This is a genomic window from Pseudovibrio sp. Tun.PSC04-5.I4, assembly GCF_900104145.1.
In the GTDB taxonomy this organism is placed as follows: domain Bacteria; phylum Pseudomonadota; class Alphaproteobacteria; order Rhizobiales; family Stappiaceae; genus Pseudovibrio.
The window spans coordinates 2,953,873-3,069,215 of record NZ_FNLB01000006.1; the positions used below are offsets into that span (position 1 = coordinate 2,953,873).

The following is a 115,343-nucleotide window of genomic DNA, read 5'->3' on the forward strand; positions in this document are numbered from 1 at the left end:
CGATATACACCCGTGCTACGGAGCTAAAACATGCAGGAGACGACGAAAGTACCGAGGATGAAGAGAAGTGATCTTCTCAAAAAGCAGGCAGCTTACCGCAAGGGATTAACGGCTGAATTGAAGGCCGAAATGTTGCTGCGGCAAGCAGGTTGGCAGATCCTTGAACGGCGCTACAAAACCAGGCAAGGCGAGATAGATCTGATTGCCGAGCAAGACCAAACAATCGTTTTTGTTGAAGTCAAAGCCAGACGCTGCGTCGAAGAAGGGTTGCTTGCAATCACCCCTCGCTCACAACGACGAATTGCTAATGCTGCACGAGAATGGGTTTCTCTTCACGATGATGTGGTTGGAAAAACACTGCGATTTGATGCAGTTATTCTGCCTAAATGTGGAGAAGCCCAGCACTTTCCCAATCTTTTTGAAGCCGAAATATTATAATAGAATAATATTTTATCGCTAAATTATAGACAAATTGCTTTCTGACACACATATCTGCATCTATCATTCATTTTTATTTACGCGGTTTTCTAACCCTGCGTTATTTTAGGAGTGCCTAATGCCCCAAGCAGCTTCTTCTGGAGTTCAACGGCCAATTAAAGTTGCCGTTCAAATGGACCACATTTCCTCGATCAATATTGCTGGAGACAGTGCGTTTGCTTTGATGTTGGAAGCGCAGGATCGTGGTTATGAACTTTTCCACTACACACCAGAGCGTTTGGCGCTTTGGGGTGAGAAAGTTATGTGCCGTGTAGAGCCCGTGACAGTACGTGATGAAGTTGGCAACCACTTCAGCTTTGGGGAACCTCAGCGCGTGGATATGTCCGACATGGACGTGGTTCTGATGCGTCAGGATCCGCCATTTGATTTGGCCTATATCGCCGCTACACACATTCTCGAAAAACTTGCTGAGACCACCTTGGTGGTGAACAATCCAATTTCCGTGCGCAATGCGCCTGAGAAATTGTTTGTGACGCAGTTCTCTGATTTGATGCCAGCTACGCTCGTCACTCACGACAAAGACGAAATTGATGAATTCCGCAGGGTGCATGGCGATGTCGTTATGAAACCGCTGTTTGGCCATGGCGGCGCAGCGGTTTTCCGTGTGGCCGAGAAGGATCTTAACTACGGATCTCTCTATGACTTTTTTGCCGTCACCTTCCGCGAACCTTGGGTTATTCAGAAGTTCCTACCGAACGTAAAGCATGGCGATAAGCGCATTCTTTTGGTTGATGGTGAGTTTGCCGGTGCGGTGAACCGCGTTCCTGCTGAAGGGGATTTGCGCTCTAACATGGTTCGTGGTGGCTCGCCAAAAGACAGTGACCTGACAGATCGTGAACGCGAAATTTGTGCTCGCCTTAGACCGGCACTGAAGGAGCAGGGCCTCATTCTTGTTGGTATTGACGTGATTGACGGCAACCTGACGGAAATCAACGTAACTGCGCCCACAGGCATTCGTGCAATCCAGAAACTAGGCGGTCCGGATGTGGCTGCAATGGTTTGGGATGTGCTTGAGAAAAAACTTTCCAAATAAGATCATCAAACAAGGCCCTGTTTAATTTCGGGGCCTTGTTTTCGTGGTTGCCAGATTATTGGCCGTGGTTTTCAAGTTTTCTTTGAAAAACCTACACCGAGAACTCTCAGAGGCTTTTGTATTTCTGAGTATTCAAGGCTTGTGTGTTTCCTGTCCGTTCCTGCTTAATTATTGCAATGGCAAATTTTGCAATGACCGCAGGAGAGTCTGGTGTTTTCGCGCATATCGACCGTTTCCTTTCAAGGTGTTGAAGCTGCACACGTGGATGTGCAGGTGCAAATCAGCTCCGGCTCTGTTCTTTTCACTCTTGTCGGATTGCCCGATAAAGCGATTGCGGAAAGCAAGGAACGAGTGCGTGCAGCTTTGAACGCGTCTGGTCTCGCACTTCCTGCTAAACGCATCATCGTCAATCTGGCACCGGCTGATCTTCCCAAAGAGGGCTCTCACTATGATCTCCCCATAGCACTGGGGCTTATGGTTGCCATGGGAGCACTGCCTGCAGATGCGGTTGAAGGGTTTCTGGTTCTGGGTGAGCTCTCGTTAGATGGCGGCATCACTCATGTGAATGGCACCCTTCCTGCTGCTATTTCCGCTGTGGCCGCAGAGAAAGGTCTGATTTGCCCCGAAAGCTGCGGTTCTGAGGCAGCATGGGCAGATGAGAATCTAAAGATCATCGCTCCAAGTTCTCTTGTTCAACTTTATCGTTATTTTAGGGGCGAGCTTATGCTCTCAGACCCCAAACCGCGCAGTTCCCCTCAAAACTACAGTTCTCTCGATCTGGCTGATATCAGAGGGCAGGAGAGTGCAAAGCGAGCCTTGGAGATCGCGGCCGCAGGATCTCACAATCTGCTTATGATTGGGCCTCCGGGGTCCGGTAAAACGCTGCTTGCCAGCCGTCTCCCAACGTTGTTGCCGCCTTTGTCACCGCGAGAACTGCTTGAAGTATCCATGGTTGCGTCTATTTCCGGAGAGTTGGAAGATGGAGCCTTGAGCGATCAACGTCCTTTTAGAGCTCCCCATCATTCTGCCTCGATGGCCTCACTTGTGGGGGGAGGCATGAAGGCAAAGCCGGGTGAGGTGTCTTTGGCGCACAATGGCGTGTTATTTTTAGATGAGTTGCCGGAATTTGAGGGTTCTGTGTTGGATAGCCTAAGGCAACCCATTGAGAACGGCGTTGCCACGATTGTAAGAGCTAATTATCGCGTCAGCTATCCCTCAGTCGTGCAGGTGGTTGCGGCAATGAACCCTTGCAGGTGCGGCTATGCCGGAGAACCGGGACACACCTGCAGGCGCGGCGACCGATGTGCAAGCACCTATCAATCTCGCATTTCAGGACCGTTTTTGGATAGGATGGACTTACAGCTGCATGTTCCCGCTGTCTCCGCAAAAGACTTGATTGGCCCAAGTGCCTCAGAAGGATCAGCAGAAGTTGCTCAGCGGGTTATGAAAGCCCGTATGGTTCAACAGGAGCGCTTTAGGTCTCTGGGCTTGCAAATCACAGTGAATGCTCATGCCAGTGCACGGGTCATAGAGCAAATTGTGGAGCTTGATCAGGGAAGCAAAGAATTAATTGAGCGCGCCGCTATACAGTTTGGGCTTTCTGCACGCGGATATCACCGCGTCCTCAAGTTATCGCGCACGATTGCAGATATGGATGGTTCTGAGTGCGTTCAGCGCATTCATCTGGCGGAAGCCTTAAATTTCAAACGTTCTTCAACCTATTTGGCAGCAGCATAATCTGTTATATCTTTCTAGTTAATTTTTATTGGGTACCTTTAGAAATTTGTGAGGGCGCAAGCGTTGTTAAAGCAAAGGCTAAAAACGGAGGAGGGCTCTCACGTTATCACGCAGGCCCGCATGTCCCTTATCAAGCAGTCTGAAGTTGCAGAAAACTCCTCTAGCCTTCTAAAAACACTTTCAATTTTTGCTGGAGGTCTCAGCTTAGCTGCAGCTGTTTTTATGAGTGACCTTCAATCGTTTCAAAGTATCTCCGTTATCTTTTTCGCCTTTGCTTCAGGCGCAGTTCTGTTTCGCAGGTTTCCCGCAAGCGATATCATTGCACAGAACTGGAAAGCAGCTCAAATCAGGAGCGAAGTCGAGCAACTTGAAGATCCAACTGAGCTTGCAAGCGATGCAGATTGGCAATTACGTGAAGCCGATGACCGCCATCGCTCAATTCTCGACGCTTTGGGTGCAATCGTCTTCCGCTGCGATGCGAACGGCACAGTGCTTTCCATCAACGATGCGGGCAAGCGAACGTTTCCATCAGGCTTTGGCATTGAGACCAGCAAACCAGTTCACCTGCCGTATGCTGATGATTTCACGCCTGAATTGGAAGATCCGGCAGCAAGCACCAGCGAAGATGTAGCATTGCGCACCAAGTATGGAACGCGCTGGTATTCTTTGCTCCGATTGAGCATTCGCGACGGGAGTGGAGGCGCCCCGATCATTCAGTGGATCCTCACCGATGTAACCGACAGGCGCCATGCTGAACAAAAACTGCGGGACGACAGAGACCTTGCTGCAAATGCGAGTGAAGCTAAATCCCGATTCCTTGCAATGGTGAGCCACGAAATCAGAACACCTCTCAACGGTGTGCTGGGTATGGCAGATTTGCTGGAAGACACGTCGATTACAGCAGAACAGCAGAATTATATCAATGCAATCACAGCGTCCGGCTCAACACTGTTGATGTTGATCGACGAAGTACTGGATTATTCTAAAATCGAGGCGGGAAAGCTCGAGCTGGAAACTGCAAAAGTAGAGCTTGCACCCCTTGTGGAACGTGTTGTGGAACTGCTCTCTCCCAAAGCCCATGCCAAAGGTCTCCAGATCGGCTCTTATATTCATCCGGCTGTCCCTATACACATTCAAAGCGATCCGGCTCGCCTTCAGCAGGTGTTGTTCAATCTTGTTGGCAATGCAATCAAGTTTACTGAACAAGGCGGCGTTTGCCTGACTCTGATAGCCTCACAAGATGCATTGGGTGGGAAGCAGTTGGAATTCGCAGTTGAAGATACAGGCCCAGGGATGGATGATGTTACAGCCGTTCGTATTTTCCGCGAATTCGAACAGGGCGAGTATGGCCGTGATCGCAAATTTGGGGGCGCTGGTTTGGGACTGGCAATCTCCAAACGTCTAGCAGAGCTGATGGGTAGTTCTCTAACAGTCCAGTGCCAGCTTGGTCGCGGCTCCACCTTTCTTCTCGAGATGCCTATCAATCATATCTGCGAAGATACTTTACCCGAGAACCAAGCTCAAATCGCAATTATTACAGATAACCATATTGAAGCGGCATTGATTGAAAAAACGTTGCAAGCCAATGGGTTCAGCAATACTCAGTGCATTGCAATTAATACCTATGAAGGAACAGCTGCAACTGCAGCCTTCGATGTCATTCTGATTGGCGAAGAAAATGTGGAGCAGATCCGAGGGATACACAGAAAATTTGGAATTTTAGCACCAAAGGTTATCGTCTTCATCACACCGCAAGAGCGCGCCCGAATTGCCGATATTAGAGCTGGGGAATTTACTGGTTATCTTACCCGGCCTGTTCGGCGCGCCTCGCTGCTGCGTCTGCTCAACCCATCAGGTTTTGAGGCGATCTCTCAACCTGGTGACTCGGCCTCAATGACAGGCAAAATAACGTCACCGCCTCAAATGAGCGAAGCAACAGACCTAAACATTCTAGTTGCAGAAGACAATCCAATCAACTGGATGCTTGTGCGGGCGTTACTTGGAAAACTTGGACACAAAGCTGAGTTGGCTAAGGACGGCCACAAAGCCGTTTCGCTCACGACGGAGGGTACTTATGACGTCGTGTTGATGGACCTTCATATGCCGGGACTTGATGGGCTGGAAGCCATCCTCAAAATTAGAGGCGCTGACGATCAAGCCGCTGCTAAAGTACCGATTTATGTTGTTTCAGCGGATGTTATGCCAGAGGCGAAAGAAGAGGCCCTGAAAGCGGGTGCAAACGGTTTTTTAAGCAAACCCCTAAAAAAACAGGATCTCGAAGCCATACTAAGGAAATATGCTAAGAGCTGATTGTTATATTTAGCCTGTTCAATATCTGGAGGCGACTGTTATACTAAGTTTAACCGTGGCGACAGCATTGTTGGATCAGAGACTTCGTTTTTGAGCAGGTGTTTTTGGTTTTGTGTCACTTATTTGTCCTAAAGAGGGCCTATATTTCACAATATCTACCAAAAATAGCCACTTGAAACTCGATTGGTGTAAATTCAGAAAGGCGTTCTCTACATTGCGGTGTTTCATAACACATATGGCAATTTGAGATATTTACAGTATGGCTGGGTCTGGACTCCTCTCTCCGATGAATATCGTAAAAAAAATCGCACCTCACAAGCTGGCAGCGCGGCCCGCTCCGCGGTGGGTTCCACAGGCAATGCGCGCAAAAATAGAAAATGCGGGGCAAAGTTTGGGTAGAATTGGACCGTTAGAAGTTCGCTTATCCAATGGCGCTAAAGAGCTCAAGATGTCTCAACGGTTGCGCTACGAAGTGTTTTACGAAGAGATGTCTGCCATTGCAGATACTCCAACCCAATTTTCACGACTTGATCGTGATAATTACGATCCAATTTGCGATCATCTTCTGGTCGTCGATCATGACAGTCAGGTCCGCAAAAAACCATTTTCCAAAGCAAAGCCTCAAATTGTTGGAACTTACCGTTTGCTTCGTCAGGAACTAGCAGAGCTAAATGGCGGTTTTTACACTGCAGGTGAATTCGATATTCAGCGTATTATTGACCGCCACAGCGATCTGAATTTCTTGGAATTGGGTCGCTCTTGCGTGCTTAAACCTTACCGAACCAAGAAAACCGTTGAACTGCTTTGGCACGGTATCTGGTCCTATGTTTTAACGCATAATGTGGACGTGATGATTGGTTGCGCTTCTATTGAAGGCACAGATCCGGACCGCCTTGCAGAGCAACTTTCCTTCCTGCACCATTTTGCCAGCGCACCTGAGGAATGGCTTGTTTCTGCACTTTCTGACCAATATGTAGACATGAACCGTATGCCGAAAGAGCTGGTAAACCAGCGTGAAGCGTTGCGAGCTCTCCCTCCGCTCATCAAAGGTTACTTGCGGATTGGCGCTTACATTGGCGATGGTGCTGTTGTCGATCATCAATTTGGAACCACGGATGTTTTGATCATCCTGCCGGTTTCTAAACTGAATTCACGTTATGTGAACTACTACGGTGCAGATGCAAGCCGGTACGCCAGCTGATTCAATTTTGCGATCGTATAGAGTTTATTGAGGGCAGTATTGGCTGCCCTTTTGACTGGGCTGCTGTTGCGCCGTCAAACCTTCCTCAGTTTGAACATTCAATTGAGGTTAGTTCAATTCTTTCCATCAGCTTAACGCAGAATTAAGCGTGTTTCCCTAAAATCTTCGGGGTGAATTCACTGAGGCGGGCTTCCCTTGCCGGGAACATACTATTCTGCCTCTGCTTGCTGGTTTGCGTTTGTCCAACACCGTTATTCGGAAGAACTGTTGGGTATGTGCTGAAAAAGTCCTGGGGTTAATCGGAGCGATGGCGACACGCCAAAATGGAAATGGCACAAAGAGACCGCCTAACCGGTCCAATCCGCGCCCTTCCGCCCAACCTTCGTCCCCCCCTCAATCTCAGCGAACCGGCGCACCCAAACGTCCTCCACCCTCTCAACGACCACGTTTGCAGGGCGTCGCTTTGCGGCCTGGTGAGGAAGACGATTATATTCGTCGGCCAAGCAGAAGTACGGGCCGCTCTCAAGGTGAAGCCCCTCAGGGACAACGCGCAAAGCCACATGCAGCACGTCCACAACAACAAAAGCCACAGCAGAGTCAGGCGCCACGACGCTCGGCAAAGAAACCCAGCCGAAAGGCAAAGCAGCAAACACTTGCAGCCTTGGATATCGCCACAGCATCTGGTGGCAAAAAGAGTTCTAGCAAACCTCGTGGTTTTCTTTGGAAGTCTCTACGGTTTTCCATGTATTGGAGTGCCGTTCTTGGCATTTGGGGCATTGTTATTGTTGGCGTTATTTTGGCCTATTATGCTGCACACCTCCCGCCAGCCTCTCAATGGGCTGTGCCACAACGCCCGCCGAATGTACGTATTGTTTCTGCCAATGGAACGTTGATCGCCAACCGCGGCGATACCGGCGGTGAAGCTGTGCGGCTGGAGCAGTTGCCCAAATATCTTCCCGAGGCTGTTATGGCCATTGAGGACAGGCGCTTTAGATATCATTTCGGCATAGATCCGATTGGCCTCGCCCGCGCAGCATTTATCAACTACCGCAGTGGTCGCACTGTTCAGGGTGGCTCAACACTCACTCAGCAGCTGGCCAAAAACCTGTTTTTGAAGCCAGAGCGAACCATGCAGCGGAAGATGCAAGAAGTTGTGATGGCTCTTTGGCTGGAGTGGAATTACAGCAAAGATGAAATAATGGAGATGTATCTGAACCGGGTATATCTTGGCGCCGGTGCTTATGGTGTTGATGCTGCTTCCCGTGTTTATTTTGGTAAATCAGCACGTCTTATTTCGCTGGCGGAAGCTGCAACAATTGCGGGTTTGCTGAAGGCTCCAAGCCGTTACGCACCTACCCGCAATCCGGCGCGGGCAGAGGGGCGGGCGCAAGTTGTGATCACTGCTATGTATAACGCAGGCTTCATCACCCAAGGCGACGCCAAAAATGTGTTGTTCAATCCAGCTCACGTAGTGACCAGTAGTAATGGTGGTAGCGGGAATTATGTTGCTGACTATGTGATGGAGCTTTTACCTGGTTTTGTGGGTTCCATCGGCGAAGATATCATTGTCGACACCACAATTGACTGGGATATGCAACAAGCTGCTGCGACAGCGCTTTCCACACGTATCGCTGAGTCCCGCCGTGAGTTTAACGTCTCTCAGGGGGCAGTGGTTACACTCAACCGTAGCGGGGCTGTTCGCGCCTTGGTTGGTGGCGCAAACTACCGCGAAAGCCAGTTCAATCGCGCCGTTTACGCACGCCGGCAACCGGGTTCCGCTTTTAAGCCCTTTGTGTATTTGGCAGCATTAGAACGAGGTCTGAGCCCCGGAACCATACGCAAGGATGCACGAGTTACTTACAGAGGCTGGACACCCAAGAACTACACCAAACGTTATTATGGTGATGTGACATTGACCCAAGCGCTGGCGTTTTCCATCAACACCGTTGCCGCCCGTTTAGCACATGAAGTTGGACCGGCGAACGTTGCGAAAACGGCGCGGCGGCTTGGTATTACCTCTGCCTTAAAGTCCAATCCCTCTATTGCGCTGGGAACATCTGAAGTGACACCGCTGGAGATTGCAGCGGCCTATGTTCCGTTTTCCAACGGCGGTTATGGTGTGGTTCCTCACGTTGTGCGACAGATCCGCAATGAAAAGGGTGAAGTTCTCTATCGCCGTAAGGGGGATGGAACTGGACGGGTTATTCGTGGAGATAAGCTAAGCGAAATCAACACGATGATGGCGCAGACCGTTTATGCTGGCACGGGCAAGCGCGCGTTGCTGGCCGGGCGCCCTGCTGGTGGTAAAACCGGTACGACGCAAGGCTATAAAGATGCATGGTTCATTGGATACACAGGCTCCCTGACAACCGCTGTTTGGCTGGGGAATGACAATAATGCACCGATGAAGAAGGTGACCGGTGGCACACTACCTGCTGAAATCTGGGCATGGATTATGGAAACGCAACATCAGGGCATTCCGATTGCTGAGTTGCCGGGTGTTCCGTTAAACCTCGCAGAAACAACCCCGTTGGCACGACCAGGCACCACTCCGGTACGGCGCCAACCAGCATATGTTGCTGCGCCACAGCGACGGCAGCAAACGCCAAGGCCAACAACACAGACTCAACCTGCTCCGCCGCCTAAGAGAAGTAATAGCCCACTTGATCTGCTGGGACGGTTGTTTGGCGGCGGTTAAACTCTAGCTCTGGCCATACAGGTGGAGCTGGGGGCCATGCTCTTTCAACCAGTTTTGCGCTGGTTTGGTATGCGGCGCCAGTTGCTCGCAAATACGCCAGAAATCAGGAGAGTGATCGAGGCGTTCCAGATGAGCGACCTCGTGAGCTGCGACATATTCCAAGATATCTGGTGGAGCCATTATCAAACGCCAGGAGAATGAAAGCTTGCCGTCATGGGAGCAGGAGCCCCATCTGGTTTTTGTGTCGCGCAGGGTTATGCTGTGGAAGTTGCGACCCAGTTGCTTCGTGAAGTGCTGCACATGCGCTTCCAGATCTTCCTTTGCCAGTTTACGCAGGAAGTCTTTGGTTTTACGCGAGAAACTTTGGATTTCTCCCGGCAGCAAAAGCAGAGGTTCCTCCGTGTCGTCTTCTACATCCAGCCGCGACAACCCGCGCAATTGGCCAGAAGACCGCAGGGTATGCAGAACGCCTCTTATGGGAATACGGGCATGCTCTTCAAAACTAATGGATGCGGGGCGTGATCCCAATCGCTGCTTGAGCCAATCCACTTGTCGATTAGCAAAATCCTGCGCAGTTTTGAGGTTACCGCGTGCAGGTACAGTAATAACGGGCGCTGGGTCACCTGGCGGGATCCTGAGAATATAGCGTTTTGCTCTGGAGTTTCGCTTCAGCCGGATGGGGAGTTTCTCCTGCCCCATATCCACCTCAATAAACTCTGGCAAAACTTTCGCCCGCAGAAATCTCATTTAACCTCAACATCAGCACTGGCCCACCTTTGTTTATTGCAGAGAAATGGGTGATAGAAAAGCCAGCCAGTGCGATATGTCTTCATATTTAGCGGCAAGTCTTCAACATGCAAAAAGGCACTCTACCAGAGGCAGAGTACCTGATGCTTGTTATGAATGCAGAACATCCACTAAATTGCCTCGCCGGCAGATGGCCCAGAAGCGCGATTGTGGCGGTTACGCATGAAGCGATCGAATTCGTCCTGATCTTTTGCCCGACGCAGATCGTGCATGTGATCGTCAAATTCTTTGCGCATGCTATCAAGCTTTTTGCGCTCTTCTTCAATGCGGTTAAGTTCTTTTTCACGGTAGTCATCAAACGCTGCATTGCCGCTACCTGCGGCGGCTTGCATGCCGTCCATCGCATTTTTTAAATTACTACGATCCCACTGGCACTTTGCATCACGTTTCCAACCGGTCATGTTGTCACCCCACAAGATGTAGGCAAGCATAGCAAGACCAAGAGGCCAGAATACTACGAATCCAAGTACCATTAGTGCAATACTAAGTGGGTTCCACGACGGTTTTATTGCATTTACATTCATCAAATTCACCCCTTCTCTAATCAACAAACATGAAGTGGGGTGAATTTATTTTGTTTTCAAGTGACCGCCCAAAATATTATTAGATATCGGGGTATTCTCACTTCTCACTAGTCAGAATGCACTGCCTCATTGAGGTGTCGCGCTTGTTCAACCCAGTTATCGCGTAGCATGCGTCCGCGAATGTAACAGAAGGCCAAGCAGCTGCTTGGCCTTCTGTTACATTCGCGATCTGCCAGTAATGAAAGATACCGGCTCCATTGAGCGCACGTTCCAGCTTAGGTCCAACACCGCTGATCAACTGCAGATTATCTGCAACGCCTTTTGGTTCAGCTAACAGAATTTCGCGCAGTGGATCTCCCACGACTTTCCCTGAGGAGGTGTCGCGGTTCGCGGTTTTAACGGCCGTTTTCACCCCCTGATTTGCGCGCGCATTTGTTGGGTTTTCATGAATGAACTTAACAATGCGCGGCGCAATTTCAGAACGGTACTTGGAGCCATTAAACACACCGTAGTGGCCAACGTTCGGCTGCACATAATGCAGTCTGCGATCAGACGGAATGTTTTCACTAAGCTTTTGTGCTGCTTCTGTTTGGCCAGCACCGGAAATGTCGTCGTTTTCGCCTTCGACGGTTAGTAGCGCTGTACCCGTGATCTTTTTCGGATCAACGCGCTTGCCACGACAAAACATCTCGCCGCGTGGCAAGGAGTGCTCGATGAAGACCGTTTCAACGGTTTGCAAGTAGAACTCCGCTGTCAGGTCCATAACCGCCAGATATTCATCATAGAAATCACGGTGCTTGACTGCGTTGTCGCCATCACCTTCAATCAAATGCTGAAAGTAGTCACGGTGCGCAACAACGTGGCGATCTAAATTCATGCTCATAAAACCGGAGAGTTGTAGAAAACCGGGATAAACCTGACGGCCAAAGCCTTTGTGAGGGAAGGGGACTTCCATAATCACATTACGCTTGAACCAGTCGATGCCCTTTTCAACAGCCAGATCATTCACAGCTGTTGGTGCTTCACGGGTATCGATAGGACCTCCCATCAATGTCATGGTCGCTGGAGAGCAATTGTCGCCGTTTTCTTCCATCAGCGAGACGGCAGCGAAGACCGGAACTGAAGGCTGACAAACGCCCAACACATGCGTGTTTGGGCCAAGGAAATGCAACATCTGCGTGATGTATTCGATGTAATCATCCAGATCGAACTCACCATCAGCCACAGGGACCTGGCGCGCATCTTCCCAATCTGTGATGTAAACATCCAGATTTGGAAGCAACGCTTCAACTGTTCCACGCAGCAAAGTGGCATAGTGGCCAGAAATTGGAGCCACGATCAGAATCTTTGGGTCAGCATCTCGGGATTCCGGCAAATCTCTTTTGAAATGCAGCAGATCACAGAACGGTTTAGACCAGAGGATTTCTTCAGTGATGGTAATTTCCTGACCATCAACGACCGTCGTATTCAGCTCAAACTCCGGTTTGCCATAGCGGCGCGTGACGCGCTCCAGCATTTCACAGGAGGCGGCAACGGTGCGCCCTACCTGAGTGTGGGTGAGCGGATTCATGGGGTTTTGAAAGTACAGCTTTGTAAAGTCAGCCACAGCTCGGAATGGCGACATTGCTGCATGGTTCATTTCATACATATGGTAGAACAGCACAGAATGTTTCCTCCCTTGGCGATCGCTTCAGCCAATTCCTGTTCATGTATTTATTAGTCACAGCGACACGATTACTCAGAAGCCCGAAGTGCTGCACTGCAAAAGCATAAAAGGTGCTATGCCTATTCAGCAACATAGACTCTTGGAGAAATACCGGCCAACTTCAACTTTTTGAAGAACAAAGGCTTCTTAAAGCCAGTGGCGTGGACTGTTAGTGTAACGAATTATGCTGCAATGCACAATATATAAATTAATACCCCAATACCTCCGAGAATTATTGACGGAATTATTGTACTGAGTTGAATTTACAATGATTTTTATTGTAGTTAAACTTCAGGATGCCAATTCAGCAATTACGGCATCCAGTAGAGGAAAGCCTGAAGCTGTTGCACGTATACGGCTGTTGCCAACCCATTCTACCATGCCATTTTCTTGCAAATTACGCAGGCGAACAGGGTCAAAATTACGCCCAGAGAGTTGTTCGTAACGTGGAACATCTATCCCCTCATGCAATCTCATGCCCATCAAAAGCAGCTCATCGCCCTGTTCCTGGCGGTTCAAGACCTCTTCCAGAATGGCTCCGTGGCCGTTTTCTTCAATGAGGTTGAGCCACGTTTCCGGGTGTTTTTCCGTTGAGGTGGCAAGCTTGGAGCCGTCTTCCAGCGTCAACCGACCATGAGCACCGGGGCCTACGCCGACATAATCGCCGTAACGCCAATAAATGAGATTGTGCAGGCATTGCGCATCCGCCGGGGCGTGATTGGAGACCTCATAGGCTGGTAGGCCACGTGAGGCTGTTACTTCCTGCGTGAGGTCGTACATATCCGCGGCAAGGTCCGGGTCCAGCATCTCCAGCTTTCCAGCAGCATAGAGGCGCTGGAACATGGTGCCGTTTTCAATGGTGAGCTGGTACATGGAGAGGTGATCCGCAGCAAGGTCTATGGCGCGGTTCAACTCTTGTTCCCACCCCTTCAGGGTCTGATTAGGGCGAGCATAGATAAGATCGAACGAAATGCGTGGGAAGGTTTTTCGCGCAATTTCGACAGCTTGGATCGCTTCGGATACTGAATGCTGCCGTCCAAGGATCTTCAGCTCTTTGTCATCCAGTGCCTGAATGCCCACGGAAAGCCGGTTTACACCAGCGGCGCGATACCCTGCAAAACGGGTTGCTTCAACACTGGTTGGGTTGGCTTCCATGGAGATTTCGGCGGTTGATGGCAAATGCCAGAGGCGGGCGATCTCGTTTATAATAGTCTCGACCGTTTTTGGTTCCATCAAGGATGGGGTACCGCCGCCAAAAAAGACGGAGTCTACGGTTCTGCCCGGAACCATTTCTGCATACCGTGCCAGCTCTTTTACAATCGCTTTGGCGTAGAGTTCCTGCGAGACCGGCTGATGACGGACATGCGAGTTAAAATCGCAATACGGGCATTTTGCCAAGCAAAAAGGCCAATGCACGTAAATTCCAAAGCCGCCAGCCGGTGCCACAGTCATTCTTATTCCTTATGGTGCCCGCCAAATTCAGAGCAGTTGTCGCTTCACTAAGTTCGCTCAAACTACTCTGAATTATTTTCTGCACGTATTCTTTTCCGAAAACCGGAAGCCACTTTTCGGGAATACGCGTTATTCCGGCAGACACTCTTTTTGAAACTTTACAAAAGCACGAGCACGATGAGACAGCGCCTCGCCTTCTTTTGTGTTGTGTTTTTCTTCTTTGCCCATCTCACCAAAGGTTCTGTCGAACCCTTCTGGGATAAACATAGGATCGTAACCGAAACCTTCCAGACCGCGCGGAGGCCAAACCAGATCACCGTGGATTTCGCCACGGTAAAACTGGGTGTGTCCGTCCGGCCATGCAATGCAGAGCACAGCAACGAAGAAGGCACCACGATCTGTGAAGCCTGTCTCTGTCAGCTTGTCCTGCACGGATTGCATCGCCACGCCGAAATCCTTACCCGGACCAGCCCAACGTGCGGAATATATTCCCGGATCACCGTTGAGGCCATTGACGCAGAAGCCGCTGTCATCTGCCAATGCAGGCAGACCAGTTGCCTTGGTTGCCGCCAGCGCTTTGAGTGCAGCGTTGGCTTCAAACGTGTCGCCATCTTCTACCGGCTCTGGCAGGTCCATATCACCAGCAGAAATAACCTCAAAACCATGTGGGGCAAGCATGACGTGAATTTCACGCAGCTTGCCTTTGTTATGGCTGGCAAGCACAAGCTTGCCCGGCTCTAAACGACGGTTATTGGCGGTTGTTTCGGTTTCAGCTGGCATTAAAGCACCGTTAGCTTTTGCAACTCAACCAGTTTGGAGATGGACTGTTTTGCAAGACCCATCAGCTGGCCGAGTTCTTCTTCGGAGAATGGCACGCCTTCTGCGGTTCCCTGAATTTCAACAATGCCGCCTTTGCCAGTCATGACGAAGTTTGCATCGGTATCAGCAGAGGAATCCTCGATGTAGTCGAGATCAGCAACAGGTGTGCCCTCATAGATGCCACAGGAGACAGCAGCGATGTGATCTTTGAGAACTTTCTCAACTTTGATCATGTCGCGTGCTTCCATCCATGCCAAACAGTCATGAAGAGCAACCCAGGCGCCGGTGATGGAGGCTGTGCGTGTGCCGCCGTCTGCCTGAATAACATCACAATCGATTGTGATCTGACGCTCGCCGAGAGCTTCCAGATCCACCACAGCGCGCAAAGAACGACCGATTAGGCGCTGAATTTCCTGCGTACGGCCAGACTGTTTGCCAGCAGAAGATTCACGGCGCATACGATCGTTTGTTGCGCGTGGCAACATGCCGTATTCAGCTGTTACCCAGCCACGGTTCTGTCCGCGCAACCACGGCGGAATCCGCTCTTCCAAACTTGCTGTACACAGTACGTGCGTATCGCCAAACTTGATCAGGCAAGAGCCTTCAGCGTGTTTTGAAACTCCGCGTTCCAGGCTAACTGCGCGCATTTCATCAGGTGTACGTTTGGATGGACGGTTCAAGGTAAGCTCCCTCAGGTTGCTTAATAGCGATAAATTCACGAAAGATATTGGTGGTCTTTTAGCTGCGCTTTGCCGTTTGCGCAAAGGCTGCTTTTGGTTTGAGGCGCGATTTTGTGCTTAAAATGAGTTTTACTGGTTCAATTGCGGTGTGATAGGGAGGTAAAGTGGTCTTGAGCCGTGCTCTCAAGCCAGCACATGGTGTGGAGACCTACGAACGTGACGAGTATACTTCCATCTGTTCCGCTTGAAGATCTTGACCAGCGATCTCGCGAGATCTTCCGCAGAATTGTAGAGAATTATCTGGATACCGGCGAGCCCTCGGGCTCCAGAACTCTCGCACGCGGTCTCACGATGTCGCTGTCTCCGGCCTCTATCCGCAATGTGATGGCAGATCTGGAACACCTCGGCCTGCTTTATTCGCCGCATACCAGTGCGGGGCGCTTACCAACACAATCCGGCCTCCGCCTTTTCGTTGATGGCTTTCTGGAGGTTGGCGATCTTTCTAAGGAAGAACGCGAAAACATTGCCGTACAGGTGAAAGCCAACGGAGACGGCAAGACAACCGAGCAAGTGCTGACAGAGGCCAGCCAGATGCTTTCCGGCCTTAGTCGCGGGGCAGGGGTTGTTCTTTCCCACAAGACGGATGCAGCGCTCCGGCACATAGAGTTTGTGCAGATCGAGCCGCTGAAAGCCCTTGTTGTTCTGGTGAGTGAGGATGGTTCTGTTGAGAACCGCGTGGTTGATCTTCCTCCCGGTTTGCCACCATCAGCCCTGACAGAGGCTAGCAATTACCTCAATTCCATTATCCGCAACCGGACGCTGATTGAGGCTCAAACAGAGCTGATTCGACAGCGAAACGAGTTCCAGAACGAGTTGGATGTGCTCACCTCCAAGGTGGTGGATGCGGGCGTTGCTGTTTGGGGTGGAGACAACAGCAATCCGGGGACGTTGATTGTTCGAGGTCGCTCCAATCTGCTGGATGAGCTTGGGGCAAAAGAAGATTTAGAGCGTATTCGCTTGCTGTTTGATGACCTTGAAAACAAGAGCGAGTTAATCCGCTTGTTGGACCTTGCCAAAGATGGCGAAGGCGTACGTATTTTTATCGGGTCAGAAAACAAGCTGTTCTCGCTTTCTGGTTCCTCCTTGATCGTTTCCCCATACCGCGATAGTGAACAACGCGTTGTGGGCGTTCTTGGTGTGATTGGCCCAACCCGCCTCAACTATGCGCGTGTTATTCCCATGGTGGACTACACAGCCCGACTTGTAAGCCGCCTCATCGGCTAGAATACTGGAGTTTTCCTTGCTTTCCCTCACATCTGCCGAACTGGAACGTTACGCTCGCCACATCGTTTTGCGGGATGTGGGAGGACCTGGACAACAAAAGCTGAAAGCGGCCCGCGTTTTGGTGATTGGCGCAGGCGGTCTTGGTGCGCCGGTGCTGCAATACCTGGCTGCTGCCGGCATTGGCACACTCGGTATTGTTGATGATGATGTCGTGTCACTTTCCAATCTTCAGCGCCAAATCATTCACGACACAGAAAAATTGGGTGAACCCAAGGTTGCCAGTGCAGCTGAAGCGATCGCGCGGCTGAACCCGAATGTGCGCGTTGTTCCGCATCCAACACGAATTACCGGCCAGAATGCCATGGCGCTGATCAACGATTACCATATCGTGGTTGATGGCTCCGACAATTTCGCAACCCGCTACCTCGTTTCGGATGCGTGTTTTTATGCAGGACGCCCGTTGGTAACAGCTGCTGTTGGGCAGTTTGACGGGTCCGTTACGCTCCTGAAACCATTTGTGCAGGACGAAGAAGGCACCTACATCAACCCAACCTATCGCTGCTTGTTCCCGAACCAACCGGAGGCTGGCTCTATTCCAACCTGCACGGAAGCTGGCGTTTTGGGCGCATTGACGGGGCTTGTTGGCACACTTCAAGCTTTGGAAGTGATCAAAGAAGTGGTTGGTTTTGGTGAGGGCTTGATTGGTCGCCTGCTGCTGGCTGACACGTTGAACATGCATTTCGAGACCATCAAATACAAACGCTCCCCAAGGAACCCACTCAATGGCGATAATCCCAAGATTTGGGCAGAAATGCTGGAGAGCTAAGACTTACTCGTTGCCAAAAGAACACGGCGGAGAATTGCTTCCCCGCCGTTCCGGCCCCTCCACCACAGTGGGACCTAGCCTCACCCGTTAAAGAGAGCATCGAGATGAGCGTGATACTCTCTTTTGAGGTTTAGAACGTCTTTGCCAGACTGAGTTTGAACGCACGGCCTTTGCCCGTAATTCCACTCAGGTGTGATTTGTATTTCTGGTCAAAGATATTGGTAATGCTTCCGCGAATTTCCGTAGCAGCCAAGATGCCATCCTCTGGCTTCCAGCTCAGCTGTACTTGATGAAGCGCGTAACCGGGCGTGCGATCATCTGCATCTTCCACCCTGTTCTGCGGCGCGTAAAAATTTGCCCGCCAAGACATATCCAGATTGTACTCAGCAAACTTGTACCCTGCCTTCAGGAAGGCATTATCTGCAGCAACGCTGCTTAGGTGCGTCTTTGCTGTGAGGTTGTCTCCTCTGGTCAATGTTGCGCCCATAGAGCCGTACCAGTTGTTCGATGCGTACCCTGCTTCCAGCTCAACTCCCTTTAAACGAGCTTCATCAATCGATGTCGTAATTGATTTGCCGGTAACGTGGTCGCGCGTGGTGTAGAGATAATCATCAATCCGGTTATAAAACACTGTTGTTTTCAAACGGATACGGTCATTAGCTTGCAGCACATCTGAAAAACTCAACGCAAATCCAGCTTCAATATTGTTGGATTTTTCCTTATCCAAATTCGTGAAGCCATCACCCGTGAATGCTTCATCAATTGTCGGCATACGCTCTGTATGCGCAACTGAGCCAAATATATTCAGCCAATCTGTAACCTTATAAAGCGCCGCCAGTTTTGGAGAGTAGGCTGTTTCACTCGCTTCACCAGTGGTTTTAACACCATTGCCCGGAGTTAGACGCGAGTAGTCGACACGCATGCCCGGAATCAATGTCAAGCGATCATCAAATACGATCTCAGCCTGCCCAAATACACCAAGCATTTTAGATTCACCTTCAGGATGAGAAGGCGAACCCGGTGTCGTACTGCCATCAGCCTGTAAACGTGGGTTCAAGCGCTCTTGATACTGCCCCTCAATGCCATAAGTGAGGTAAGTTTCGATGCCCTCAGTCCCAGAAAATTCAGAGGTATTTTGCAGCTTACCCTGCCAAGTTGAATAGGTGTATTCCTGCTCGATACCAAAGAATGTTGCAGATTGATTTGTCAGCTCGCGATGCGTTTTCTTGAAGGAAATCTGCGCTTTGAGGTCCAACAGGTCGTTCGTCGCAAAGCTGTTTTCGTAACCAAGCACAGCCTGTTGATCGACTGTCTTCTGATCTGCGGTGCCAAAATCCGAGCTTAGCGTTGTTCTGTCATACAAACCATCGCCCTCAGCATACAGGTGTTGATAGCTGGCCCAGAGAGACTGATCTCGATCTGCGCCAAAGGTGTAGCGCAATTTTCCAAAACCGGAGAGGGAGGTGAGGGCGGAGTTTTCCAGCTCAACGCCACCCGCAGCATCATAATCTCCTGCTCGGCGATAGTTGAAATTTGTGATGAACTCAAGATCGTCAGTAATCTTTGCCGCCGCTATGATGGAGCCTAGAACACCATTGCCATTGGAATCCCAAGTGGTTTTTGTTCGCACAGCAAGCTTGTCCTCTCCTATAAGGAAATCGCTTGCATCCTTCGTTGTCATGCTAACAACACCAGCCAGTGCACCGGCACCGTAAAGTGTAGAAGATGCAGGGCCCCGCAACACTTCGACCTCCTTAAACATTTCCGGTTCAAGGAAGAATGAGCCCGCCCGGTATTGCTCGTAGAATGCGTTGACCCCATCCACTTGAATGATTATGCGGTTTTCATCAGAAGACAACGCGCCGCCAATACCGCGAATATTGAGTGACTGCCCCAAAATGCTATCCGCGTTGATGACAGATATTCCCGGAATATCATCCAGGATCTCACCAATCGTAGAAGCTTGTTTTTGCTCAATCTCTTCCTGCCCAACGGAGGTCACAGCTTGAGGGGTATCGATCGCTACCTTTTCCTTGCCTGCGGTGACAATGATTTCGTCCAGCATGGTCGTGGGCGCTTCCTTGGTTGTTTCTTGGGCGGAAGCACCTACAGAAATTAGGGCGAGCGAAAGGGTCGTGCTGGCAAGGAGTGCCGCACGTTAAATACGCGGAGTTGACATGATCGCCTCAGTCTTAAATTTTATGGGATTGGCTGGCTGAGACGCTTCTTGGCTAGCTTGTTAGATTGCATTTGCAATCACTGTTTCTAACCGTGTTTTATAATCTTGAGTGTAATAGTCAAGTTTTAATTGAATAGTTTTGCGTGGTGACTATCTCACTAATCGATGACACAAAAACCCATCCCACAGCTAAGTAAATGGGAGGGCTTCTGTTTTGGAGCGATTATAACTGCTGCTAATCAGCCGTTTCTTCTCGTCCACAAGTCCCAGTAATCCAGCAGATTCCAGCACCTATGAGCGCTCCGACGATAGGTGCTACCCAAAACAGCCAGAGTTGTTCAATGGCCCAACCACCGCCCATCAACGCTGTTGCGGTTGACCTCGCTGGGTTTAACGACGCCCCTGAAATGGGGATGGCGATGATATGCATACAGGTTAGCATGAGGCCAATGGCGAGCGGAGCGAGAGCGGCAGGCGCTCTTTTTGAGGTTGCTCCAATGATCACAATTAGAAACAGTGCTGTGACTGTGATCTCCGTGATAGCGACGGCGATTTCTGAAAATCCGCCGTTGGAATGCTCACCGTATCCATTGGATGCAAAACCGGGAGGATCGCCTGGGCCGTTGGCCAGAATAATCCAGAACACAAGGGCCGCAGTTGTACCGCCAACCACCTGTGCGATGATGTAGGGAATAACCCCCGAAGTCGGAAACCTTTTGGCTGCCCAGAGGCCGATAGTCACTGCTGGGTTGAAATGCGCTCCTGAGATATTGCCGAACGCATAAGCCATACAAACAACCGATAAACCGACAGCAAAGGCCACCCCTAACAACCCAGAACCGCCATACCACTCTACAGGTGCGTAAGACACCAAGGCGCCACCACAAACGGCAGAAACAAGAGCAAATGTGCCGACAAACTCGGCTCCAAGCTTCCTCAACATAACACTTCTCCTTCAACTGATGTGAGGAGGTATCACAGTATGTTTGCGGACAAGCTTTTGGAGAGACCGCAAATCTAACATATGCATTAAGCATGGCGATCTTGGTGTGAACGACACTTACCCAGCCCACCCGATTGAGTGCAGACATGGTAATCCCCCTGAGTGGGCGGTTACACTAATTTATCTTGAGTTTTTGCGTCATCTTTTACCCATTCAACAACCACAATCAGAGATTTAGGTAAAAAACATGAAGGCTGTACAGGCACATCAACGCCAAACCACAACGTCGATGGCGGTATTCAATGCCCCTCAAGCAAATGTTATGAATAGAAAAGTTGTGAGTATGAGGAACTGGCTAAAATCCGCTCCTACTAATCTATAAGAAATTAGTAGGGCCACATATATCTCAATCTAAGATTGTGTATAAATTTCATGCAGCAGGCGTTTTAAGCCAGCAAAGGAACATAAAGCTGCTCTAAATGGATGCAATAAAAATCGCACTTTTCTAGCTCCTCTTCATTTCAGTCAAAAAATCAGAACAAATTGATTGCACCAGATTTCCGCAAAATTCTGTGTAACTTATAAGCCGCATCCCCTTGGTCACACTTCCAGTACCGGCCTTTACACCGCAACATCATCTCACGTCTGTATGCATATATAGGGCTCGGTTCAAACCCAATACTTTTCAGCAATGCATCTCCGAGAAATGGGATATCCACGATATCATCGGTGAGCCTGTATAAGGATTTGGGAGTGTTAACACCATCGATGCGATAGTAAGTTGTTACCAATGCATGATCCATATTAGGAGGTACACGAACTACGCCTTCAGTGCTAAAATATGATTTAGTAAAATATGGCTGATGGTCACCAAAATCTAATATAACGACCGGCTTGCCTTGGCTACGTGATAAATTTACCTTGAACTCAGCAAATTGTTTATTTGAAGTCGCAACCCTCAGAGCATATTCTTTTTCAATACCAGCAATTGGAATATCAGAATTATTGAGCATAAGATCAACATTCAATAATTCTTCGCTGCGATCCCTATCATTGTAGGGAGCATGAGTAGAAACCGTATCAAGGAAGATGAAAATCGGTTGATCTTGATTTCTCTCAGCCAGCACTGATGTTACGAATTCATAAATTTCTTCGTCAGCGACCTCTACTCCGTATTTTGATCGCAATTCGTCAATATCAACAACACGGTCTATACCAAGCGTTTTATGTAATGCATCCGATTTTGCGAACCCGTTTTTACCTGTTGTGATAACAAGCGTTTCGTATCCACAGTTCTTCAATTCACTAACAAATGTTGTTGTCAGGCGCCCATCCGAGAGAACGTTTGCGAGTGTTTGAAAATCGCCAAACCCGTAAGTCGACACCCCTGTTAGCATGCTGAACATCGCTAACCACGTTCCTCCGCCATGACTTTCCACTCGCAGTCGGCGAACCCTACCATCAAGAGCAGCGAAATCAACATTCTTTACTCCGCCAATTGCAGTCTGGGGAAAATCACCAAGAATGTAGGTAGATTCCCTCAGAACCGACACCAGATTAGGTTGATATTCAGATTTACAAACTGAGGCAGTGCTTAAAGTTGGTATGTCGGCTTCAGAGTAAGTTGCATTTCCGTAATCAAAAATAGTCCCCCGCGCGATAGCATCGGCCGCATCCAACATCGAAAATGCCAAGGATGAGACATGGAAGCGATCTCTAAAGAAGAGCATCGATGGACGCCCTTTATTATGAAGATTGTTCTGGTAGGAAACGAACCAACTAAATACCCCCCCGATGAGAAGGCAACCGATCAAAGCGACATAAGGTGTTGAACGCTTTTCCAGCTTCCAAAGCCAAACACAAGGAATAAGAAAAATTAGAAATACAACGAATACCGCCGCCATCATTGTTGGAAATTGCTGAAACCCATAGAATAGAGATTCAGTGTTAATATGGAGCCATAAGTCAATTACATGGAGCGTTTGACCAGTAATTCCAAACTTGAATATAGAAGAAATGTATATACCAAGAATTGTTACCAACGCTAAGTAAGCCGACAGTGCGTATCTTCCTAAAGCGATAACGTAGATAAACAGCAAAGATAAGTATAACAATATGGAAGCTATATTTGGTATTGTCTGATTTTCAGTTAGAACCAAGAATAGTATAGCTAATATTACAATAGTAAAAACGGAAGTATATTTTTTCATTTTATTACAATTTTTACTTTTCCAAATGGCATTTCAGATACGGAAACAAACCAATTAGTACAGATTCCACGCCAAGAACTCGTGCGTACTACCTTTTGATAATACTGGGGCGATTATTCCAATAGTGTAAAATGTGTTTCGCTTGCAAGAGAAATGCAACTTGCCTTGAGATAGCCAGCCACAGAGATCTGAGGCTGGCTTTAATGTGTTTCAAATTACCCAACAAGAAGCACTAATGCGCTTCCTCCCAGTTGTTGGCGGCTTCTGCTTCTACTTTTAGGGGGACAGAGAGCTGGAGGACGGGTTCTGTCGCTTTTTCCATGGTGCTGATGACGAGTTTTTTGGTTTCCTCGGCCTGCTCTTCTGGCAGTTCGAAGATCAATTCATCGTGCACTTGCAGCAGCATTTGTGCGTCCAGGCCTGCGGTTTTCAGTACTTCATCCATGCGCACCATGGCGCGGCGGAGGATATCTGCTGCTGAACCCTGAATTGGGGCGTTGATGGCGGCCCGCTCGTAGAACTGACGCATATTCGGGTTTTTGGTGTTTACATCCGGGTAGTGAGCGCGGCGACCGAAGATGGTTTCCACGTAACCGTTTTCATGGACGAACTTTTTGGTCTCTTCCATGTACTCTTTGATGCCCGGGAAGCGCTCAAAGTAGGTTTTGATGTAATCACCGGCTTCACCACGGGAAATGCTGAGCTGATTGGCAAGGCCAAACGCTGAAATACCGTAGATGATACCGAAGTTGATGGCTTTGGCGCGGCGGCGGACGCTGGAATCCATGCCTTCAATCGGCACGCCAAACATCTCGCTGGCTGTCATGGCGTGAATATCCAGCCCATCAGCAAACGCTTGTTTGAGCTGGGGAATATCGGCCATGTGGGCCAGCACGCGCAGTTCGATCTGGCTGTAATCGGCAGAAATGAGCTTTTTGCCTTTTCCAGCGATGAAGGCCTGACGGATTTTGCGGCCTTCCGCTGTGCGGATAGGGATGTTTTGAATGTTTGGCTCAGAAGAGGACAAACGGCCCGTTGTGGTTGCGGCCAGCGAGAAGGAGGTGTGAACGCGGCCCGTATCCTGATTGATGAAGCCGGGCAGGGCGTCCGTGTAGGTGGATCTCAGCTTGCTCAGCTGGCGCCACTCAACAATCTTGCTTGGAAGCGCATGGCCTTGAGCGGCCAAATCATCCAGCACAGAGGCCGAGGTTGACCACGCACCTGTCTTCGTTTTTTTGCCGCCGGGAAGACCCATTCTGCCGAACAGGATTTCACCCAGCTGTTTTGGAGAACCGACGTTGAAGATTTCGCCTGCATCGTCATGGATTTCCGCTTCCAGCCGCGCAGCGCCCTGCGCAAACTCGCCGGAGAGCAAGGAGAGCATCTGACGGTCAATGGAAATGCCGCGGCGCTCCATCTTGGCCAGTGTTACCACCATTGGACGTTCGAGGCGCTCATAAACCACGGTCATCTGCTCAGCGGCGAGGCGCGGTTTAAGGATTTTCCAGAGGCGCAGAGTTACGTCCGCATCTTCAGCCGCATAGGCCGTGGCTTTTTCCAGTGGCACCTTGTCAAAACTGATTTGGGATTTGCCGGAGCCGCACACTTCCTTAAACGGGATTGGCGTGTGACCCAGCCAACGCTGAGACAGCTCATCCATGCCGTTGCCGCCCACGCCCGCATCTAGCGCATAGGAGAGCAGCATGGTGTCATCAAACGGGGCAACCTCAACGCCGTAACGCGCCAGCACGAGCCAGTCGTACTTCATGTTCTGCGCGATTTTGAGAACTGCCGGATCTTCCAGCATCGGTTTAAGGAGCGCGATGGCTTCCTTCAGTGGGATCTGGCCTTCCAGCAAACCGCCGCCGCCGAGGAGGTCCCCTTCGCCGTCCACATGCGCCAGTGGGATGTAACAGGCTTTGCCCGGCACGCTGGAAAGGGAGACGCCAACCAAGCCAGCTTCCATAGAATTGAGGGCATCTGTTTCCGTATCCACAGCCACATAGCCAACTTCATAGGCTTGCGCTATCCACTCCTGAAGTTGCTCAGCGGTGGAGATTGTTACGTATGCGGAACTATCCACGGGAATCGCTGATATTTCAGCCTTCAGTTTCTCGGCAACCGGTCCGGTAGACCAGATTTGATCCGCAGGTTGTCCCGCAGTATCCTCAGCTTTTGCAGCAGGTTTTGCAGTGCTTTCCCAGCCTTCTACGATTAACTCAATCGGTTCGATGTTCTCCAAAACTGCGCCGGTGAAGTCTGCAACTTTTTTGGTGAGGCTGTGGAGGCCGATTGCTTTGAGGAAGCCGATTGCTTCTGCACCATTTACATCACAAACAGTGAAATCTTCGACTGGCGTTTCCACCGGCACGTTTTCTTCCAGCTGCACAAGGCGTTTGGAAACACGGGCTTGATCTGCAAACTCGATGAGGTTTTCGCGGCGCTTCTTCTGCTTAATGGTTTCAGCTTGCGCCAAAAGAGTTTCCAGATCACCGAACTCGTTGATCAGCAGAGCTGCGGTTTTAAGGCCGATGCCCGGAATGCCGGGAACGTTATCAACGCTATCACCTGCAAGGGACTGCACTTCGACGACCTTTTCCGGTCCAACGCCGAATTTCTCAAAGACCTCTGGCGCGCCGATCACCTTGTTCTTCATGGTATCAACCATGCCGATTTTGTCGGTTACAAGCTGCATCAGATCTTTATCGCCAGAAACGATGGTCACACGAGCGCCTTGTGCCGCGGCTTGGCGGGCGTAGGTGGCAATGAGATCGTCGGCCTCATACCCCTGCTGATCAATGGCGGGTACGCCAAAGGCACGGGTTGCCTGACGGATCAAACCAAACTGGGGGCGCAGGTCTTCTGGCGCAGGTGGGCGATGCGCTTTGTATTCCGGGTAGAAGTCGTTTCGGAACGTTTTGCCGGACTTATCAAAGATCACGGCAAAGTGGGTTGGCTCCTCGCCTTTTTCTTTGGTGGGGCCGTCCTGCATCATCTTCCAGAGCATGTTACAGAAGCCGGAAACCGCGCCAATGGGCAAGCCATCGGACTTGCGGGTCAGCGGTGGCAACGCGTGATACGCACGGAAAATGAAGGTGGAACCATCAATCAGAATGAGATGATCGTTCTCTTTAAGAGCTGGGGCATTAGAATGTGTTGACATGGGCGCGATCATGCCTGCCACCGGCCCTTAAGAAAAGAGCAATTAATCCTTTTTCAATGATGTTTTAACGATCCGAACCAGCCTCAGGTTTTTCTGTGGTCATCGCGGGCTCTTCCTCTACGAAATAAGGCATAAAACCCGACTGATTGTTGCGGATGGTGGGTTTAAACTTTCCTTGCGGGCAAATGAAGATCAATTCATCCTGCAGACGGACCTGCTTACAATCTTTGTCGAGATCGTAAACGAAGCCGCCCGCATCTCCACTGAAATAGTAGTCGTTGGTGGTTGGCTCTTCTCCCGGGGTTACTTTCGGCGCTTCCAGTACGGACTTGTTGCAGAGGTCGCTAATCTTCTCGCGGTATTGAGATTGACCGAGGTCATTTGTTGGTTCGCGCTTCATGTAATCCTCAACGCACTCAGAAACCTCTCGCTCCATCTGTTGTTTTGGTGTGGGTGTTTTGGTCGTTTGGGCGTTGGCGAGGGCTGATAAACAGAATACGGTGATGACTGCGATGATAGCTGGCAGGCATCTGCCAGAATTTGAGTAGGCTTGACTGAAATATCGCATCTCACTCTCCGGCAGTTATTGGGCGACCGTAGGGCCGGGCAGGTTGAAATGCTCTGCGCCCTCCGGAGGCTTGAACTTGAAATCTTCAGGATGGAATTGCGGATCTAAGTTCCAACCACGGTAGGAGAGGTGCGTTTGTGGCAAGCCCTCCAATTCCTTATAAGTCACAATAAGATAACCGGGATACCCTGTCTCCTCATAAACCCACAACTGCCAATCCACCGCATCGTTAAAGAAGGCGAGGTGATGGGCGGTGCCTTCCGGCAAAACTTCACGCCCCACATAAAGGGAGCGAGTGGCGAGTTCATCAAGGACCATGTTCAGTTCAGGGTTGACCAAATCAATCCCCGGTAGCGTGAGCTGGAAATCGCTTCGCAGAACACCAATCAACGCTGCGACTGTGCCGGTAAAATCACCCTGCGTGTAAATATTCCGTGTCTCGTCGAAATAGGTGATGATGCCGTCATCCAGATACAATTCACTCTTGCCATCCGGGCGCGGCAGATCAATTTTGAGTTCACCTTTGCCAAGAATGTTGACGGTGTATTCGAACACAAAATTCAATGGAACCAGATCTTTGAAGATCCGTTCTTCACTGGCGTACACAGTGAAGCGCATGGACTCCACCGCTTTAAACTTCTCCAGCACCTCCAAAAGGATTTGCCGCGCCATGTCTTCCTTTGCTGCATGAGCGGGAAGCGGACGTAGCTCTACCCACGCAAGCGCGGACAAAATGAAAAGGATAGGCAGAACACTCAATGCTCTGAAGATCATGAGGATGTGTTCCCGGCCGGTATCTCAGGCTTCCTTGATGGCGAGCTGAAACGCATCAGCTCACGCCGTCAGGACAAGCCTAAGCAAGGACCGGAAAAACCCTCTAAACCCAACTGCTAAAATTGGGCGTGTCCTTGTCATGATTTAACAGCAAAACCCTCGAAAGTGGTTGTTTCGAGGGTTTTTGTTATTCGTCGGGGGCTGTCACTTTTCAAGCTGCTATGGGAGCAACGCTTTTGGAGCGAGGAAGCACTGCAACATACGCCCAAGTGGGCCTTTTAAAGAGGAATGTACCAAAACCGGTTTTATTTATGACCCAGAGCAAGATGATTGGCGAGACCGTTGCCATACAAGTCACGATCAACGCGATTATACCAGCGTCCGATATCACACCAAGCTTGAGCAAGATTGCGCGTGTCACTGCCATCGGGAAAAAGAATGCCAGATAAATCACGATGGAGTTCTGGCCCATGTAACTCAGCAGTTTAAGTGACTTTATATTGGACAGTAGCGCAGACACCGCGATCACAGCAAGCGCGCCCAAACCACCCAATGCCAGCGATGCAAATGGCAAGTCCGCATAACCGTAGTTAACAAACAACCCGTTCACCCCCCCCCAAATCAGCAAGAATGACAGGCCTTTGAGGACATTCTGGCGAATCCAATCCGCAATCACGAAAATATTCTGCGCGAAGATATAACCAGCAAAGAAGAACACAAAGCGTGAAGCGGTTTCATCCAACAACACCCAACCCGTGTGGATCTGACTGATTTGTAGAACGGACGCGACCACAAGTGTCGCCTGCCACGGCACTTTTGCTGAATGAAGAAGCTTGGTGATGACAAAGAAAATAGGCAGAGCGTAGATAAACCAAAGCGTGCCGAACGGCTGCACATAAGACAGTGCATATTGCGAGAATACACTGCTCCACCCGAACTCTGCTGCGAACGAAGGCGCTTTCAGCACAAACTGAATAGTAAGCCACAAAATGTAGAAGTAGAAGAAGTGTACGACTTTACGATCGACATACAGACGCCAGTCCCGCCCGATGGTGAGTGCAAGGAATAACCCGGAGATCATGAAGAAGTCCGGCATACGGAAGGGTTTTGCAAAGGCAACGATCTCGCCCATAAAGCCCATCTTGCCGATTGCTTCTCCAACCCCAAGCGTGGAATGCATCATGACCACGAGAAAGATACAAAATCCTTTCGCGTAATCCACCCAATCCACTCTATTGGAGTTTTGCTGCCCAACCATGAAATATCCTAATGCAACTGCGTGCTATTATTATTTTTCACAATTATAGGTTTAGGAATGGAGTAATGCTAGTTGCTGAAAATTAAAATTTTAATAAAAAGTTAACAAAATTCTTAAAATGCTTAATTATTAGCTCACCATCTTAATTCTTGCTTCTTTTTCAATGGCATGCCGCGTTTGAAGTTCTGAGAGGCGTTTCATCACTTCTTTTTTACCAGCCTCGGTCTCAGTGACTATAACCTCGTCCTGAAGCTGTTTGATCTCTTTTTGCAACTCAATTTCTCGTGGGAGCGCACCAGATTCGGCCATGATGCGAAAACCAACGGCATCTGCTGGGTCAATTAAAGCTGCCTCTGGCCTGCGGGGAAGAGGTTTTCCCTCTCCCTTGAGGTTTTTAAGCTGCCCTTTTGATTGCGCTTTGTTTATTTGACGCTCAATCAATTTGTCCCACAGAGCCATGGCTTTGTTCCTCAAATTATTTTTTTGATTCAGACCATCTGCAATTAATGTTTCCGCGGGTCATCCTCATCAGTAGCCCATGGGCTTATACGGTTCGGGTCATCTGAGTGCGGATGATTTGCTGCTTCATCTTCTCCATGACGGGAAGATTTCCACTCATCTTCATTCAAATCCACAGTACCATCCTTGCGGCGATAGCCCGGATTCACGTTGAGGTTCTGCACCTTAACGCGGCGGGAGAGATAGTTGCCAATCGCCTCGCGCACTGGTGGGATGAAGAGCAGGAGGCCAATTGCATCCGTAAAGAAGCCCGGAATGAGTAGCATCACGCCTGCAAACACGATCATCGCGCCATGCATCAACTCATGGCTTGGTACACGACCAGCATCCATTTCGCCGCGCATACGCATGAGCAAAGATACACCTTGCTGACGAAGCATGTATGATCCTGCTGCAGCAGAAGCTACAGTGAGCAGGATTGTTGGAATTGCCCCTATCACGCTCCCAACTTCAATAAAGAGATAGATCTCTATGGTTGGAACGAGAATGAAGCAGATAAGAAGGATGAATCCGAGTGGCATAGCGTCCGCGTTGGTTCTAGGCGTTTAATTTATTAATCACCTTTTTCAAGATGACCATACTCATATTTGGGTGTCTTGCAAAAATTGCAATAACTAATTTAACCTTATACTAGCGTGGTAAGACCTTAAAAAGGCATTGGGGTGGCCAAGAAATAGCTGGAAGTTGCTCATAGAAACCTTAAATTAGTGACAGAGCCTGTAAAAATGCGCTAGAGCAGCTTATCTAGATATCTAATGCATTTGATCATCGGCGCTTAGTCGCCACGAGTAAAGGACCGGTCGGTACTCGGAATGAACGAAATATTCGACGTCTACAACATAATCTTCCTTATTGCGGCAGTTGTTATTTTTCTGCGGTTGAGATCCGTATTGGGCAATCGTACCGGTAACGAGAATCAACCCCATGATCCGTACTCTGCTTCGCAAAATCAGGATTCCAAACAATCTCAGGCACCTGAGAATGATGACAACGTTATTCCGCTTCCAGGAAGCGAGAACGTGGATCATGACCCAGAGCGCGCGGAACGCGAAGCTCGGGAACAGGTTGAAGCTGAGATCGACAAGATGGCCAAAAAAGGTTCAGATTTGAACCATGGCCTGCGTGAAATCTGGAAGGCGGAACCGTCCTTCAATCCAGCAGAGTTTGTGCAGGGTGCGCGCAGCGCCTATGAGATTATTCTCATGTCGTTCGCGCAGGGTGATCGTCGATCTTTGAAAGACCTTCTCTCTCCTGAGGTGTTCGCCGGCTTCTCAGCCGCCATTGATGATCGTGAAAGTCGCAATGAGCGTGTTGAATCCACCTTTGTCGGTATCGACAAGGCGGGGATTGTGGAAGCCAATTTTAATGCGAAGGACAAACTGGCTGAAGTTACCATTCGCATTAAGGGCCAACTGATCACCGCAACACGCGATTCCGAAAATCGGATTATTGACGGCGACCCAACCGCAGTGAGTGAACTGACTGACGTTTGGACCTTCGCTCGTGTAACTGGTGAGAACGATCCAAACTGGAGACTGGTTGCAACGGAATCTGCATGACGCCTTCTTTCTTTCGCGGCACTAAGAGCATGATTATGGCACTTAGCGTCGCGGCGGGGATAAGTTCTGCTGCTGTTGCTGGAAAGCCTTTGAGCAGAGGCCAAGCCAATATGCGAAGCACAATGCTTTCCGAGCCACTTGTTCCAGACGAAATTGATGGATGGGCTGCAGATGATCATTCTGCGGCCCTTTCCGCGTTTCTGGATCATTGCAAAGCTGGCGAAGGTAAACCGCAAAAAACCAACACTTTTGGCATTAGCGACGCAGATCTACGCAAGATTTGCACAAAAGCACGCAAAACCAACGCAAGTGATGCAAAAGACTTTTTAGAACAGAACTTTACGTTTCACCGGGTCATCAAAAAGGGTTTTGTGACCGGTTATTATATGCCGGAGCTGGAAGGTTCCCTTGTGCGTACCGCGGACTATTCTATCCCCCTGCATGGCTATCCTCCCAATTTTAAAGTTATGCCCACACGCGGAGATGTTATTGATGGTGCTCTCAACGGCAATGACCTTGAGGTCCTTTGGGTAAAAGATCCGGTTGACGCTTTTTTTACGGCCATTCAAGGTTCAGCTAGAGTTCGGTTGCCAAATGGCGAGACACGACGCCTAGCTTATGCTGGAAAATCAGGCCACGATTATACGCCAATTGGCCGTATCCTCATTGAGCGCGGCGAAATCGCCAAGGAAAACATGTCGATGGATGCCATCCGTGCATGGTTATCCGCTAATCCGACCCAGCAAAATGAATTGTTTCGGCACAATAAATCCTACATCTTTTTTGAGGTACAATCCTCTGAAAATGCTGAGGTTTCAGCCATTGGAGGCGCCGGAACGCCGCTGACAGACCTGAGATCACTGGCAATTGATGATGATCTGCACACTTATGGCAGTTTAATTTTTGTCTCCAGTGATTTAAGGGAGTACGACACAACAGGAAATCGCTTCGCGAAGCTGATGGTTGCTCAGGATACTGGATCCGCAATTAAAGGCGCAGCACGAGGCGATATTTTTGTTGGAAGTGGTGCAAAGGCAGGTGCAATTGCCGGGAATATCCGTCACGACGCGGAGTTCTATCTCCTTGTTCCAAAATAACAATTGATCGTGGACGGATCGAATAAATGACGAATGGTGATCGCATAAAGCGGCCCAAAACAAAGCAACTTAGTGATGCTGACAAGAAATTGTGGGATCGCGTCAAAGCCACTTTGACGCCGATGCACAGGGATCGTCTTGCCGATTTGCTGGAGGATACGACGCAGCTATCCGAGCCTGAGCTGGAATTTGCGCACCCTCACGGGACTGTGCACCCTCAACCTCAGCTCAAACCGCAGCTGTTATCCCCGCCGAAACCACGCGCCTCTCAGAGCAAAAAATCTCGTGCTCTCAATGGGAAGACTGCGCCTGATTACTCGCCACCGAAACCCGTTATCCCCGCTATTCCTCCGCTTACGCCGCTGAACAAGAAGGAACGTAAAAAGGTTTCTCGTGGCGGTAAGGGCTATATTGACGCGCGGGTCGATCTTCATGGTTTGACGCAATATCAAGCCCACCAAAGGCTGACCTCGTTCATTTATCAATCTCAAGCCATAGGTTATTCCCTCGTGCTTGTGATTACAGGCAAGGGGTTAGACAGTGCCTGTTCCCCTTATGGAGATGACCGCGGCGTGTTGCGCCGGATGGTGCCGCAATGGCTCTCCCTTCCTGATATGCGCAGCTGTGTGGTAGGATTCGACCAAGCCCATGTTTCCCATGGTGGCGGTGGTGCAATTTATGTACGCATCCGCAAGCGCAAGAAATAAGGCAGGACGCTCAACACGATGACGCCTTTTGGAGCCAAAGTTAGAGAACTGCGGGTAAAGCAGCAAATCACTCTGAAAGAAATGGCCGAAGCTCTTTCTGTTTCCTCGGCATATTTGAGTGCGCTTGAACATGGAAAACGCGGCACACCGACTTGGTATATGGTTCAGCGCATTATAACCTATTTCAACGTTATCTGGGATGAAGCCGAAGAATTACAACGGCTTGCAGAACTCTCAAACCCCAAGATCACCATTGATACGGGTGGATTAACACCGCGCGCCACCGAACTCACTAATATGCTGGCAACTAAAATTAATAAGCTATCAGATGAGTCTCTGGAGCATCTCATCCATCAATTAAGAGTCGTTAGCTCGCGCGACAATATCTAGTCTAACTGGGCAAAGCTCTATAAAGTCGAATTGCTGACTTTTTTGAACTGGACTGCTGTTATGACGCCTGAAGAACTCAAAGTGGATCAACTGATTGACCCGAGCTCACTTCTCAACGAACTCAACGCGTTGGTTGAGGCTTATGATGGTGATGGCAGCAATTTCAAGCTACGCTGTGACGTCCTTGCAAAGCTGAAGGCAACTCAAAAAGCAGCCAGCATAAAGATTGAGGAACATCTGAAGGAGGATTCTCTCGGGCGGCGTTGTGCAGAGCGCCTTTCCTGCGTGCAGGATCACCTTATTCAGGTCATCTACGAGTTTGCGGTTACTCACGTCTATCCCATTGAAAATCCTAGTAAATCTGAACGCATCAGTGTGATTGCCGTTGGTGGGTATGGGCGCGGAACTCTTGCCCCGCATTCTGACGTGGATCTGCTGTTTCTCTGGCCGTACAAACAAACAGCCTGGGGCGATCAGGTCGTTGAGTTTATCCTCTATATGCTGTGGGATATGGGGCTTAAGGTTGGGCATTCTACCCGCAATCTTGATGAGACTATCAAGCAGTGCAAAGAGGATATGACCGTTCGAACGGCGATACTCGAAGCCCGTTATGTGTGGGGAAATCTTGAATTATTTCAAGAACTTATGTCCCGTTATGAAAAAGAAATCGTTTCCGGAACCGGTGCTGAATTTATTGCAGCTAAACTTGTTGAGCGCGACGAGCGCCATGAACGTCACGGGGCTTCCCGTTATCTGGTTGAGCCAAATATCAAAGACGGCAAAGGCGGGATGCGAGATCTAAACACACTGTTCTGGATCGCCAAATATTTCTATCGTGTTCCCAACGGGTTAGGCCTTGTTGCAAAGGGTGTTTTCTCTCGCCGTGTATTGAATCGGTTCCGAAAGAGTCAGGACTTCCTGTGGGCCGTTCGTTGTCACTTGCATTTTGTGACCAATCGCCCCGAAGAGCGCTTAAGTTTTGATTTTCAAAAGGAAATCGCTGATCGTCTTGGGTATATGGATCATCCCGGTATGCGCGCCGTTGAGCGGTTTATGAAACACTACTTCCTTGTTGCAAAAGACGTAGGAGATCTCACGCGTATTTTTGCAGCTGCACTGGAAGAACAACATGTGAAATCCGCTCCGAGTATTTCGCGGTTCATAGGTAGCTTTGTTCCCGGCAGCAGGCACAAGCGTCGATCTATCAAAGGAACCAAGGACTTCCTTGTTGAGAATGGGCGAATTATTTCGGCAAATCCTGATGTCTTTATCAAGGATCCAGTCAATCTCATTCGGATTTTCTATCTGATCGACAAAACCAATTTGGATTTACATCCGGAATTACTGAAACTGATTCGTCGATCCCGCAAATTGATCAACGCAGATTTTAGGAAGAACGAACAGGCCAACCGTTTGTTCCTGAAAACTTTGACGAGCCGCAGCGATCCTGAAACTGTGCTTAGAGCAATGAACGAATCGTCTATCCTCGGTCAGTTCCTTCCTGAGTTTCGGAAGGTGGTCGCGATGATGCAATTCAACATGTATCACCACTACACAGTTGATGAACATTTGATCCGCTCTGTCGGAGTTCTCTCAGAGATTGAACGCGGACTTGGCGGCGACAATCATCCGCTGGCGACTGACCTCATCAAAGCAGTCAACAGTCGGAAAGTTCTTTATGTTGCAATGCTTTTGCATGATGTTGCAAAGGGCAGGCCAGAAGATCATTCCATCGCCGGCGCAAAGATTGCACGGCGGATGTGCCCGCGCCTTGGTCTCTCTCGATCTGAGACTGACACGGTTGCGTGGCTCATAGAACAACATCTCGAAATGAGCACAGTTGCGCAATCGCGTGATTTGAGCGACCCGAAAACCATCAAGGATTTTTGCCGTAAGGTTCAAAGTCTCGAACGCCTGCAACTTCTTCTCATTTTGACGGTTGCTGACATCCGCGCTGTTGGTCCTGGCGTTTTCAACGGTTGGAAAGGTCAGTTGCTGCGCACGTTATACTACGAAAGCGAAACCATTTTGAGTGGTGGCCACGGACGCATGAGCAAGCAGCAACATGTTGAATTTGCTAAGCAAGAGTTGGCTGAAAACCTGAGTGGCTGGACGGATGAGGAACTGGATAGTTACCTCAACAGGCATTATCCGGCTTACTGGTTACGCGTCGACTTGAAGAGCAAAATAACCCACGCAAACCTTATTCGCACAATTGATGCGGAGGAGGAGCACCTTGCGACTTCCGTTGAACCGCATGCCTTTGAAGGTGTTACAGAAATTACAGTTCTTGCGCCGGATCACCCGCGCCTTCTTTCCACCATTGCTCGCGCTTGTTTTGCAGCTGGCGCTAATATCGTTGATGCACATATTGATACAACCAAAGATGGCTTGGCTTTGGATACTATCTACATCAGCCGAGAATTGCCGGAAGACGAAGACGAGCACAGACGTGGTGAGCGGATTAGTTGCTTGATCAAAGAAGCTCTGCGCGGAACCTCTCCCATTCCTGAGATGAAGACAGCGGCACAGAAAGCCAATGCACGAAACAAGGTGTTCTCTCTACAAACCACTGTTCTTGTTAGTAATTCATGGTCAGAGAGCTATACGGTACTTGAAGTAACAGGCCTTGACCGCGCTGGTTTGCTGAGTGATCTGACGACAGAGATTTCCGCGTTGAACCTGAATATCGCAAGCGCTCACGTTGGAACATTTGGCGAGAAAGCAGTCGATGTTTTCTACGTGACTGATTTGACTGGTCAGAAGGTTCACAATGTGGGACGTCAGGATTCCATTCGCGATAGATTGAGAAATGCCTTTGACGGCAAAAAGCCACAAAAAGCACCTACCAGCTCTCGTCGCAAATCTCAAAAAACTGCAGGTAAATGATTCTTTATGAGCCTTTTCAAAAGCTTCGCCACAGTTGGTGGCGCAACAATGCTAAGCCGTTTATGTGGGTTTGGGCGAGATGTGATGTTGGCTGCCTTCGTTGGCACCGGCCCTGTTGCAGATGCTTTCGTGGTTGCTTTCCGTTTGCCAAACTTGTTTCGGCGACTTTTTGCCGAGGGCGCTTTCAACTCAGCCTTCGTGCCGCTGTTTGCGCGGTCTGTTGAGGAGGATGGTGAAAAGGGCTCCCGTGAGTTTGCTGGCGAGATTGCCGCTGGTTTGTTCTGGACGCTGGTAGTTATCCTCGCGCTGGCAGAAGTTTTTATGCCGCTTTTGGTTCACTTACTCGCGCCGGGTTATTATTCTGATCCCGCAAAGTTTGATCTCACCGTATTAATGTCGCGAATTGCCTTCCCGTATTTGTTGTTTATGTCACTTCTCGCTTTCATCAGCGGAATCCTTAATACATTTCAGCGATTTTTAGCCGCAGCTATGGCGCCCGTCATGCTCAACCTCGTCATGATGGCAGTCCTTGCGGCTATTGGGTTCTATGGAATGAAGCCCGATCAAACCACAGGCGTATTGCTTGTTACCGGGGTTGCGATTGCCGGTGTTCTCCAACTTGGTGTTGTTGCTATTGGAATGAAGCGCCTTGGCTTTCGCATTCCAATCGTGCGGCCACGGTGGACGCCAAACGTTAAGCGCTTGCTGATTTTGGGTGTTCCCGGCGTTATTGCTGGCGGTATTACCCAGATCAACATTACGGTTGGGACGATCATCGCATCGCTGGAAAGTGGCGCAAATTCATACCTTTATTACGCAGATCGGATTTATCAGCTTCCGCTCGGTGTCGTTGGTATTGCCATTGGTGTGGTTCTACTGCCGAGCTTGACGCGTCAACTTCGCTCCGGTCAGGAAGACCTCGTTTATCATAGTCAAAACCGGGCGATGGAGTTTGCGTTGGCCCTAACCCTGCCGGCCGCTGTTGCCTTGGTGATCATTCCAGACACTGTTATTTCTGTGCTTTTCCAACGTGGTCAGTTTTCAAATGCAGCCGTTGAGCAAACTGCTCTCGCATTGATGGCGTTTGCCTTCGGTTTGCCAGCATTCGTTCTAAACAAAGTTCTATCTCCGGGCTTTTTTGCGCGGGAAGATACCAAAACACCTATGTATTTTGCAGGTGTCTCTATGGTGGTGAACGTCACGCTGTCCATTCTGTTATTCCCTAGCTTTAAACATGTCGGCATTGCGATCGGCACTACAGCTGCCGGTTGGGTCAATACATCGCTTCTTGCATTTGTATTGTGGCGGCGCGGTCACTTTGTGGTTGATGCTGCATTGATGAAGCGGATTCCGTTATTGGGCTTTGCAAGTGCGTTGATGGGTGTTGTTGTTTACGCTGGAACTATCGTTTTGGAACCACTTTCGGAATCTAACTTGTTTGTAGTGAGAGCAAGTGAGCTTATCCTGCTGGTTCTTATCGGCCTGATTTCCTTTGGAGTTCTGGTGCAATTGACTGGCACCGTGGATTTTCGCGCACAAATGCGGAAATTGCGGCGATAACAACCACCCCATTCAGGAAACCACTTGCACCGCACGTGATGGCTCGCCATAAACATGCCGTTCTGGTTAAATTACCAGCCCACAGGCCCTTCCACCGGCCGTAGCTTAGGGATTTGCGAAAATGACGGCGTTTCAGCCTCGCGTATTCTCCGGTGTTCAACCCACCGGAAACCTTCATCTTGGTAATTACCTTGGTGCTATTATCCGCTTCGTTCCGCTTCAGGACCAGATGCCGACTATCTTCTCCATCGTTGATATGCATGCAATCACGCTTTGGCAGGACCCTACTGAGCTGACACAGCAGACCCGCGAAGTAACGGCTGCTTACCTTGCGGCCGGTGTTGATCCGAAGAAGTCGATCATCTTCAACCAAAGCCAGGTGAAAGAGCATGCTGAACTGGCATGGATTTTCAACTGTGTCGCTCGCATGGGCTGGCTGAAGCGCATGACTCAGTTCAAGGACAAAGCAGGGAAACACGCGGAAAACGCTTCTGTTGGTCTGTTTGCTTACCCTAACTTGATGGCTGCGGATATTCTGGCTTATCGTGCAACTCATGTACCGGTTGGTGATGATCAGAAACAGCATCTTGAGCTGACACGCGACATTGCGCAGAAGTTCAACAACGACTTTGCTGAGCGCATTAAAGAGCTTGGCCTTGGAGTTCCTAATCCTGAGCCAACTCATGATGCACCGGAAGAAATCTTCTTCCCAATCACAGAGCCAATGATCGCTGGTCCAGCAACCCGCATCATGAGCTTGCGTGATGGTAACAAGAAGATGTCCAAGTCTGACCCTTCTGATCTTTCCCGCATCAACCTGACAGATGATCAGGATACGATTGCGAAGAAGATCAAAAAGGCAAAGACTGATCCGGAAGCCTTGCCAAGTGAAGTTGATGGTTTGAAAGACCGCGCTGAAGCTGACAACCTTGTTGGCATCTACGCTGCACTGGCAGGCCGCACAAAAGCTGATGTTTTGGTAGAGTTTGGCGGACAACAGTTCTCAGCATTCAAGCCGGCCCTTTCTGAGCTTGCCGTTGAAAAGCTGGCACCAATGAACAGTGAAATGCGCCGCCTGATGGATGATCCAAGCACAATCGATGCTGTTCTCAGGGACGGTTCTGAACGTGCTGCTGCGATTGCTGAGCCCGTTCTGCATGATGTTCGTCGCATCATTGGCTTCCTTGAAAGCCGCCGGGGCGCGTAAGGTTCAATATCAATATTGAGAGAGCCGTGGATCATCTGCGGCTTTTTCTGTTTTCGGGTTCAACCTTTGGTTTCCAATGCAACTAAAGAAAGATCCGAAAACGCAATAGATTACTTGACGTATTGGTTAATTCGCGGCCTAAGAGGCCTATATCGCTGGATATTTTCTGTGGCCGTGCTTATTTCGCAGAAAATTGACCGGAAATGCGCTCTATTTGCGCTGTGTTTATTGACAGAGGGCTAGTTGCACCCCTACATCCTTGCTGATTGATAGGTGGGGCTTCCCCCAATACATCAGATGGTCGGATTAATGATTGAAACTCGTATTGATCGACGGTTCGCTAAGCTCAAGGCTGAAGGACGTCCTGCACTCGTAACCTTTATTACAGCAGGAGACCCGGACCTCGCCACCTCACAGGCTATTTTGGATGCACTTCCAGAAGCTGGAAGTGACGTTATTGAGCTTGGAATGCCGTTTTCCGACCCTATGGCTGAAGGTGTGCCAATCCAGCTCGCGACGCAGCGGTCTCTGGGCAATGGCCACACCATGAATAAAACGCTCCAAATGGTGCGTGATTTCCGACAGAAAGACAACGAAACACCAATCGTTCTGATGGGGTACTACAACCCTATTTTCGTACGTGGTAGTGCAGCTTTTGTGAAAGAAGCTCGCGAAGCTGGTGTTGATGGTCTGATTGTTGTTGATGTGCCTGCTGAAGCAGATGACGAACTCTGCATTCCGGCAATTGAAGGCGGTATAAACTTTATCCGCCTAACCACACCAACAACTGATGACAAACGTTTGCCGACTGTTCTCGCCAATACTTCTGGTTTCGTTTACTACGTTTCCGTTACTGGTGTGACCGGCGCAGCAGCTGCTGATACGGCAGATGTTGCGAAGGCAGTCGGGCTTATCAAATCCCACACCGATCTTCCTGTTGCTGTTGGTTTTGGCATCAAAACCGCAGAACAGGCTGAAAAAATTGGCAAATACGCTGACGGTGTTGTGGTTGGCTCTATCCTTGTTGAGGCTATTCGGAAGAGCCTTGACGAAAACGGTAAGGCCACAAATCAGACACAAGCTGCTGTTACCGACCTTGTGAACTCACTACGTGTGGGTGTAGAAAAAGCTCGGAAATAAGCATTGCTTTACGTATGGCCCTTTTAATGGTCATTAAAAATTGAAAACGAAATTAGAGACAGGCGGCTGCCCGTGAACTGGATTAATAACGTTGTTCGGCCGAAAATCCGCAGCTTTCTTGAAAAGCGCGAAACGCCGGAAAACCTTTGGATCAAGTGCCCTGAAACCGGCGAGATGGTGTTTCACCGCGACTTGGAGGCAAACCAGTGGGTTGTGCCGAATTCCAACTTTCACATGCGGATCACCAGCAAGAAGCGCTTAGAGTACTTCTTCGATAATGGTGAATTCACGAAGATCGAGACTCCAGAAGTCGCTATCGACCCGCTGAAGTTCCGCGACCAACGCAAGTATGTTGACCGTCTGAAAGACGCAAAAGCCAAGACCGAGCTTGATGACTCCGTTTTGGTTGCGACTGGTAAGGTCAACGGCTACGACATGACGACTGCTGTGCAGGACTTTGCCTTTATGGGTGGTTCTCTTGGTATGGCAGCTGGTGAAGCTATCATTCGCGGCATCGAAGTTGCTCTCGAGAAGAAAACACCATTCGTTATGTTTGCTGCTTCTGGTGGCGCACGGATGCAGGAAGGTATCCTGTCACTGATGCAGCTGCCACGCACAACGGTTGCCGTGCAGATGCTTCGTGAAGCTGGGTTGCCGTACATTGTGGTTCTCACCAACCCAACAACGGGCGGTGTTACAGCTTCCTACGCGATGCTTGGCGATGTGCAGATTGCAGAACCGAATGCATTGATCGGCTTTGCTGGCCAGCGCGTGATTGAACAGACAATTCGCGAGAAACTGCCAGAAGGCTTCCAGCGTTCTGAATACCTTCGTGATCACGGCATGATCGATATGGTCGTTCACCGTCATGACATGAAAGAAACTATTTCCAAACTGTGTAACCTGCTGTTGAAGCGGGAGACTTTGCTGCCAGAGCTTAACGAAGAGCCTGTTGAAGCGGAAGTAAGCACAGAGGTTGCGGTAACCTCCTAAGCTCTTACTGCTTGTGGACTTACGCATTGAATTTTAAAGTCCGGCATAATCGTGCCGGACTTTTTCTTTATCTGGATGTCCTACGAGATTTGAAAGCGGATCAAAATGAACAAAATCAATGCCGCCCTTGATCGTCTGATGAAACTTCATCCCGATGAGATTAATTTGTCTCTAGACCGCATGCTTCGCATTTTAAAGGCGCTGGGGAGCCCTGAGAAGAGCGTTCCACCAATCTTTCATATCGCAGGGACGAACGGCAAAGGTTCAACTGGTGCCTCCATCAGGGCACTGCTAGAGGCGCAAGGGAAACGAGTTCACGTTTATTCGTCTCCACATCTGGTTCGCTTTAATGAGCGCATACGGTTGGGGTCAACTGGCAAGTTCGTCGACGACGATGCATTACTTGTGGCCATTGAACGGGTTGAAAAAGCCAATGGCGGAGAAGAGCTCACCTTCTTTGAGGCAACGACAGCGGTGGCATTTTGCCTTTTTGCAGATACGCCCGCTGATTATCTCGTTCTGGAAGTTGGTTTGGGTGGTGTTTTGGATGCAACCAATGTCATTGAAAAACCACTGGTGAGTGTGATTACGCCAATCTCCAAGGATCACGAAAACTTTTTGGGTAACAGCCTTGAAGGGATCGCGCTGGAAAAAGCGGGAATTATCAAACCCGGATGCCCTGTGGTGGTTGGACCACAGACCGATGCTATTCGCGATTTAATTGAAAACACGGCTGGACGTCTTCGTGCTCCAGTTTGGTTTCAGGGTCAGGAGTTTTCCGCCTGGGACGAGGGGGGACGGCTCGTTTATCAAGATGAGTTGGGCCTGTTAGATTTGTCTCCACCAAAGCTTGCCGGCTTCCATCAAATCTCAAACTCCGGCCTGGCACTTGCAGCGATCCGCGCAGCAGGCTTGCTTGAGGGAGATGATGCGCAAAACGTTTGCGACAAGGCACTCCGCTCCATCAATTGGCCAGCGCGGATGCAGCCGCTTTATGAAGGCGCGTTGTTTGATGAGCTTCCGAAAAACTGTGAAATCTGGGTGGATGGTGGCCATAACCCCGGAGCGGCTGAAGTCATTGCCTCATTTCTAGCGGACCTCACCGATAAAGCATCCCGGCCAACCTATCTCGTGATGGGTATGATGAACACAAAGGACCCGGAAGGTTTCTTCGAGCAGTTCGAGGGCTTGGCGAAACATGTCCTATGTGTGCCACTAACAACCACACAGGCAGGGCGCTCTCCCATTGAACTGGCCGAAATTGCAAAGGCCTCTGGTCTTTCTGCGTCAGCTCACGGCAATCTGGACCGCGCTATAGCGGAAATTTCTCGGCGATCTAAACTGGATAATGAAGCACCTCGTATTTTGTTTGGTGGTTCTCTCTATCTTGCTGGCGAAATACTGGCTCGAAACGGCACGCTACCAGAGTAAGTAGGCATCGATTCAGATGCGAAACATTTATGAATTCGGACTCGAAATAACCAAATCAGCAAAAAGGGAGGCTCCCGCCTCCCTAAAATTCCCAGAAAATCAATTCCGTTTAACCTTCCAAACCTTCAAAAAGTGCGGTTGAAAGGTAACGTTCTGCGAAGCTTGGGATGATGATGACGATGTTTTTGCCTGCCATTTCATCTCGCTTTCCAACTTCAATTGCGGCTTTTAAAGCAGCGCCTGAGGAGATACCGACAGGGACGCCTTCCGTTTTCGCGACTTCCCGAGACAGTGCGAATGAATCTTCGTTAGAGACAGTCACGACTTCATCGTAAATTCCGGTATCCAGAACACCTGGCACAAAACCAGCGCCAATACCTTGAATTTTATGGGGACCAGGCTGGCCGCCGGAAAGCAGAGGGCTATCCGCAGGCTCTACAGCAACAACGTGCAAGTTTGGATTGCGTTCCTTGAGCACCTGAGACGTGCCTGTGATGGTTCCACCCGTTCCAATGCCAGAAACGAATACGTCTACGTGGCCGTCTGTATCGTTCCAGATTTCTTCCGCTGTGGTTTTGCGGTGAATTTCTGGGTTTGCCGGATTTTCGAACTGCTGAGGAATGATGGCATCAGGCAGTTCTTGCTGAAGTTCTTCAGCGCGGGCAATAGCGCCCTTCATGCCCTTTGGTCCTTCTGTCAGGTCGATCTCAGCACCCAGAAGCTTTAGCATTTTTCGGCGTTCAATGGACATGGTCTCAGGCATCACAAGGATGAGCCTATATCCTTTCGCTGCCGCAACAAATGCAAGTGCGATACCCGTATTACCAGAGGTTGGTTCAATCAGCGTGGTTTTGCCGGCCACGATTTTACCGGAGGCTTCCATCGCTTCAATCATAGCAACACCGATACGATCTTTCACGCTTGAGATCGGGTTGAAGAACTCAAGTTTGGCAAGCAAGTTTGCTTTGACACCATGAGCTTTCGCCAAGCGATCCAAACGCACGATTGGCGTATTGCCGATTGTCTCTGTGATTGAAGAGTAAATTTTTCCACGACCGGGTTTGGAAGTGCTCATCGAAATCCCCTTTGCGCAATCTAACTAAATCAATTTGAGCCCGTTTCTACCTCAAGAATCTAAAGGCCTAGGCTCATGAAACTCTGATTGAAATGTAGGTAGTGCTAAGGGTGTTTTCGAGGTTTCAAAAACCCCAAAAACCGTAACTGGTAGAATTGAGTTGCTAAATTAGGCCATAAAATAGAAATACGTTCTATCACAAGTTGAGATTAGGACTGACTTTCACATCATCTCCGGTTTAGCTTTGCAGAAGGGATTTTTTATACTGACATTTTTGCGATTTCATTTAGGCCAAGCAGTGTTGGTAACTCCGACATATCACCGAACGTGACAGCGCCAAGCGATTTGGCCTGCGCAATATCGGCATTTGCATCGCCAGTGTAATTGAATACGCGCATACCCGCCGCTTTTGCCGCTTTGATGCCAGCAATACTGTCTTCGATGACAACGCACTGCTCGGGCTTAAAGCCCATACCTTTTGCTGCATAAAGGAAGATATCCGGTGCGGGTTTGCCCATTTTGCAATCCTGAGCGGAATAGAGCACATCTTTAAAGGTATCCCAGAGCCCAGATGAGCCGAGTGTCATCTGCATCTTCTCGTAACGACCAGAGGAGCCGACGCAGAATGGTATGCCTGCCGTTTTGAGATGCGCAACCATATCCAAAATACCCGGAATTGGTTCGATACCAGTTTCAAACGCTTTGAGATCCGCCAAACGCACTTGAGCGGCCCAGTCCTCTGGCAGTTTAGTACCGCTTAAGCGCTCTGCTTCTTCTTTAATGGTATCCATCGCCGTTCCGGTAAAACGGTGATGGCATTCCAAAGGAGAGAAATCCAAGCCGATCTCTTTCATGAAGCCTGACAAGACTTCATTCGCAATTGTTTCGGTGTCAACAAGCACCCCATCGCAATCAAAAATCACCAGTTCCGGCTTCATGCTAATTCCTTGTATTTCTTAGAGTCCTGAGGAGCCAAACCCGCCAGATCCGCGCTCTGTGGTTTCTAACTGCTGCACTTCTTCGATGAGAACCTGTGTAACAGGAGCAACTACCATCTGAGCGATCCGCATACCACGTTCAATTATGAACGCTTCCTCGCCAAGGTTGATGAGAATGACTTTCACTTCACCGCGATAGTCAGCATCAATAGTACCCGGCGTATTGAGTACCGTAACACCATGCTTGGCCGCCAAACCTGACCGGGGGCGAACTTGCCCCTCGTGCCCGTCTGGAAGAGCGATGGAAAGGCCCGTTGGCACCATTGCGCGCTTTCCCGGTTGCAATTCAATACTCTCAGTATTTGCAGCTCTTAAATCCAAACCAGCTGCTTGAATGGATTGATAGGCTGGAAGCTCTAGACCTTCGCCGTGGGGAAGGCGCGTAATTTTAAGCGTTTTCGTCATCTGAATGCCTATTGATATGCGACCACCTATCTAGCAGGAGAATTCCGTTCCTTCCAGTGCTGGATTTCAAGAAGACACGCACTGACGAACTGATTGGTGCACTATTAGTGAACAGTCCTATCAATTTTAATGCCATTGGCGAGCATTACTGAATGGATTATGTTCACTTGGACGAAAATTTCATCAACATAACGAAACGAAAAGCGTTTCACATGAAACAATCCCCTTTATTTCTACCCCATGGCGCGCCGGACCTCGCAGTGAGCGAACATCTGGCATCCTACCAATTTTTACAAAACCTCCCCGGTTCAGAGACTTCCCCGCAAGCGATTGTGGTGGTCTCACCCCATTGGCAAACTGAGCGATTAGCGCTCAACGCCGCCGGTCCCCTGAAGACAATTCATGATTTTCGCGGTTTTACGCGTGAACTTCATGAAATTGAATACCCCGCCGAAGCACCAGCTTGGTTGGTCCATAAAGTTCAGGATGCCGTTACACGCTACGGACTGGCAATTATTGAGGATGACACATGGGGACTGGACCACGGGGCATGGGTACCGCTCAGCCTTGTCTATCCCGAGGGCGGAATCCCGATTGTTCAGGTCTCATTGCCGCATTCTTATGGCCGGGAAGACAGTTATCACCTGGGCAGAGCGTTATCGTCGCTGAGTAACGAGGGAATTCTCATAATCGGTAGCGGAGCGTTGACGCATAACTTCTCGGAGCTTGGGATCGAAGGAGAACAAGTGCCTAACTGGGCATTGGAATTCGATCATTGGATTTCAGATCAACTTTCCAAAGGAGAGCTTTGTGCATTGTTGTCCTCAGGCAATCACAGGCAATACAATAAGGCTCTGCCAACAGACGAGCATTTTTTGCCACTTCTTGTCGCTTTAGGGGCCGCAGGCTCGAAAGCCTACGGCGAAAAACTGCATGAGAGCTTTAGTTACCGCTCAATCAGTATGAGTGCCTTCAGGTTTCACCACTTAGAAACCTGAGCGTTCTTAGTTCAACTCGTGGAATTTTTGCTTCAACGCGTACAGAGCTTCATGTGCCTGACGAGGTGTCATGTCATCAGGGTCGAATGTTTCTAGGAGCTCGGAAAGTTCATTCGATACAGAGGCTTCAGGCTCTTGTTCCGGCTCCGGAATTGTATTCAGGGGCTGGGAGAAGGATGCAAACAGCGGCAAGTCATCCAGTAATGTTTTAGTTGGCTTATTGGTGTCTTGCTCTTCCAGCTGAGCGAGGATCTTCCGTGCACGGTTCACAACTGACTTTGGCAATCCCGCGAGTTTGGCAACCTGAATACCGTAGGAGCGATCTGCTGCGCCTTCTACAATTTCGTGCAGGAAAACAACGTCACCCTTCCATTCTCTCACACGCACGGTTGCATTATTAAGGCGCTCCAGACGCTCTGAGAGGGCCGTAATCTCATGGTAATGCGTTGCAAAGAGTGATCGGGAGCGATTTGTTTCGTGCAAATGTTCGATAGCGGCCCACGCGATGGAAAGACCATCAAACGTTGCGGTACCTCGGCCAATCTCATCAAGAATAACCAGTGAGCGATCTGTCGCCTGATTGAGAATAGCTGCCGTTTCCACCATCTCCACCATGAAGGTTGAGCGACCTCTGGCAAGATCATCGGCGGCACCCACGCGTGAGAACAGGCGGTCAATCACGCCAATATGCGCGTTCGTTGCGGGAACGAAACTACCCATTTGCGCAAGTACGGCAATCAAAGCATTTTGGCGCAAGAAAGTGGATTTACCGGCCATGTTGGGACCAGTAATCAACCAGATCTGCCCATTTTCAAAGGTATCCAGCGGTCCAAGGTTTACATTATTGGCTACAAACGGCTCGCCAGACTTTCGCAGCGCTTGCTCAACAACCGGATGGCGACCACCTTCGATGGTGAATGCAAGGCTCCCATCAACTATCGGGCGACTATAACCTTCTGCTTCCGCCAGCACCGCAAGAGACGTGGAGACATCCAAAATAGCGAGCGCTTCAGCAGCTGCTTTGATTTGTGCTCCCGCTTCCACAACGGCTTTGGTCAACTCATTGAAGATTTCCAGCTCAATAGCCAGCGCGCGTTCACCAGCACTTGCGATTTTGCTTTCAAGATCCGCAAGATCTGTAGTGGTAAAGCGCATTGCGCCGGCCATGCTCTGGCGGTGAATGAACCTTGCCGGGTTATCCTTCATCGGGTCAGATTGTGCTGTTGGGGCTTCCATAAACCAGCCAAGCACGTTGTTGTGTTTTATTTTCAACGAGCGAATGCCAAGCTCTTCTGCAAGGTCCGCCTGCATTTGAGCAATGACCTTGCGGCTTTGATCTCGCAGGGCTTTAAATTCGTCTAAATCCGCATGGTACCCCGCAGCAATAAAGCCGCCGTCCCGCTTGAGAAGAGGGGCCTCGTCTGCAATTGCCTGCGCCAGCTTTTCGCCCAGAGCATGTGGAGCTTGTTCCAATCGCTGGACTGCAAAAACGACTTCCTGAGGATACGCACCACCGGATGCCAGCAAACCAGCGATTTCACGGGCTGACGTCATCGCGTATGCGATCGACTGCAAATCACGCGGGCCTCCACGATCAACAGCTAAGCGAGACAACGCGCGAGACATGTCTGGTGCAGATTTCAAGAGGCTGCGAATACCTTCACGCTGCAGGGTGTCAGATGCAAAAAACGCAATTGTATCTTGTCTTTGGCCAATTTGTTCCGGATCCGTAAGGGGACCAGCAAGGCGGCTTGCGAGTAACCGGGAACCCGCGCCAGTCACCGTTTTATCAATGGCTGACAGCAGACTGCCACGGCGCTCACCGGAGAGGGTACGTGTCAATTCCAGGTTGGCGCGCGTTGCCGGATCAATCAGTAACTGGCCTGCAGCGGCCTCCTTTACTGGAGGATCCAGAGGAGGGCGCTCACCCAGCTGAGTTTTATCGATATATGCCAGAATGCCACTTGCTGCGATCAATTCAGCGCGTGTGTAATTGGCAAAACCGTCCAACGTACCGACGGAGAAGTAGGAGGAGAGGCGGTCTTGAGCTGTTGCGCCGTCAAAGAATGTGCGTGGGACTGGAGACAATGCCGCGCCGAGTCCTTCGACTGTCGCCCGCAATTCCGCCTCCTGCAGCAGCACATCTGCCAGTACCAGTTCTGATGGGTCAATACGCGCCAGATCCGCGGCGAGGCGAACATCATCGCTTTCAGCAACACGGAACATGCCGGTCGACATATCAACCCATGCCAGACCGTAGGTGTTGCCTTCAGATGTGCTGCCACCTTTCAGGCGCGCTAAGGAGGCGAGGAAGTTGTTTTTATTCGCATCCAAAAGGCGTTCTTCGGTGATCGTGCCCGGCGTTACCAGACGCACAACATCACGGCGTACCACTGATTTTGCACCGCGCTTTTTGGCTTCAGCGGGGTTTTCCAGTTGCTCGCACACAGAAACGCGATGGCCGAGGCTAATCAGTTTTTGAAGATAATCATCGGCTGCATGAAAGGGAACGCCGCACATGGGAATATCCTCCCCATCGTGCTTGCCACGTTTGGTAAGTGTAATACCGAGTGACCGCGACGCGATTTCGGCATCCTCAAAAAACAGCTCGTAGAAATCACCCATCCTGTAAAACAGAAGGCTGTCCGGATTGGCCGTCTTGATTTCAATAAATTGCGCCATCATGGGTGTGACGCGGCCTTTAGCTGGGGAAGGCTTTTCAATATCTGCAGTAGTCATGACGCAGACACTAGCAAATGGTTCTATGTGTTTCACCCGTGTCCGTTTAGTTCACAGCTTGAGAACGAGAAATTACGGGGATAATGTCAGCCAAGGATACTATAAAGAACGCTGCACATAAGGGTGAGGAAAATTTCACATGCCAACCACTGATAAAACAGCAAGCTCTCAGGTCAGTTTCACTGATCAAGACGCGCTGAACTTTCACCAAGAGGGAAAGCCGGGTAAGCTTGAAATTACGCCAACCAAACCAATGGCCACTCAGCGAGACCTGAGTTTGGCTTATTCCCCTGGCGTTGCTGTACCAGTGCTGGCAATTGCAGAAGACCCAAGCAAGGCTTACGATTACACCACGAAAGGCAACATGGTTGCCGTTATTTCGAATGGCACCGCGATTTTGGGCCTCGGCAACCTTGGCGCTCTTGCTTCCAAGCCTGTGATGGAAGGGAAGGCCGTTCTTTTCAAACGCTTTGCTGATGTGGATTCCATTGACCTCGAAGTGGACACCTCAGACGTTGAGGAATTCATCAACAGCGTAAAACACCTCGGCCCTTCATTCGGCGGCATCAACCTTGAAGATATCAAGGCACCTGATTGTTTTATTATTGAACAACGCCTGCGTGAAATCATGGATATTCCGGTATTCCATGACGACCAGCACGGCACGGCTATTATCGCAGCCGCCGGTTTGATGAACGCAGCCCACATGACGGACCGCGACCTTGCTGATGTGAAAGTGGTTTGTAACGGTGCCGGTGCAGCTGGTATTGCTTGTATCGAGCTGATTAAAGCAATGGGTGTTCAGCATGAAAACGTCATCCTTTGCGACACAAAAGGTGTGATTTATCAGGGCCGTGAAGCTGGAATGAACCAGTGGAAGAGTGGCCACGCGATTAAAACAGATAAAAGAACACTGGAAGAAGCGCTTGACGGTGCTGATGTGTTCCTAGGCGTTTCGGTTAAAGGGGCCCTCACACCTGACATGGTGAAGACCATGGCACCTAACCCGATTATCTTTGCGATGGCGAACCCTGACCCTGAAATCACCCCGGAAGACGCGAAGGCAGTTCGGCCAGATGCGATTGTTGCAACGGGCCGCTCTGACTATCCAAATCAGGTAAACAACGTTCTTGGTTTTCCATACATTTTCCGCGGCGCTTTGGATGTTCACGCAACAACCATCAACGACGAGATGAAAATCGCGTGTGCACAGGCGCTTGCAGAGTTAGCGCGTGAAGATGTTCCTGATGAAGTTGCAGCTGCTTATCGCGGTAGCCGACCTCGTTTCGGACCCGAATACATCATTCCGGTTCCGTTTGATCCACGTCTGATTTCCCGTATTCCGCAAGCCGTTGCACAAGCTGCAATGGATAGCGGAGTTGCTCGCCGTCCGATTGTGGACATGGATGCGTATGGTGCACAGCTGCAAAGTCGCCGTGACCCAATTGCCGGAACACTGCAGCGGATCATCTCCAAAGTTCGCCAGAATCCAAAGCGGATTGTGTTTGCGGAAGGCGAAGAGCCTGCTGTTATTCGTGCGGCCTCTGCTTTCGTTGCACAGGGACTTGGTGAAGCTATTCTCGTTGGCCGTGAAGATGAGATCCGCGCCAATGCGACATCTGCTGGCATTGATGTAAGCCGCCCAGGGATTCGCCTGGAAAGCGCGCGTACCTCAACACGCAATGCGGACTATGCAGATTACCTTTACTCCCGCTTACAACGCAAAGGGTACCTCCAGCGCGATTGTCAGCGTCTCGTCAACAATGACCGTAACTATTGGGCCTCTATTATGGTCGCACGCGGTGATGCGGATGGTGTTGTAACGGGCACTACACGAAATTATTCCGTTGCGTTGGAAACGGTAAGCCGGTGCATTGATACCAAGCCGGGACATCGGGTCATTGGTGTTTCCATTGTTATTACGCCGGGTAAAACCGTTCTTGTCGCAGACACCGCTGTTCATGAAATGCCAACATCTGAAGAGCTAGCAGATATTGCAGAGGAAGCAGCCCACGTTGCTCGCCGCCTAGGCTCTGAGCCTCGCATCGCAATGCTTGCATACTCCACCTTTGGTCATCCGCATGGTGAACGCACAGAACGTCTTCAGGAAGCCGTGAAAATCCTTGATCGTCGCCGTGTTGATTTTGAATACGATGGAGAAATGGGTGCTGATATCGCGGTCAACATGGACAAAATGGCTGCCTATCCATTCTGCCGCTTGAATGGACCAGCTAATGTTTTGGTTATGCCTGCGTTCCATTCTGCATCCATCGCAACCAAGCTTCTGGAAGAACTCGGTGGCTCTACACTGATCGGTCCATTGCTGGTGGGTATGGATAAGCCAGTTCAGATTGTGCCAATGGGTGCGAAAGACAGCGAGATCTTCAACATGGCAGCTATTGCGGCTTACAACATCACTTAGCTTGGCACGAGAGAGTACTTAAAAAGGCGCCGCATCAGCGGCGTTTTTTGTGCTCAAATCCAAATAGGCAAAGGGTACAGACAACTTTAATATTTACATATCTTTCCAAAATGACCTCCCAGCATCAAACACCTCTTCACTATATCCCGGAAATGCATGAGGGATTAATACGTATTTTGGGTACTGTTATGAGCAGTTTGATAGCGTCTGGAAAGGCGGAGTTTTGGAGTTTATCTATGTCTAAAAGTAAGATTGAAGTTTCAGAACATAGGTGGGCGCAGAAGGTTTACCAGGTTCAGGCTTGGAAATTTGAAGGTTACGATGGTGACCCAACACCAGCCGACGTTATTGCACATTGCAAACAAAAGAATGCGAATTTCAAGAAAGACCTGAAAAAATTCAAATCTCAAACGAGTCTCCTAAAAACCAAAGAACAAAGAGAGACTTTTGATGGTTTGTATAATAGAGCGACGGTTTTTATCACGCATGCAGACGATCACTTAAAAAAGAAAGAAATCGACGAAGCCGATAACTCACTTGATGATGTGAGTGCTCTTCTTGACGGTCTGGGACGCGTCTTTCAGGCACAAAATTCTGGTATGAATGACAAAAATGGTTCTCACTCTCAAAATGGCCCACGAAATGAACCAAACACCGCGTCTCAAAAAATTAAAGCAGCTGAATACACCGCACGTCTAAAAGACAGTAAGGCTCACCGAAAGATCTTTGTCGTTAAAGAACAAAGAGAAAATTTTGACCAACTTTTCAAACAGGCAGCCTGGGTTACGAGCGAAACAGACAAACTCATAAGTAAAAATGAGACGCAAACGGCTGATGACCTACTGTTTCAGGCTGAATCTTCGTTACAAGGCCTCGAAACCATTATCGCACTTGGCCGGCAAACCGCTGAAGAATATGAGAGTGTAAAAACAGCTATCCAACTAGCGAAAAGCAGAATGTCAGAAGCTTACGGATTGCGTAAAGCGATAACCAACAAAGGAAAACAGAAAGAGTTTTCGGGACAACACAAGCAGGCCAAGGATCACATAAAACAGGTAGAGAACCTACTAAAGCGGGGGGATGTAAAAGGCACCCGACCTGTGCTTGCTTCGCTCTCCTCGATAGTTGAAAAACTAGACGCCGCGGTAAACATTGTCAGAGAAAAAGAATGGGCACCGCTTGATGAAAGTTACAATCGTAAGCTGAAAGCCAATAGAGCTGAGATGCAATCATACTACCAGCAGATCAATACCATTCCAGACAAAGCTGCCAAGAGGAAATTTGAGAAAAACTATGCAACAGCTATTAATTTAGTAGCTGAGACTAGCGACATCATAGAACGCGACGGACAAGCCGCCGAAGAGACTGTCAAAAGCAATCTCACTGCATTGGAAACCATAATTACTGTATTGGAAGACTGTGTCGTCAATGCATTAGTTGCTGCGACAAACCCAGGAAATGCAGATACCAACCAACAACAAAGCACTACCACTGACAGGAATATATCAGACCTAAATGCCTGTCGCGCTGAGTTAGAGGCTGCTCAATCGACGCTCAATACGACTTTGGGGAAGCGCGGAGTACTTTCTGATCCTGAATTAGCGCATGAATTCCAACAATACGGGACTGCAGCGCAGGCATACATAACAGAGGGCCTTAATTATATTTCAGGTGGAAAGCTTCAAGAGGCGCGGGGGAAATTAGCGGCTTGCACGTCCGCAATCACTTCCATGGAGTTTTCCATAGGAGCCTCCCAAACCACAGACCCGAGAAGTCGTCAGCAGGAGAATGGCGGTGCTACCAACCAAATTGCCAACGAGCAAAAGGAAGCAGAGCTTCGTCAAAAAGCCAATGCCTATCGGAATATCCTGAAGGACACTAGAAAAACACAGAAGCAACTAGAAGCGCACCGCTCCAAGATTGTTGACCCTGAGAGATTGAACGAATTTGACCTTCTCATAAAGCAAATTAATGAGCTAGTACCAATAATTGGACGGACACTCGCCTCAAGACAACCTGGCAGAATTGAAAAATCAGAGCAGTTACTTCCTGCGCTTCAAGAAGCCTCGCAAAAAGCAAAGGCAATCATTGATGCCGTACTTGCAGCTGCTGATGCAAAGGCCAAGGAGCCCAAACAGAAAAAGATTAAATACAAAAACGGCGCTAGAGGCATCCGGAACAATGTAAATGCGCGCGAAAAGCCAAGTGGTCCTAATCCCGAGTTTTATTGCGAAAAGCAAGACGGTCAGTTCTGCCTTAAACATGCGATGAACGCTTGTCTTGGTTTTGGGGCAATCTCCGTGGAAGATATGGAAGAAGGACTACTGCAGGTCAATATTGATGGCTTCAAAACCCAAACTGAACCCCAGACCTTCAGCGAACTGAAAGGGTATTATCCAAACCTGACACTTCCAGAAATGCGGAAGCAGATCGCAAAGGATCCAGAGAAGTTCTATCGCAATGCCGCTAAGGCCCAATATGAGACGCTTTTCGGTACGACCCCAGCCGAAGTAATTAGAACCCAAGGTTCAGAACCTACAATGGGGCTTGCAATCGTCAATGCAAAACAGAAAGAGCTTGGGTTACCAGAACTAAAAGATACTTGGCTCGAGAAACCTAAAACGTCAGCGGACGTTCAAGCAAACGTTGATAAAGTCAAAGAAATTACAGAGAAAAATGGTGCCGACCGATTGGTTATAGGCGCTGGTGGCCACTTTATCGCCCTCAGAAAAAATGCAGAGGATGAATGGTTTGAGGTTGATAGTCTGGCAGATGGTGCAACCCGGATCAACCTTGATGAATACATCAAAAAACAGGCTATCAATAACAAGGAAGCACTCGCGATCCTTCACTTTTCTGAGGAAGTGACTTACAAAAAAGATAAAGGCGCTTCTGGCCAGAGGTAGGCTTTTGCTCTAGGGAAAATAGCAAGCGCGTTGGTTAAACGCGCCGCATATATCCCTTGTGAACCCAGCCGATTTGCTCGGATGTTTGCGGATCACGGATACCTAACCAATTTCCTTTGCAATCGACAATATTTATTGCTTGGTTTGGTATCAGTCTACCAACCACGTTGTAATTTGTTCCGGGTCCGGTGCGGAGATTAAGAATTCCAGACTTCAACGGTTTCACTGCATAAACACCAGCACAGGCTTGGTTGAACCCAATAGGAATCTGCGGTTGATGTTGGTAAGGGGTTTGTGCTGCTGACTGATTTGAAAAAACTAGCAATGACCCACAAATAGTCAACGCAATCAGTCCTTTGCGGCGGGTATCAGAATTTCTCATTGGTCTCGTCCTTTATCAGGCTCTTTGAATGACCTACATAGGGTGACAAACCCCGATTATTTTGGTCTAACAATCCTACTGATATTGCTTGAACACGGTGCAAATATGGTCTCTTCCGCTATGATAAAAATCTGCGGTATCTCTACTGAAGAAACAGCTGACGCGGTTACTAATGCTCATGCCGATATGATTGGTTTTGTGTTTTTTCCTAAAAGTCCCCGCCATGTTTCTGTGAAACAGGCTAAGGAACTGGCAGATCACGTGAGAGGCAAAACGAAAATTGTAGCCCTCACAGTAAATATGGATGACGCAGGCCTTCGAGAGATCTCAGAGGTTATTGCGCCTGATGTTTTTCAGTTGCATGGAAGTGAAAGCCCAGAACGGTGTGCTGAAATTCGAGAGATTTTTGGTATTCCAGTCATGAAAGCTTTTGGTATTTCCTGCGCGGAAGACCTTGAAGCGGTACAGGCCTATATTCCGTTTGTTGACAGGCTGCTCTTTGATGCAAAGCCACCAAAAAATTCCGATATTCCAGGAGGAAATGGTGTCAGCTTTGATTGGAAACTGCTACAAGGCCTAGAACTTGGAAAGCCGATCATGCTTTCTGGCGGCTTAGGCCCGGAAAACGTTCGCGAAGCTTTGGCTATCTCTGGTGTTCACGCTGTTGATGTTTCATCTGGCGTAGAACGGGAGAAGGGCGTTAAAGATATCGAGTTGATTAAGGCTTTTGTGCGTGAAGCGCGCAGCGTTGCCGAGTGAATTTGGGAAGAGTTTATGAACCAGCAAGCCAACACATTGCGCTCCGGTCCGGATGATCGCGGCCATTTCGGTGATTTTGGAGGCCGTTTCGTTGCTGAGACGCTTATGCCTCTAATCCTTGATCTCGAAAAAGCTTATAGCGATGCAAAGGCTGACCCAGCTTATGCTGCGGAGATCCAAAATCTCAACACCCATTACATTGGCCGTCCATCTGCACTGTATTTTGCTGAACGTCTAACTGAAGAGCTGGGCGGCGCAAAAGTTTACTTTAAGCGTGATGAGCTGAACCACACAGGGTCGCACAAGATCAACAACTGTATTGGTCAGATCCTGCTTGCAAAACGCATGGGCAAAACCCGTATCATCGCTGAAACGGGTGCAGGGCAGCATGGTGTTGCGACTGCAACCGTTTGCGCACGCTTTGGTTTTCCTTGCGTCGTGTATATGGGTGCGACCGATATTGAGCGACAGAAGCCAAACGTATTCCGCATGAAGCTTCTTGGCGCTGAGATTGTTCCTGTAACGGCTGGTGCAGGTACACTCAAGGACGCGATGAACGAAGCTCTGCGTGACTGGGTGACAAATGTTGACGACACTTACTATCTGATCGGTACAGCGGCTGGTCCGCATCCGTACCCGGAAATGGTCCGTGATTTCCAATCAGTCATTGGTGAAGAAACCAAAAAGCAATTGATGGAAGCAGAAGGCAGATTGCCAGATGTTCTCGTTGCTGCAGTTGGTGGTGGCTCCAACGCAATTGGCTTGTTCCACCCGTTCCTTGATGATCCGTCTGTAGAGATCTACGGCGTGGAAGCAGGTGGTAAAGGCCTTGAAGGTGATGAACATTGTGCATCCCTCAACGCTGGTAAGCCAGGCGTTCTACATGGAAACCGCACATACCTGCTTCAGGATGATGACGGACAGATCCTTGAAGGGCACTCTATATCCGCTGGTCTGGATTACCCAGGCATTGGCCCAGAACACTCCTGGCTTAAGGATACTGGCCGTGTCAACTACGTGCCAGCAACAGATATAGAAGCGTTGGATGCGTTCCAGATGCTAACTCGCGTTGAAGGTATTATTCCGGCTCTGGAACCAAGTCATGCGCTCGCACAGGTCATTAAAATGGCCCCGAAGATGGACAAGGACCAGATTATCGTTATGAACCTTTGTGGTCGTGGTGATAAGGACGTGTTCACCGTAGGCAAGATCCTTGGGTTCGACCTCTAATTCCCTCATTGAATTCAGTAAAAAGGCGAGCATATTGCTCGCCTTTTTTGATTACGTCGATTGAATCAATAGAGAAACAATTAGCCTGTAGCAGTCAATCCATCTAAAACGCCAGAGACACCAGCCTCCCAGCCGAGAATGGCGCGCTTTCGCGTAATGCCCCAGTGGTAACCGCACATATTCCCTTTCGCTCCCAATACACGGTGGCAGGGAACGACGAAGGAAAGCGGGTTTTTGCCAACGGCGGTTCCCACCGCTCTGGATGCTTTCGGATTACCGAGATTATTGGCAATAGCAGAATAAGTAGTCGCTTTTCCCATAGGGATTTTAAGCAGCGTTTGCCAAACGCGGATCTCGAAATCTGTCCCAATGAAAACCACACGAAGGGGTTGATCCTCATGCCATGTTTGCGGCTCAAAAATACGTACGGTGTAAGGAGCTGTGGCGACTTGGTTTTCGTCAAACTCCGCAGCAGGCCAACGCACTGACATATCCGCAAGTGCTTTCGCTTCTTCACCTGGGTCAGCAAAAGCCAGCCCTGCCAATCCGCGATCTGTCACCATCAAAAGAACCAGACCAAACGGGCAGGGATGAAAGCCCCAGCTGATTTTTACGCCTGCACCTCGGTTTTTATAATCACCTGGTGTCATAGCTTCATGCGTCACGAATAGGTCATGAAGGCGGGCCGGACCAGAGAGGCCAACTTCAAAAGACGCTTCCAGTATACTTGCAGATTCCTGAAGGAGCGCACGTGCGTGATCAATAGTAATCGCCTGAAGAAACTGCTTTGGCGTTATCCCAGCCCATCTTGAAAACACGCGCTGCAACTGAATTGGCTGAAGGCCAACGCTATGGGCCAATACCTCTAAAGATGGCTGCTCTCTCCAATTTTCAGAGATACCCTGAAGCGTTGTCTGAACGACACGATAGTCCTCTAAAGCAGAGCTATCTTCCAAAAAGACTCCGGTTTTGAGCTTAGCTGCCAAGTTTGCGGGACTTATCATGATTTCTCAAAGCTCTTCAAATGTGCTCGTTGATTTATCAGAAATCTAATGGATTTCACCAGCAAGGGCCACCCGAAACGCGAGCGTCTAGACTTTCCGCAGTAACGCCCAAAAATGCTAGGCCTGATCAAACCCACGGTTTCGTGCTGAATAAATTGCTTGAGAGAAAGCCATGGCAAAACTTGTTCTATCATCCGGATTTAGGAAAGCCCCCACAATGAGGAAAGTTCTCTCTGACCGCACTAAAATGCGCGTTACACCGATGTCCTCGTCCTTCTCAATAAGGAGTTTCATGTGAAACGGGTTGAGGACATGTTCTTGGACAGCCCCTTTATATGTCACGTGTTTAAGACGCACTTCCACAGGCGAAACGCTAATTTCCTCATAGGTTTCTGCGGTTGCAAAATTATGACGAAACGCAAGCCAGAGGAACAAAATTGGAAGGGAAAGTAGGATCGGAGCCGGCCAAAGTCCCATAAGGACCAAAATAAGTGAATAAAAGCCGGCGATCAAACTCGCGCACCAAAGAACAATATTCACGCCTCTTCGAGACAACGAACGATGAGGGGTGAGGACTACCTGAAAGAAAGGGGGATAAGACTCCCGCTTTTGTAGATCATGGGGCATAGGTGCTATTTCGCACTCTGTTTCATTGCTACTCTTTGCTGCTTAAGAGTATAGAGCTTTCAGAGCCTACGCAAAGTCCCTTATTTCCATCGAGAGTCCTATGGTTGACGCTACCAAAACAAAGAAGGTTGCATCTTCTTTCACTGCACGCAAAAAGCCAGTTTCCCGGTCAAGGTATTCGAAAGCCGAGATTTATGAGATCTTTTCGACATTCGAAAAAGACAATCCAGAACCGGAAGGTGAGCTCAACCATAGCAATGTATTTACACTGTTGGTGGCTGTCGTTTTGTCTGCTCAAGCGACTGATGCGGGCGTGAACAAGGCGACGAAGTATCTTTTCAAAGTTGCAGATACACCAGAAAAAATGGTTGCACTTGGCGAGGATAAAATTCGGGAAGAAATTCGCACGATCGGGCTTTACAAAAACAAAGCCAAGAATACGTTCCTGCTTTCCAAATTGCTCATCGAGAACCACGCGGGGCAGGTTCCTCAAACACGTGAGGAATTAGAGACACTACCAGGCGTTGGGCGAAAAACGGCAAATGTTGTTTTGAATATAGCGTTTGGGCAGCCGACCATTGCTGTTGATACGCATTTATTCCGGATCGCAAACAGACTCGGACTAGCCCCCGGAAAAACACCATTGGATGTAGAGCTGAAGCTTGAGAAGATCATTCCACCAGAGTTCATGAGGCATTCGCATCACTGGCTCATCCTGCACGGACGTTATATCTGCAAAGCGCGCAAACCAGTTTGCGATCGTTGCATCCTTTACGACCTGTGCAAAAGCAAAGAGAAAATTCTGAAAGCGGATGTGTAGAAGCGCTTAGTCAGCGCCCCTTAATGCAACCGCGTCTTACGAAGGCGAACAACCACTTCAACGCGAGAAATTTCCATACCTTCTGGTGGTACTGGCAGGTTGTCCAGTCTCAGGCCACTGTCAGGAATATCCACGACGCGATTTTCTTCTTCCAAGAAGAAGTGATGGTGCTCTGTTGTGTTTGTGTCGAAATAGGTTTTTGTTCCTTCAACAGCAACTTCACGCAGCAAGCCAGCTTCTGTAAATTGGTGAAGCGTATTGTAAACCGTCGCCAGAGAAACAGGCACGCTCGCAAGAATAGCTTCTTCGTGAAGAACTTCCGCTGAAATATGGCGGTTTCCTTGGGAATAAAGGAGCTCTGCCAGTGCTACGCGCTGACGTGTAGGGCGCAGACCTGCGTCTCTCAACATCCCTGTTACATCTTGGTGATCGATAACCATCTGCGAGTTCATTTTTTCCTACTTCAGATCTCTCGGTGCTGATGTAATACCATCAACACAACAATTCCACCAGCATTACATCAAAAGCTACCTATTGACCCGCAACCCGAGGCTATCAATATAAGAGTACATCAACCCTGTGTACCTCTAACCAAATTAAGGCTGCAACTATACGGCTGCTTACAACAATAATAAGAAGAATAGTATAAGATTAACGCAACTGCGTACATTGAGCACACGCAAACTCACATACATCGCTCTTTCGAACTTCGGGTACGTGTGCTAGGAAAGCCAGAACAGTTAATATTTAGAACCATCGTTACGTTTAGGTAAGTGGAACCCTGCGTTTTCTGGCCTAATACTAACGACCAAATTATGCGGGAATAGAATGCAAAATAAGCGTTCGAGCTACGACAAAGAAGATTTGCTGACTTGTGGCCGTGGAGAACTGTTTGGACAGGGTAACGCCCAGCTTCCACTGCCGCCAATGCTGATGTTCGATCGAATTACCGAAATCTCTGAAGAAGGTGGGGAATACGGCAAGGGTCTTATTCGCTCTGAATTCGATATTAACCCAGATCTATGGTTCTTTGAATGCCATTTCCAGGGCGATCCTGTGATGCCTGGTTGTCTTGGCCTCGACGCTCTTTGGCAGATGACCGGCTTCTACCTTGGTTGGCTTGGTGAACCAGGTCGCGGTCGCGCACTTTCCACTGGCGAAGTAAAATTCACTGGCCAGGTTACTCCTGACGTAAAAATGCTTGAGTTTGGCGTTGATATGAAGCGCGTTATGCGCTCTCGCCTCAAGCTCGCAATTGCTGACGGTTGGGTTAAAGCTGACGGCAAAACTATTTTCGTCGCTAAAAATCTTCGTGTTGGCCTGTTTCAAGACGAAGCGAAATAAGTAATCACAATGTGCGGGGGTTTGTCATGTAAGGTGACGGACCCTTTTTTGGAATTAGGTCCTTATGGACCACTTTACCCACGGGAGACCTTAGATGAGGCGTGTGGTTGTTACTGGTATGGGCATTGTTTCTCCCCTCGGCAATAACGCTGAAGAAGTGAAAACAAGCCTTTACGAGGGTAAATCCGGTATTGTTGCAGCTGAAGACTACGAGAAGCTTGGCTTCCGTTGTCAGGTTCACGGTGCACCTACTTTGGATCCATTGGAAAAGCTTGGCCGTCGCGCTTCCCGCTTTATGGGCGAAGGTGCTGCATGGAACTTCATTGCCATGGAACAGGCTATAGAAGATTCCGGCCTTTCCGAGGATCAGATTACTAACGAACGCACTGGCCTGATTATGGGTTCTGGCGGCCCATCGACCAAAGCGATCGTTGAAGCGGCCGATATCACCCGTGAAAAAGGTCCAAGGCGCATCGGGCCGACCGCTGTTCCTAAGGCAATGAGCTCTACGAACTCCGCGACTTTGGCCACTCCGTTTAAAATTCACGGCGTCAACTACTCCATTTCCGCAGCTTGTGCGACAACCAATATCTGTATTGGTAATGCGTATGAACTGATCCAATGGGGTAAGCAGGACGTGATTTTTGCAGGCGGAGGCGAAGAACTTAATTGGACACTCTCCAACCTGTTCGACGCAATGGGCGCAATGTCCTCCAAATATAACGACACACCTTCTACGGCTTCTCGTCCATACGACAAGAACCGTGACGGCTTTGTTATTGCTGGCGGGGGCGGTGTTCTGGTTCTTGAAGAGCTTGAGCATGCAAAAGCACGCGGCGCTAAAATTTATGGCGAAATCGTCGGTTACGGCCAAACCTCTGATGGCCACGATATGGTGGCACCAAGTGGTGAAGGCGCTGCACGTTGCATGAAACTCGCGCTTAAAGACGTTGATTGTGAGGTTGATTATATCAATCCGCATGCAACTTCGACACCAGTTGGTGACACTAAAGAGATTGAAGCGATCCGCGCCGTGTTCGGTGACAAGGTTCCGCCAATTTCTGCAACTAAAGCGCTTTCTGGGCACTCGTTGGGTGCTGCAGGTGTGCATGAAGCAATCTACTCTTTGCTCATGATGCAGGGTAACTTTATTGCTGCTTCTGCTCACATTGAAGAACTAGATCCTGATTTTGAGGATATGCCAATCGTCCGCAAGCGCGTAGATAATGCAGATCTAAACTGCATTCTTTCAAATGGCTTCGGATTTGGCGGCACCAATGCGACCGTCGTGTTTAAGCGATACAACGACTAAATTTTGGGGAGCTGGGATCGCCCAGCTCCGCCAGATATTGAATTACAGGAGTTTTCTATGAGCAAGCTAATGCAGGGCAAACGTGGTCTTATCATGGGCGTTGCCAATGACCATAGTATCGCCTGGAGCATTGCCAAAGCTCTTTCCGAACAAGGGGCTGAGCTTGCCTTCACCTACCAAGGGGATGCTTTTGGTCGCCGTGTGAAACCTTTGGCGGATAGTGTTGGCTCAGACATGCTTATTCCATGCGATGTAGAAGACATCGACAGTGTGGATGGCGTGTTTACTCAGTTAAAGGAAAAATGGGGTTCCATTGATTTCCTTGTTCATGCGATTGCATTTTCAGACAAATCTGAATTGCGTGGTCGCTATGCTGATACGTCCCGCGCCAACTTTGCGCGGACAATGCAGATTTCCTGTTTTTCCTTTACAGAAATTGCAAACCGCGCAGCTGAAATCATGCCAAATGGCGGCTCTATTCTGACACTGACCTACGGTGGCGCAACAAGCGTAATGCCAAATTACAACGTAATGGGTGTTGCTAAAGCTGCTCTAGAGGCTTCCGTACGCTACTTAGCTATGGATTTAGGTGAGCAAGGTATTCGCGTGAATGCTATGTCTGCTGGTCCTGTTCGGACACTCGCCGGCGCAGGTATCTCTGACGCTCGCCTGATGTTCAACTTCCAACAAACAAACTCACCACTTAAACAGACCGTGACAAACGCTCAGCTGGGTGGCTCAGGCCTTTACCTGCTTTCTGATCTGTCTGGTGGTGTTACTGGTGAAGTTCACTTTGTGGATTCAGGTTACAATATCGTGTCTATGCCTCGCCTTGAAGAGCTGAAGGCAGCGGACAAACTGCTGCGTGAAAAAGAATCCAGTTAAGTTTTTGATGAGCATATAGCTTCAATAAACAAACAATAAAAAGCCTCTGCGATTATTCTCAGAGGTTTTTTATTGGAGCATTTCGAAACTGATTAGTTATTGATTGTTTCGTTTTTATAAACACCAAATAACCTGCTTTGGTCGATCCAACCTTCAAAATCCTTACCAGAAATACGGCAGTAACCATCAATACATTCAACAACACCCGCAAGAACCAACGGTTCTAGGTATGCTTTTATTGGTTCATTGGGACCAGGGCGTTTTCGCAGGGGTGTTGTTTCAATAACATTTAACCATGGCGTAACAAGTGCGGAACGGTAACCAGTCAACAATGTTTTGAAGACCCAGCCTTCTTTGCCTTCCCAGTCACGAATGCGGCGCCAGTCATCATATTCCTGAATAATTTCAACAGGCAGTCTACTTCTTACGAATGTCCAGCCTATATCGTGACTTCTGCTAGGACCCATCCGGACATTTACCCGATCTGATTTGAGACTAACAAACCGGGGGACTGGTAAGCCGGATACTCCAGAGCCCGCAGACTGCGCACTAGCAGTAATTACGGATGGAAAAACAAAAATAAATAATAGAAAAGCGGTTGCGAGGGCACCAAGAGCACGAAAACTTATATTTTTCATAGCGATACCGAGACTTTCCGTAGGGCAGATCCGTAATTTAGACTAAAATCGCGACACAAGTATCATAGCTTACATCTCGCGATATCCGCTAGTGGCTGCTATTAGATGTAGACGCGTTTGACAAGTCTTGTTTTCACCGGAACACTTGGTAATGAAACTTTGACAGCCTTTAAGATATTGACTCATATGGCGAGTGGCCAGAGTTAATAAACTTCATAATTTTGACAGAAGGCGGGGACGATGCCCAAAAAGAAGCCGATTGTGGTTGTGACACGGAAACTGCCAGATGTTGTTGAAACACGCATGCGGGAACTTTTCGACACACGTTTGAATGAACATGATAAACCGTTTACCCAGGCAGAACTTGTTGAAGCCGTCAAAACTGCAGATGTCCTTGTCCCAACTGTTACTGACCGCATCGACGCGTCGATTCTTGCGCAAGCCGGCCCTAATTTGAAGATAATAGCCAACTTTGGTAATGGCGTTGACAATATTGATGTGATTTCTGCCAATAATCGCGGTATCGCCATAACAAATACAGCTGGTGTGATGACCGAGGACACAGCTGACATGACAATGGCACTCATCCTTGCCGTTCCGCGTCGCCTTGCAGAGGGTATGCGTAAACTCGAAAACAAAGAATGGGATGGATGGTCTCCAACGTGGATGCTGGGTCGGCGGATCTGGGGTAAGCGTCTTGGCATCATCGGTATGGGCAGGATCGGTCAAGCGGTTGCCAGGCGCGCGAAGGCGTTTGGTATGTCTATCCATTACCACAATCGAATTCGCGAACCACTGGAGCTTGAGGAGCAGCTGGAAGCTACATTCTGGGAGAGTCTCGACCAAATGCTTGCACGGATGGATGTTGTCTCAATCCATTGCCCGCATACGCCCGGCACTTACCATTTGCTTTCTGCGCGCCGTTTGAAGCTGATGAAGCCAGATTCTTACATCGTGAACACAGCTCGCGGTGAAATTGTGGATGAGAATGCCCTCCTTCGTCAGATTGAGGCGGGAGAGCTAGCCGGCGCAGCATTGGATGTGTTTGAGCACGAACCAGCTGTCAATCCGAAGCTCGTTGCCTCAGACAAGATTGTTGTGCTGCCTCATATGGGTTCAGCAACCATTGAGGGACGTATTGATATGGGTGAAAAAGTCATCATCAATATCAAGGCCTTCATGGATGGGCACCGTCCACCGGACCGTGTTCTACCATCCATGCTCTGACAAAAACAAAGCGCTTCGAGAGGTCGAGGCGCTTTTCTTTTATAATATCCATGAGTTAGAACTATTTCAGGTACTTATTCCAAGCTGGATCCGTTTTCATTCCTGCGAGAAACTTAGCATGAGCCTCGATTTCTTCCTCTGATAAAACCGGGGGGAGGGGAACCGGGCGTTGCAGAGCAACTGCACGTTTTTCTGGCTCAAAGTCACCCATTGAATCGAGATCGATCGATTCATCATCTGGCATAAGGCCCAGATTTTTCTGCTTGCCGCCGTTCATCTCAAGATAAACTTCAGCCAGCAATTCGGCATCAAACAACGCGCCGTGATAAACACGCTTAGTGTTATCAACGCCATAGCGCGAACACAGCGCATCCAGAGAAACAGAACCGGTCGTGAATTTTCTGCGGGCCAGCTTTAGTGTATCCAACACCTGCGTGACTGGAATTTTTGGTTTGTTACAACGCCCTAACTCCATGTTGATGAACCCCATATCAAAGGGTGCGTTGTGAATGACCAAGCGAGAATCTCCAACGAAGTCAAGGAACTCATCAGCAACGTCGACGAACAATGGTTTGTCCGAGAGAAACTCCGCTGAGAGGCCATGGATGCGGAACGCTTCTGCCGGCATATCTCTTTGCGGATTCACATAGAGGTGACAGGTTCTGCCTGTCGGAATGAAATTGAAGAGCTCCACTCCGCCGATTTCAACCAATCTATCACCATCAAGCGGATTAAGACCTGTGGTTTCAGTATCGAAGGAGATTTCGCGCATAATTATACCGTTCTTTAAGCGATGGACGACACAGCCCGCATGATAGCACCAACTGCCCGGCGTGCGGTTTCAACACCCAGTCCGGTATCGACAATAAAATGCGCTTTTTTGCGTTTTTCTGCGTCGTTTAACTGTTTTGCGTAAATAGCTTCAAATTTGTCTTCTGTCATGCCCGGTCTTTCAAGAACGCGTTTGCGTTGTACATCATATGGCGCGGAAACGACGACAACGGCATCCACAGACTTGTGTTTGCCAACTTCAAAGAGGAGAGGGACGTCCAGAACGACAACTTTGTGTCTTGCTTGTTTCGCATTTTCTAAAAACTCGGCCTCAACTTCCTGAACCAGAGGATGAATGAGACTTTCCAGCAAAGTCATTTTTGCTTTGTCATGGAGAACTATTTTTCCAAGTGCTGCCCGATCTATATGACCATCGTTTACAACACCGGGAAACGCATTCCCGACTGGCTCCACTGCCTTGCCAGCGTAGAGGGCATGGACTGCTGCATCAGCATCATAAACCGCAGCCCCAGCTTCAGCAAAGAGCTTCGATGTTGTCGATTTACCCATTCCTATAGAACCGGTCAGACCCAGAATAATCATTCAGGTAAGTCCCATCTCTTTTACGATCATCTCACGAAGTTCAGCTGTCACATGAGGGCGAACGCCAAACCATTTCTCAAAACCCGGCACTGCCTGATGAAGCAACATGCCCAAGCCATCCACACTTGGGTTTCCTTGCGCTTTTGCTTCACGAAGCAGATTGGTTTGTAACGGGGAGTAAACAATATCCGTCACGACAGCAGATTTCGACAGGTTATTAAGGTCGATAGTAAGTTCTGGCTGTCCGGCCATACCAAGAGATGTGGTGTTTACGAGTAAATCCGCTTCTCCAAGTGTTTCCCCCAGAGTATCCCAAGAAACTGCGATGGTATTTGGTCCAAAATGATCCGCTAGTTTCTGCGCTTTTTCCAGCGTTCTGTTTGCGATATACACTTCTGTGAACCCTCTTGAGAGCAACGCCCAAATTATCGCGCGAGAAGCACCACCGGCACCCAAAACAATAGCTTTATTCCCGTTGTTATCCCAATCCGGCAATATTTGATCCAGGTTTCCCAGAAAACCAAGACCATCAGTATTTGAACCGTTCAATACACCGTCTTCATCCAACCAAAGCGTGTTTACAGCACCAATCGTTTTGGCTGCATCGTCTAGTTTTTCGGCGGCTTTATAAGCGTGTTCCTTGTTGGGAATAGTCACGTTGCAACCAACTAACCCATGCTTTGCTAGAGAGCCATAGAAAGTCTCTGCCGTTTCTGGTGGGACATCCTGGGCAATATACGATCCTTCAATGCCGTGTTGTTTAAGCCAGTAACCGTGGATCAAGGGAGATTTGGAGTGGCCAATAGGATGTCCTGTAACAGCAGCGTTTCTCATTTCTTCAAAACCTCAATGCTGCGCAGGTAATCCAGTAAGGCCAACAGCGGCAGACCAAGGACTGTAAAATAGTCACCCTCAATTTTTTCAAACAGTTGAACACCTTCAGCTTCCAATTGATAAGCGCCGACACTGGAAAGAATTTCGGTGCCGGTCCGGTCAATGTACCAATCGAGGAAGTCTGTTGTGAGATGGCGAACGTGGAGGACTGCGGTCGAAAGACTCTCCCATACAACTTCGCCGTCTTTCACAATACAAGCAGCGGAGTGGAGAGCATGGCTTTTGCCTGAAAAGTTTTCCAATTGCTGACGAGCAGCTTTCAGATCTTCAGGCTTCACCAACCGCGTACCTTCAAAAGCAAGGATCTGATCCGCGCCAATAACGTAAGCACCATGATGATGTGCCGAAACTTCTTTCGCTTTCGCAACGGATAATTTGGCTGCAATCACTTTTGGATCCACACCAGTGGAAAGCAATGGCTCTTCTATCTGGCGTTCATCAACATTTGCCGGAATCCTATCAAAGATAAGTCCAGCATTTTCCAAGAGAGTTGCGCGGATTTTACTTCCGCTGGCTAAAACCAGTCGTGTCATACCCTACTTTCCAAAACTGAGGATTTCTTGTGCTCTTCATTGGGATAAATCGTTGAGCTTCTCAATATTCTTCTTCTTCTTTCTGTTCATTTTTATGCTTTCTGAGCAATTCCATAATTTCTGCTGCCGTTTCCTCAATGGAACGACGTGTCACGTCAATCAAAGGCCATCCATTTTCTGCACACAATCGTTTCGACATCGCAATCTCCTGCGCGATGGACTTACGATCCACATAGCTGTCGTTATCCGTTTTGGCATCAAGAGTGAGAATACGGTTTTGGCGAATATCCCGAATGCGTTCAGCCGTCGCCATCAGACCAACAACAAGCGGCTTTTTGGCTTTAAGAAGCTGGCGGGGAGGGCGTATATTGGGGACCAGCGGGATATTTGCCGCCTTAATACCCCTATTTGCCAGATAGATACTGGTTGGCGTCTTTGATGTTCGGCTGATACCGACCAGAATTACATCTGCTTCATCCAAAACACCGGCTATCTGGCCATCGTCGTGCATCATGGTGAAGTTCATAGCGTCCATACGGCGGAAGTACTCATCATCCAAGACATGCTGCCCACCCACACGCCATGTCTCTGTGACGTTCAGATAGCTGTGAAAGACCTGGTAGACGGGTTTGAGGATGTTTACGCACGGTAGGCTCAAATCCTGACATTTCCGCTCCAGGCGGCGGGCGTAAGCTTGTTCCACAAGCGTGTAGAGAACAATTCCTGGTGCAGATTCAATCTCATCCAGCACTCTACTCAACTGTTTGTCATGTCGGATAAGCGGATAAACATGCTCAATGGGCTGGATATTCTCATATTGTGCTGTCGCAGCACGCACGACAGTCATCAAAGTTTCGCCAGTGGAATCCGAAACCATGTGCAAATGGAAGTAGTTAGAGTGGTTACCCAAGGTATCATCCTCAACATGCCTAAGAGATTTGGGAAAACTGTTCAAATCTCCATGTGCCGCCAATTTAATGCCCGCTGACCCTATTTCGTCAACAATTCTATATTTTGAGAATATTGAATTCGAAATGAACTGGAAAACAGGGATTGCACATTCCCACGAAAAAAATACACAGGACAGCTTGTGGGATGAACTGTGATCTGTGGTTATATTGAAGATAGTAACCTATTGAATCATAAAGAAAAACAATTAGTTTTCGACTCCTGTGTAGAGTCTTGCTTGTTTTTGATCTGTGACTTATCCCATAAGTGTTTTTTCAGTTAAGAATTGTGGAATTTAATTGATCCCTGCTATTCACTCACTAATAGAAATAGAAACAAGAAAATAAGAAGATTCTTTTAAAGCAGGCTTTGGATAAAAGAGGCGATTGATGCAATCTCATGAAAGAGCGGTAATGCGCGTTTTGGCAGGCGAAAAACTAGAGCGCCCACCAATCTGGATGATGCGACAAGCAGGCAGGTATTTGCCTGAGTACAGAGCTATACGAGCTCAAGCTCCAAATTTTCTCGACTTCTGCTACAACACCGATCTTGCAACAGAAGTTACTCTCCAACCAATTCGTAGGTATGGCTTCGATGCTGCCATCCTATTTTCTGACATCTTCGTAGTTCCAGATGCGCTTGGCTACCCTGTAAAATTTGAGGAGGGTCGAGGACCAGTTCTCGAACCACTCTCAATCGAACTCGTTGATAAACTTGATCAAGCTAGGACAATGGAGCATTTGGCTCCTGTTATTGCCACAATCAAGCGTTTGAGAGCTGAGTTACCGACAGAAACCACGCTTCTAGGCTTCTGCGGAGCTCCGTGGACGGTTGCTTGCTATTCTGTGGCTGGTCATACCACTCAGGACCAAGTTGCCGCTCGTATCGGCTCCTACAGGGATCCTGCGCTCCTGACTGCTTTCATCGATCATCTGGTTGAAGCTTCTATCAGCTACCTTGTGGCTCAGCTGGATGGTGGTGCTGATGCGCTTCAGATCTTTGACACATGGGCAGGTGTTTTGGATGACATTGGATTTGAACAGTGGTCTGTTGGTCCAACTCGCAAAATCGTTGATGGCGTGAAAGCTCAGCGCCCCAATGCGAAGATCATTGGTTTCCCGAAAGCATCCGCAGCGCGGCTAAAGCGCTATGTTGAAGGTACTGGTGTTGATGCAGTAGGTCTGGATTGGACTGTTCCTGCAGAAGTTGCTCAGGAAATTCAGAAGATTGTTCCTGTTCAGGGGAATATGGATCCGATGCGACTGGTTGCCGGTGGACGTGCGCTTGAAACTGGAATAGATCACTCTCTCGAAGTTTTAGGCAATGGCCCGCATATCTTTAATTTGGGTCATGGCGTTGTGCCGCAGACACCGCCAGAACACGTGGCTGAGATGGTGAAGCGCGTAAAAGGCCTGTAATCGGTTATTACAAATATTGAGGCGCGGATTATGGATGATGCATATTCCTGGGCGAAGTCCCTACACATAATTTCTGTAGTTGCTTGGATGGCAGGATTGTTCTACCTCCCGCGCCTTTTTGTCTATCACACGACGGCAGAAATCGGATCTGACAAGAGCGAAACCTTTAAGATCATGGAGCGCCGATTGCTGAAAGCAATTATGGCGCCTTCAATGATGGCCACATGGATTTTTGGTTTGTGGTTGGTTTATTTGCTTGATGCATATTTTGATCTTTGGTTTCTATTGAAGTTCTCTCTTGTTATTCTCATGACGATATATCACGTAATGCTTTCGAAGCATGTGACCAAGTTTGCGCAGGATCAAAACAAGAATAGTGAGCGATACTTTAGAATTATTAATGAGATTCCAACACTATTAATGGTTGCAATTGTGTTCCTAGTGATCTTTAAACCCTAGGTGATCCGGGCATTCGGAAATTATTATTGAAAATTTAGGAGAATTAGTGGGCAATAAGCACTTGCCGAATTGAATTCGATTAGTTATTGTGCCGACACCTTCACAGTGCAGCTTTAATAATCGCTAATCTCCTAGCGATTTTCGTAGGTCGATGAACGTCGTACCTAGAGAAGCTGCAATTCCCCCCTAACGTTTTGTGTTCGAAAGTTCTTGATCCTTTAAAGCTAAATCAAGTCCAGAACCCATAGTAAAGACGATCCCTATTTATGCGGGAAATGAAACTCAGAGACCTTAAGTCTAAAAGCCCGACTGAACTCCTTACAGTAGCTGAGGAGCATGATGTCGAAAATGCAAGTACCATGCGCAAACAGGAACTTATGTTTGCGATTTTGAAGAGACTTGCAGAGCAATATATTGAGATCATCGGCGAAGGTGTCGTAGAGGTCCTCCAAGATGGATTTGGCTTCCTCCGCTCTCCTGATGCAAACTACTTGCCAGGCCCAGACGATATTTACGTTTCACCTTCACAGATCCGTCGCTTTTCTCTGCGCACTGGTGATACTGTTGAAGGCCAGATCCGTAGCCCTAAAGATGGTGAGCGTTACTTCGCCCTTCTGAAGGTCAATAAAATCAACTTTGAAGATCCTGAAAATGCGCGACATAAGGTTCATTTTGATAACCTGACGCCGCTTTACCCAGAAGATCGCTTCAATCTTGAAATACCGGAATCCAGCTCCAAGGATATTTCTTCTCGCATTATTGATCTTGTAGCTCCGCTCGGCAAAGGCCAGCGTGCTCTGATCACTGCGCCTCCTCGGACAGGTAAAACAGTATTCCTTCAGAATATTGCGAAGTCTATTACAACCAACCATCCTGAGTGTTACCTTATCGTTCTGTTGATTGATGAGCGTCCGGAAGAAGTAACGGACATGCAGCGCACAGTTGATGGTGAAGTTGTCTCTTCTACATTTGATGAGCCTGCTTCTCGCCACGTTCAGGTTGCTGAAATGGTGATTGAAAAGGCTAAACGTCTGACTGAACATGGCCGTGACGTTGTTATCCTTCTGGATTCCATCACACGCCTCGGTCGTGCCTACAACACCGTTGTGCCGTCCTCTGGTAAAGTTCTTACTGGTGGTGTTGATGCGAACGCGTTGCAGCGTCCTAAGCGCTTCTTTGGTGCGGCTCGTAACATCGAAGAGGGTGGTTCTCTTACCATCATCGCGACGGCCCTGATTGATACCGGCAGCCGTATGGATGAAGTTATCTTCGAAGAATTCAAGGGAACGGGTAACTCCGAAATTATCCTTGATCGTAAGATCTCTGACAAACGTGTCTTCCCGGCTGTTGATATTCAGCGCTCCGGTACTCGTAAGGAAGAGCTTCTTGTTTCTGCTGATAAGCTCAAGAAGACTTTTGTTCTGCGCCGTATCCTAAGCCAGATGAATACTGTTGATGCTGTTGAGTTCCTGCTCGATAAATTGCGTCAGACAAAATCCAACGATGATTTCTTCGATTCAATGAATACATAGATTTATTGTACCGAGTTTTAGGGCCTCGCTCACTTCGGTGTGCGGGGCCTTTTTTTTGTTTGTTGATTGGATTCTATTTTGAATTGAGAGGGAGAGTGACATGGAAACTATTGTTCTTGATAAATGTCCTCGTGCGGAAACAGAGCGTCTTATTCTTCGTAAGTGGGAGCAAAGGGATCTTGATGGCCTGATTGAATTATGTGGGCATCCTGGGGTCATGAAATTCTTCGGCGCTGTGAAATCACCTGAAGAAGCGGAGCAGATGTTAGGTCGTGTGCTGAGAAAACAGGATCAGCATGGCTATTGCTTCCCGGTTGTTGAAGATAAACAATCTGGTCGTTTGTTGGGCTTCTGTGGACTTAATGTTCAAGAGACTGATATTCCTATTGGGCCGTGCGTTGAAATTGGCTGGCGGCTTCAACGTGATGCTTGGGGGAAGGGCATTGCCATGGAAGCAGCAGGTATCTGGCTTAAATTCGGTTTTGAGATTTTGAAGCTGGATGAGATTGTCGCGAATGCGGTTGTGGGCAATCAACGTTCTGAAAATACCATGAAGCGCCTTGGGATGATTTATTCAACTGGTGACGATTTTATTGATCCCGACATGGATGCGAATGCTCCACTGGCGCGGAATTTTCTATACCGGATTACAAAACAACAATTTTTGGACCGTGAATATGGTTGAGACACTAATTGACAAATGCCCGCATATTGAGACGGACCGGCTTGTATTGCGGAAGTGGGAAGCGCGGGATCTGGATGGTCTTGCGGAGATGAATGCTGATGCTCGCGTTATGGAGTTTTTCCCAAATGTGATGTCTCGAGAGGAAAGCGAGACCATGCATCAACGCTTGTTGGCAAAACAGGAGAGCCACGGTTTTGCGGTACCAGTTGTCGAAGACAAGTTGTCCGGGAAGTTCCTTGGCTTTTGTGGTTTAGGTATCCCAACCTATCCAATACCTCTTCCGTTTGATCCCTGCGTTGAGATCGGTTGGCGTCTTATTCCTGATGCTTGGGGGAAGGGGATTGCGCAGCAAGCATCCCGTATTTGGCTTAGATTCGGGTTCGAAACTCTTCAGTTGGATGAGGTCGTAAGTTTTACTGCAGTTCAAAACAAGCGTTCTCAAAAGGTAATGCAACGGCTTGGAATGGTGACTGAAGTTTCTGATGATTTTGATCATCAGTTTTTGGAAGAGGGACATTGGCTTCGTAGGCATGTTCTTTACCGGTTGAATAGAGACCGTTTCGCATCTGTATCTTAGAGCTTAGTTTGATGGGATAAAGAATTTGTTCTCCTGTTAATAATGTGATGTTTCACGTGAATCACATCAATTTTCAAAGCTCTAATCAAGGGCTGGGTCACGTGAAACAACGACCCAACCCTTGATTGATATGCTTAGTGTAATTGCTCGCCTAAAAGTTTTGGTGTGGTAGCGGGCAAGGAACAGCCCTTCTCTGAGCAGATGAAAACAGTGGTCTCACCATTGTTCCAGGATGAGTTTTCCAGCTCAACCGGCTTTATAGAACCCTCTGGGACTTCGTCTATATAAAATACCGGATCAGAATGTTTATGGAGTGGTTCCTTCATTGGATTCGCTTCCGGTCCAGAACCGTGAACAACAAGCGCTTTCTTGAAGCGCGTTCTTGTATCCAATGCATTCAGGAGGCCTGCGGTGCCAAAGACATTTTTATGAATGTCAGCTGTGAAGGCATTCAGTGTCCCATCAGCGATATTGCGGGAAGATGTATTTCCCGTCAGTATCCAATGCTCTGTGAAGGCTAATGCAGCGACCGCGTTGTAGTTGGGGGTTGCTTCGTCATAAGCGTGGTAGGGCCGGAGGATGAGGTCATCGGCATCTTTATCCGTCATATAGAAGCCGCCGTTGGTGTGTGAGAAGCGGTCATTAAGGATGGAAAGTAACTCCTCGGCTTTATTCAGGTATGCCTGCTTTTCGGAAGGATTCGGTTCCGAACTATATAGGGCGAGAGCTGCTCTGGCTGTCCATGCATAATCTGCAGCAAAACCAGTTTCTAATCTGTTGCCCTGTCGCCAGGAATGACTGAGCTTTCCATCTACCAGCATATGCTCAATAATAAAGCCAAAAGCTTCCTTGGCAGAAATGCGAATAGATTCACGTGAAACAAGGGGTTCTGCTTTTACAAGCGCACAGATAAGGATGGAGTTCCAATCAGCTAGAACTTTGTCATCTTTGTGAGGCGGTATACGGGTTGCTCTATGATCAAGCAGGATCTTCCTGCACGTAGCCAACACGTCTTCTTGGGCGGCGTTTAGAAGAGTAGGGGACTGACGCCGGTTGAGAATAATCTTCCCTTCCCAATTGCCCTCAATGGTCACATCATAGGCTTTGCAAAACAGCTCGAAGTGCTCTTCTGGAACTAAGGCTTTCAGCTCGTCATTAGTCCAGACGTAGAACTTGCCTTCGACACCTTCGCTGTCTGCATCCATAGAAGATGCGAAGCCGCCTTCAGGTAGTTTCATATCCCGCTTGAGCCAATCAATCACTTCCTGGATCCGGAGGTGAAACAGTTCTTCGCCAGTTTCCTGATAGGCCCAACATAGATGTTCAATGAACTGGGCATTATCATAGAGCATCTTTTCAAAATGTGGGACGAGCCAAATAGAGTCTACTGCGTAACGAGCCAGGCCACCTCCCACGTGATCGTATATTCCGCCCTGAGAAATAGCACGCGCGGTTACCAAATACTGGTCGCGCATAAAGGTATTTTTCTGGCCTTTGGCGGTTCTGAAAATAAGCTCCTGAACTGCGGCCTGCGGAAACTTCGGCGCACTGTTCATTCCGCCTTCCACTTCATCCTGCATGGTGAAGAGTTGTTTGCCTGCAGCGGTAATCATGAATGCTGAAAGGGGGGAGGCTTCGGGATGTGGTGCATTCAGCACTTGACTGATGGCCTGTCTGTTGGCTTCGATTGTATCGCGATCCGTTGAGAAGCTTTGGGCTACTGCCGCGAGAATATCTTTAAAAGCAGCAGAGCCATGCTGAGCTTCTTTTGGAAAATATGTTCCACCCCAGAATGGATCACCGGTGGGTGTCACGAACATTGTCAGCGGCCAGCCACCTTGTTCGCCCAGCATATGCAAGGCTTGCATATAGATTTGATCGATGTCAGGACGTTCTTCACGATCTACCTTGATGTTGATGAAGTGCTCATTCATGAGGGCAGCTGTTGTTTCATCCTCAAAACTCTCATGAGCCATGACGTGGCACCAGTGACAAGCGGAATAACCGACAGACAGCAGAATTGGCTTGTTTGTTTTTTGTGCTTCGTCGAGTGCCTCCTTACTCCATTCCCACCAGTGGACAGGGTTATTTTGGTGTTGAAGAAGGTAAGGGCTTGAAGCGTTCGTTAAGCGATTTCTGCTCATAAAGAGGTGATCCTGAATTCAAGGTATTGCTTGGCGAATAGGGTAGGTTTAACGCAGTCACAGCGTGATCACATAGCGAATAAAGAACCGGACTTTGAATGAATACACAACAGGAAACAATCTACGCCGTTTCCAGCGGCGCACTTCCTTCAGGCGTTGCTGTTATCCGTTTATCTGGTTCTCAATCCAGGCCGGTGCTCAGAGAACTTATTAAAGGTAAATTCCCAGTTTCACGTGAATCAAGTCTGAAAAAATTGTGGGATCCTGTAGATGGTTCACTCTTAGATCATGCTTTGATTTTGTGGTTTGAAGGGCCGGGAAGCTTTACCGGGGAAGATACTGTTGAGCTACATTGCCATGGCGGCCGGGCAGTTGTCGCTGCTGTTCTTAGGGTTCTCTCAAGCTTTGAAGGGTGTCGTCCTGCAGAACAGGGTGAATTTACACGTCGGGCCTTTCACAACAACAAGCTTGATCTGACTGAGGTTGAAGGGCTTGCTGATCTTATCGACGCTGAAACAGATGCTCAACGCAGGCAAGCTCAAAGGCAAATGGACGGCGCTCTGGGACAGCTTTACACGCAGTGGCGCGATACGCTTATTCGCAGCCGCGCGATGATTGAAGCTGAGCTTGATTTCTCCGATGAGGATGACATCCCGGATTCTGTTGCAGATGAAATTTGGGTGGAGCTGGATAAGCTGCGCAATGCGATGCTCGCTCACCTTTCCGATGCACGGCGAGGGGAGAGACTTCGCTCTGGTCTTCAAGTGGTTCTGCTTGGCCCACCTAATGCAGGGAAGTCCAGCTTGATGAATAAGCTGGCTCAACGAGATGTTGCCATCGTTACGCCAGAAGCCGGAACAACACGCGATGTGTTGGAAGTCCATCTTGATCTTGGTGGCTATCCTGTGACCCTGATTGATACCGCTGGCATTCGTGAAAGCGTGGGCATAGTTGAGAAGGAAGGTATTCGGCGGGCTCTGGTACATGCTGGAAAAGCTGATCTCATTCTTTGGACACGCGCTCCCAATGTGGACCAGGAAGACCTACCCGCAAGCTTAAAGACGGGTGGAGCGGAGATCTGGCAGCTTAATACCAAGAGTGATTTGGGTGACGTTGTTGATCATGACTCCTTCGAAACGACCCAAGAGATTAACGTTTCTGTTCGCGATGAAGGTGGCATGAACGCGCTGCTATCAAGTCTTGAGTCGTTTGCGGAACGAAATATTGGACTTATTGAAAACCCTCTGATTACTCGTGAACGCCACCGTAGCCATCTTACACAATGTGTAGATGATCTGGACCGAGCCATCAATGCAGCTGGCTATCCGATTGAGTTGAGAGGGGAAGATCTTCGCAGGGCCGCTGATCAGCTTGGCCGCATCACAGGGCGCATTGATGTGGAAGATTTGCTGGATGTGATCTTCCGAGATTTTTGCGTAGGTAAGTAAAAATAGGCATGTTTCACGTGAAACGTTTTTGGGAAATCGGGAGTTAGTGGGGAAAACTCAGTGAGTCCCGTGGAAAACTTTAGTCGCGGCATTGGAGACTGAATGCACTGTTTTCTTTGACCCGAGGCGTGAGCTGTTGTATCAACTTTTCAAGAGAACAGGTAATTGCCCTTCTAATTCCCCCAGATTTTATCTGAGACCCAGATTGGTCCAGATGCTTACAAAGTGAGTTTCATACTTATCTCTGTATTTAGAACGGCGAAATGCAGGACCGAAATGCCTAACAATTTTGATCTTGAGTTTGACGTAGTCATCATTGGCGGCGGCCATGCGGGCTGTGAAGCTGCTGCTGCGTCTGCTCGCATGGGTGCACATACAGCACTCATTACTCATCGCTTTGATACAGTTGGTGTGATGTCTTGTAACCCGGCCATTGGTGGCTTGGGGAAGGGACATTTGGTGCGTGAGATTGATGCGCTGGACGGATTGATGGGTCGCGTTGCTGATGCGTCCGGTATTCAGTTTCGGATGCTCAATCGACGGAAAGGGCCGGCTGTGCAGGGGCCTCGGTCTCAGGCAGACCGCAAGCTTTACAGTGAAGCCATGCAAGCCGAAATCAAAGCGATTGCCAATTTGGATGTTGTGGAGGGTGAGGCCGATAAGCTGATCCGTGACGGAGATACCCTGAAGGGTGTTACTCTGGCTGATGGCCGTCGTGTTTCTGCAAAGGCAGTTGTGATCACGACCGGGACATTCCTTCGTGGTCTCATTCATATTGGCGATAGGCAAATACCTGCTGGTCGTGATGGGGAAGCACCGGCTCTTGGTTTGTCTGTGTCACTGGAGGAAATTGGTCTCCGCCTTGGGCGTTTGAAGACCGGTACTCCGGCGCGTTTGGATGGCCGCACCATTAACTGGGGTGTCCTTCAAGAGCAACCGGGTGACGAAAATCCGATACCGTTCTCAACAATGACCGATAAAATTGAGATCCGGCAGGTTCCTTGTTACATTACGCGGACGACACCTGAGACGCATAAAATCATTCGCGATAATATCAACCGGTCGGCGATGTACTCCGGTGAGATCAAGGGCAGGGGCCCGCGGTATTGTCCGTCTATCGAAGATAAGATCGTTCGCTTTGGCGATCGTGATGGGCATCAGATTTTCTTGGAACCGGAAGGGCTTGACGATCCGACCGTCTACCCAAACGGTATTTCGACGTCGCTACCTGAGGATGTTCAGATCCAGTTTCTTCGGACAATTCCCGGTCTTGAAAAAGTTGAATACTTCCGGCCAGCTTATGCAATTGAGTACGACCATATTGATCCAACAGAGTTGACGAATACGCTTGAGGTAAAGAAGCAAAAAGGGCTTTATCTCGCGGGTCAGATTAACGGAACTACAGGTTATGAAGAAGCTGGAGCGCAGGGACTTCTTGCCGGGTTGAACGCCGCCCGCACCGCGCAGAATGGGCCGTCAGTGACTATCGGTCGTGCTGATGGGTATATCGGTGTGATGGTTGATGATCTCACCACACGGGGGGTTACAGAGCCCTACCGCATGTTCACATCACGGGCTGAATATCGTCTTACTCTTCGTGCAGATAATGCGGATCAACGTCTTACTCCACTTGGTATTGAGTGGGGATGTATCGGCGATAAGCGTCGCATCGCATTCGAAACGAAGGTTGAAAAACTGCGGAAAACCAGGGATTTGATGCAGTTCGTCAAAATTACACCCAATGAAGGGCGTAAGCATGGGTTGCCGATAAATCAGGATGGTGTGAAACGCTCCGTTTTTGACTTGCTGGCTTATCCAGATATCTCGCTTGAACAACTCACCGAGATTTTTGATGAGATGAAGGGGCTTGATGTTAAAATTGCCGAGCAGGTCGCTATTGATGCGATGTACTCTGTATATTTGGAACGGCAAGCTGCGGATATTGAAGCTCTTAAAAGAGATGAGAATTTGGTAATTCCGGAGTGGATTGACTACTCTACTCTCACGGGGCTTTCCAATGAAGTGCGTCAAAAGCTGGAAGCTTTGCGTCCTTCGACCATAGGGCAAGCCTCACGCATGGATGGTATTACTCCTGCTGCGCTGACGTTGCTTCTCGTTTATATTCGCCGTTCAGGCAAAAAAGTTGTTGGTGCTGTTTAATATGGCTTTAGAAAAACGGGCTGATTACAGCCAGATTACACCTGTTATGCGCATGTATGAGGATGTTTCACGTGAAACGTTTGGGCGCTTAGGTATCTATGTGGACCTCGTTCGTAAGTGGCAGCCGGCGCAGAATTTGATTTCTCAATCTACTATGGACGATATTTGGATGCGGCACGTTGCTGATTCCATCCAGATTCAGCGAACACTTCCTAATGCACGCTCCTGGATTGACTTTGGAAGTGGTGCTGGCTTTCCCGGATTGGTGACAGCTATGTTGCTGAAACAGGAAGGGGAGGATGGTATTGTTCACATGGTGGAGAGTAATCAACGCAAAGCGGCGTTTCTCCGGACTGTTGCGCGAGAAGCGGGTTGTAATGTCAAAGTACATGCGGGTAGAATCGAAGCCGTTACAAACGGGTGGGAAGCTCCAATTGAGGGCGTTTCTGCACGGGCTTTGGCTTCTCTTCAGGTTCTTTGCGGTTTTTCTTCACAGTTTATACAAGGTGGTGCTTCTGCTGTTTTCCACAAAGGTCAAGATTTTCGTCGCGAAATTGAAGAAGCATCTGCCGAGTGGTCAATTGATCTGGTAGAAAAAGTAAGTCTAGTAGATCCGCTAAGTCGCGTTCTGGTCCTGTCGAAAATCGAGCCGAAAACCGCTAAATAAGGTGCTGTTGGATGAGCTTATTGCCAAAATCTCCTCGTGTGTTGACTATCGCTAACCAGAAGGGCGGCGTAGGCAAAACGACGACAGCCATTAATCTCGGCACTGCACTTGCTGCGATTGGCGAGCGCGTCCTGATTATTGACCTTGATCCGCAGGGCAATGCCTCTACGGGCCTGGGTATCGATCGTATCGATCGTGAATATTCCACTTATGATGTTATGAGCGGTGACTCAACACTGGAACAGACCATTCTTGAAACGGCTGTTCCGCGGTTATGGATCGCTCCGTCGACGATGGATTTGCTTGGGGTGGAGCTGGAAATTTCTGCTGCCAGTGATCGTACATTCCGATTACGCAATGCAATTTCCGGTATGGCACAGGAAGCTGATGAGGGACGAATACAAGGATATTCTTATGTTCTTGTCGATTGCCCGCCATCTCTGAACTTGCTTACGATCAACGCTTTAGCTGCATCACACAGCATTCTCGTACCTCTGCAATGTGAATTCTTTGCGTTGGAAGGTTTGAGCCAGCTGTTGAGTACCGTTGAGCAGGTGAAGCAGTCTCTGAACCAAGAACTGAGTATTCACGGCATCGTCCTCACTATGTACGATAGCCGCAACAACCTCTCCAGTCAGGTTGTGCAGGATGTTCGCGAAACGATGGGTGACGCTGTCTATGAGACGGTTATTCCGCGTAACGTACGCGTTTCTGAGGCTCCATCCTATGGTAAGCCTGCTTTGCTTTATGATTTGAAGTGCTCCGGCTCGCAGGCGTATTTACGACTCGCTTCCGAAATCATTCAACGTGAGCGTGATATGCGGATGGCTGCGGCTTGATTTGGATGCCGTTGCTACTTGTAGAAAATAATTTGATGACCCGCGAGGGAACCGCGGGAAGGGCCCGTCGACTCTGAGGCCCTGAAATGTAAATAGGTGGAATCCGAAATGGCGAAGACAGAGGAAGCAGGACGAGGGAATAAGCGACTTGGGCGCGGTCTTGCTACGCTTTTGGGTGAGGCAAACTCCGAGCCAACAATATCGCCTGCAGAACGGAGCCGTGACAACCGAAAGGTTCCGATTGAGTATCTTCAGCCAAACCCGCGTAACCCACGGAAATCATTTGTAGAAGAAGATCTCAATAACCTGACGGAATCCATTCGTACAAAGGGTATTGTGCAGCCAATTTTGGTTCGTCCACGCCCTAACAAGCCGGGTCATTTTGAGATTATTGCAGGTGAACGCCGCTGGCGGGCTGCTCAAAGAGCTGGTCTTCATGATGCTCCGGTCGTTATTCGTGAAGTGACGGATCAGGAAGCTCTGGAACTTGCCATTATTGAAAATGTGCAACGTGCGGATCTTAATGCGATTGAAGAAGCGCTTGGATATGATCAGCTGATTGAAGAGTTTTCTTACAGTCAGGTTGAGCTTTCCAAGGTGATTGGTAAGAGCCGCAGCCATGTTGCAAACACGCTGCGTCTTCTCAAGCTGCCGAATTCTGTAAAGGATTACCTTGCTGAGGGGCTTTTGACCGCCGGTCATGCACGTGCTTTGATTACGGCTGACGATCCCGCAGGCTTGGCAGAGCTTATCGTGGAGAAGGGACTCACAGTTCGTGATGCTGAGCGCCTGGCTCAAAACCCTGAGCTGCTTAAGAAAAAAGAGAGTGCTCCGAAGCCTGAAAAAGATGCTGATACGCGTTCGCTTGAAAAGCGCCTTGGCGATGGCTTGGGTTTGAAAGTTGCTATTGCACACAAACCTGAAAAGGGCACTGGTGAGCTGAAGATCAAATACAAGAGTGTTGAGCAGCTTGATGAAGTATGTCGCTTGCTTGGCATTCAGAACTAATTGTTCCTGCTGATTATTATGAAAAAGGCCGTACCTCTTAACTGAGGCGCGGCCTTTTTAGATTCGGAAGTGAAATTAAGATAGATTCGGGAAAGAAACAACTTTGACTAAACCAGTTTTGTTAAAGCGAGATGCAGATGCTTTGATCTGAAGTCGGTCGTAAAAATAGCTCTAAAGTTATTTTCTTGGTTCAACCCAATATTCTCTGATATTGAAGAGGCGCAGGGCATAGTTTACTAAGCTTGGGTATCCGCATTGAACTAATGTAAACAGATCCGATTCACCCTCATGTCCATTCACTGTGACACCTTCAGCATGCATAGTTTTTCCTAGATCGTAATACTTTATTACAATTTCGACAGGTTCTTTTTTTCTATGCTTATTCGGAGTATACATGGTTGCTGAAAAATATGTGTAGTTAGCATCTGTCTTTAGAGCGATGTTTTCAAACATCTGCCAATCACGCTTTCCTTCTAGAATTAGGTACCCATCTGTTCCATCAAAATTGAGGACTGGGACATAACTAAAACAACCAGAAATACTTCCCCAACTCCACCCTCCACTCAAGAGCTCTCCTGTGGTTCTAAATCCAGGGATAGGCAGATATTTAATTGGAAGTGCCACAATTAATCCATAGAGGATCAAAATTGTGAGACCTCTCATATAGAATGTACCGAAGCGACTTCTTCTTATAATTTTCCGCTTTGTAATCATTGCGGGATTCCTCAATGCTCAAAAATTCCCAGATATAGTTAAAAATATTTTTGTATAATTTGGTTTGAACTTAATGTGACAGCACCCCAAAGCACCACCAAGTTTAATTGGCGGTGCTCAAGGAATTTACAATGAAATTTGCTGGTTACCGGCGTCTGTTCGCAGCTTTTGCTACCTGAGCAATTGCAAGGAGCGTGTGTGAGACGATTGCTGCGGATAGGCTTGCATTGAAGCGGGACTCGCGGACTGCATCATTCAAGCGAGTGAGTGCGCGTTCCAGATAGTCTTCATTCCAGATCTCTACTTGTCTGACGATCTTTGAGCGGCGCTTCCAGAAAATCGGAGGGCGCATGCCACCAATAACATCTTCAACTGCAATGCGTTGGTTCGCTTTTAAACGGCACAGGTGAAGCATTTGGAAGTGGCGTAATGCTTGAGAGGCGATCATTCCAGCGTCTGTCCCTGAAGCTGAGAGGCGCTCTAAGCCGTGGTCCAGAGTAACTGTGTCTCCGAGTGCAGCTGCATCAATTAGCTCGTCCATGGCGAATGCAGAAGCGTCTCCGATGATCTCTTCAACATGATGCACTTCGATGCGGTTGTCCTTCATCGCATAGAGGCAGAGCTTTTTCAATTCACCACGACTGGCGATGCGGTCGGCTCCAAGCAGTGTGTGAAGCGTCATGCGGGCTTCCTTGCTTATTTGCAGGCCCGCTGAGTTGGTTTCATCGTCGATAAGACGATCTACATCTTTCGCTGTGTCTGCAAAGCAGGGGATCGCGATAGCCGTTTTACTGGCTTCAAACTTTTTACGGAGGCCAGCCGTTTTTTTCAGGTCGCCTGCCTCAATGACTATGAATGCAGTGAAGTCATTGTTTTTCAGCAGAGGTTCAACGGCTGGGAGAACGCTTTTGGTGCCGTTCTCACGGACCCAAATGGTTCGCCTACCACCAAAAAGAGGGATCGTGAGAGCTTCATCAATCAACCGGCTGGGGTCGCTGGCTATATCTGCAGCATCCAGTTTAACCTGAGAGAATGGATCGTCATTCTCTGCAGCAGCGTTGGAAATGAGGGCATGAGTACGCTCATTCACCAACCCGGTGTCTGGTCCATAAACCAAAATAAGGTTTACAGCATCTGGCGGGTTGGTGATGTACCGTTCAATTTCAGCAGCTTTGAGCGCTACCATAGTTTTCCTATTCTACAGGATGTGTCGCGAAGAAACTTGCGAGACGCGTATGGATATCTGCTGAGACAACTTTTGTTGCACGGTCTTCAGCATCCCGTTCCGCTCTCAGGTTTGCAAACCGCTGGCTTGAAAAGTCAAAGGATGCGGAAGCAAAAGAACGGCCAGAATAAAGCGTTTTATCGGTAGCCTTATCTGAAAGCACGAAACTGGTGTTTACGGTGATGCTGTAAGCCGTTGGTACATCAGCCAGCTGTTCAACCCCAACTTCGGCTCTGCGTTTATCTGTCAGAATTTCCAACTGATACTTGGAAGGAAGACCCTTGCCACCGCGATTGAATGCAAAGATCAAGTGGTTACGGAGAACCTGATTGATCCGCTTGATATTACTGGTATCGCCGTAGCCCGGAAAATCAATTGAGATAGCGGCGAGCTGACCTTGAACGGTTTGCTCTTCAACAGTTCCATCACCTGTTAATGTTGGGCTAACACCATATAGTGGGCGGAACTGACATCCGGAAAGAAGAAGGGCACCCGCAACAAGTGTTGCCCCGCCGAGAAGTACCCGACGGGAAAGGCGTCCTGAATTAGCAGGGCGATCAAACAACGACATTTACAATCCTCTGAGGTACCACGATGATTTTACGCGGAGCCTTGCCATCCAGAGCCTTCTGAACAGCCTCATGCGCTAGAGTAGCTTCTTCTACCTGCTCTTTGGAAGAGTCTCTTGCTACTGTTAGCTCACCTTTTTTCTTCCCATTGATTTGAATCGGAAGCGTAATGGTATTTTCTACGAGCAATTCTTCTTCCAGCGCAGGCCAATTTGCAGTGGAAACTAAGCCTTCATTGCCGAGCAATGACCAACATTCTTCGGAAAGGTGAGGTGTGATTGGTTCCATGAGCTGCAAGATGAAGCCAGCTGCCTCACGCACTGCATAAGCCATATCTGGCTTAGACAGGTCAGCCTGAAGAGCTTTGCTGATAGCGTTTGTGAATTCATAAAGACGCGCAACAGCACGGTTGAAGCCGAGGTTTTCAAAGTCTTTTGTGATTGCAGCAAGTGTTTTATGTGAAACTCGCCGTAGTGCAGTTGCGTCCTCACCAAACTCTGCTGGTTTAACGGTATTGGCTTCAGTCTTGGAGAAAACCTCATTGATGATACGCCATACACGTTGCACGTGGCGCCATGCGCCGATTACACCGTCTTCGGTCCAGATGATGTCCCGCTCTGGCGGGCTATCTGACAGAACGAACAGACGTGCAGTATCAGCGCCGTAAGTATCGATAATATCTGTTGGATCAACAACGTTCTTTTTCGACTTAGACATCTTCTCGATGGAGCCGATGGTAATAGGTGCGCCAGTTTCAGCATGAGCGGCTTTCCTATCCCCCTCGGTGCCTGTGATGTTAATCTCGGCTGGTGTTATCCATTTTCCATCGGCATCCTTATAAGTCTCGTGGTTCACCATGCCTTGAGTGAAGAGGCCTTTGAATGGCTCTTTGATATCAAGGTGTTTGGTGATCTGCATGGCACGAGCAAAGAAGCGAGAATAGAGCAGGTGCAAAATCGCGTGCTCAACACCGCCGATGTACTGGTCAACAGGCAGCCATTCGCTGGCCGTTTTCGGGTCAGTCGGGTTGCTGTTTTTTGGATCGGTGAAGCGCGCAAAGTACCAGGATGAATCCACGAAGGTGTCCATGGTATCCGTTTCGCGTTGAGCATCTTTGCCACAACACGGGCATTTCACATTGCGCCATGTTGGGTGACGATCCAGCGGATTGCCGGGACGATCGAACGTCACATCATCCGGCAGAACAACTGGCAGGCTTTCCTTCGGCGCAGGCTGAACACCACAGTCATCACAGTGGATGACAGGAATTGGACAACCCCAGTAACGCTGCCGGGAGATACCCCAGTCGCGCAGACGGTAGTTTGTCTCACGATGTGCTTGCTGCTGACCTTTTGCGGTCTGATTTTCCAGTTTATCCGAGATCGTGTTTTTGGCATCTTCGATGGACATGCCAGTCATGAAATCGGAATTGAAGATGGAGCCTTCGCCTGTGTAGGCTTCTGTTCCAACTTCAAATAGGGCCGGGTCTTCCCCTGCAGGCAAAACAACGGCTTTCACTGGCAGGTCGTATTTGTGAGCAAAGTCCAGATCACGCTGATCGTGGGCCGGACAAGCGAAGATGGCGCCTGTGCCATAGTCCATCAAAATGAAGTTTGCGACGTAGACTGGCAGTTCCCATGACGGGTCAAGCGGGTGCTTGACGCGCAGGCCAGTGTCGAAGCCAAGCTTCTCAGCCGTTTCAATTGCTTCAGCTGTTGTACCAATACGGCGACATTCAGCGATGAATTTCTGAAGGTCAGTTTTGGTTTCGGCCAGTTTTTGCGTGATTGGGTGATCTGGAGACAAGCCCATGAAGGATGCGCCATACAGCGTATCTGGACGGGTGGTGAAGATCTCCAGAGTATCGTCGCCGGTTGGAGCGGTTTCGGTAAACTCGAAATGCACCTTCAAGCCAACAGACTTGCCGATCCAGTTTTTCTGCATCAAGCGAACTTTTTCTGGCCAATCTGTCAGTGTGTCGATTGCTTCCAGCAGGTCTTCTGAGTGATCTGAGATCTTGAAGAACCACTGTGTCAGGTCTTTTTGCTCAACAAGAGCTCCAGAGCGCCAGCCTTTGCCGTCGATAACCTGCTCGTTGGCGAGAACAGTCATGTCGACAGGATCCCAGTTTACCTTTGCGTTTTTACGGTAAACCAAGCCAGCTTCGAGGAAGTCCAAGAACAGGGCTTGCTGCTGTGCGTAGTAATCTACGTCGCAGGTCGCAAATTCGCGGCTCCAGTCGAAAGAAAGACCAATGGTCTTCAGCTGACCGCGCATTGTCGCGATGTTGTCGTAGGTCCACCCTTTTGGGTGTACCTTTTTTTCAGCCGCCGCGTTTTCCGCAGGCATACCAAATGCGTCCCAACCCATTGGGTGCAGGACATTGTATCCGCGAGCACGTTTGAAACGTGCAACAACGTCACCCATGGAGTAATTGCGAACGTGCCCCATGTGCAGACGACCGGATGGGTAAGGGAACATCTCTAGTACGTAGTACTTCTCCCGCGGATCATCGTTGTCCGTCAGGAAGATTTCTTGTTCGTCCCATGCTTTTTGCCAGCGCGCTTCGGTTGCGCGTGCATTGTACCTATCCGTAGCCATTTATTCCGCCGTATGTTTGATTTCTGCCCTGAACAAGCAAATTACATTTGCTGGAACTGTCACCAGAAATTGTTGGCTTGGTCAAGCGGTAGACAGAGGAAAAACCTAGGAGTTTAGTCAGAATTTTCTCAATGGTGTGCAACTACTCTTGCTTTTGGGCCTTGGCACGCGCATTTCATGTCCCCACTATGTATTTTTGCCCGGAGTTAGAAATGAGCGACGCAGCTGCACTACGCCTTAAAGAGGTGAAAGAAAATATCGAGAAAGCAGAGATGGATGCTGAGCGTCCAAGTGGTTCTGCCTGTTTGATTGCAGTTTCGAAAACCTTTGAAGCATCAGATATTAAGCCTGTGCTGGAAGCTGGTCAGCGCGTGTTTGGTGAGAACCGCGTTCAGGAAGCCATGGGTAAATGGCCGGGCCTGCGGGAAGAGTTTTCCGGTGTTGAGCTTCACCTAATCGGGCCGCTTCAGTCCAACAAAGCAAAGGAAGCGGTGCAGACTTTTGATGTGATCCACACTGTGGATCGCGAAAAGATTGCCAAAGCTCTGAAAACTGAGATGGATAAGCTGGGAAAACATCCCAAGCTGTTTGTTCAGGTTAATACAGGGGAAGAAGAGCAAAAAGCCGGGATCTCGCCGAAAGACGCTGATGCCTTCATTGCTAAATGTCGCGATGAGCTTGGTCTGGAGATCGAAGGCTTGATGTGTATTCCACCTGTCGGTGAAGCACCGGGCATGCATTTTGCGCTTTTGGAGAAGATTGCCAAGCGCAATGGCCTTGAAAAGCTCTCAATGGGAATGTCCTCTGATTATCCAATCGCTGTTCAGCACGGGGCAACGTATGTTCGTGTCGGCTCTGCCGTCTTCGGATCGCGTGATTACACACATTAGGAAATTGCTCTTTGAACGTGGTTTGGGCGAGGGGATCCTCGCCCTCGTGTGTTTAGAGGATACGTTGTTTAATCCACTTGAGTGTAGTTGAGATCACAAGGTCATTGTTCTCAGGGCTGATTATATCGCCAGCTATAACGTGGTTGTTCGGATCGCCGGATTCCTCAATAAGGAGCCGCTGTTTTGGAGCGCCCCATTTCTCATAGGCTTGATTTGTGAGTGCGGCGTCTACAGTTTCATCTTTCTCGCTGTAGATGAAAAGGGCAGGGATATCGGCTTTTTCCGGCGTTTGTTCTTGCAAAACAGAAATTGCGGTTGCCATTGGCAGAAGTGAAACGCTTGGATAGCTGATGGTCCAGCCCATTTGTTCTTCTTTAGAGGGGGCTTTGGATGACTGTCTCGTTTCGCCAAGCAGCAGCGGCACATATTGTCTTGCCATTGGCATATCCAGAAGAATACCACCTGCAGCTTTAACTCCGAAGTTTGGTGAGACAAACACCATTGCAGCAACATCATCCTTTAACAAGGTGTCTTGCATGGCCAGCCAGGCTGCAAGTGTTCCGCCTGTGGAGGTGGGCATGATTATTGTTTTTTCGCCCAAGCGACGTCCTATCTCAACAGCTTCCGCAAGATCGTTGATCCAGTCCTGAAGGTGAGGTTCAGCCATAGCGCTTCCTGAACGACCATGACCTGCTAGGCGCGTATAATATAAGTTGGCCTTCAGCTCGTTGGCTACGATATCGGGGACAGGGCGGATTTCTTGTTTTGTTGCTGAGAAGCCATGAATGTAAATGATTGAGAGCGGTGTTTTACTGTTCTTTTTGCCGTTCAACCAGATGATTTCCTTGGCAGATCCTGCCCGAATATCCTGATATTTGGTTTCACTGTTAGAAAGGTAGAGATCGAGATCGTCGCCCATTCGTTCGGGCTTAAATGTAATCGTAGTGTCTCTTGACTCTCTGGGGCCAAACATAATTGCAACTGCGCCACCAGCAATGACTAGGAAAACAAACAGTAAGATATAACGAAATAGCATAAGGGAAGCCTTTGTTATCTTGTGGCAGTAAACCTACGCGATTTCACGTATAAAATACAAACCTCATTCGTTTTCAAGCTTGATGGTCACTGTTGCTGTACTCTCGGTATTCCCATGGTTTTTAGCCATTTTATGATCTCTGTTGATACCAGATCATTGTTGCCCGGATTCACAAGATCACCTGCAATAACGTGATGATTACCAACTGACTCTGTAATTAGGAGCCGATGTTTAGGAGCGCCCCATGCCTCATAGAATTTGGCGGTGGTATGTTCATCCGAGGTTTTGTCGCGAATGTCATAGATGAACATAGTCGGTAAATCGGCATTTGCAGCATCAAGACTCCCGACCAGTTTCACAGTTTCAGCAAGGGGAAGTAGGGCATTTGCTGGATAGGCATTGGTCCACGCATAGATTTCTTCAAATCGTGCGTTGGGGTTTGCTACCCGATACGGCCCAATTATCAACGGCGTGTAATATTGGGCAAGAGGATAAGTCAGCAAAGACGTCCCGGTGGCGGCGAGCTCAAATACGGGAGAGACCAGCACGGTAGCCACTACCTTTTCCCCAATAGGGGCATTGGTGAGGTCTAGCCATGATACAAGGCTTCCTCCTAAAGAAGTAGCGATCACAATGGTTTTGTTCCCGATTGTCTCTCCGATAGCCAATGCCTCAGCGAGGTTGTTGAAATAATCATTGACCTTTACGCCGCCCATCGAGGCAGTCGTTCGGGCGTGACCGGGGAGGCGGGTATAATAGATATTGGCTCCGATGGCACTTGCGACCAGATCAGGGACTGGCCGGATTTCATCCTTACTGGCAGAAAATCCATGAATATAGACAACTGAGTATTCTGTTTTGGCTTTTGTGTCTGGGTTTTGCCAGATGATCTGCTTGGTTAAGCCAGGCTTGATATCCAGAAACTGACTTTCCTGTTCTGCCAGATAAAGATCAGGATCTTCGCTTATTGTTTTGGGATCAAAGCTTATGGTGACTGGAACATAAGCATTGTTCCACCAGATCAGAAAGCCAATCAGGAGGACGGTTAGTGAAAGAATGAATAGGCTGATTTTCCTTGAAAACATGGTCTGGCAGCCTTTGCGTTTTGGTGGAGTTGATCAGTTGTAAATGCCCGTGCATTTGTTCTGTAAGTTTTCAAGGTTATCCAACCTTGTTCAACCTCCGATTATTGGCGGTTCTACTTGACTCTTCGCCGGTATTCTCGTAGATACCCGCCTAACTCCTCTTATCTGAGTTTTGGAGTCACTGACTGGGACCCGTACGGTATAAAGAGTTCCCAGAGGTCAACACCCGACAGCGCGATGCGCCCTCGGGTGATTTTTTGCTATGTGCGTTGTTTTTTGCATGGCAATCTTGGTCTGGTGATACCAAATTCATATAGGAACGAGTGTGCAGGACTGTAGAGACTTCTTCAGATGTCTGTATCAAAACGAGATTTTAAAGGAACGACATGTTCGATAATCTGTCAGATCGCCTAGGCGGAATTCTGGATAAGCTCACAAAACGCGGTGCGCTTTCTGAATCCGATGTCAATGAAGCGCTGCGCGAAGTTCGCCGTGCGCTCATCGAGGCTGATGTGGCATTGCCGATCGTGCGTTCCTTTGTTGATAAGGTGAAGCACCGGGCCGTCGGTGCGGATGTTGTTAAGTCCATTAAGCCGGGTCAAATGGTCGTTAAGATCGTTCATGACCAGCTTATTGAGATGCTTGGTGAGGATTCTCATCCGCTTGACCTGAATGCGCCGGCTCCGGTTTGCATTATGATCGTTGGTCTGCAGGGTGCTGGTAAAACCACAGCAACTGGTAAAATTGCTCGTCGTTTGACACTGCGCGATAAGCGTAAAGTTTTGATGGCTTCTCTTGATACGCGCCGTCCGGCAGCGCAAGAGCAGCTGAAAATTCTGGGTGAACAGAACGATGTTGATACGCTCCCAATCATAGAAGGCCAGCAGCCGGTAGATATTGCAAAACGTGCAATGACTGCTGCAAAGCTTGGCGGCTATGATGTGGTGATGCTTGATACAGCGGGCCGTGGTCACGTTGATGAGCTTCTCATGGCTGAGATGGCAGACATCAAGAAAGCCTCGAACCCGCATGAAATTCTGCTGGTTGCCGATGCTTTGACTGGTCAGGATGCTGTTACCCTTGCGAAGAATTTTGATGACCGTGTTGGTATCACCGGTATCATGCTCACTCGTATGGATGGTGATGGACGCGGTGGCGCGGCTCTCTCCATGCGGGCGGTTACTGGCAAGCCGATCAAACTGATCGGTACCGGCGAAAAATCTGATGCTCTTGAAGACTTCCATCCAAAACGTATTGCTGATCGCATCCTTGGCATGGGCGACATTGTTTCGCTTGTTGAAAAGGCTGCTGAGGCTATCGATGCAGAAAAAGCTGCTGAGATGGCTCGGAGGATGCAAAAGGGTCACTTTGACCTGAATGATCTTTCTGAACAGCTGAAACAGATGGAAAAGATGGGTGGTATGTCCGGTATGATGGGCATGCTTCCGGGTGTTGGCAAAATGAAGAAGCAACTTGCTTCTGCCAACCTTGATGAAAACATGTTCAAACGCCAGATGGCAATCATCTCCTCTATGACCAAGCTGGAGCGGGCAAAGCCTGAACTCCTGAAAGCAAGCCGTAAAAAGCGTATTGCTGCTGGTTCTGGTGTGCAGGTTGCCGAAGTTAACAAGCTCTTGAAAATGCACCGCCAGATGGCCGATATGATGAAGGCCATGGGTAAGGGCAAAGGCAAGGGTATGCTTGGCAAAATGATGGGTGCCATGGGTGGCGGAATGCCAGGAATGGGCGGCGGAATGCCGAACATTGACCCTAAGGCCCTTGAACAGATGGCTAAAGCTGGCCAGATGCCAGGCGGTATGGAAATGCCAAAAGGTTTACCGGGAGCTGGGCTCTCCGGGGGATTACCAGGAATTGGTGGTCCGAAATTGCCCGGCCTTGGTGGAGCCACTGGTTTACCAGGGCTTGGCAAGGGGAAAAAGTAATTGAGCGAGATCGATAAAACTGAAGAAGCCAAGGTGATCCTTGGTACGCTTCGTTCCAGCATTGACAACATTGATGCGGCTTTGGTGCACATGTTGGCTGAGCGATTTCGCTGCACACAGGCTGTTGGCGAGCTGAAAGCAACCCACGGCCTTCCGCCGGCTGATCTAGGCCGTGAAAAACTTCAGATTGAGCGTCTGCGCCGGTTAGCGGCCGATGCCAATCTTGATCCTGACTTTGCTGAAAAATTTCTGAACTTCATCGTGAAAGAAGTTATTCGGCATCATGAAGCTATTGCTGCTGAACGCAGTACAGACTGAATACCTAGGAGTAATAAAACAATGGCTACTAAAATTCGCCTCGCACGCGGTGGCACAAAAAAACGTCCTTTCTACCGTATCGTAATTGCTGACGTTCGCGCGCCACGCGATGGTCGTTTCATCGAAATCGTTGGTCGCTACAACCCAATGCTTCCTAAAGATGCAGACAACCGCGTTGAGTTGAACGTAGAGCGCATCAAGCATTGGCTTGGTCACGGCGCACAGCCTACAGACCGCGTACTCCGCTTCCTGGACGCAGCTGAGCTGATGAAGCGTGAGCCACGCAACAACCCAATCAAAGCTAAACTCGGCAAGAAAGCTCAAGAGCGTCTTGACGAAAAGCTGGCAGCTGAAGAAGCAGCTAAAGCAGCCGCTGCTGCAGCTGAAGAAGCCGCAGCAGGCGAAGCAGCAGCTTCCGAATAATATAGCATACCCGATCTGAGAAGGAGGCGCCGGCAATGGCAAACAAGCCTGAAGACCGCATTCTAATGGCTCAGATCGGAGCTGCTCACGGTATACGTGGAGAAGTGCGGGTCAAACCTTTTGGTGATGACCCGCTTTCTTTTGGCGATTACGGCAAGCTGGAAAGCCAAGACGGCACTCGCAAATTCAAAGTGAAACAGGCACGTGTCCAGAAGACTGTGGTTGTAACCAAGTTTGAAGGCGTGAATGATCGTAATGCGGCTGAAGCCCTGAATGGCGTAAAGCTTTATATAACTCGTGAAAAGCTCCCGGATACTGAGGACGAAGACGAGTTCTACCACACTGATCTTATTGGCCTTAAGGCCGTTGATGAGAACGGTGAAACACTCGGAACCGTTTTGACGCTGGATAACTTTGGTGCTGGTGATTTGATAGAAATTGCCCCAAAGAACGGTAGCTCGCTTATATTCCCTTTCACAAAAGCTGTTGTGCCTACCATTGATGTCAATGAAGGTTATGTGGAGATTCATGCTCCTGCAGGCTTTTATGAAGAGGGTGAGAAAGAACCAGAAGATGGTTTAAAGCCAGTTTCTGACTGATTTTCTGTTTCAAACCAAGCATTCGACACTGATCCTTTCAGCAGGTATTCCATGACTTTCCGTGCATCCATACTGACCCTCTATCCTGAGATGTTTCCGGGAAATCTGGGCATGAGTATGTCTGGCCGGGCAATGGAACGTGGTGATTGGTCTTTGACAGCCAATAACATTCGTGATTATGCGACTGATAAGCACCGCTCCGTTGATGATACGCCTGCTGGCGGCGGAGCTGGTATGGTTCTTCGTCCTGACATTCTTGCCAAAGCGATTGACGATGTTACCGCGGACGGTGATACCCGCCCACGATTGCTTATGAGCCCGCGCGGTAAGCCGTTTACGCAGGCAAAAGCACGTGAGCTTGCTGAAAGTCCCGGTGTTATTATTGTTTGTGGACGTTTTGAAGGTGTAGACGAGCGCGTTATTGAAGGACGTCAGCTCGAAGAAGTGTCCATCGGTGATTACATTCTCTCAGGAGGTGAAGTCGCTGCTCATGTGGTTTTAGATAGTATCGTTCGTTTGCTTCCCGGCGTTATGGGAAACAAAGAGAGTGGTGAATCTGAGAGCTTTGAGAATGGCTTACTTGAGCATCCACATTACACCCGTCCGGTTGAGTTTGAAGGACGCGAAGTTCCAGGCGTCCTTAAGAGCGGTAATCACAAGTTGATTGATCAATGGCGTCTGGAAGTATCTGAAAAGATTACGGAAGAACGTCGACCAGATCTTTGGCAGGAATACCTTGAAAATAGCCGTTGATAAGTTGTTTTCTGCACTTTTTTCATGACAAACTAATAAAAATCCGGTAAACCGGCGCCGACTGGAGTGGAATCTGTCTAGCGTTTGCCGTTAGGGTCTTAGTTCCACTTCACTTCCCGGCATATGCCAAGGTTTGGTGCACACGTCCCGATGGCTTGTTCATTGAGGGACGCTCTGACCAATATTTATAATGGAAGAAACTGCCATGAACATCATTGAGCAGCTCGACGCAGAAGAAATGGCCCGCATCGAAGGTGAGCGTAAGCTCCCTACGTTCTCCCCAGGTGATACCGTACGTGTTCTCGTACGTGTTACTGAAGGTACACGTACTCGTGTGCAGGGCTACGAAGGCGTATGCATCGCACGCGCAGGCGGCGGCATCAACGAAAGCTTCACCGTTCGTAAGATTTCTTACGGCGAAGGTGTAGAGCGTGTATTCCCAATCTTCAGCCCAATGCTTGAAGGCGTGGAAATCATTCGCCGCGGTAAAGTCCGTCGCGCGAAACTTTACTACCTGCGTGAACGTCGCGGTAAATCCGCACGTATCGTTGAAGCTACCAACGTACGCGCTAAGCGCCTTAACGAAGAAGCTCGCACTATTGCTGCTGATGCGAAGGCTGCGAAAATCGCTGCTAAAGCTGCAGGTTCAGCAGAGTAAAATTTGCTCTACGGCCTGTTTGGTTTCGAAAACCCCGCTGAGAAATCGGCGGGGTTTTTGCATTTCTGCGATACACTGCATCTGTTAGACTGTTTGTGAGCAAAAAGGTGAAAGTGCAATGCTGCTTATCCTTGGTGTGGTGGCCGTTATGTCACTTGGCATCTATGCCGTTTTTATAGAGCCACTCCTGTTGTTGCGTGTCTGCCGGCACAAAGTTGTTTTGTCTCCAGATGCAGTGAATAACCAACCTTTGACCATTTCTGTTTTAACTGACCTTCATGCGTGCTGGCCATGGATGGGGCCGAAGCGAATTGCCAAAATTGTGAGGCGTGCCAATCAACATAATCCTGATGTTGTTGCACTGCTTGGTGATTACCACACTGCAATGCATCCACCTTTCGCCAAGAGCCTCGATAAAGCTTCTGACTGGGCTGCTCCGCTGTCGGGATTAAAGTCCAAACTGGGTACGTTTGGCGTGCTGGGCAACCATGACTGGCTGGAAGGCGGTGAGGAAGCGAAGGAAGCCTTGGAGCAGAACCGTGTGAAAGTGCTGGAGAACGAGGCGCTTCGCATCGCAACGCATGGCAATTCTCACGTCTGGATCATCGGCTTAGGGGATCAGTACGGCAATACATGCGATCTGCAGGGTGAAGGACGAAGAGATAACCTTCAGCTTGCGCTAAGCGGTATTGAGGAGGATGAGGCTCCGAGGATATTGCTTGCTCATGAACCCGATGTTTTTAGAGAAGCTGCTGAACATGTTGATTTAACGATCAGTGGACATACGCATGGTGGGCAGGTTCGCGTGCCGTTTATTGGTGCTTTAGCTATTCCATCCCGGTTAGGCCGAAAATATGCCAAGGGGATGTTTGCAGAAAACAAAAGCACTCTGATTGTTGGAAGTGGGCTTGGGTGTTCTGGTCTTCCTTTGAGGTTTTTATGCCCACCTGAGCTTTTGTTAATTGAAATATATTCCTAAGTAGCGGGATATCGGTAGATATTCTAAGCTTCTACCTCGTCCACACGTATACTTTCTATGCTGTCCCACCTTGAGAGAATCTCAAGGCAAAGGTGCTTGATATTTTCTCGTTTCGGTTCAATTAATAGGGCATGCAAAACGGAACCTCTTCTCGTTGTTTCCGTTGCTTCAGAATTATGCGGCCACAGAGAGTCGCAAATAAAAAGTAAATGATCCTTTTTCGTCGGGTCCTGAGCGCTAGGTTGTTGCGATCGGAACTGTACGGGGAGATGAGGATCAATCGTTTCCAGGAGATTAGCGCAATGTCGCAGGCCAAAACTCTTTACGATAAGATCTGGGACCATCATGTGGTCAGCACGCAAGAAGATGGAACTTGCCTGCTTTACATTGACCGTCACCTGGTACACGAAGTGACAAGCCCACAGGCGTTTGAAGGCCTGCGTATGGCCGGTCGTCAGGTTCGCCATCCTAAGCGTACATTGGCTGTTGTTGATCACAACGTTCCGACCACAGACCGCTCAAAGGGTATTGAAGACCCTGAAAGCGCTTTGCAGGTTGAGACACTTGCGAAAAACGCAGCCGAATTCGGCGTGGAGTATTACTCTGAGATGGATCCGCGTCAGGGTGTGGTTCACATTGTTGGTCCAGAGCAAGGCTTTACGCTGCCGGGTATGACGATCGTTTGTGGTGACAGCCACACATCCACACATGGTGCATTTGGTTCTCTTGCACACGGCATTGGTACTTCAGAAGTTGAGCACGTTCTTGCAACGCAGACGTTGATTCAGAATAAAGCCAAAAACCTGCGCGTGACCGTGAATGGTCAGCTGCCGCATGGGGTGACGGCAAAAGATATCGTTCTGGCGATCATTGGGGAGTTGGGTACTGCTGGCGGTACTGGTTACGTGATTGAATATGCCGGTGAAGCTATCCGTAATCTGTCTGTGGAGGGCCGTATGACGGTCTGCAACATGTCCATTGAAGCTGGTGCGCGTGCTGGTTTGATCGCTCCTGATGAAAAAACATACGCTTATCTGGAAGGTCGTCCTAAATCTCCAAAAGCTGGTGCTTGGGAAATGGCAAAGGCTTACTGGGAGACTTTGTTTACCGATGAAGATGCAGCGTTTGACAAAGAAATCGCTCTGGATGCTGGCAACTTGCCACCAATCGTAACATGGGGCTCCTCTCCAGAAGACGTTGTGTCTGTTACGGGTGTTGTTCCAAATCCGGCTGATATTGAAGACGAAACCCGTCGTGCATCTAAAGAGCGTGCTCTTGTATACATGGGTGTAGAGGCTGGTCAGAAGATTACTGATATCAAGATCGATCGTGTGTTTATTGGTTCCTGCACCAATGGCCGTATTGAAGACCTGCGTGAAGCTGCCGCTGCCGTTGAAGGTAAAAAGGTTGCTGATACCGTGAATGCTATGGTTGTGCCGGGGTCTGGACTGGTGAAAGCGCAGGCAGAGGCTGAGGGTCTGGACGAGATCTTTAGAGCTGCTGGATTTGAATGGCGTGAGCCTGGGTGTTCCATGTGTCTTGCAATGAACGCTGACAAGTTGAAGCCGGGTGAGCGTTGTGCATCCACCTCCAACCGTAACTTCGAAGGTCGTCAGGGCTTTAAAGGCCGTACGCACCTTGTTTCTCCAGGTATGGCAGCTGCTGCTGCAATCGCCGGGCATTTCGTAGATGTGCGCGACTGGAACTAATCTGATTCGTTGAAGAAACTGAATGAGGCGGGCTAGGAAACTATGCCCGCCTTTTTTGTTGGTGTGATTTATGGGCTGCGCTGTTTGCTCTAAGTGGAAGCCTTTGAATTGCAAAGAGCTAATCAGTAGTTGGATTATATGAATTTATAATTCCTTAGGGTAAGGAAAGAGCTAGGCTTCACATAGCTGTCATTTGTTGACTACACTATAGGTGCATCTCAAGAGGATTTTAGTTTGGAAGACCTATGTCTCTGAAATGAGACTCGGGAGCACGTTGTGAACGCAGTCGTTTCTCAAGGCGCATTTCCTGCGCTGGTATTGAATGCTGATTATCGGCCCCTTTCTTACTACCCTCTATCCTTGTGGGGGTGGCAAGATGCGGTGAAGGCTGTTTTTCTCGACCGTGTCAATATTGTTTCTGAATACGATAGAGTTGTTAGAAGCCCGAGCTTTGAGTTTCAATTACCTAGTGTTGTTGCGCTTAAATCGTTTGTTAAAGCAGAGAGTCATCCTGCGTTTACACGATTTAACGTGTTCTTGCGGGATCAGTTTCAGTGCCAATACTGCGGATCTGAGCATGATTTGACGTTTGATCATCTCATTCCAAGAAGCAAAGGTGGATTGACGACTTGGGACAATGTCATAACGGCGTGTTCGCCCTGCAACCTTCGCAAAGCGAATAAGTCGTGGCAAGAAATGCGCATGCGGCCAATGCAAAACCCTTACAAACCTCAAGTTCATGATCTGCATAATAATGGGCGCATGTTTCCGCCAAATTATTTGCACGAAAGCTGGCTGGATTTCTTGTATTGGGACATCGAGCTAGAGCCATAACGCAGAGTTAACGTTCTGTTAGGGCTCTCATTTAAAATTTTCTATAAAGTCGTGCAATTGATATCACCTACACGCCTGCTATATTATGTTGGTCATAATTATGTAGGCATCGATGGTGGGCATCACGATGAATTATTCTCAACGCATTTCAAAGCAATTCAAAAAGTTTAACCGTTCAGAGGAGGGGGCTGTTGCAGTCCTTGTTGCTGTTCTCATGGTTTTGCTAATCGTGTTTGCGGGAATGGCTATCGATTTCGGCATGGGCTTTAATACTCGCCGAGCAGTTAATCAGGCTTTGGATGGTGCTGTATTGGCCGCGGCGAACAGGTTATCGACGACTGATATGGATAAGGCTGATGTTCAGGATCTTATCGAAGAATACTTTGATGCAAACTTAAAGGATTCTATTGGCGCTAATGCCATAGTTTCAAAGCCTCAAATCAAATACACCAAGGGTGGTGATTCCATCTCTGCTAGTGCAACGGTGGAGCTTCGAAACAGATTCATTCCACTTCTTAGTCTTCTTACCGGCAGTGCTGGTGACGGCGATGGCGATGGCGGTAACACTTTGGCGGTTGGCAGTAGTTCAACAGCGCGGTTTCCACGTAGTAACGTTGAGGTTACCGTAATTGTTGATGTTACTGGGTCTATGGGTGGACATATTGGTGCTCTGAAAAAAGCTTCAACTGGTTTGCTTGATGCGCTGTTGCCGGAAACAGACAAAAATTCCAAAAGTAAAATCAGGATTTCCTATATTCCCTATAGTCTGGGCATTAAAATGGACGACACTCTGGCGAAAAGAGCGACTTTTGATATGAGCAGATATGGGTGTGTTCATGAGAGGGTCGGTGATCAGGCGACATCTGAAGTTCCTTATGATTTTGAAAACGGTGATGGTCGCACCGATTATATTGGAAGTGATAAGGGATGGTGTCCAAATTACGCGAAGCTCGTGCCGTTAACTTCTGACCGCACAAAGATTGAAACTTCAATAAATAAGTTATCTGCAGGTGGCGCTACTGCGGGTCAAATTGGTATTGCTTGGGGTTGGTACACAATTTCTCCTCGGTGGGCGAATTTTTGGCCAAGTGATAGTAAGCCTTTGCCATATGAGACAAACGGCATTCGTAAATATGCAGTGTTTATGACCGATGGTAATTTTAATGTTCACTACTCGGGCGATTACAAAGATGCAGAAAAAGAAATAAAAAAGAAAATTAAAGATAAAAAGAAAAAGGGCACTTGGACAGAAGGGCCTAATCCTGATGGTTCCAATAAATTTAAATACGATGAACATAAAAAATTCGCGAAGAAAGTAAAGTGGAAGTACAAGTCATCAAGTGGCGAATATGGGACTCCGTCGATGCGCGCTAAAGAAATTTGCACCAATATGAAAGCCAAAAATATCACCATATATTCTGTGTATTTTGGCAATTCCTATAGTGCTAAGAATGTAATGCAAGACTGTGCTACTAGTGATAGCACCTTTTATAAAGCTGATAATGAGAGCGAGCTGATACAGGCGTTTGAGAAGATTGCGAACGATATCAAGAATATCTATTTGTCTCAATAAAGCCGTTTGAGAGCTTTGCACTATGAAAAACCCCGCTTCATTAAAGCGGGGTTTTTGTTTGTTTACTGAGAGTTATTGGTGCGTTGACTAAACGGTTTCTGCCTTGTTCTGGCGGTTGTCAATCAGGTCACTGACCACTGTCGGGTCAGCAAGGGTTGATGTATCGCCGAGGCTTTCAAAGCTGTCTTCGGCAATCTTGCGAAGAATTCGGCGCATGATCTTTCCGCTACGTGTTTTTGGTAGTCCCGGAGCAAACTGAATGAGATCTGGTGAGGCTATAGGCCCAATTTCGGATCGCACATGTTTTACGAGCTTCTTCTTTAGCTCTTCAGATGGCTCCAAGCCTTCCATGAGGGTGACATAAGCGTAGATGCCTTGTCCTTTTATATCATGAGGATAGCCCACAACGGCGGCCTCTGCGACGTCTGGGTGGGCCACAAGAGCACTCTCAACCTCGGCAGTTCCCATGCGGTGACCTGAGACGTTGATAACGTCGTCTACACGGCCAGTAATCCAGTAGTACCCATCCTCATCTCGGCGGCAGCCATCACCAGTGAAGTAGCTGCCTTTGTAAGTGGCAAAGTAAGTCTGGATGAAGCGTTCATGGTCACCATAAATGGTTCTCATCTGACCCGGCCAGCTGTCGGTGATGACTAGGTTACCTTCAGTCGCGCCATCCTGGGAATTACCTTCAGCATCAACGATTGCAGGCTGAATTCCGAAGAACGGACGTGTTGCCGAGCCCGGCTTAAGGTCTGTAGCTCCCGGAAGCGGAGATATAAGAATGCCGCCAGTTTCTGTTTGCCACCACGTATCAACAATTGGGCAGCGCTGTTCACCAACAACATTGTGGTACCACATCCAAGCTTCTGGATTGATTGGTTCGCCAACGGATCCGAGGATACGCAGGGACTTTCTGGATGTCTTTGTTACGTTTTCATCGCCGGTCCCCATCAATGCGCGAATGGCCGTTGGGGCGGTGTAGAAGATGTTGACGTTGTGCTTATCGCAGACTTCCCAGAAGCGAGCGGGGGTTGGATAGGTCGGGACACCTTCAAACATCAAGGTCGTTGCACCGTTTGCCAGCGGTCCATAGAGGATATAGCTGTGGCCGGTAACCCAGCCGACGTCGGCCGTACACCAGTACACTTCTCCCGGATGGTAATCGAAGACGTATTGATGCGTCATAGAGGCGTACACTAGGTAGCCACCAGATGTGTGCAATACGCCCTTCGGCTGCCCCGTAGATCCTGATGTATAGAGGATGAAGAGGGGATCTTCTGCATTCATTTCAGCAGGCGGACAGTCGGCAGATGCCTTCTCTACTTCTTCGTGATACCAGACATCACGGCCATCCATCATCGTGATGTTGCCGCCCGTGCGTTTTACAACAAAGACCGTATCGACGTTGCCGCATTTTTCAATTGCGCGATCTGTGTTGTCCTTCAACGGGACGGTTCTTCCGGCGCGAACACCTTCATCAGCCGTGATAACGAAGCGAGACTGACAGTCTTCAATTCGTCCGGCGAGACTATCCGGCGAGAAGCCTCCAAACACCACAGAATGAACCGCGCCGATGCGTGCACAGGCCAGCATTGCATACGCCGCTTCCGGGATCATTGGCATGTAGATGGTGACGCGGTCACCCTTTGTTACGCCATTTGCCAGCATTGCGTTTGCAAAGCGGTTCACTTCTTCTGAGAGCTGTTTGTAGGTGATGATCTTGCTTTGATCTGGCTCATCACCTTCCCAAATGATAGCAGGCTGATCGCCGCGCTCTGCCAGATGTCTATCAATGCAGTTTGCTGCGACGTTCAGCGTGCCGTCTTCGAACCATTTAATGGAAACGTTGTGGTAGTCGTAGGAGGTGTTTTTTACCTTTGAGTATGGCTTGATCCAGTCAATACGTTTGCCATGCTCACCCCAAAACCCATCTGGATCATCGACGGATTTTTGGTACATTTCCAAATACTGTTCGCTATTCAACAGCGCATGTTCGGCAACCTCAGCCGAAACCGGGTACACTTCACCAGTCATCACCAATCTCCCCATTTCCTCCGTGGGTACAAAGTACCCAAAATCTGTGTCTTATTATGGGCAGCTGCCGTAGGGGCGTCTAGCGTTTATCCTTCGAACTTTCGTAGGTCACGCTGTCCCTAGGTTCGTTTGACCTACGAAAATTCATCAATAATTTGAGAATGGTTTTGGTGAGTTATCCCGCAATTAGTGCATAGACAACGCCTTGCACAATAAGAACCCCAAGCCAATGACCTGAATCTATTAGGGTAAGCATCCAAGAGGCACGCTGGAATTTGTGATTGACGATTAGTCCGGTCAATACAAAACCTCCCCAAATGACCAACGCAGCAGTTAATCCACTGGTGACATTTATGGATCCCGAATAGACAAGAATGCCTGCGAGAACAAAGGCCATTATCATCTCACATAGGAACGTGACAACGTAAGTTGACGGCCCCATCTGGATGTCCTCTTCGGAAATTCCGACAGCCTTCATCCAAGAATATGAAAGTACATAGTACCAAAGCGAGCCGAAAATATAGGAAGCGATCCCTGCTGCTAGCACACCGGGTAGATAAATTCCCTCAATCATATCAATACGCCTTGTAGTAGATATGGTCTGCACAAGAATTATCGGTTTCTTTTATTTCTTAAAATGTAGTGAAAATATCAGGCAGGTTCAAGTGCCGCTGGGGAATGCGTTATGAATATAAGAAATAGGTAAGGTGAGGGGGTGAGATACACTCACCCCAACTGCTAAAGGCTCAGAGGAGTTCTGCGGTATTCTCTTTTGCTTTTGTGAGCGCTGGCCGGGAAGTCACTCTTGCGAAGTAATCAGCAACTTTGCCTTGGGGCCACTCGAACTTTGCGAGCTTTGCCCAGATAGCGCAGTGACCAATAATCAAATCGGCTATGGTAAAGGTATCGCCCATAACCCAGGTTTGGTCACCAAGACGCTGCTCTAGCCGAACCATGGTGTTCGCCCATTCATAGTGACAGGCCTGCTTGATTTCTGGAACACGCTGTTCTTCTGGATGGATAAATGAATGTTTCGCAGCCATCCATAGGATTGCATCCATCTCATCCAATGCGAAGTTCGTGAAACTGTCTTGTTTGGCTCGTTCTATCGTTCCTGCCGGGAACGTCAGACTTGCATGTTTGTCTGCCAAATATGTGCAGATAGCTGTCGAATCATAAATTGCATCATCACCGACGATCAATGCCGGTATTTTTCCAGAAGGGTTTATCTGCTGAATATCGTTATGATGTGGTTTGCACGGTAAAACCTCATAGGATTGCCCCAGCTCTTCCAGTAGCCATAAAACGCGCATAGTTCTCGACTGAGGGTGTCCAATAACTTTGTACATTCAATTCTCCTCGTGTTCCCTGATAATTGGGAATGATTGCGCAAAATGAAAGTGTTTTGATTGTTAATTTGATTTGGCCAATCAGCGGGTTGTCATGTGATCTGTGCATTTAAACGGATTGACCATGACTTATAGTTGAACCCCTCACAACTGAAGGGGTGATTATCACAGGAAGACTTTGTTAGTTTGGGTTCTTAAAATAACCATCAAACCTAATATTTCTGAAATGTTTGGAAATGCTGATTTTTTGCTGGTATTGTCACTATGATTATTTATGGAGAGGCATCTAACTCTCATATGGGTGTCTAGTGATATTGTTTTTATTATTTGTCCTTATGGTGTTACCAGCTGGTAGCTTGGGCTGCTCGAAAACTAACTTACAATAAAGTTATCAAAGACAGCTACACATTTGTGTGTGCTGCAAATCTGGTCGGCGTGGAGCAGTAGGATCGTGAAGTTTTCTGTTTATTGGATTGCGCGTAAAATTCGATTTCTGGCCGTCTTTGTTATGGCCTTTAGCTTCGCTGCAATTAACGCACGGGCTGATGTCGCTGCTTGGTTGCTGATGGATGCCGATAATGGCCGCGTTTTGGAACAACATGGGGCTTTTGATCGTTGGTATCCTGCATCGCTCACTAAGATGATGACGGCGTATATTGCTTTTCGGCATATTTCTGGCGGTGTAATGGGCATGAATGACATGGTTGTTGTTTCGCAAAATGCTCTGAACCAACCACCTAGCAAAATGGGTTTCCAAGTTGGAACTACCATTACGCTTGATAATGCGCTGAAGATGATCCTCGTGAAATCAGCAAATGATATTGCGGTTACGATTGCGGAGCGAGTAGGCGGTACAGAGCAGAACTTCATTAAGATGATGAATGCGACGGCACGACGTCTGGGCATGACGCATACCAGCTTTGTAAATCCGCACGGTCTACCGGATAACCGGCAAATTACTTCTGCGCGTGACATGGCAATTTTGGCGAGAGTGCTTTGGACTGAGTTTCCTCAGTATCGGTCTTACCTGAGCCACCCTGGAATGCGCTTTGGACGGAGAACTTTTCGATCTGGCAACAGAGATTTTCTTCTTCGCACTGACGGAGCCAACGGGCTAAAAACCGGATATATTTGTAATTCCGGGTTCAACGTTGCAACATCGGCAACGCGCAACGGACGTACGATCATGGCTGTAGTTTTGGGTGCGTCCTCAAGTCTGGAGCGCTCCGCCTTTGCCAAGAAGCTTATAGATAGCGGGTTTAATAGAACTGCAGGGACCAACATTTCAATGTTACGGGGCAGTGGAAAGACAGCTCCGCCAAAAGATCATTACTGCAAACGGAACGCGAAACCGAGCGCACAGCAACTGGTAGACCGTTTCGGGTCTAAAAGAGGGGCCGTGAGCATGCTGTCCTATGCCAATGCAAGAAGTCCTCGACCTAAAGGTAAATCTATTCGCCTTTCCAAGAAAAAAGTAAATTGGCCGCTGGTTTATAAGGAAATCCTTGGACCTCAGTTGAAGGTTTATGCTCCTGTTACCGTTCGGATTGGAAGTGAACGGCCGATTGCTGCCCTTAAGAAACTCGGGAGTGGCGTGCCATTGCCGACCCCAAAGCCTGTTGCACAAAGTGGATTGGAGGCGAAGTCACTTGGCGGAATACGGCAACCTGCATTGAACGTGCCTGTTGGTAAAGGCGCGTCTCTTCTACCTTTGAATGCGCTCGGTCAAAGAGATTTGTTTGGCACACCCGGTGGCCTCTATGCGAATGTGCCTGTCTCCGGTAAAACCCAATAAACCGCAGTTACAGGTAGTGCAGCAACAATGGCTAAAACCCAAGAACGGCGGAGTCCGCCAACACCTATTCCTTTAACCGTCATCACGGGCTTTTTGGGAACGGGGAAAACCACGCTTCTTAATCGGGTTCTAAAAGAGCCGGTTCTTGAAAACACAGCAGTTATAATCAATGAGTTTGGTGATATTGGTATTGATCACTTGCTCGTAGACAACATTGAGGATGGCATTATTGAGCTGGCATCTGGTTGTTTATGCTGCACTATTCGTGGCGATCTGATCAATACGCTGGAAGATATTCTGCGCCGTATCGACAATGGTCGTATGAAGAAGATCGACCGGGTTATCATTGAAACAACCGGCCTTGCCGACCCCGCGCCCGTGTTGCACACGGTGATGCTGCATCCGTATCTGGTTATGCGTTACCGCTTAGATGGGGTTGTGACGCTTGTGGACTCGGTCAACGGTCTGGATACGATCGGGTCTCATGAGGAGGCCGTAAAGCAGATCGCGGTTGCAGATCGTATCGTAATGACGAAAACGGACTTGCAGGAACCAACAGCGGATCTGGTCTCTGAGCTGAAGCATTTGAACCCCGGTGCTTTGGTTTTGAACTCGCTGGATGGGTCATCCAGTGCGGCGGCGCTCATCAATTGTGGTCTATACAATCCTGATACCAAAATAGCCGATGTGCAAAAATGGTTGCGGGAAGAGGCGTATAAGGACAGTCATGGGTCTCATCATCACCATGGTGATGCACATGGCCATGGGCACAATCATCCTCACGATCCAAATCGACACGGTAAAGACATTCGTGCGTTTACGATGGAGACGGATCGGGCAATTCCAAACGGTGCTCTTGAGATGTTCTTGGATTTGTTGCGGTCAGCGCACGGACCTAAGCTCTTGCGCGTTAAAGGAATTATAAAGACCGTTGAGCACCCGGAACAGCCTTTGGTTATTCATGGCGTACAACATGTGTTTCATCCACCAGTGCGCCTTGAAGCCTGGCCTGATGCGGATCACCGCACGCGCATTGTGTTTATTACCAAGGGATTGTCTGAGGGTTTTGTGAAAAGGATGTTTGATGCATTCTCGGGAGGGGTTGCTACAGACACACCAGATCAGACAGCCATGATGGAAAATCCACTTTCCATCGGCGGATTTAGCGGTACGTTTAAATAATTGAATAGAATCTGAAAACAAAAAAGCCCGCTCAATTTGCGGGCTTTTTATTATTCATCAGCTTTTACCGGGTTGGAACCGGAACTTCACCGCGGTAATCGTAGAAACCGCGCTGTGTTTTGCGGCCAAGCCAGCCAGCTTCCACATACTTAACCAGCAGTGGGCATGGGCGGTACTTGGTGTCCGCCAAGCCTTCGTAAAGCACCTGCATGATGGACAGGCATATATCCAGACCAATGAAATCTGCAAGTTGCAAAGGGCCCATTGGATGGTTGGCGCCCAAACGCATTGCTGTATCAATAGCTTCAACGGAACCAACACCTTCATAAAGGGTGTAGATCGCTTCGTTGATCATTGGTAGCAGAATGCGGTTTACCATGAAGGCAGGGAAGTCTTCAGACACGGCAATGGTCTTGTGCAGGCCAAGCGTGTATTTTTTTGAAGCTTCAAATGTCGCATCATCGGTTGCTATGCCACGTACGAGCTCCACGAGTTCCATGAGTGGAACCGGGTTCATAAAGTGAATGCCGATGAACTTTTCCGGACGGTCTGTTGAAGAGGCAAGACGCGTAATGGAAATTGAAGAAGTGTTTGTGCCGAGAATAGCATCAGGCCGCAAGACCGGACAAACAGTTTGAAAAACCTTACGTTTTACCTGTTCGTTCTCGCTTACTGCTTCCACCACAAGATCAGCATCAGAAAGTGCATTTACATCATCTGATGTTTTGATGCGCGTGAGAGCTAGGTCACGCTCTTCCTCGGTAATTGTTCCTTTTGAGATCTGACGGGCTAAATTGCCATTAATGCTGGCTATGCCCTTCTCAATACGATCCTGAGATATATCGTGCAGGACGACGTCAAATCCAGCCAAAGCACTAACGTGTGCGATGCCATTGCCCATTTGGCCGGCGCCAATAACACCGACCTTTTTAACTTCGACCACCATTGTCAGATCCAAATTCTTATATGCACGACTTAGGCGTGCTTATCTGTTCTCATAGTAACATACATCGCAATTCTTACCGCAAACAGCAAGAACCCCGGAAAGAAATATTAACATTCCGGGGTTCCTCTAAGGCTAATCAAATAGGATTAGAGTGCTTTTTCCAGTTCAGGAAGTGCAACAAACAAGTCAGCGACCAATCCATAGTCGGCAACCTGGAAGATTGGAGCCTCTTCATCCTTGTTTATAGCAACAATGACTTTGGAATCTTTCATACCTGCAAGGTGCTGTATCGCACCGGATATGCCACAGGCGATGTAAAGATCAGGAGCAACAACCTTGCCGGTTTGGCCAACCTGCCAGTCGTTTGGAGCGTAACCCGCATCAACAGCTGCGCGGGAGGCACCAATAGCAGCGCCAAGTTTGTCAGCAACTGGAATGATGACTTCGTTGAACTTCTCTTCAGAACCGAGTGCGCGACCACCGGAGATGATAATTTTAGCACCAGCGAGCTCTGGGCGGTCCGAAGCTGCGATTTCTTCTCCAACGAAGGAGGAAATACCAGCATCCGCAACAGCAGAGATAGCCTCAACAGCAGCAGAGCCACCCAGTTCAGCAGCCGTGAAGGATGCTGTACGAACAGTCAGAACCTTCGTAGCATCAGTTGCTTGAACGGTTTGGATTGCATTGCCAGCGTAAATTGGGCGCTGGAATGTGTCTGCTGAATCAACTGCGATTACGTCAGAGATTTGCATAACATCGAGCTTTGCAGCAACGCGTGGCAATGTGTTTTTGCTGTTCGTTGTGCTTGCAGCAACGATTGCATCGTAGCCGCCAGCCAGAGAAACGATCAGATCAGCTACTGGTTCTGCAAGTTGATGCTCATAGGCTGAATCGTCAGCTACGAGAATCTTTGCAACACCGGAGAGCTTGGAAGCAGCCTCAGCTGCTGCACCGCAATCTTTGCCAGCTACGAGAACATGAACGTCGCCACCCATTGCAGCAGCTGCAGTCAGCGCCTTGGCGGTTGCGTCGTTCAATGTCGAATTTGAATGTTCAGCCACAAGAAGCGTGGTCATAATAATAACTCCTCTTGTTATGCTTTAAAGAACGCCAGCTTCGTTTTTAAGCTTGTCGACAAGCTCTGCAACAGAAGCAACTTTGACGCCAGCCTTACGTGATGCAGGTTCAGAAGTTTTCAGAACCTTTAGGCGTGGAGTAGCGTCAACACCGAAGTCCGCGAGGGTCTTTTCAGCGATTGGCTTCTTCTTTGCCTTCATGATGTTAGGCAGGGATGCATAACGTGGCTCGTTGAGGCGCAAGTCAGTTGTGACGATCGCTGGCATGTTCAGCTTTATAGTCTGCAAGCCGCCATCGATTTCACGGGTGACGTCAACAGTGCCTTCGCCAAGATCGATCTTGGACGCGAATGTGCCCTGTGCCCAGCCCAGCAGTGCCGCGAGCATTTGACCAGTCTGGTTACAATCGTCATCAATCGCCTGCTTGCCGAGGATAACGAGACCTGGCTCTTCTTCCTCGACGATCCCCTTCAGCGCTTTTGCAACTGCAAGAGGCTCAACGATATCATCAGCTTGCACCAGAATGCCGCGGTCAGCACCCATTGCAAGACCAGTACGGATGGTCTCGGTTGCCTGCTTAGGGCCAATGGAAACAACGATTACTTCCGTTGCTTTGCCAGCTTCCCTCAGACGAAGAGCTTCTTCCACCGCGATTTCGTCGAAAGGGTTCATGGACATTTTGACGTTTGCAAGTTCAACGCCGGAGCCGTCCGCTTTGACGCGAACCTTTACGTTATAGTCAACGACCCGTTTTACGGGCACGATAATTTTCATGTTCCTAGAACCTCCACTAGAAAAACAGGGGAGTTTGCGTCGCAACTAAGTTGGTAAGACACACTTTCCGCCGGGCTGCCAGAGCCAAAAGGGAATGCACATTGCATTGCAATCGGTGGGCGACCGTAGTCAGCATATTTTAGCCTGTCAACGATCGCCTAGGGTAAATAAGTATCGGGTTTCAACCAATGTATAAGGCGAAGCGCCCTTGAGTGTTGATAGTTTGCCTAATGGTCAACTTATTTCAGCGTTTCAGCTTCCTGAAATTGGATTACCTGTTTTTGCCTGCCACCCACAAAACGTCGCCTTCGCCCTTCAGGTTTGCATAGCGGGATGCCACGAAAAAGAGGTCGGAAAGGCGGTTAAGGTACTGAAGAGCTTGCGTATTGATCTGCTCTTTTTGAGTGAGAGCAGCGACGAGTCGTTCTGCGCGACGGGCGACTGTTCGCGCTTGATGGAGGTAGGTCGCGAGTGGGGTGCCGCCTGGTAGGACAAACGACTTCAGTGGGGACAACTCTACGTTCAGCTGGTCAATGGCATCCTCTAGCGAACTGACTTGATTGGCCGTGATGCGCAGGGGCTCATACCCAAGATCTTCATCGGTTTCCGGCGTTGCGAGGTCGGCTCCCAGATCAAACAGGTCGTTTTGGATTCGCCCAAGCAGCTCATCCAGATGCGGCATTTCTTTGGATGCATGTAACCGGACAAGGCCAACGACGGAGTTGGTTTCATCAACAGTTCCATAGGCTTCGATGCGAAGATCATGTTTTTGTCTTCGCTCACCGCTGCCCAATGCCGTGGTGCCGTCATCGCCCGTTTTTGTATAGATCTTATTGAGGGTGACCATTGTTATACCAGTTCAAAATAGCGAAGTTCAGGAGGTGCTGGTGAAGTAAATCGATAGCATTATCAATATGATAGCTACGAACTGAAGCAGCACGCGGTATCTCATGAGTTTTTGCGAGCGACTTGGATCACCACCGCGCATCATATTCCAAAGGCCGAGGGCAAGGACCAGCGCGACGGCGAAAAGCGCAATTGGAACAAGGATGGAAACGACACCGCTCATTTATTTCTCCAGTATTTGAACACCTTATGAGGAGGTGCGGGACTAATTTAAAACCACAATAGAGATATTCAGTATGACTGCAAAGCTAACCCAAAGGAGGTAGGGGAGATATAGCCAAGCTGCGTAAACCTGGGATTTGTAAAACAGGCGGAAGGTGAATAAGCTTATTGCAAGCAGGAGGATAAGTACGATCAGGCCAATCGGCGGATTTTGTTGCCCGAAAAATGTCCAGGACCAAATTCCGTTTAAAAACAATAGAATAACGAATGTAATCTGGATTGTTATTTTGGCGTTTCGTGTTGCCTTGGTTTCTACAGGATCACTCCGAAATTCCGTTGCTAACCATACACTTACGCTGAGTAATGTGTAAAGCACAGACCAAACTGGTGCGAAAACCCAGTTGGGTGGGTGAAATGATGGTTTATTGAGCGAGGAATACCATTCCGGGATAGCCGGAGTGGTTACGATGCCGCCGTAAGCTGCTGTTGCGTAACATAAAAGTCCCCATCCAACGAGGCGACTCCAGACAACTCGGCTTCTAAGTTTTGCTTTTGTGGTGTCGCTAAAGGGCACGGAAAATCCTTATAAAGCTATACATAGGGACGCGTTGGTTTGCGTTTTTATGCGTTGATCTGCGTTGTTAGGCTACGCCAGACTGACGTAAAGCGTTAGGTTTTCTACGCGCCTTGCTTTTTTCTAAAATATCACGATAGATATTTATACCAGTCGTTTCTCTCTTAAAAGCTTATTTCATGACTCAACAAGCCTTGCTTGGTGCGCGCGATGTGAATCTTATTCGCGGCGTCTTCTTTCTTCAACCTATTGCGCTTGGCGCTTGGTTTCCACGAATTGCAGAAATACAGGAACGGGTGCAGGCAACTGACGGGCAGTTTGCGCTTGCCTTGGTTGGTATGCCGGTTGGCTTGCTGTTCATGTTGATGTTTGCCGGACGGCTGACGGAAAAGTTTGGCACTCGTCAACTTTTGGTCGCTGGTCTGTTTGCGTTCATTTGCCTGATGCCGCTTCCGACCTATGCGGAATCAATTGTCCAGCTCTTTGTGTATCTGGCTTTGGTGGGCGGTGCGCTGGCTTTTGTTGAGCTCTGCATGAATGTGATTGCAGATAAGACCGAGCGGAAAAGTGGCCAACTTATTATGTCTGGCTGTCATGGGCTGTGGAGTTTTGGTGTACTTGTCGGAAGCCTGATCAGCGCCGGCTTCTCATGGGCTGGGTATGGGCCGTCCGAGAGCATTTTGATGGTGAGTGGCATCGCGCTTTTGCCCGCTGTTTTCACCTCCTACAGTTTGAATGAGGGAAGAGAGCCGGATGTTGCCGAAAAATCCAAAGACGGTTTTCAGATGCCGAGCACCGCGTTGATTGCGGTTTGCTTTTTTGCGTTTGGCATTACAATGACTGAGGGCGCAATTGCGGATTGGTCCGCGATTTATGTGACTGACCTGTTTGGTTTATCCGCATGGTATGCCGGTATCGCTTACAGCGCGTTTGCGATGATGGTGACCTTTGGTCGTTTGACAGGAGACTGGCTGCGCACCCGTGTTGCGGTTGAGGTCGCTGCGGCTGGAATTTGTGTTATCGCGTTGGTTGGCGTGGGAATACTTATTGTCTCGTCATCCTATATGATTTCGCTGCTCGGATTTGGACTGGTGGGGCTTGGTGTTTCTGGCGGATTCCCGCTGGCTGTGACAGCGGCCGCCCAAAAGCCGGGCCGCTCTGCTGCGATCAATGTTGGTTTGATGACGCAAATTGCGCTAGGCGGCTTCCTTGTTGGCCCGCTGGTCATTGGCTACGCTGCAGATCATCTCGGCATTCAAGGTGGATTTATTTTGCTGCTGCCTGCACTGGCCCTCAGCCTGATCATGAGCCGGTCTTTGATTAAGCGGGAATGACAGGGAGAAACTTGAGCTTAGTTGGAGTTTTGGCAGGATCTATCCCAGATTGTGCTTGTATTTAGCTTTGTACTGAATGGCTGCAGGACTACAAGATTGGGCTAACTGTTGCGATGACGTTATTTTTTATTCGCTTGAGATACGACCAACCGGAAACTGTTTCAAAAAAGACTTGATCTGAACTGTCGAGGTATTGCTGTTGTCGTCCCAAAACAGAGCTCGTTATTGCATTGTCTTGCAACAGAATGTTGTTTTCGTAGTTTAGGTCGAAGCTGCGCAGATCCAGATTTGAAGAGCCGATCAAAGTGATCTTCTTATCCATTGTGAGTGTCTTGGCGTGCAATAGACCGCCTTTGAATTCAAAGAGATCACAGCCGGCCTCCAGAAGTTTGAAATAGTGGCTGCGACTTGCGGCTGCCACGATCCAGCTGTCGTTGACCTTTGGAAAAATCAAAGTGACCTTTACGCCTCGATATGCTGCAGCACGCAATGCTTCCAGAACAGTTTCATCGGGGACAAAGTAGGGGGTCGATAGTGTGAGCTCGAAACGTGCGGTCGCAATAAGGCAGGCAAAGAGTTGAGGTGTTGCTCCTTTGCGCTCCGTTGGGCCATCGCCCATCACCTGTGCTGGGAACCCTTCTTGCACCGGTTCTGACTTCAACTCAAAGTCATTTAGCTTTTCACCTGTTGCTTGCATCCAATCGCTTATGAACAGAAGCTGGTTCTGGGTCACAATGGGCCCGGTCAGGCGAAGCATGATGTCGACCCAGGGAGCGAATTTGGCTTTGACTAGGAATTCTGGATCAGCTGAGTTTCTGCTGCCGCAGTAGGTTACTTTCCCGTCGATAATCGTAATTTTTCGGTGGTTGCGCAGGTCCAGTCTGCTGGTTAGGAGTGTTCGGACCGGTTTGTCTAGTGGCAAAGCGACAGCCAGTTGAACGCCGGCCTCTTTCATCTTCTCCCATAGCTGCGATTTAATGAGATTGTGTGAGCCGAGGCCATCTGCCATTGCACGGCATACGACCCCGCGCTGGGTTGCTCTAATCAAAGCATTGGCGAGTGCTGTGCCCGTGTGGTCATTTAGCCAGATGTAATAGAGAACATGCACATAATCCTGTGCGGCATCGATGTCTGTTATCATGCTATCGCGAGTAGCTGTGGCATCTTCCATGAGTTTGGCGTTGTTTCCAGCAACTGGATAAAAGCCATTTATTGAGCCAGCATAATGGAAACCGTTTTGATATTCCGGGGTGATTAAGCAATCAATATCAGCTCGCGTGCCCATGAACTGTCTTGCACTTTCATGGATCTCATCAAAAATCTCTTTGTGGCGTTTGTCTGCACGATGTCCAAGATCCGTTTCTCCAAACAGGAAATAAACCCCGACACCGACATAGGGAAGCACGTTCAAAACGATGAACCATGCGAGGCGAACCGGTGGTGACAAATCATCTCGCAGCAAAATTCGAATAGTAAACGTGAGAACTAAAAGAATATGGAAAACTAGAATGAAGGTCATTTGGACTCGGCTGTGTTAAAATCTTGCTCTGGGTTGGTTGTTGGCGAGCGTGCTTTATAGATTCACTTCATATCGGGGTTTAGCCAACCCGTATTATTCTCAGTACCTTCAGGCAGGTCCTGATATTTCCCAAGGCGGATATATGCAATTTCCCGAAAGAGCTTAATTGTTGGGCGAAATCCGAATAAAATTGAGCCAATCAAAAACAACCATGTCCCGAAATAGGTGGTCGCCTCTTTAAAAAAGAGAATACTGCCAACTACGAATAAGGCCGCTGCAGAAAAATCAACAACGGTATAGGCGAGCTCGCAATACGCATAAATCTGTTTATGTCGTTCACTCATTGTGCTGTTGTCTGGATGAAATAATGCCATGGGGTAACTCATTTGTCAGGGACGTGAAACCAGAGCGCGCCTGATAAATGGCGCTGGGAGTATGGTGTAATAATTGCGGGTTGTCTTGCCAATTACTCCTCCGACTTCGCCGACCTTCGCAATATCATGTCTACCATGAAGGTTGGCAAAATGCGGCGCAATGCACCCATTATGTAGGTTGGAACGGTTACGTAATAACGGGCTTTGTCAGTGGGAGCCTCGATAGCGTGGATGAGTTTTTTTACGACTGCGTCTGGCGGGAGTTTGAACTTTGTGGTGCCGCCTTTGGAGAGCATTGAAAGCCTGCGCGTGTAGCTTTCGCGGAAGTGGGACTTGTTCTTCGCGTCCTCGCCAATTTCCTCATAAAACATTTTGACGGCAGTTTTGGAGAACTCGGATTGAATCGGACCCGGTTCGATCAAGCTAACCTGTATGCCAGAGCCGTAGAGCTCAAGGCGCATTGTGTCTGTCAGGCCTTCCAGCGCAAACTTGGTTGCGTTGTAGGCGCCGCGATAATCCATAGCGACAAGGCCGAGGATGGAGGAGCATTGAACGATGCGGCCATGACCTTGTTTGCGCATGATTGGAATGATGCGGCGGGTCAGATCGTGCCAGCCGAACAGGTTGGTTTCAAACTGGCGGCGAAGAGCCTCTACGGGTAAATCTTCAACAGCACCCGGCAGGCCATAAGCGCCGTTGTTGTACAGCGCGTCAAGGCGACCATCTGTAATTGCCAGAACTGACTCAAGTGCGCACTGGATCGATTCGGAATCGCAATAATCCAGCTGAAACGCGTCAAAACCTTCGTCGCGCAGGCGTGTTACGTCCTCAGGCTTGCGGCAGGTTGGGAAAACCTGCCAGCCTCGGTCTTTCAGGATATGAGCAGCGGCGTAGCCGATACCGGTGGAGCACCCGGTGATGAGGATGGAACGTTTATCTGTCACGTAGGTGCTCATTTTTTACGGGTCGTGGTCGTTGCGGTTTAAATCGCGTTGCCCATGAGGAGCTTGGGGGAAGGGCCAGCCATGCCAGCGGCTTCTCCAATGAAGGACTTCTTCAAGAACGGCATACGCTCAACGAGGCCCAGACCGATGTCGCGGACGGCGCGAATAGGATCGATGTTGTTGGAGAACAGGCGGTTCAGCACATCGGTGGTCATGCCCATCTGCCATGTATCGAAACGGCGCCAGGTTTGGTAGCGCTCAAGGATGTGCGCTGCGCCAATGTCGAGGCCGAGGCGGTGTGCGTCCACCAACACTTCCGTGAGGGCTGCAACGTCTTTGAAGCCGAAGTTGAGGCCTTGGCCTGCTATCGGGTGGATGCCGTGCGCCGCATCGCCAGCAAGTGCGAAGCGGTTGGAGACGAACGAGCGGGCCAGAACAAGGTTGAGCGGGAAGGCCTGACGTGGACCATCAAGCTTTAGTTCGCCAAGGTGATGACCAAAGCGGCGCTCAAGTTCAATCTCAAAGGTGAATTCGTCGCCGTTGACCAAGCGATTGGCTTCAGCGGTCTTTTCCGTCCAGACGATAGAAGAGCGGTTTCCCTTCAATGGCAGGATCGCGAAAGGACCGGACGGTAGGAAATGCTCTTCTGCGCGGCCATTGTGTGGGCGTTCGTGCGCAACTGTGGTGACGATGCCGCTTTGATTGTAGCTCCAGCGATTGCAATGGATGCCTGCAAGGTCACGCAGTTTGGAACGAACACCATCAGCAGCAATGAGAACTTTAGATTGAATGGTTTTGCCATTGCCGAGTGTGATTTGAACCTGATTGGGCTCAACGGCAAAATCGGTCACCATTTCCGGTGCGATGATGTGAACACCTTCATCCTTGGCAGCGTCATGCAGCGCGCCAACCAGATGATTGTTCTGAACCATGTGAGCAAAGGGTTCGCCTTCATCAACATCGCCCTCGAAGGTCAGGAAAACAGGGCGGGTGCTGTCATGCAGTTTGCTGTCCGTCACAATCATTTCGGTGATCGGCTGGGCTTCATCTTCCAATTGATCCCAGATACCAAGTTGGGTGAGCATGCGAACTGCACCAGCTGCAATGGCCGAGGAGCGTGGGTCGTTTTCAATGGCTGAGCGAGGCCGAAGATCGATCAGTGCAACCTTCATAGAAGGTTCTGATTGCTTCAAAGCAAGCGCCAGTGAAAGCCCTACATACCCGCCACCGCCGATCGCGACGTCGTACAGATCCTCAGTAGCAGCCTGTTTGGTATTGCTCATAGAACTCATCCCTGTACTCGTTCAGTTAGCCCAATTTACCGTTGACACTACCGATATAGCGCCACACTACTCACATGCAATCTAAATCACCACAAAATGGGTTAGTCGGTAATGACGAAGGCTGTTGAAAATCTGCTGGATACGTTGGATCTTGAAAAACTGGAGGAAAATCTCTTTAGGGGATTGAGCCCACAAAGCGGATGGCAACGCGTATTTGGCGGGCAGGTTATTGGTCAGGCTTTGGTCGCCGCCTCCAGAACTGTTGCAGAAGGCCGGCAGGCAAATTCGTTGCATGGTTACTTTTTGCGGCCCGGCGATCCAACCATCCCCATCATTTACGAGGTGGATCGTATTCGTGATGGCGGAAGCTTTACGACACGGCGGGTTGTGGCGATCCAGCATGGTCATGCGATCTTTGCCATGTCTGCTTCTTTTCAGCGGGTAGAAACCGGCATGGAGCATCAGATTGATATGCCGGATGTGCCAATGCCGGAAGATCTGTTGCCGGTCTCTGAGATTTCGGAGGAAATCATCTCCAAGGCACCTGAGCCAGTGCAGAAA

General features: G+C 49.0%; 104 protein-coding genes (2 of these 104 only partly in view). 54 read left to right on the forward strand and 50 right to left on the reverse strand.

The annotated features are described in order from the left end of the window. From rsmI to BLS62_RS19025, 6 genes are all read left to right on the forward strand, one after another. Positions 1–71, forward strand: partial view of a 16S rRNA (cytidine(1402)-2'-O)-methyltransferase gene (gene rsmI / locus BLS62_RS19000; RefSeq protein ID WP_093183977.1) — the final stretch only. It extends 856 nt beyond the left edge of the window; 71 of the gene's 927 nt are visible here — the last part of the coding sequence; its start codon lies off the left edge, out of view; the stop codon is at positions 69–71. Continuing rightward, positions 58–438 (forward strand): YraN family protein, encoded by a 381-nt coding sequence (locus BLS62_RS19005; RefSeq protein ID WP_208990960.1) that lies wholly within the window; start codon positions 58–60, stop codon positions 436–438. The genes rsmI and BLS62_RS19005 overlap by 14 nt, the downstream gene beginning before the upstream one ends. A 118-nt stretch (positions 439–556) precedes the next feature. Then, positions 557–1,531 (forward strand): glutathione synthase, encoded by a 975-nt coding sequence (gene gshB / locus BLS62_RS19010; protein WP_093183980.1) that lies wholly within the window; start codon positions 557–559, stop codon positions 1,529–1,531. A gap of 210 nt (positions 1,532–1,741) precedes the next feature. Next, on the forward strand, positions 1,742–3,268 hold the full coding sequence (locus BLS62_RS19015) for a YifB family Mg chelatase-like AAA ATPase (RefSeq protein ID WP_093183982.1): 1,527 nt from the start codon (positions 1,742–1,744) through the stop codon (positions 3,266–3,268). A 120-nt stretch (positions 3,269–3,388) separates the two neighbouring features. Then, a complete protein-coding gene (locus BLS62_RS19020; RefSeq protein WP_093183985.1) occupies positions 3,389–5,578 on the forward strand; it encodes a PAS domain-containing hybrid sensor histidine kinase/response regulator in 2,190 nt (729 codons plus the stop codon). A 358-nt stretch (positions 5,579–5,936) separates the two neighbouring features. Beyond that, positions 5,937–6,779, forward strand: a complete 843-nt coding sequence (locus tag BLS62_RS19025) for a l-ornithine N(alpha)-acyltransferase (protein ID WP_244283651.1) — start codon at positions 5,937–5,939, stop codon at positions 6,777–6,779. 347 nt (positions 6,780–7,126) lie between these two features. Here BLS62_RS19025 and BLS62_RS31765 read toward each other — a convergent pair whose 3' ends face one another. After that, positions 7,127–7,399: a hypothetical protein gene (locus BLS62_RS31765; protein WP_208990962.1), complete on the reverse strand. Its 273-nt coding sequence runs from the start codon at positions 7,397–7,399 to the stop codon at positions 7,127–7,129. Between the two features lie 122 nt (positions 7,400–7,521). Here BLS62_RS31765 and BLS62_RS19030 point away from each other — a divergent pair, with 122 nt between their 5' ends. After that, entirely contained in the window at positions 7,522–9,477 is a 1,956-nt protein-coding gene (locus BLS62_RS19030; protein WP_208991201.1) for a transglycosylase domain-containing protein, read from the forward strand. Positions 9,478–9,480: 3 nt separating this feature from the next. Here BLS62_RS19030 and BLS62_RS19035 read toward each other — a convergent pair whose 3' ends face one another. The 6 genes from BLS62_RS19035 to rph all read right to left on the reverse strand — a co-directional run bounded on the left by BLS62_RS19035 (position 9,481) and on the right by rph (position 15,464). Next, the gene (locus BLS62_RS19035) at positions 9,481–10,224 is read right to left on the reverse strand and encodes a M48 family metallopeptidase (RefSeq protein WP_093183988.1); all 744 of its coding nucleotides are present in this window, start codon (positions 10,222–10,224) and stop codon (positions 9,481–9,483) included. 170 nt (positions 10,225–10,394) lie between these two features. Then, positions 10,395–10,808: a DUF2852 domain-containing protein gene (locus BLS62_RS19040; protein WP_093183991.1), complete on the reverse strand. Its 414-nt coding sequence runs from the start codon at positions 10,806–10,808 to the stop codon at positions 10,395–10,397. A gap of 97 nt (positions 10,809–10,905) precedes the next feature. Next, complete coding sequence (gene phaZ / locus BLS62_RS19045; RefSeq protein WP_348271870.1) at positions 10,906–12,471, reverse strand: polyhydroxyalkanoate depolymerase; 1,566 nt, start codon at positions 12,469–12,471, stop codon at positions 10,906–10,908. 333 nt (positions 12,472–12,804) lie between these two features. Then, on the reverse strand, positions 12,805–13,965 hold the full coding sequence (gene hemW / locus BLS62_RS19050; RefSeq protein ID WP_093183997.1) for a radical SAM family heme chaperone HemW: 1,161 nt from the start codon (positions 13,963–13,965) through the stop codon (positions 12,805–12,807). Positions 13,966–14,094: 129 nt separating this feature from the next. Next, positions 14,095–14,745, reverse strand: coding sequence for an RdgB/HAM1 family non-canonical purine NTP pyrophosphatase (gene rdgB, locus BLS62_RS19055; RefSeq protein WP_093184001.1), 651 nt, complete (start codon positions 14,743–14,745; stop codon positions 14,095–14,097). Then, on the reverse strand, positions 14,745–15,464 hold the full coding sequence (rph, locus tag BLS62_RS19060; RefSeq protein WP_093184004.1) for a ribonuclease PH: 720 nt from the start codon (positions 15,462–15,464) through the stop codon (positions 14,745–14,747). The genes rdgB and rph overlap by 1 nt, the downstream gene beginning before the upstream one ends. A 195-nt stretch (positions 15,465–15,659) precedes the next feature. Here rph and hrcA point away from each other — a divergent pair, with 195 nt between their 5' ends. Then, positions 15,660–16,748: a heat-inducible transcriptional repressor HrcA gene (gene hrcA, locus BLS62_RS19065; protein WP_093184007.1), complete on the forward strand. Its 1,089-nt coding sequence runs from the start codon at positions 15,660–15,662 to the stop codon at positions 16,746–16,748. 16 nt (positions 16,749–16,764) lie between these two features. After that, on the forward strand, positions 16,765–17,574 hold the full coding sequence (locus BLS62_RS19070) for a HesA/MoeB/ThiF family protein (RefSeq protein WP_093184010.1): 810 nt from the start codon (positions 16,765–16,767) through the stop codon (positions 17,572–17,574). 130 nt (positions 17,575–17,704) lie between these two features. Here BLS62_RS19070 and BLS62_RS19075 read toward each other — a convergent pair whose 3' ends face one another. The 9 genes from BLS62_RS19075 to BLS62_RS19115 form a co-directional block, all read right to left on the reverse strand. Further along, complete coding sequence (locus BLS62_RS19075) at positions 17,705–19,639, reverse strand: TonB-dependent receptor domain-containing protein (protein ID WP_093184013.1); 1,935 nt, start codon at positions 19,637–19,639, stop codon at positions 17,705–17,707. A 349-nt stretch (positions 19,640–19,988) separates the two neighbouring features. Then, positions 19,989–20,696, reverse strand: coding sequence for an aquaporin Z (gene aqpZ, locus BLS62_RS19080; RefSeq protein WP_093184016.1), 708 nt, complete (start codon positions 20,694–20,696; stop codon positions 19,989–19,991). Between the two features lie 533 nt (positions 20,697–21,229). After that, positions 21,230–22,906, reverse strand: coding sequence for a sulfatase-like hydrolase/transferase (locus BLS62_RS19085; protein WP_093184018.1), 1,677 nt, complete (start codon positions 22,904–22,906; stop codon positions 21,230–21,232). A gap of 232 nt (positions 22,907–23,138) precedes the next feature. After that, on the reverse strand, positions 23,139–26,081 hold the full coding sequence (gene polA / locus BLS62_RS19090) for a DNA polymerase I (RefSeq protein WP_093189227.1): 2,943 nt from the start codon (positions 26,079–26,081) through the stop codon (positions 23,139–23,141). Between the two features lie 52 nt (positions 26,082–26,133). Then, complete coding sequence (locus tag BLS62_RS19095) at positions 26,134–26,637, reverse strand: hypothetical protein (protein ID WP_093184021.1); 504 nt, start codon at positions 26,635–26,637, stop codon at positions 26,134–26,136. A 15-nt stretch (positions 26,638–26,652) separates the two neighbouring features. Further along, positions 26,653–27,411, reverse strand: a complete 759-nt coding sequence (locus BLS62_RS19100; RefSeq protein ID WP_093184023.1) for a DUF2092 domain-containing protein — start codon at positions 27,409–27,411, stop codon at positions 26,653–26,655. A 211-nt stretch (positions 27,412–27,622) separates the two neighbouring features. Beyond that, a complete protein-coding gene (locus BLS62_RS19105) occupies positions 27,623–28,669 on the reverse strand; it encodes an acyltransferase family protein (protein ID WP_093184026.1) in 1,047 nt (348 codons plus the stop codon). A gap of 129 nt (positions 28,670–28,798) precedes the next feature. Continuing rightward, on the reverse strand, positions 28,799–29,128 hold the full coding sequence (locus tag BLS62_RS19110; protein ID WP_093184028.1) for a DnaJ family domain-containing protein: 330 nt from the start codon (positions 29,126–29,128) through the stop codon (positions 28,799–28,801). 44 nt (positions 29,129–29,172) lie between these two features. Next, on the reverse strand, positions 29,173–29,709 hold the full coding sequence (locus BLS62_RS19115; protein ID WP_093184031.1) for an FxsA family protein: 537 nt from the start codon (positions 29,707–29,709) through the stop codon (positions 29,173–29,175). A 291-nt stretch (positions 29,710–30,000) separates the two neighbouring features. On the opposite strand from BLS62_RS19115, the gene BLS62_RS19120 reads away from it, so the two are divergent. The 10 genes from BLS62_RS19120 (at position 30,001) to BLS62_RS19165 (ending at position 42,161) form a co-directional block, all read left to right on the forward strand. Next, positions 30,001–30,747, forward strand: a complete 747-nt coding sequence (locus BLS62_RS19120) for a Tim44/TimA family putative adaptor protein (RefSeq protein WP_093184033.1) — start codon at positions 30,001–30,003, stop codon at positions 30,745–30,747. After that, entirely contained in the window at positions 30,744–31,844 is a 1,101-nt protein-coding gene (locus BLS62_RS19125) for a murein transglycosylase A (RefSeq protein ID WP_208990964.1), read from the forward strand. The genes BLS62_RS19120 and BLS62_RS19125 overlap by 4 nt, the downstream gene beginning before the upstream one ends. 26 nt (positions 31,845–31,870) lie before the next feature. Next, positions 31,871–32,551 (forward strand): Smr/MutS family protein, encoded by a 681-nt coding sequence (locus tag BLS62_RS19130; RefSeq protein WP_093184035.1) that lies wholly within the window; start codon positions 31,871–31,873, stop codon positions 32,549–32,551. An 18-nt stretch (positions 32,552–32,569) separates the two neighbouring features. Beyond that, complete coding sequence (locus BLS62_RS19135; protein WP_093184038.1) at positions 32,570–32,941, forward strand: helix-turn-helix domain-containing protein; 372 nt, start codon at positions 32,570–32,572, stop codon at positions 32,939–32,941. Between the two features lie 60 nt (positions 32,942–33,001). Next, entirely contained in the window at positions 33,002–35,830 is a 2,829-nt protein-coding gene (locus tag BLS62_RS19140; RefSeq protein WP_093189233.1) for a [protein-PII] uridylyltransferase, read from the forward strand. 6 nt (positions 35,831–35,836) lie between these two features. Beyond that, a complete protein-coding gene (gene murJ / locus BLS62_RS19145; protein WP_093184040.1) occupies positions 35,837–37,390 on the forward strand; it encodes a murein biosynthesis integral membrane protein MurJ in 1,554 nt (517 codons plus the stop codon). Positions 37,391–37,511: 121 nt separating this feature from the next. Continuing rightward, positions 37,512–38,597 (forward strand): tryptophan--tRNA ligase, encoded by a 1,086-nt coding sequence (trpS, locus tag BLS62_RS19150; protein WP_093184043.1) that lies wholly within the window; start codon positions 37,512–37,514, stop codon positions 38,595–38,597. 309 nt (positions 38,598–38,906) lie between these two features. Next, on the forward strand, positions 38,907–39,737 hold the full coding sequence (gene trpA / locus BLS62_RS19155; RefSeq protein WP_093184046.1) for a tryptophan synthase subunit alpha: 831 nt from the start codon (positions 38,907–38,909) through the stop codon (positions 39,735–39,737). A 72-nt stretch (positions 39,738–39,809) separates the two neighbouring features. Continuing rightward, complete coding sequence (accD, locus tag BLS62_RS19160) at positions 39,810–40,730, forward strand: acetyl-CoA carboxylase, carboxyltransferase subunit beta (RefSeq protein ID WP_093184048.1); 921 nt, start codon at positions 39,810–39,812, stop codon at positions 40,728–40,730. A 105-nt stretch (positions 40,731–40,835) separates the two neighbouring features. Then, positions 40,836–42,161, forward strand: a complete 1,326-nt coding sequence (locus BLS62_RS19165) for a bifunctional folylpolyglutamate synthase/dihydrofolate synthase (protein ID WP_093184050.1) — start codon at positions 40,836–40,838, stop codon at positions 42,159–42,161. Positions 42,162–42,270: 109 nt separating this feature from the next. Here BLS62_RS19165 and cysK read toward each other — a convergent pair whose 3' ends face one another. The 3 genes from cysK to dut form a co-directional block, all read right to left on the reverse strand. Further along, positions 42,271–43,236: a cysteine synthase A gene (gene cysK, locus BLS62_RS19170; RefSeq protein WP_093184053.1), complete on the reverse strand. Its 966-nt coding sequence runs from the start codon at positions 43,234–43,236 to the stop codon at positions 42,271–42,273. A 260-nt stretch (positions 43,237–43,496) separates the two neighbouring features. After that, positions 43,497–44,174, reverse strand: a complete 678-nt coding sequence (locus BLS62_RS19175) for an HAD family hydrolase (protein ID WP_093184056.1) — start codon at positions 44,172–44,174, stop codon at positions 43,497–43,499. An 18-nt stretch (positions 44,175–44,192) separates the two neighbouring features. Next, the gene (gene dut, locus BLS62_RS19180) at positions 44,193–44,639 is read right to left on the reverse strand and encodes a dUTP diphosphatase (protein WP_200798543.1); all 447 of its coding nucleotides are present in this window, start codon (positions 44,637–44,639) and stop codon (positions 44,193–44,195) included. A 212-nt stretch (positions 44,640–44,851) separates the two neighbouring features. On the opposite strand from dut, the gene BLS62_RS19185 reads away from it, so the two are divergent. After that, positions 44,852–45,637: a DODA-type extradiol aromatic ring-opening family dioxygenase gene (locus BLS62_RS19185; RefSeq protein ID WP_093189236.1), complete on the forward strand. Its 786-nt coding sequence runs from the start codon at positions 44,852–44,854 to the stop codon at positions 45,635–45,637. 6 nt (positions 45,638–45,643) lie between these two features. On the opposite strand, the gene mutS is transcribed toward BLS62_RS19185, so the two are convergent. Beyond that, the gene (gene mutS / locus BLS62_RS19190) at positions 45,644–48,376 is read right to left on the reverse strand and encodes a DNA mismatch repair protein MutS (protein WP_093184061.1); all 2,733 of its coding nucleotides are present in this window, start codon (positions 48,374–48,376) and stop codon (positions 45,644–45,646) included. Between the two features lie 139 nt (positions 48,377–48,515). On the opposite strand from mutS, the gene BLS62_RS19195 reads away from it, so the two are divergent. Beyond that, the gene (locus BLS62_RS19195; protein ID WP_093184064.1) at positions 48,516–50,798 is read left to right on the forward strand and encodes an NADP-dependent malic enzyme; all 2,283 of its coding nucleotides are present in this window, start codon (positions 48,516–48,518) and stop codon (positions 50,796–50,798) included. Positions 50,799–51,034: 236 nt separating this feature from the next. Next, positions 51,035–53,704, forward strand: a complete 2,670-nt coding sequence (locus BLS62_RS19200; RefSeq protein WP_093184066.1) for a coiled-coil domain-containing protein — start codon at positions 51,035–51,037, stop codon at positions 53,702–53,704. A 34-nt stretch (positions 53,705–53,738) separates the two neighbouring features. Here the strand turns inward: BLS62_RS19200 and BLS62_RS31770 are convergent, their stop codons facing one another. Next, the gene (locus tag BLS62_RS31770; protein ID WP_208990965.1) at positions 53,739–54,086 is read right to left on the reverse strand and encodes an SH3 domain-containing protein; all 348 of its coding nucleotides are present in this window, start codon (positions 54,084–54,086) and stop codon (positions 53,739–53,741) included. 105 nt (positions 54,087–54,191) lie between these two features. On the opposite strand from BLS62_RS31770, the gene BLS62_RS19210 reads away from it, so the two are divergent. Both BLS62_RS19210 and trpB read left to right on the forward strand, forming a co-directional pair. After that, the gene (locus tag BLS62_RS19210) at positions 54,192–54,845 is read left to right on the forward strand and encodes a phosphoribosylanthranilate isomerase (RefSeq protein WP_208990966.1); all 654 of its coding nucleotides are present in this window, start codon (positions 54,192–54,194) and stop codon (positions 54,843–54,845) included. Between the two features lie 15 nt (positions 54,846–54,860). Further along, positions 54,861–56,075, forward strand: coding sequence for a tryptophan synthase subunit beta (trpB, locus tag BLS62_RS19215; RefSeq protein WP_093184071.1), 1,215 nt, complete (start codon positions 54,861–54,863; stop codon positions 56,073–56,075). Positions 56,076–56,155: 80 nt separating this feature from the next. On the opposite strand, the gene BLS62_RS19220 is transcribed toward trpB, so the two are convergent. Together BLS62_RS19220 and BLS62_RS19225 are read right to left on the reverse strand one after the other, a co-directional pair. After that, on the reverse strand, positions 56,156–57,079 hold the full coding sequence (locus BLS62_RS19220) for a methylated-DNA--[protein]-cysteine S-methyltransferase (protein WP_093184073.1): 924 nt from the start codon (positions 57,077–57,079) through the stop codon (positions 56,156–56,158). Positions 57,080–57,196: 117 nt separating this feature from the next. After that, entirely contained in the window at positions 57,197–57,706 is a 510-nt protein-coding gene (locus BLS62_RS19225; RefSeq protein WP_093184076.1) for a DUF2244 domain-containing protein, read from the reverse strand. 100 nt (positions 57,707–57,806) lie between these two features. Here BLS62_RS19225 and nth point away from each other — a divergent pair, with 100 nt between their 5' ends. Further along, positions 57,807–58,526 carry an endonuclease III gene (gene nth, locus BLS62_RS19230; RefSeq protein ID WP_093184079.1) on the forward strand — a complete coding sequence of 240 codons (720 nt, stop codon included), beginning with the start codon at positions 57,807–57,809 and terminating at the stop codon, positions 58,524–58,526. Between the two features lie 20 nt (positions 58,527–58,546). Here the strand turns inward: nth and irrA are convergent, their stop codons facing one another. Continuing rightward, positions 58,547–58,978 carry an iron response transcriptional regulator IrrA gene (gene irrA / locus BLS62_RS19235; RefSeq protein WP_093184082.1) on the reverse strand — a complete coding sequence of 144 codons (432 nt, stop codon included), beginning with the start codon at positions 58,976–58,978 and terminating at the stop codon, positions 58,547–58,549. 376 nt (positions 58,979–59,354) lie between these two features. Here irrA and fabA point away from each other — a divergent pair, with 376 nt between their 5' ends. From fabA to fabI, 3 genes are all read left to right on the forward strand, one after another. Further along, positions 59,355–59,870 (forward strand): 3-hydroxyacyl-[acyl-carrier-protein] dehydratase FabA, encoded by a 516-nt coding sequence (fabA, locus tag BLS62_RS19240; RefSeq protein ID WP_093184084.1) that lies wholly within the window; start codon positions 59,355–59,357, stop codon positions 59,868–59,870. A gap of 94 nt (positions 59,871–59,964) precedes the next feature. Then, positions 59,965–61,182, forward strand: coding sequence for a beta-ketoacyl-ACP synthase I (gene fabB / locus BLS62_RS19245; RefSeq protein ID WP_093184087.1), 1,218 nt, complete (start codon positions 59,965–59,967; stop codon positions 61,180–61,182). 57 nt (positions 61,183–61,239) lie between these two features. Continuing rightward, positions 61,240–62,067 (forward strand): enoyl-ACP reductase FabI, encoded by an 828-nt coding sequence (fabI, locus tag BLS62_RS19250; RefSeq protein WP_093184090.1) that lies wholly within the window; start codon positions 61,240–61,242, stop codon positions 62,065–62,067. Between the two features lie 92 nt (positions 62,068–62,159). Here fabI and BLS62_RS19255 read toward each other — a convergent pair whose 3' ends face one another. Then, complete coding sequence (locus BLS62_RS19255; protein WP_093184093.1) at positions 62,160–62,705, reverse strand: SH3 domain-containing protein; 546 nt, start codon at positions 62,703–62,705, stop codon at positions 62,160–62,162. Positions 62,706–62,945: 240 nt separating this feature from the next. On the opposite strand from BLS62_RS19255, the gene BLS62_RS19260 reads away from it, so the two are divergent. Then, the gene (locus tag BLS62_RS19260; RefSeq protein ID WP_093184096.1) at positions 62,946–63,932 is read left to right on the forward strand and encodes a 2-hydroxyacid dehydrogenase; all 987 of its coding nucleotides are present in this window, start codon (positions 62,946–62,948) and stop codon (positions 63,930–63,932) included. A 61-nt stretch (positions 63,933–63,993) separates the two neighbouring features. Here the strand turns inward: BLS62_RS19260 and dnaQ are convergent, their stop codons facing one another. From dnaQ to BLS62_RS19285, 5 genes are all read right to left on the reverse strand, one after another. Next, entirely contained in the window at positions 63,994–64,704 is a 711-nt protein-coding gene (gene dnaQ / locus BLS62_RS19265; protein WP_093184099.1) for a DNA polymerase III subunit epsilon, read from the reverse strand. Positions 64,705–64,718: 14 nt separating this feature from the next. Beyond that, the gene (gene coaE / locus BLS62_RS19270) at positions 64,719–65,306 is read right to left on the reverse strand and encodes a dephospho-CoA kinase (protein WP_093184102.1); all 588 of its coding nucleotides are present in this window, start codon (positions 65,304–65,306) and stop codon (positions 64,719–64,721) included. Then, positions 65,307–66,140, reverse strand: coding sequence for a shikimate dehydrogenase (locus tag BLS62_RS19275; protein WP_093184105.1), 834 nt, complete (start codon positions 66,138–66,140; stop codon positions 65,307–65,309). Further along, complete coding sequence (locus BLS62_RS19280) at positions 66,137–66,733, reverse strand: Maf family protein (protein ID WP_093184107.1); 597 nt, start codon at positions 66,731–66,733, stop codon at positions 66,137–66,139. The genes BLS62_RS19275 and BLS62_RS19280 overlap by 4 nt, the downstream gene beginning before the upstream one ends. Positions 66,734–66,794: 61 nt before the next feature. Next, positions 66,795–67,643: a pyruvate, water dikinase regulatory protein gene (locus BLS62_RS19285; protein WP_093184110.1), complete on the reverse strand. Its 849-nt coding sequence runs from the start codon at positions 67,641–67,643 to the stop codon at positions 66,795–66,797. A 427-nt stretch (positions 67,644–68,070) separates the two neighbouring features. Between BLS62_RS19285 and hemE the strand changes: the two genes are divergently transcribed. From hemE to BLS62_RS19310, 5 genes are all read left to right on the forward strand, one after another. Further along, positions 68,071–69,099 (forward strand): uroporphyrinogen decarboxylase, encoded by a 1,029-nt coding sequence (hemE, locus tag BLS62_RS19290; protein WP_200798544.1) that lies wholly within the window; start codon positions 68,071–68,073, stop codon positions 69,097–69,099. Positions 69,100–69,129: 30 nt separating this feature from the next. Beyond that, positions 69,130–69,558: a protoporphyrinogen oxidase HemJ gene (gene hemJ / locus BLS62_RS19295; RefSeq protein WP_093184116.1), complete on the forward strand. Its 429-nt coding sequence runs from the start codon at positions 69,130–69,132 to the stop codon at positions 69,556–69,558. A gap of 266 nt (positions 69,559–69,824) precedes the next feature. After that, positions 69,825–71,090 carry a transcription termination factor Rho gene (gene rho, locus BLS62_RS19300; RefSeq protein ID WP_093184120.1) on the forward strand — a complete coding sequence of 422 codons (1,266 nt, stop codon included), beginning with the start codon at positions 69,825–69,827 and terminating at the stop codon, positions 71,088–71,090. Positions 71,091–71,190: 100 nt separating this feature from the next. Further along, entirely contained in the window at positions 71,191–71,775 is a 585-nt protein-coding gene (locus BLS62_RS19305) for a GNAT family N-acetyltransferase (RefSeq protein ID WP_093184123.1), read from the forward strand. Next, positions 71,768–72,352: a GNAT family N-acetyltransferase gene (locus BLS62_RS19310; RefSeq protein WP_093184126.1), complete on the forward strand. Its 585-nt coding sequence runs from the start codon at positions 71,768–71,770 to the stop codon at positions 72,350–72,352. Before BLS62_RS19305 ends, BLS62_RS19310 begins: the two co-directional genes overlap by 8 nt. Before the next feature lie 134 nt (positions 72,353–72,486). On the opposite strand, the gene BLS62_RS19315 is transcribed toward BLS62_RS19310, so the two are convergent. After that, positions 72,487–74,496: a thioredoxin domain-containing protein gene (locus tag BLS62_RS19315; protein WP_093184130.1), complete on the reverse strand. Its 2,010-nt coding sequence runs from the start codon at positions 74,494–74,496 to the stop codon at positions 72,487–72,489. A 98-nt stretch (positions 74,497–74,594) separates the two neighbouring features. Here BLS62_RS19315 and mnmE point away from each other — a divergent pair, with 98 nt between their 5' ends. The 5 genes from mnmE to BLS62_RS19340 all read left to right on the forward strand — a co-directional run bounded on the left by mnmE (position 74,595) and on the right by BLS62_RS19340 (position 80,618). Continuing rightward, positions 74,595–75,944, forward strand: coding sequence for a tRNA uridine-5-carboxymethylaminomethyl(34) synthesis GTPase MnmE (gene mnmE / locus BLS62_RS19320; protein WP_093184133.1), 1,350 nt, complete (start codon positions 74,595–74,597; stop codon positions 75,942–75,944). Between the two features lie 276 nt (positions 75,945–76,220). Then, positions 76,221–78,104, forward strand: a complete 1,884-nt coding sequence (gene mnmG, locus BLS62_RS19325) for a tRNA uridine-5-carboxymethylaminomethyl(34) synthesis enzyme MnmG (protein WP_093184135.1) — start codon at positions 76,221–76,223, stop codon at positions 78,102–78,104. 46 nt (positions 78,105–78,150) lie between these two features. Further along, a complete protein-coding gene (gene rsmG, locus BLS62_RS19330) occupies positions 78,151–78,771 on the forward strand; it encodes a 16S rRNA (guanine(527)-N(7))-methyltransferase RsmG (RefSeq protein ID WP_093189241.1) in 621 nt (206 codons plus the stop codon). Positions 78,772–78,782: 11 nt separating this feature from the next. Beyond that, positions 78,783–79,610 (forward strand): ParA family protein, encoded by an 828-nt coding sequence (locus BLS62_RS19335; RefSeq protein ID WP_093184138.1) that lies wholly within the window; start codon positions 78,783–78,785, stop codon positions 79,608–79,610. A gap of 108 nt (positions 79,611–79,718) precedes the next feature. Next, complete coding sequence (locus BLS62_RS19340) at positions 79,719–80,618, forward strand: ParB/RepB/Spo0J family partition protein (RefSeq protein ID WP_093184141.1); 900 nt, start codon at positions 79,719–79,721, stop codon at positions 80,616–80,618. A gap of 177 nt (positions 80,619–80,795) precedes the next feature. On the opposite strand, the gene BLS62_RS19345 is transcribed toward BLS62_RS19340, so the two are convergent. The 4 genes from BLS62_RS19345 to leuS form a co-directional block, all read right to left on the reverse strand. Beyond that, positions 80,796–81,332, reverse strand: a complete 537-nt coding sequence (locus BLS62_RS19345) for a hypothetical protein (protein ID WP_093184143.1) — start codon at positions 81,330–81,332, stop codon at positions 80,796–80,798. Between the two features lie 145 nt (positions 81,333–81,477). Further along, positions 81,478–82,518 (reverse strand): DNA polymerase III subunit delta, encoded by a 1,041-nt coding sequence (gene holA / locus BLS62_RS19350; RefSeq protein WP_093184146.1) that lies wholly within the window; start codon positions 82,516–82,518, stop codon positions 81,478–81,480. 7 nt (positions 82,519–82,525) lie between these two features. Next, a complete protein-coding gene (gene lptE / locus BLS62_RS19355) occupies positions 82,526–83,128 on the reverse strand; it encodes an LPS assembly lipoprotein LptE (RefSeq protein ID WP_093184149.1) in 603 nt (200 codons plus the stop codon). Then, on the reverse strand, positions 83,115–85,727 hold the full coding sequence (gene leuS / locus BLS62_RS19360; protein ID WP_093184152.1) for a leucine--tRNA ligase: 2,613 nt from the start codon (positions 85,725–85,727) through the stop codon (positions 83,115–83,117). The genes lptE and leuS overlap by 14 nt, the downstream gene beginning before the upstream one ends. A 212-nt stretch (positions 85,728–85,939) precedes the next feature. On the opposite strand from leuS, the gene BLS62_RS19365 reads away from it, so the two are divergent. Next, positions 85,940–86,617 carry a YggS family pyridoxal phosphate-dependent enzyme gene (locus BLS62_RS19365; protein WP_093189244.1) on the forward strand — a complete coding sequence of 226 codons (678 nt, stop codon included), beginning with the start codon at positions 85,940–85,942 and terminating at the stop codon, positions 86,615–86,617. A 52-nt stretch (positions 86,618–86,669) separates the two neighbouring features. On the opposite strand, the gene BLS62_RS19370 is transcribed toward BLS62_RS19365, so the two are convergent. Then, entirely contained in the window at positions 86,670–87,536 is an 867-nt protein-coding gene (locus BLS62_RS19370) for an alpha/beta hydrolase (protein WP_208990967.1), read from the reverse strand. Between the two features lie 203 nt (positions 87,537–87,739). Then, positions 87,740–88,738: an alpha/beta hydrolase gene (locus BLS62_RS19375; RefSeq protein WP_093184159.1), complete on the reverse strand. Its 999-nt coding sequence runs from the start codon at positions 88,736–88,738 to the stop codon at positions 87,740–87,742. Positions 88,739–89,124: 386 nt separating this feature from the next. On the opposite strand from BLS62_RS19375, the gene ffh reads away from it, so the two are divergent. The 10 genes from ffh (at position 89,125) to BLS62_RS19425 (ending at position 98,527) form a co-directional block, all read left to right on the forward strand. Next, positions 89,125–90,681, forward strand: a complete 1,557-nt coding sequence (gene ffh / locus BLS62_RS19380) for a signal recognition particle protein (protein WP_093184162.1) — start codon at positions 89,125–89,127, stop codon at positions 90,679–90,681. After that, the gene (locus tag BLS62_RS19385; protein ID WP_200798545.1) at positions 90,682–90,999 is read left to right on the forward strand and encodes a chorismate mutase; all 318 of its coding nucleotides are present in this window, start codon (positions 90,682–90,684) and stop codon (positions 90,997–90,999) included. 21 nt (positions 91,000–91,020) lie between these two features. Next, positions 91,021–91,422: a 30S ribosomal protein S16 gene (gene rpsP / locus BLS62_RS19390; protein ID WP_093184165.1), complete on the forward strand. Its 402-nt coding sequence runs from the start codon at positions 91,021–91,023 to the stop codon at positions 91,420–91,422. Between the two features lie 35 nt (positions 91,423–91,457). Beyond that, positions 91,458–92,021 (forward strand): ribosome maturation factor RimM, encoded by a 564-nt coding sequence (gene rimM / locus BLS62_RS19395; RefSeq protein ID WP_093184169.1) that lies wholly within the window; start codon positions 91,458–91,460, stop codon positions 92,019–92,021. 51 nt (positions 92,022–92,072) lie between these two features. Further along, positions 92,073–92,774 (forward strand): tRNA (guanosine(37)-N1)-methyltransferase TrmD, encoded by a 702-nt coding sequence (gene trmD / locus BLS62_RS19400; protein ID WP_093184172.1) that lies wholly within the window; start codon positions 92,073–92,075, stop codon positions 92,772–92,774. Between the two features lie 205 nt (positions 92,775–92,979). Further along, positions 92,980–93,432, forward strand: coding sequence for a 50S ribosomal protein L19 (gene rplS, locus BLS62_RS19405; RefSeq protein WP_093189248.1), 453 nt, complete (start codon positions 92,980–92,982; stop codon positions 93,430–93,432). A 118-nt stretch (positions 93,433–93,550) separates the two neighbouring features. Next, the gene (locus BLS62_RS19410) at positions 93,551–94,411 is read left to right on the forward strand and encodes a metallophosphoesterase (RefSeq protein ID WP_093184175.1); all 861 of its coding nucleotides are present in this window, start codon (positions 93,551–93,553) and stop codon (positions 94,409–94,411) included. Between the two features lie 302 nt (positions 94,412–94,713). Beyond that, positions 94,714–96,120 (forward strand): 3-isopropylmalate dehydratase large subunit, encoded by a 1,407-nt coding sequence (gene leuC, locus BLS62_RS19415; protein ID WP_093184178.1) that lies wholly within the window; start codon positions 94,714–94,716, stop codon positions 96,118–96,120. 276 nt (positions 96,121–96,396) lie between these two features. Further along, positions 96,397–96,954: an HNH endonuclease gene (locus tag BLS62_RS19420; RefSeq protein WP_093184181.1), complete on the forward strand. Its 558-nt coding sequence runs from the start codon at positions 96,397–96,399 to the stop codon at positions 96,952–96,954. Positions 96,955–97,081: 127 nt separating this feature from the next. Then, positions 97,082–98,527 (forward strand): pilus assembly protein TadG-related protein, encoded by a 1,446-nt coding sequence (locus tag BLS62_RS19425; RefSeq protein WP_159436555.1) that lies wholly within the window; start codon positions 97,082–97,084, stop codon positions 98,525–98,527. Between the two features lie 87 nt (positions 98,528–98,614). On the opposite strand, the gene acs is transcribed toward BLS62_RS19425, so the two are convergent. The 3 genes from acs to BLS62_RS19440 form a co-directional block, all read right to left on the reverse strand. Next, on the reverse strand, positions 98,615–100,564 hold the full coding sequence (acs, locus tag BLS62_RS19430; RefSeq protein ID WP_093184187.1) for an acetate--CoA ligase: 1,950 nt from the start codon (positions 100,562–100,564) through the stop codon (positions 98,615–98,617). 175 nt (positions 100,565–100,739) lie between these two features. Then, on the reverse strand, positions 100,740–101,138 hold the full coding sequence (locus tag BLS62_RS19435) for a DUF1761 domain-containing protein (protein WP_093184190.1): 399 nt from the start codon (positions 101,136–101,138) through the stop codon (positions 100,740–100,742). Positions 101,139–101,310: 172 nt separating this feature from the next. Continuing rightward, positions 101,311–101,913, reverse strand: a complete 603-nt coding sequence (locus BLS62_RS19440) for a glutathione S-transferase family protein (RefSeq protein ID WP_093184193.1) — start codon at positions 101,911–101,913, stop codon at positions 101,311–101,313. Between the two features lie 451 nt (positions 101,914–102,364). Between BLS62_RS19440 and BLS62_RS19445 the strand changes: the two genes are divergently transcribed. Then, a complete protein-coding gene (locus BLS62_RS19445; RefSeq protein WP_093184196.1) occupies positions 102,365–103,708 on the forward strand; it encodes a D-alanyl-D-alanine carboxypeptidase family protein in 1,344 nt (447 codons plus the stop codon). 27 nt (positions 103,709–103,735) lie between these two features. Then, positions 103,736–104,890 (forward strand): CobW family GTP-binding protein, encoded by a 1,155-nt coding sequence (locus BLS62_RS19450; protein WP_093184200.1) that lies wholly within the window; start codon positions 103,736–103,738, stop codon positions 104,888–104,890. A 64-nt stretch (positions 104,891–104,954) separates the two neighbouring features. Here BLS62_RS19450 and BLS62_RS19455 read toward each other — a convergent pair whose 3' ends face one another. The 6 genes from BLS62_RS19455 to BLS62_RS19480 form a co-directional block, all read right to left on the reverse strand. Further along, complete coding sequence (locus BLS62_RS19455; RefSeq protein WP_093189251.1) at positions 104,955–105,836, reverse strand: 3-hydroxybutyryl-CoA dehydrogenase; 882 nt, start codon at positions 105,834–105,836, stop codon at positions 104,955–104,957. 146 nt (positions 105,837–105,982) lie between these two features. After that, the gene (locus BLS62_RS19460) at positions 105,983–106,912 is read right to left on the reverse strand and encodes an electron transfer flavoprotein subunit alpha/FixB family protein (RefSeq protein ID WP_093184203.1); all 930 of its coding nucleotides are present in this window, start codon (positions 106,910–106,912) and stop codon (positions 105,983–105,985) included. Positions 106,913–106,936: 24 nt separating this feature from the next. Next, positions 106,937–107,686 (reverse strand): electron transfer flavoprotein subunit beta/FixA family protein, encoded by a 750-nt coding sequence (locus BLS62_RS19465; protein ID WP_093184206.1) that lies wholly within the window; start codon positions 107,684–107,686, stop codon positions 106,937–106,939. A gap of 271 nt (positions 107,687–107,957) precedes the next feature. Next, positions 107,958–108,533, reverse strand: a complete 576-nt coding sequence (locus BLS62_RS19470) for a cob(I)yrinic acid a,c-diamide adenosyltransferase (RefSeq protein ID WP_093184210.1) — start codon at positions 108,531–108,533, stop codon at positions 107,958–107,960. 27 nt (positions 108,534–108,560) lie between these two features. Next, positions 108,561–108,755, reverse strand: coding sequence for a twin transmembrane helix small protein (locus BLS62_RS19475; protein WP_093184215.1), 195 nt, complete (start codon positions 108,753–108,755; stop codon positions 108,561–108,563). 42 nt (positions 108,756–108,797) lie between these two features. Next, positions 108,798–109,328 carry a TspO/MBR family protein gene (locus tag BLS62_RS19480; protein WP_093184219.1) on the reverse strand — a complete coding sequence of 177 codons (531 nt, stop codon included), beginning with the start codon at positions 109,326–109,328 and terminating at the stop codon, positions 108,798–108,800. Between the two features lie 179 nt (positions 109,329–109,507). Between BLS62_RS19480 and BLS62_RS19485 the strand changes: the two genes are divergently transcribed. After that, positions 109,508–110,662, forward strand: coding sequence for an MFS transporter (locus BLS62_RS19485; protein WP_093184223.1), 1,155 nt, complete (start codon positions 109,508–109,510; stop codon positions 110,660–110,662). Between the two features lie 88 nt (positions 110,663–110,750). Here BLS62_RS19485 and cls read toward each other — a convergent pair whose 3' ends face one another. The 4 genes from cls to BLS62_RS19505 form a co-directional block, all read right to left on the reverse strand. Then, positions 110,751–112,181 (reverse strand): cardiolipin synthase, encoded by a 1,431-nt coding sequence (cls, locus tag BLS62_RS19490; protein ID WP_093184227.1) that lies wholly within the window; start codon positions 112,179–112,181, stop codon positions 110,751–110,753. Positions 112,182–112,243: 62 nt separating this feature from the next. Then, positions 112,244–112,555: a YrhK family protein gene (locus tag BLS62_RS19495; protein WP_093189254.1), complete on the reverse strand. Its 312-nt coding sequence runs from the start codon at positions 112,553–112,555 to the stop codon at positions 112,244–112,246. A 92-nt stretch (positions 112,556–112,647) separates the two neighbouring features. Continuing rightward, the gene (locus tag BLS62_RS19500; protein ID WP_093189257.1) at positions 112,648–113,499 is read right to left on the reverse strand and encodes an SDR family oxidoreductase; all 852 of its coding nucleotides are present in this window, start codon (positions 113,497–113,499) and stop codon (positions 112,648–112,650) included. Between the two features lie 38 nt (positions 113,500–113,537). Then, positions 113,538–114,782: a ubiquinone biosynthesis hydroxylase gene (locus tag BLS62_RS19505; RefSeq protein ID WP_093184234.1), complete on the reverse strand. Its 1,245-nt coding sequence runs from the start codon at positions 114,780–114,782 to the stop codon at positions 113,538–113,540. Between the two features lie 111 nt (positions 114,783–114,893). Between BLS62_RS19505 and tesB the strand changes: the two genes are divergently transcribed. Beyond that, positions 114,894–115,343, forward strand: the 5' portion of a protein-coding gene (gene tesB, locus BLS62_RS19510; protein WP_093184239.1) for an acyl-CoA thioesterase II. Its footprint extends 432 nt past the window's final position; only the first 450 of its 882 coding nucleotides appear in the window; its start codon is at positions 114,894–114,896; the stop codon falls past the right edge of the window.

What these genes read in the sequence shown, in the direction of transcription:
- BLS62_RS19345 (WP_093184143.1), bottom strand. Translation starts at nt 81,332, where the DNA reads ATGATTACAAAGCGGAAAATTATAAGAAGAAGTCGCTTCGGTACATTC.
- gshB (WP_093183980.1), top strand. Translation starts at nt 557, where the DNA reads ATGCCCCAAGCAGCTTCTTCTGGAGTTCAACGGCCAATTAAAGTTGCC.
- BLS62_RS19075 (WP_093184013.1), bottom strand. Translation starts at nt 19,639, where the DNA reads ATGCTGGACGAAATCATTGTCACCGCAGGCAAGGAAAAGGTAGCGATC.
- holA (WP_093184146.1), bottom strand. Translation starts at nt 82,518, where the DNA reads ATGGTAGCGCTCAAAGCTGCTGAAATTGAACGGTACATCACCAACCCG.
- mnmE (WP_093184133.1), top strand. Translation starts at nt 74,595, where the DNA reads ATGAATACACAACAGGAAACAATCTACGCCGTTTCCAGCGGCGCACTT.
- hemE (WP_200798544.1), top strand. Translation starts at nt 68,071, where the DNA reads ATGCAATCTCATGAAAGAGCGGTAATGCGCGTTTTGGCAGGCGAAAAA.
- leuS (WP_093184152.1), bottom strand. Translation starts at nt 85,727, where the DNA reads ATGGCTACGGATAGGTACAATGCACGCGCAACCGAAGCGCGCTGGCAA.
- BLS62_RS19365 (WP_093189244.1), top strand. Translation starts at nt 85,940, where the DNA reads ATGAGCGACGCAGCTGCACTACGCCTTAAAGAGGTGAAAGAAAATATC.
- BLS62_RS19200 (WP_093184066.1), top strand. Translation starts at nt 51,035, where the DNA reads ATGTCTAAAAGTAAGATTGAAGTTTCAGAACATAGGTGGGCGCAGAAG.
- BLS62_RS19485 (WP_093184223.1), top strand. Translation starts at nt 109,508, where the DNA reads ATGACTCAACAAGCCTTGCTTGGTGCGCGCGATGTGAATCTTATTCGC.
- BLS62_RS19460 (WP_093184203.1), bottom strand. Translation starts at nt 106,912, where the DNA reads ATGACCACGCTTCTTGTGGCTGAACATTCAAATTCGACATTGAACGAC.
- BLS62_RS19450 (WP_093184200.1), top strand. Translation starts at nt 103,736, where the DNA reads ATGGCTAAAACCCAAGAACGGCGGAGTCCGCCAACACCTATTCCTTTA.
- BLS62_RS19305 (WP_093184123.1), top strand. Translation starts at nt 71,191, where the DNA reads ATGGAAACTATTGTTCTTGATAAATGTCCTCGTGCGGAAACAGAGCGT.
- aqpZ (WP_093184016.1), bottom strand. Translation starts at nt 20,696, where the DNA reads ATGTTGAGGAAGCTTGGAGCCGAGTTTGTCGGCACATTTGCTCTTGTT.
- BLS62_RS19310 (WP_093184126.1), top strand. Translation starts at nt 71,768, where the DNA reads ATGGTTGAGACACTAATTGACAAATGCCCGCATATTGAGACGGACCGG.
- BLS62_RS19100 (WP_093184023.1), bottom strand. Translation starts at nt 27,411, where the DNA reads ATGATCTTCAGAGCATTGAGTGTTCTGCCTATCCTTTTCATTTTGTCC.
- BLS62_RS19275 (WP_093184105.1), bottom strand. Translation starts at nt 66,140, where the DNA reads ATGAGAAACGCTGCTGTTACAGGACATCCTATTGGCCACTCCAAATCT.
- BLS62_RS19370 (WP_208990967.1), bottom strand. Translation starts at nt 87,536, where the DNA reads ATGGGCGACGATCTCGATCTCTACCTTTCTAACAGTGAAACCAAATAT.
- cysK (WP_093184053.1), bottom strand. Translation starts at nt 43,236, where the DNA reads ATGAGCACTTCCAAACCCGGTCGTGGAAAAATTTACTCTTCAATCACA.
- BLS62_RS19410 (WP_093184175.1), top strand. Translation starts at nt 93,551, where the DNA reads ATGCTGCTTATCCTTGGTGTGGTGGCCGTTATGTCACTTGGCATCTAT.
- BLS62_RS19455 (WP_093189251.1), bottom strand. Translation starts at nt 105,836, where the DNA reads ATGGTGGTCGAAGTTAAAAAGGTCGGTGTTATTGGCGCCGGCCAAATG.
- murJ (WP_093184040.1), top strand. Translation starts at nt 35,837, where the DNA reads ATGAGCCTTTTCAAAAGCTTCGCCACAGTTGGTGGCGCAACAATGCTA.
- BLS62_RS19040 (WP_093183991.1), bottom strand. Translation starts at nt 10,808, where the DNA reads ATGAATGTAAATGCAATAAAACCGTCGTGGAACCCACTTAGTATTGCA.
- irrA (WP_093184082.1), bottom strand. Translation starts at nt 58,978, where the DNA reads ATGAACTCGCAGATGGTTATCGATCACCAAGATGTAACAGGGATGTTG.
- rsmG (WP_093189241.1), top strand. Translation starts at nt 78,151, where the DNA reads ATGCGCATGTATGAGGATGTTTCACGTGAAACGTTTGGGCGCTTAGGT.
- BLS62_RS19470 (WP_093184210.1), bottom strand. Translation starts at nt 108,533, where the DNA reads ATGGTCACCCTCAATAAGATCTATACAAAAACGGGCGATGACGGCACC.
- BLS62_RS19115 (WP_093184031.1), bottom strand. Translation starts at nt 29,709, where the DNA reads ATGCCACTCGGATTCATCCTTCTTATCTGCTTCATTCTCGTTCCAACC.
- fabI (WP_093184090.1), top strand. Translation starts at nt 61,240, where the DNA reads ATGAGCAAGCTAATGCAGGGCAAACGTGGTCTTATCATGGGCGTTGCC.
- trmD (WP_093184172.1), top strand. Translation starts at nt 92,073, where the DNA reads ATGACTTTCCGTGCATCCATACTGACCCTCTATCCTGAGATGTTTCCG.
- BLS62_RS19375 (WP_093184159.1), bottom strand. Translation starts at nt 88,738, where the DNA reads ATGTTTTCAAGGAAAATCAGCCTATTCATTCTTTCACTAACCGTCCTC.
- BLS62_RS19035 (WP_093183988.1), bottom strand. Translation starts at nt 10,224, where the DNA reads ATGAGATTTCTGCGGGCGAAAGTTTTGCCAGAGTTTATTGAGGTGGAT.
- acs (WP_093184187.1), bottom strand. Translation starts at nt 100,564, where the DNA reads ATGACTGGTGAAGTGTACCCGGTTTCGGCTGAGGTTGCCGAACATGCG.
- BLS62_RS19185 (WP_093189236.1), top strand. Translation starts at nt 44,852, where the DNA reads ATGAAACAATCCCCTTTATTTCTACCCCATGGCGCGCCGGACCTCGCA.
- BLS62_RS31770 (WP_208990965.1), bottom strand. Translation starts at nt 54,086, where the DNA reads ATGAGAAATTCTGATACCCGCCGCAAAGGACTGATTGCGTTGACTATT.
- rimM (WP_093184169.1), top strand. Translation starts at nt 91,458, where the DNA reads ATGGCAAACAAGCCTGAAGACCGCATTCTAATGGCTCAGATCGGAGCT.
- trpS (WP_093184043.1), top strand. Translation starts at nt 37,512, where the DNA reads ATGACGGCGTTTCAGCCTCGCGTATTCTCCGGTGTTCAACCCACCGGA.
- BLS62_RS19030 (WP_208991201.1), top strand. Translation starts at nt 7,522, where the DNA reads ATGTATTGGAGTGCCGTTCTTGGCATTTGGGGCATTGTTATTGTTGGC.
- mnmG (WP_093184135.1), top strand. Translation starts at nt 76,221, where the DNA reads ATGCCTAACAATTTTGATCTTGAGTTTGACGTAGTCATCATTGGCGGC.
- mutS (WP_093184061.1), bottom strand. Translation starts at nt 48,376, where the DNA reads ATGACTACTGCAGATATTGAAAAGCCTTCCCCAGCTAAAGGCCGCGTC.
- BLS62_RS19105 (WP_093184026.1), bottom strand. Translation starts at nt 28,669, where the DNA reads ATGGTTGGGCAGCAAAACTCCAATAGAGTGGATTGGGTGGATTACGCG.
- BLS62_RS19315 (WP_093184130.1), bottom strand. Translation starts at nt 74,496, where the DNA reads ATGAGCAGAAATCGCTTAACGAACGCTTCAAGCCCTTACCTTCTTCAA.
- BLS62_RS19495 (WP_093189254.1), bottom strand. Translation starts at nt 112,555, where the DNA reads ATGGCATTATTTCATCCAGACAACAGCACAATGAGTGAACGACATAAA.
- BLS62_RS19025 (WP_244283651.1), top strand. Translation starts at nt 5,937, where the DNA reads ATGCGCGCAAAAATAGAAAATGCGGGGCAAAGTTTGGGTAGAATTGGA.
- BLS62_RS19195 (WP_093184064.1), top strand. Translation starts at nt 48,516, where the DNA reads ATGCCAACCACTGATAAAACAGCAAGCTCTCAGGTCAGTTTCACTGAT.
- dnaQ (WP_093184099.1), bottom strand. Translation starts at nt 64,704, where the DNA reads ATGCGCGAAATCTCCTTCGATACTGAAACCACAGGTCTTAATCCGCTT.
- fabB (WP_093184087.1), top strand. Translation starts at nt 59,965, where the DNA reads ATGAGGCGTGTGGTTGTTACTGGTATGGGCATTGTTTCTCCCCTCGGC.
- cls (WP_093184227.1), bottom strand. Translation starts at nt 112,181, where the DNA reads ATGACCTTCATTCTAGTTTTCCATATTCTTTTAGTTCTCACGTTTACT.
- rdgB (WP_093184001.1), bottom strand. Translation starts at nt 14,745, where the DNA reads ATGCCAGCTGAAACCGAAACAACCGCCAATAACCGTCGTTTAGAGCCG.
- BLS62_RS19095 (WP_093184021.1), bottom strand. Translation starts at nt 26,637, where the DNA reads ATGCGATATTTCAGTCAAGCCTACTCAAATTCTGGCAGATGCCTGCCA.
- hemW (WP_093183997.1), bottom strand. Translation starts at nt 13,965, where the DNA reads ATGACTGTGGCACCGGCTGGCGGCTTTGGAATTTACGTGCATTGGCCT.
- trpB (WP_093184071.1), top strand. Translation starts at nt 54,861, where the DNA reads ATGAACCAGCAAGCCAACACATTGCGCTCCGGTCCGGATGATCGCGGC.
- BLS62_RS19175 (WP_093184056.1), bottom strand. Translation starts at nt 44,174, where the DNA reads ATGAAGCCGGAACTGGTGATTTTTGATTGCGATGGGGTGCTTGTTGAC.
- BLS62_RS19085 (WP_093184018.1), bottom strand. Translation starts at nt 22,906, where the DNA reads ATGAAAAAATATACTTCCGTTTTTACTATTGTAATATTAGCTATACTA.
- BLS62_RS19110 (WP_093184028.1), bottom strand. Translation starts at nt 29,128, where the DNA reads ATGGCTCTGTGGGACAAATTGATTGAGCGTCAAATAAACAAAGCGCAA.
- BLS62_RS19130 (WP_093184035.1), top strand. Translation starts at nt 31,871, where the DNA reads ATGACGAATGGTGATCGCATAAAGCGGCCCAAAACAAAGCAACTTAGT.
- BLS62_RS19140 (WP_093189233.1), top strand. Translation starts at nt 33,002, where the DNA reads ATGACGCCTGAAGAACTCAAAGTGGATCAACTGATTGACCCGAGCTCA.
- BLS62_RS19505 (WP_093184234.1), bottom strand. Translation starts at nt 114,782, where the DNA reads ATGAGCAATACCAAACAGGCTGCTACTGAGGATCTGTACGACGTCGCG.
- BLS62_RS19210 (WP_208990966.1), top strand. Translation starts at nt 54,192, where the DNA reads ATGGTCTCTTCCGCTATGATAAAAATCTGCGGTATCTCTACTGAAGAA.
- BLS62_RS19125 (WP_208990964.1), top strand. Translation starts at nt 30,744, where the DNA reads ATGACGCCTTCTTTCTTTCGCGGCACTAAGAGCATGATTATGGCACTT.
- hrcA (WP_093184007.1), top strand. Translation starts at nt 15,660, where the DNA reads ATGGTGTGGAGACCTACGAACGTGACGAGTATACTTCCATCTGTTCCG.
- ffh (WP_093184162.1), top strand. Translation starts at nt 89,125, where the DNA reads ATGTTCGATAATCTGTCAGATCGCCTAGGCGGAATTCTGGATAAGCTC.
- BLS62_RS19280 (WP_093184107.1), bottom strand. Translation starts at nt 66,733, where the DNA reads ATGACACGACTGGTTTTAGCCAGCGGAAGTAAAATCCGCGCAACTCTC.
- leuC (WP_093184178.1), top strand. Translation starts at nt 94,714, where the DNA reads ATGTCGCAGGCCAAAACTCTTTACGATAAGATCTGGGACCATCATGTG.
- coaE (WP_093184102.1), bottom strand. Translation starts at nt 65,306, where the DNA reads ATGATTATTCTGGGTCTGACCGGTTCTATAGGAATGGGTAAATCGACA.
- BLS62_RS19425 (WP_159436555.1), top strand. Translation starts at nt 97,082, where the DNA reads ATGAATTATTCTCAACGCATTTCAAAGCAATTCAAAAAGTTTAACCGT.
- polA (WP_093189227.1), bottom strand. Translation starts at nt 26,081, where the DNA reads ATGATCGCGCCCATGTCAACACATTCTAATGCCCCAGCTCTTAAAGAG.
- lptE (WP_093184149.1), bottom strand. Translation starts at nt 83,128, where the DNA reads ATGTCGTTGTTTGATCGCCCTGCTAATTCAGGACGCCTTTCCCGTCGG.
- BLS62_RS19335 (WP_093184138.1), top strand. Translation starts at nt 78,783, where the DNA reads ATGAGCTTATTGCCAAAATCTCCTCGTGTGTTGACTATCGCTAACCAG.
- rplS (WP_093189248.1), top strand. Translation starts at nt 92,980, where the DNA reads ATGAACATCATTGAGCAGCTCGACGCAGAAGAAATGGCCCGCATCGAA.
- dut (WP_200798543.1), bottom strand. Translation starts at nt 44,639, where the DNA reads ATGACGAAAACGCTTAAAATTACGCGCCTTCCCCACGGCGAAGGTCTA.
- BLS62_RS19255 (WP_093184093.1), bottom strand. Translation starts at nt 62,705, where the DNA reads ATGAAAAATATAAGTTTTCGTGCTCTTGGTGCCCTCGCAACCGCTTTT.
- BLS62_RS19225 (WP_093184076.1), bottom strand. Translation starts at nt 57,706, where the DNA reads ATGCCCCATGATCTACAAAAGCGGGAGTCTTATCCCCCTTTCTTTCAG.
- BLS62_RS19440 (WP_093184193.1), bottom strand. Translation starts at nt 101,913, where the DNA reads ATGTACAAAGTTATTGGACACCCTCAGTCGAGAACTATGCGCGTTTTA.
- BLS62_RS19220 (WP_093184073.1), bottom strand. Translation starts at nt 57,079, where the DNA reads ATGATAAGTCCCGCAAACTTGGCAGCTAAGCTCAAAACCGGAGTCTTT.
- BLS62_RS19135 (WP_093184038.1), top strand. Translation starts at nt 32,570, where the DNA reads ATGACGCCTTTTGGAGCCAAAGTTAGAGAACTGCGGGTAAAGCAGCAA.
- nth (WP_093184079.1), top strand. Translation starts at nt 57,807, where the DNA reads ATGGTTGACGCTACCAAAACAAAGAAGGTTGCATCTTCTTTCACTGCA.
- hemJ (WP_093184116.1), top strand. Translation starts at nt 69,130, where the DNA reads ATGGATGATGCATATTCCTGGGCGAAGTCCCTACACATAATTTCTGTA.
- BLS62_RS19260 (WP_093184096.1), top strand. Translation starts at nt 62,946, where the DNA reads ATGCCCAAAAAGAAGCCGATTGTGGTTGTGACACGGAAACTGCCAGAT.
- fabA (WP_093184084.1), top strand. Translation starts at nt 59,355, where the DNA reads ATGCAAAATAAGCGTTCGAGCTACGACAAAGAAGATTTGCTGACTTGT.
- BLS62_RS19165 (WP_093184050.1), top strand. Translation starts at nt 40,836, where the DNA reads ATGAACAAAATCAATGCCGCCCTTGATCGTCTGATGAAACTTCATCCC.
- rho (WP_093184120.1), top strand. Translation starts at nt 69,825, where the DNA reads ATGCGGGAAATGAAACTCAGAGACCTTAAGTCTAAAAGCCCGACTGAA.
- BLS62_RS19120 (WP_093184033.1), top strand. Translation starts at nt 30,001, where the DNA reads ATGAACGAAATATTCGACGTCTACAACATAATCTTCCTTATTGCGGCA.
- BLS62_RS19435 (WP_093184190.1), bottom strand. Translation starts at nt 101,138, where the DNA reads ATGATTGAGGGAATTTATCTACCCGGTGTGCTAGCAGCAGGGATCGCT.
- BLS62_RS19340 (WP_093184141.1), top strand. Translation starts at nt 79,719, where the DNA reads ATGGCGAAGACAGAGGAAGCAGGACGAGGGAATAAGCGACTTGGGCGC.
- trpA (WP_093184046.1), top strand. Translation starts at nt 38,907, where the DNA reads ATGATTGAAACTCGTATTGATCGACGGTTCGCTAAGCTCAAGGCTGAA.
- BLS62_RS19005 (WP_208990960.1), top strand. Translation starts at nt 58, where the DNA reads ATGAAGAGAAGTGATCTTCTCAAAAAGCAGGCAGCTTACCGCAAGGGA.
- BLS62_RS19465 (WP_093184206.1), bottom strand. Translation starts at nt 107,686, where the DNA reads ATGAAAATTATCGTGCCCGTAAAACGGGTCGTTGACTATAACGTAAAG.
- rpsP (WP_093184165.1), top strand. Translation starts at nt 91,021, where the DNA reads ATGGCTACTAAAATTCGCCTCGCACGCGGTGGCACAAAAAAACGTCCT.
- BLS62_RS19475 (WP_093184215.1), bottom strand. Translation starts at nt 108,755, where the DNA reads ATGAGCGGTGTCGTTTCCATCCTTGTTCCAATTGCGCTTTTCGCCGTC.
- BLS62_RS19020 (WP_093183985.1), top strand. Translation starts at nt 3,389, where the DNA reads ATGTCCCTTATCAAGCAGTCTGAAGTTGCAGAAAACTCCTCTAGCCTT.